The sequence below is a fragment of the Enterovibrio sp. QJM3NY_24 genome, from assembly GCF_057786035.1.
This window is the reverse complement of record NZ_CM173519.1, coordinates 1-115343: the sequence shown is the minus strand read 5'-3', so window position 1 is coordinate 115343 and position 115343 is coordinate 1. Positions and strand designations below refer to the sequence as shown.

98 protein-coding genes, 3 tRNA genes, 3 rRNA genes, 1 pseudogene and 1 riboswitch (1 of these 106 running past the window's edge) are annotated in these 115343 nt (G+C 48.5%); of the genes and pseudogenes, 36 read left to right on the top strand and 69 right to left on the bottom strand.

Features of this window, described 5'->3' with window-relative positions:
* The 9 genes in view from gspK to gspC are tightly spaced (at most 53 nt apart) and all read right to left on the bottom strand, a layout consistent with a single transcriptional unit that may run on beyond the window.
* Window positions 1-889 carry the 5' portion of a type II secretion system minor pseudopilin GspK gene (gspK, locus tag AC3CIC_RS00525; protein ID WP_394213048.1) on the bottom strand. 137 nt of this gene lie to the left of the window's left edge, so only the first 889 of its 1026 coding nucleotides appear in the window; it begins with the start codon at window positions 887-889; its stop codon lies off the left edge, out of view.
* A complete protein-coding gene (gspJ, locus tag AC3CIC_RS00520; protein WP_488515100.1) occupies window positions 886-1533 on the bottom strand; it encodes a type II secretion system minor pseudopilin GspJ in 648 nt (215 codons plus the stop codon). The genes gspK and gspJ overlap by 4 nt, the downstream gene beginning before the upstream one ends.
* On the bottom strand, window positions 1517-1879 hold the full coding sequence (gene gspI, locus AC3CIC_RS00515) for a type II secretion system minor pseudopilin GspI (protein WP_016959437.1): 363 nt from the start codon (window positions 1877-1879) through the stop codon (window positions 1517-1519). The genes gspJ and gspI overlap by 17 nt, the downstream gene beginning before the upstream one ends.
* The gene (gspH, locus tag AC3CIC_RS00510) at window positions 1876-2433 is read right to left on the bottom strand and encodes a type II secretion system minor pseudopilin GspH (RefSeq protein ID WP_017004985.1); all 558 of its coding nucleotides are present in this window, start codon (window positions 2431-2433) and stop codon (window positions 1876-1878) included. The genes gspI and gspH overlap by 4 nt, the downstream gene beginning before the upstream one ends.
* Window positions 2434-2436: 3 nt before the next feature.
* Window positions 2437-2874, bottom strand: coding sequence for a type II secretion system major pseudopilin GspG (gene gspG / locus AC3CIC_RS00505; RefSeq protein ID WP_016959439.1), 438 nt, complete (start codon window positions 2872-2874; stop codon window positions 2437-2439).
* Between the two features lie 44 nt (window positions 2875-2918).
* Window positions 2919-4142, bottom strand: a complete 1224-nt coding sequence (gene gspF / locus AC3CIC_RS00500; RefSeq protein WP_016959440.1) for a type II secretion system inner membrane protein GspF — start codon at window positions 4140-4142, stop codon at window positions 2919-2921.
* On the bottom strand, window positions 4142-5632 hold the full coding sequence (gene gspE, locus AC3CIC_RS00495; protein WP_139128047.1) for a type II secretion system ATPase GspE: 1491 nt from the start codon (window positions 5630-5632) through the stop codon (window positions 4142-4144). The genes gspF and gspE overlap by 1 nt, the downstream gene beginning before the upstream one ends.
* 53 nt (window positions 5633-5685) lie before the next feature.
* Window positions 5686-7701: a type II secretion system secretin GspD gene (gspD, locus tag AC3CIC_RS00490; RefSeq protein ID WP_016959442.1), complete on the bottom strand. Its 2016-nt coding sequence runs from the start codon at window positions 7699-7701 to the stop codon at window positions 5686-5688.
* Between the two features lie 23 nt (window positions 7702-7724).
* The gene (gspC, locus tag AC3CIC_RS00485; RefSeq protein ID WP_488515099.1) at window positions 7725-8636 is read right to left on the bottom strand and encodes a type II secretion system protein GspC; all 912 of its coding nucleotides are present in this window, start codon (window positions 8634-8636) and stop codon (window positions 7725-7727) included.
* A 266-nt stretch (window positions 8637-8902) separates the two neighbouring features.
* Here gspC and hslR point away from each other — a divergent pair, with 266 nt between their 5' ends.
* The 4 genes from hslR to AC3CIC_RS00465 all read left to right on the top strand — a co-directional run bounded on the left by hslR (window position 8903) and on the right by AC3CIC_RS00465 (window position 14212).
* Entirely contained in the window at window positions 8903-9313 is a 411-nt protein-coding gene (gene hslR / locus AC3CIC_RS00480; protein ID WP_394213057.1) for a ribosome-associated heat shock protein Hsp15, read from the top strand.
* An 18-nt stretch (window positions 9314-9331) separates the two neighbouring features.
* A complete protein-coding gene (hslO, locus tag AC3CIC_RS00475; protein WP_017007358.1) occupies window positions 9332-10207 on the top strand; it encodes an Hsp33 family molecular chaperone HslO in 876 nt (291 codons plus the stop codon).
* A 311-nt stretch (window positions 10208-10518) separates the two neighbouring features.
* Window positions 10519-12150: a phosphoenolpyruvate carboxykinase (ATP) gene (gene pckA, locus AC3CIC_RS00470; RefSeq protein ID WP_017007359.1), complete on the top strand. Its 1632-nt coding sequence runs from the start codon at window positions 10519-10521 to the stop codon at window positions 12148-12150.
* Window positions 12151-12316: 166 nt separating this feature from the next.
* On the top strand, window positions 12317-14212 hold the full coding sequence (locus AC3CIC_RS00465; protein ID WP_488515098.1) for an AsmA family protein: 1896 nt from the start codon (window positions 12317-12319) through the stop codon (window positions 14210-14212).
* 9 nt (window positions 14213-14221) lie between these two features.
* On the opposite strand, the gene AC3CIC_RS00460 is transcribed toward AC3CIC_RS00465, so the two are convergent.
* The 3 genes from AC3CIC_RS00460 to AC3CIC_RS00450 are packed head-to-tail and all read right to left on the bottom strand — an operon-like array spanning window position 14222 to window position 16515.
* Window positions 14222-15169 (bottom strand): bifunctional GNAT family N-acetyltransferase/hotdog fold thioesterase, encoded by a 948-nt coding sequence (locus AC3CIC_RS00460; protein WP_017007361.1) that lies wholly within the window; start codon window positions 15167-15169, stop codon window positions 14222-14224.
* Window positions 15170-15207: 38 nt separating this feature from the next.
* Window positions 15208-15642, bottom strand: a complete 435-nt coding sequence (gene dtd, locus AC3CIC_RS00455) for a D-aminoacyl-tRNA deacylase (protein WP_016959450.1) — start codon at window positions 15640-15642, stop codon at window positions 15208-15210.
* 21 nt (window positions 15643-15663) lie between these two features.
* Window positions 15664-16515, bottom strand: coding sequence for a virulence factor BrkB family protein (locus AC3CIC_RS00450; RefSeq protein ID WP_016959451.1), 852 nt, complete (start codon window positions 16513-16515; stop codon window positions 15664-15666).
* A gap of 86 nt (window positions 16516-16601) precedes the next feature.
* Between AC3CIC_RS00450 and AC3CIC_RS00445 the strand changes: the two genes are divergently transcribed.
* Complete coding sequence (locus tag AC3CIC_RS00445) at window positions 16602-17237, top strand: DUF2959 domain-containing protein (protein WP_017004992.1); 636 nt, start codon at window positions 16602-16604, stop codon at window positions 17235-17237.
* Between the two features lie 127 nt (window positions 17238-17364).
* The gene (locus AC3CIC_RS00440) at window positions 17365-17613 is read left to right on the top strand and encodes a GlsB/YeaQ/YmgE family stress response membrane protein (protein WP_016959453.1); all 249 of its coding nucleotides are present in this window, start codon (window positions 17365-17367) and stop codon (window positions 17611-17613) included.
* A gap of 120 nt (window positions 17614-17733) precedes the next feature.
* Here the strand turns inward: AC3CIC_RS00440 and typA are convergent, their stop codons facing one another.
* The gene (typA, locus tag AC3CIC_RS00435) at window positions 17734-19563 is read right to left on the bottom strand and encodes a translational GTPase TypA (protein ID WP_016959454.1); all 1830 of its coding nucleotides are present in this window, start codon (window positions 19561-19563) and stop codon (window positions 17734-17736) included.
* Between the two features lie 575 nt (window positions 19564-20138).
* Between typA and glnA the strand changes: the two genes are divergently transcribed.
* From glnA to add, 5 genes are all read left to right on the top strand, one after another.
* Window positions 20139-21548: a glutamate--ammonia ligase gene (gene glnA, locus AC3CIC_RS00430; RefSeq protein ID WP_016959455.1), complete on the top strand. Its 1410-nt coding sequence runs from the start codon at window positions 20139-20141 to the stop codon at window positions 21546-21548.
* A 111-nt stretch (window positions 21549-21659) separates the two neighbouring features.
* Window positions 21660-22217 (top strand): DUF4124 domain-containing protein, encoded by a 558-nt coding sequence (locus AC3CIC_RS00425; RefSeq protein ID WP_488515097.1) that lies wholly within the window; start codon window positions 21660-21662, stop codon window positions 22215-22217.
* 155 nt (window positions 22218-22372) lie between these two features.
* Window positions 22373-23395, top strand: a complete 1023-nt coding sequence (glnL, locus tag AC3CIC_RS00420; RefSeq protein ID WP_488515855.1) for a nitrogen regulation protein NR(II) — start codon at window positions 22373-22375, stop codon at window positions 23393-23395.
* 9 nt (window positions 23396-23404) lie between these two features.
* Window positions 23405-24811 carry a nitrogen regulation protein NR(I) gene (gene glnG / locus AC3CIC_RS00415; protein WP_016959458.1) on the top strand — a complete coding sequence of 469 codons (1407 nt, stop codon included), beginning with the start codon at window positions 23405-23407 and terminating at the stop codon, window positions 24809-24811.
* A 135-nt stretch (window positions 24812-24946) separates the two neighbouring features.
* Window positions 24947-25951: an adenosine deaminase gene (add, locus tag AC3CIC_RS00410; RefSeq protein WP_488515096.1), complete on the top strand. Its 1005-nt coding sequence runs from the start codon at window positions 24947-24949 to the stop codon at window positions 25949-25951.
* A 341-nt stretch (window positions 25952-26292) separates the two neighbouring features.
* Here add and hemN read toward each other — a convergent pair whose 3' ends face one another.
* The 5 genes from hemN to AC3CIC_RS00385 form a co-directional block, all read right to left on the bottom strand.
* Window positions 26293-27666, bottom strand: coding sequence for an oxygen-independent coproporphyrinogen III oxidase (gene hemN / locus AC3CIC_RS00405; protein ID WP_488515095.1), 1374 nt, complete (start codon window positions 27664-27666; stop codon window positions 26293-26295).
* Window positions 27667-27779: 113 nt separating this feature from the next.
* A complete protein-coding gene (locus AC3CIC_RS00400) occupies window positions 27780-28277 on the bottom strand; it encodes a DUF2489 domain-containing protein (RefSeq protein ID WP_488515094.1) in 498 nt (165 codons plus the stop codon).
* Complete coding sequence (gene yihI / locus AC3CIC_RS00395) at window positions 28278-28826, bottom strand: Der GTPase-activating protein YihI (protein ID WP_488515093.1); 549 nt, start codon at window positions 28824-28826, stop codon at window positions 28278-28280.
* The gene (locus tag AC3CIC_RS00390; RefSeq protein WP_016959464.1) at window positions 28823-29470 is read right to left on the bottom strand and encodes a class I SAM-dependent methyltransferase; all 648 of its coding nucleotides are present in this window, start codon (window positions 29468-29470) and stop codon (window positions 28823-28825) included. Before AC3CIC_RS00390 ends, yihI begins: the two co-directional genes overlap by 4 nt.
* Before the next feature lie 727 nt (window positions 29471-30197).
* Window positions 30198-30815, bottom strand: a complete 618-nt coding sequence (locus tag AC3CIC_RS00385; RefSeq protein ID WP_017004998.1) for a c-type cytochrome — start codon at window positions 30813-30815, stop codon at window positions 30198-30200.
* Between the two features lie 149 nt (window positions 30816-30964).
* Between AC3CIC_RS00385 and yihA the strand changes: the two genes are divergently transcribed.
* Entirely contained in the window at window positions 30965-31651 is a 687-nt protein-coding gene (gene yihA, locus AC3CIC_RS00380; protein WP_488515092.1) for a ribosome biogenesis GTP-binding protein YihA/YsxC, read from the top strand.
* A 631-nt stretch (window positions 31652-32282) separates the two neighbouring features.
* On the opposite strand, the gene spfP is transcribed toward yihA, so the two are convergent.
* Window positions 32283-32330, bottom strand: coding sequence for a small protein SpfP (gene spfP / locus AC3CIC_RS00375; RefSeq protein WP_438616993.1), 48 nt, complete (start codon window positions 32328-32330; stop codon window positions 32283-32285).
* Between the two features lie 210 nt (window positions 32331-32540).
* Window positions 32541-35335: pseudogene (polA, locus tag AC3CIC_RS00370) on the bottom strand (DNA polymerase I).
* Window positions 35336-35874: 539 nt separating this feature from the next.
* Here polA and elbB point away from each other — a divergent pair.
* Window positions 35875-36525: an isoprenoid biosynthesis glyoxalase ElbB gene (gene elbB, locus AC3CIC_RS00365; RefSeq protein ID WP_017005001.1), complete on the top strand. Its 651-nt coding sequence runs from the start codon at window positions 35875-35877 to the stop codon at window positions 36523-36525.
* Between the two features lie 248 nt (window positions 36526-36773).
* Here the strand turns inward: elbB and AC3CIC_RS00360 are convergent, their stop codons facing one another.
* From AC3CIC_RS00360 to recQ, 4 genes are all read right to left on the bottom strand, one after another.
* A complete protein-coding gene (locus tag AC3CIC_RS00360; protein ID WP_488515091.1) occupies window positions 36774-37214 on the bottom strand; it encodes a GNAT family N-acetyltransferase in 441 nt (146 codons plus the stop codon).
* Window positions 37215-37334: 120 nt separating this feature from the next.
* On the bottom strand, window positions 37335-38000 hold the full coding sequence (locus AC3CIC_RS00355; RefSeq protein WP_016959472.1) for a 7-cyano-7-deazaguanine/7-aminomethyl-7-deazaguanine transporter: 666 nt from the start codon (window positions 37998-38000) through the stop codon (window positions 37335-37337).
* 171 nt (window positions 38001-38171) lie between these two features.
* Window positions 38172-38486: a DUF3630 family protein gene (locus tag AC3CIC_RS00350; RefSeq protein ID WP_016959473.1), complete on the bottom strand. Its 315-nt coding sequence runs from the start codon at window positions 38484-38486 to the stop codon at window positions 38172-38174.
* Window positions 38479-40329 (bottom strand): ATP-dependent DNA helicase RecQ, encoded by a 1851-nt coding sequence (recQ, locus tag AC3CIC_RS00345; RefSeq protein WP_026024071.1) that lies wholly within the window; start codon window positions 40327-40329, stop codon window positions 38479-38481. Before recQ ends, AC3CIC_RS00350 begins: the two co-directional genes overlap by 8 nt.
* Before the next feature lie 282 nt (window positions 40330-40611).
* On the opposite strand from recQ, the gene rarD reads away from it, so the two are divergent.
* The 3 genes from rarD to AC3CIC_RS00330 all read left to right on the top strand — a co-directional run bounded on the left by rarD (window position 40612) and on the right by AC3CIC_RS00330 (window position 43985).
* On the top strand, window positions 40612-41520 hold the full coding sequence (rarD, locus tag AC3CIC_RS00340) for an EamA family transporter RarD (RefSeq protein ID WP_016959475.1): 909 nt from the start codon (window positions 40612-40614) through the stop codon (window positions 41518-41520).
* 166 nt (window positions 41521-41686) lie between these two features.
* Complete coding sequence (gene ggt / locus AC3CIC_RS00335) at window positions 41687-43459, top strand: gamma-glutamyltransferase (RefSeq protein WP_016959476.1); 1773 nt, start codon at window positions 41687-41689, stop codon at window positions 43457-43459.
* Between the two features lie 28 nt (window positions 43460-43487).
* Complete coding sequence (locus AC3CIC_RS00330; protein WP_016959477.1) at window positions 43488-43985, top strand: DUF2780 domain-containing protein; 498 nt, start codon at window positions 43488-43490, stop codon at window positions 43983-43985.
* A 176-nt stretch (window positions 43986-44161) separates the two neighbouring features.
* On the opposite strand, the gene uvrD is transcribed toward AC3CIC_RS00330, so the two are convergent.
* Complete coding sequence (gene uvrD / locus AC3CIC_RS00325) at window positions 44162-46339, bottom strand: DNA helicase II (protein WP_488515090.1); 2178 nt, start codon at window positions 46337-46339, stop codon at window positions 44162-44164.
* A 386-nt stretch (window positions 46340-46725) separates the two neighbouring features.
* Here uvrD and AC3CIC_RS00320 point away from each other — a divergent pair, with 386 nt between their 5' ends.
* The 4 genes from AC3CIC_RS00320 to AC3CIC_RS00305 are packed head-to-tail and all read left to right on the top strand — an operon-like array spanning window position 46726 to window position 49087.
* Window positions 46726-46986: a BufA1 family periplasmic bufferin-type metallophore gene (locus AC3CIC_RS00320; RefSeq protein ID WP_016959479.1), complete on the top strand. Its 261-nt coding sequence runs from the start codon at window positions 46726-46728 to the stop codon at window positions 46984-46986.
* Window positions 46987-47021: 35 nt separating this feature from the next.
* Window positions 47022-47879: an MNIO family bufferin maturase gene (gene bufB / locus AC3CIC_RS00315; protein WP_017005007.1), complete on the top strand. Its 858-nt coding sequence runs from the start codon at window positions 47022-47024 to the stop codon at window positions 47877-47879.
* Window positions 47876-48631: an HvfC/BufC N-terminal domain-containing protein gene (locus AC3CIC_RS00310; RefSeq protein ID WP_488515089.1), complete on the top strand. Its 756-nt coding sequence runs from the start codon at window positions 47876-47878 to the stop codon at window positions 48629-48631. Before bufB ends, AC3CIC_RS00310 begins: the two co-directional genes overlap by 4 nt.
* An 18-nt stretch (window positions 48632-48649) precedes the next feature.
* Window positions 48650-49087, top strand: a complete 438-nt coding sequence (locus AC3CIC_RS00305; RefSeq protein WP_488515088.1) for a DoxX family protein — start codon at window positions 48650-48652, stop codon at window positions 49085-49087.
* Here AC3CIC_RS00305 and yigB read toward each other — a convergent pair.
* The 6 genes from yigB to lptM all read right to left on the bottom strand — a co-directional run bounded on the left by yigB (window position 49071) and on the right by lptM (window position 53740).
* The gene (gene yigB / locus AC3CIC_RS00300) at window positions 49071-49796 is read right to left on the bottom strand and encodes a 5-amino-6-(5-phospho-D-ribitylamino)uracil phosphatase YigB (protein WP_017007013.1); all 726 of its coding nucleotides are present in this window, start codon (window positions 49794-49796) and stop codon (window positions 49071-49073) included. The two genes, AC3CIC_RS00305 and yigB, sit on opposite strands and share 17 nt — an antisense overlap.
* 73 nt (window positions 49797-49869) lie before the next feature.
* Entirely contained in the window at window positions 49870-50784 is a 915-nt protein-coding gene (xerC, locus tag AC3CIC_RS00295) for a tyrosine recombinase XerC (protein ID WP_016959484.1), read from the bottom strand.
* On the bottom strand, window positions 50781-51455 hold the full coding sequence (locus tag AC3CIC_RS00290; RefSeq protein WP_016959485.1) for a DUF484 family protein: 675 nt from the start codon (window positions 51453-51455) through the stop codon (window positions 50781-50783). Before AC3CIC_RS00290 ends, xerC begins: the two co-directional genes overlap by 4 nt.
* Window positions 51452-52282: a diaminopimelate epimerase gene (gene dapF / locus AC3CIC_RS00285; protein WP_016959486.1), complete on the bottom strand. Its 831-nt coding sequence runs from the start codon at window positions 52280-52282 to the stop codon at window positions 51452-51454. Before dapF ends, AC3CIC_RS00290 begins: the two co-directional genes overlap by 4 nt.
* Window positions 52283-52291: 9 nt before the next feature.
* Window positions 52292-53545, bottom strand: coding sequence for a diaminopimelate decarboxylase (lysA, locus tag AC3CIC_RS00280; protein ID WP_016959487.1), 1254 nt, complete (start codon window positions 53543-53545; stop codon window positions 52292-52294).
* Between the two features lie 24 nt (window positions 53546-53569).
* Window positions 53570-53740: an LPS translocon maturation chaperone LptM gene (lptM, locus tag AC3CIC_RS00275; protein WP_016959488.1), complete on the bottom strand. Its 171-nt coding sequence runs from the start codon at window positions 53738-53740 to the stop codon at window positions 53570-53572.
* Between the two features lie 74 nt (window positions 53741-53814).
* Here lptM and cyaY point away from each other — a divergent pair, with 74 nt between their 5' ends.
* Window positions 53815-54126: an iron donor protein CyaY gene (gene cyaY, locus AC3CIC_RS00270; protein WP_016959489.1), complete on the top strand. Its 312-nt coding sequence runs from the start codon at window positions 53815-53817 to the stop codon at window positions 54124-54126.
* 103 nt (window positions 54127-54229) lie between these two features.
* On the opposite strand, the gene AC3CIC_RS00265 is transcribed toward cyaY, so the two are convergent.
* Entirely contained in the window at window positions 54230-56785 is a 2556-nt protein-coding gene (locus AC3CIC_RS00265) for a class I adenylate cyclase (protein WP_488515087.1), read from the bottom strand.
* 548 nt (window positions 56786-57333) lie between these two features.
* Here AC3CIC_RS00265 and hemC point away from each other — a divergent pair.
* The 4 genes from hemC to AC3CIC_RS00245 are packed head-to-tail and all read left to right on the top strand — an operon-like array spanning window position 57334 to window position 61463.
* The gene (hemC, locus tag AC3CIC_RS00260; RefSeq protein WP_394213090.1) at window positions 57334-58269 is read left to right on the top strand and encodes a hydroxymethylbilane synthase; all 936 of its coding nucleotides are present in this window, start codon (window positions 57334-57336) and stop codon (window positions 58267-58269) included.
* Window positions 58266-59039, top strand: a complete 774-nt coding sequence (locus AC3CIC_RS00255) for a uroporphyrinogen-III synthase (protein WP_488515086.1) — start codon at window positions 58266-58268, stop codon at window positions 59037-59039. The genes hemC and AC3CIC_RS00255 overlap by 4 nt, the downstream gene beginning before the upstream one ends.
* Window positions 59023-60279, top strand: a complete 1257-nt coding sequence (locus AC3CIC_RS00250) for a uroporphyrinogen-III C-methyltransferase (protein ID WP_488515085.1) — start codon at window positions 59023-59025, stop codon at window positions 60277-60279. The genes AC3CIC_RS00255 and AC3CIC_RS00250 overlap by 17 nt, the downstream gene beginning before the upstream one ends.
* On the top strand, window positions 60276-61463 hold the full coding sequence (locus AC3CIC_RS00245; protein ID WP_016959494.1) for a heme biosynthesis HemY N-terminal domain-containing protein: 1188 nt from the start codon (window positions 60276-60278) through the stop codon (window positions 61461-61463). Before AC3CIC_RS00250 ends, AC3CIC_RS00245 begins: the two co-directional genes overlap by 4 nt.
* A 620-nt stretch (window positions 61464-62083) precedes the next feature.
* On the opposite strand, the gene AC3CIC_RS00240 is transcribed toward AC3CIC_RS00245, so the two are convergent.
* Entirely contained in the window at window positions 62084-62854 is a 771-nt protein-coding gene (locus AC3CIC_RS00240) for a class I SAM-dependent methyltransferase (RefSeq protein ID WP_488515084.1), read from the bottom strand.
* An 86-nt stretch (window positions 62855-62940) separates the two neighbouring features.
* Entirely contained in the window at window positions 62941-66093 is a 3153-nt protein-coding gene (locus tag AC3CIC_RS00235) for an ABC transporter substrate binding protein (protein WP_488515083.1), read from the bottom strand.
* Window positions 66094-66214: 121 nt separating this feature from the next.
* Between AC3CIC_RS00235 and asnC the strand changes: the two genes are divergently transcribed.
* Window positions 66215-66676: a transcriptional regulator AsnC gene (asnC, locus tag AC3CIC_RS00230; RefSeq protein ID WP_016959498.1), complete on the top strand. Its 462-nt coding sequence runs from the start codon at window positions 66215-66217 to the stop codon at window positions 66674-66676.
* 94 nt (window positions 66677-66770) lie between these two features.
* On the opposite strand, the gene hemB is transcribed toward asnC, so the two are convergent.
* The 9 genes from hemB to rmuC form a co-directional block, all read right to left on the bottom strand.
* Window positions 66771-67826: a porphobilinogen synthase gene (hemB, locus tag AC3CIC_RS00225; protein ID WP_016959499.1), complete on the bottom strand. Its 1056-nt coding sequence runs from the start codon at window positions 67824-67826 to the stop codon at window positions 66771-66773.
* A gap of 42 nt (window positions 67827-67868) precedes the next feature.
* A complete protein-coding gene (tatD, locus tag AC3CIC_RS00220) occupies window positions 67869-68648 on the bottom strand; it encodes a 3'-5' ssDNA/RNA exonuclease TatD (RefSeq protein ID WP_488515854.1) in 780 nt (259 codons plus the stop codon).
* A gap of 105 nt (window positions 68649-68753) precedes the next feature.
* Entirely contained in the window at window positions 68754-69518 is a 765-nt protein-coding gene (tatC, locus tag AC3CIC_RS00215) for a Sec-independent protein translocase subunit TatC (protein WP_488515082.1), read from the bottom strand.
* A gap of 37 nt (window positions 69519-69555) precedes the next feature.
* The gene (gene tatB, locus AC3CIC_RS00210) at window positions 69556-69909 is read right to left on the bottom strand and encodes a Sec-independent protein translocase protein TatB (RefSeq protein WP_407331839.1); all 354 of its coding nucleotides are present in this window, start codon (window positions 69907-69909) and stop codon (window positions 69556-69558) included.
* 3 nt (window positions 69910-69912) lie between these two features.
* Entirely contained in the window at window positions 69913-70143 is a 231-nt protein-coding gene (tatA, locus tag AC3CIC_RS00205) for a Sec-independent protein translocase subunit TatA (RefSeq protein ID WP_016959503.1), read from the bottom strand.
* Between the two features lie 132 nt (window positions 70144-70275).
* Window positions 70276-71910: a ubiquinone biosynthesis regulatory protein kinase UbiB gene (ubiB, locus tag AC3CIC_RS00200; protein ID WP_488515081.1), complete on the bottom strand. Its 1635-nt coding sequence runs from the start codon at window positions 71908-71910 to the stop codon at window positions 70276-70278.
* On the bottom strand, window positions 71907-72539 hold the full coding sequence (locus tag AC3CIC_RS00195; RefSeq protein ID WP_017005016.1) for a ubiquinone biosynthesis accessory factor UbiJ: 633 nt from the start codon (window positions 72537-72539) through the stop codon (window positions 71907-71909). Before AC3CIC_RS00195 ends, ubiB begins: the two co-directional genes overlap by 4 nt.
* A 9-nt stretch (window positions 72540-72548) precedes the next feature.
* Window positions 72549-73328 carry a bifunctional demethylmenaquinone methyltransferase/2-methoxy-6-polyprenyl-1,4-benzoquinol methylase UbiE gene (ubiE, locus tag AC3CIC_RS00190; RefSeq protein WP_488515080.1) on the bottom strand — a complete coding sequence of 260 codons (780 nt, stop codon included), beginning with the start codon at window positions 73326-73328 and terminating at the stop codon, window positions 72549-72551.
* 169 nt (window positions 73329-73497) lie between these two features.
* The gene (gene rmuC, locus AC3CIC_RS00185; protein ID WP_488515079.1) at window positions 73498-75039 is read right to left on the bottom strand and encodes a DNA recombination protein RmuC; all 1542 of its coding nucleotides are present in this window, start codon (window positions 75037-75039) and stop codon (window positions 73498-73500) included.
* Window positions 75040-75172: 133 nt separating this feature from the next.
* Here rmuC and AC3CIC_RS00180 point away from each other — a divergent pair, with 133 nt between their 5' ends.
* Window positions 75173-76051 carry a DMT family transporter gene (locus AC3CIC_RS00180; RefSeq protein WP_016959508.1) on the top strand — a complete coding sequence of 293 codons (879 nt, stop codon included), beginning with the start codon at window positions 75173-75175 and terminating at the stop codon, window positions 76049-76051.
* Between the two features lie 10 nt (window positions 76052-76061).
* Here the strand turns inward: AC3CIC_RS00180 and tsrA are convergent, their stop codons facing one another.
* Together tsrA and AC3CIC_RS00170 are read right to left on the bottom strand one after the other, a co-directional pair.
* Window positions 76062-76352, bottom strand: coding sequence for an H-NS-like global regulator TsrA (gene tsrA, locus AC3CIC_RS00175; protein WP_016959509.1), 291 nt, complete (start codon window positions 76350-76352; stop codon window positions 76062-76064).
* Between the two features lie 242 nt (window positions 76353-76594).
* Entirely contained in the window at window positions 76595-77791 is a 1197-nt protein-coding gene (locus AC3CIC_RS00170; RefSeq protein WP_016959510.1) for a multidrug effflux MFS transporter, read from the bottom strand.
* Between the two features lie 98 nt (window positions 77792-77889).
* On the opposite strand from AC3CIC_RS00170, the gene AC3CIC_RS00165 reads away from it, so the two are divergent.
* Together AC3CIC_RS00165 and AC3CIC_RS00160 are read left to right on the top strand one after the other, a co-directional pair.
* Complete coding sequence (locus AC3CIC_RS00165; protein ID WP_488515078.1) at window positions 77890-78858, top strand: LysR family transcriptional regulator; 969 nt, start codon at window positions 77890-77892, stop codon at window positions 78856-78858.
* Window positions 78859-78941: 83 nt separating this feature from the next.
* On the top strand, window positions 78942-80729 hold the full coding sequence (locus tag AC3CIC_RS00160; protein ID WP_488515077.1) for an aminopeptidase P family protein: 1788 nt from the start codon (window positions 78942-78944) through the stop codon (window positions 80727-80729).
* A gap of 65 nt (window positions 80730-80794) precedes the next feature.
* On the opposite strand, the gene thiH is transcribed toward AC3CIC_RS00160, so the two are convergent.
* The 17 genes from thiH to AC3CIC_RS00075 all read right to left on the bottom strand — a co-directional run bounded on the left by thiH (window position 80795) and on the right by AC3CIC_RS00075 (window position 96631).
* A complete protein-coding gene (thiH, locus tag AC3CIC_RS00155; RefSeq protein ID WP_488515076.1) occupies window positions 80795-81907 on the bottom strand; it encodes a 2-iminoacetate synthase ThiH in 1113 nt (370 codons plus the stop codon).
* 15 nt (window positions 81908-81922) lie between these two features.
* Window positions 81923-82693 carry a thiazole synthase gene (locus AC3CIC_RS00150; RefSeq protein WP_488515075.1) on the bottom strand — a complete coding sequence of 257 codons (771 nt, stop codon included), beginning with the start codon at window positions 82691-82693 and terminating at the stop codon, window positions 81923-81925.
* 2 nt (window positions 82694-82695) lie between these two features.
* A complete protein-coding gene (gene thiS / locus AC3CIC_RS00145; protein WP_017005022.1) occupies window positions 82696-82896 on the bottom strand; it encodes a sulfur carrier protein ThiS in 201 nt (66 codons plus the stop codon).
* Window positions 82880-83683, bottom strand: coding sequence for a HesA/MoeB/ThiF family protein (locus AC3CIC_RS00140; RefSeq protein ID WP_488515074.1), 804 nt, complete (start codon window positions 83681-83683; stop codon window positions 82880-82882). The genes thiS and AC3CIC_RS00140 overlap by 17 nt, the downstream gene beginning before the upstream one ends.
* Window positions 83661-84341, bottom strand: coding sequence for a thiamine phosphate synthase (gene thiE / locus AC3CIC_RS00135; protein WP_488515073.1), 681 nt, complete (start codon window positions 84339-84341; stop codon window positions 83661-83663). Before thiE ends, AC3CIC_RS00140 begins: the two co-directional genes overlap by 23 nt.
* Before the next feature lie 8 nt (window positions 84342-84349).
* The gene (thiC, locus tag AC3CIC_RS00130) at window positions 84350-86263 is read right to left on the bottom strand and encodes a phosphomethylpyrimidine synthase ThiC (RefSeq protein WP_488515072.1); all 1914 of its coding nucleotides are present in this window, start codon (window positions 86261-86263) and stop codon (window positions 84350-84352) included.
* Between the two features lie 114 nt (window positions 86264-86377).
* Window positions 86378-86476: riboswitch (TPP riboswitch) on the bottom strand.
* Between the two features lie 49 nt (window positions 86477-86525).
* Window positions 86526-86909, bottom strand: coding sequence for a fluoride efflux transporter CrcB (gene crcB / locus AC3CIC_RS00125; RefSeq protein WP_488515071.1), 384 nt, complete (start codon window positions 86907-86909; stop codon window positions 86526-86528).
* Between the two features lie 437 nt (window positions 86910-87346).
* Window positions 87347-87423: transfer RNA gene (locus AC3CIC_RS00120), tRNA-Trp, on the bottom strand.
* A gap of 76 nt (window positions 87424-87499) precedes the next feature.
* Window positions 87500-87640 carry a hypothetical protein gene (locus tag AC3CIC_RS00115; protein ID WP_016959520.1) on the bottom strand — a complete coding sequence of 47 codons (141 nt, stop codon included), beginning with the start codon at window positions 87638-87640 and terminating at the stop codon, window positions 87500-87502.
* A 400-nt stretch (window positions 87641-88040) separates the two neighbouring features.
* A tRNA-Asp gene (locus tag AC3CIC_RS00110) sits at window positions 88041-88117 on the bottom strand.
* A 66-nt stretch (window positions 88118-88183) separates the two neighbouring features.
* Window positions 88184-88299 (bottom strand): 5S ribosomal RNA (gene rrf, locus AC3CIC_RS00105).
* 123 nt (window positions 88300-88422) lie between these two features.
* Window positions 88423-91315: ribosomal RNA gene (locus tag AC3CIC_RS00100) — 23S ribosomal RNA — on the bottom strand.
* Between the two features lie 346 nt (window positions 91316-91661).
* Window positions 91662-91737: transfer RNA gene (locus AC3CIC_RS00095), tRNA-Glu, on the bottom strand.
* Window positions 91738-91799: 62 nt separating this feature from the next.
* Window positions 91800-93344, bottom strand: a 16S ribosomal RNA gene (locus AC3CIC_RS00090).
* Together the 16S, 23S and 5S rRNA genes with 2 tRNA genes alongside form the textbook arrangement of a ribosomal RNA operon.
* 616 nt (window positions 93345-93960) lie before the next feature.
* Window positions 93961-94485 carry a menaquinone-dependent protoporphyrinogen IX dehydrogenase gene (gene hemG, locus AC3CIC_RS00085; protein ID WP_488515070.1) on the bottom strand — a complete coding sequence of 175 codons (525 nt, stop codon included), beginning with the start codon at window positions 94483-94485 and terminating at the stop codon, window positions 93961-93963.
* An 18-nt stretch (window positions 94486-94503) separates the two neighbouring features.
* The gene (locus tag AC3CIC_RS00080) at window positions 94504-95961 is read right to left on the bottom strand and encodes a TrkH family potassium uptake protein (RefSeq protein WP_016961772.1); all 1458 of its coding nucleotides are present in this window, start codon (window positions 95959-95961) and stop codon (window positions 94504-94506) included.
* Window positions 95962-96004: 43 nt separating this feature from the next.
* Entirely contained in the window at window positions 96005-96631 is a 627-nt protein-coding gene (locus AC3CIC_RS00075; RefSeq protein WP_016961773.1) for a YigZ family protein, read from the bottom strand.
* Window positions 96632-96891: 260 nt separating this feature from the next.
* Between AC3CIC_RS00075 and fadB the strand changes: the two genes are divergently transcribed.
* The 3 genes from fadB (at window position 96892) to acuI (ending at window position 101431) form a co-directional block, all read left to right on the top strand.
* Complete coding sequence (gene fadB, locus AC3CIC_RS00070) at window positions 96892-99057, top strand: fatty acid oxidation complex subunit alpha FadB (RefSeq protein ID WP_488515069.1); 2166 nt, start codon at window positions 96892-96894, stop codon at window positions 99055-99057.
* A gap of 33 nt (window positions 99058-99090) precedes the next feature.
* Window positions 99091-100254: an acetyl-CoA C-acyltransferase FadA gene (fadA, locus tag AC3CIC_RS00065; protein WP_394213381.1), complete on the top strand. Its 1164-nt coding sequence runs from the start codon at window positions 99091-99093 to the stop codon at window positions 100252-100254.
* A 196-nt stretch (window positions 100255-100450) separates the two neighbouring features.
* A complete protein-coding gene (gene acuI, locus AC3CIC_RS00060) occupies window positions 100451-101431 on the top strand; it encodes an acrylyl-CoA reductase (NADPH) (protein ID WP_488515068.1) in 981 nt (326 codons plus the stop codon).
* A 57-nt stretch (window positions 101432-101488) separates the two neighbouring features.
* Here acuI and AC3CIC_RS00055 read toward each other — a convergent pair whose 3' ends face one another.
* A complete protein-coding gene (locus tag AC3CIC_RS00055) occupies window positions 101489-102430 on the bottom strand; it encodes a LysR family transcriptional regulator (protein ID WP_488515067.1) in 942 nt (313 codons plus the stop codon).
* A gap of 395 nt (window positions 102431-102825) precedes the next feature.
* Here AC3CIC_RS00055 and tusA point away from each other — a divergent pair, with 395 nt between their 5' ends.
* Window positions 102826-103071, top strand: coding sequence for a sulfurtransferase TusA (gene tusA, locus AC3CIC_RS00050; RefSeq protein WP_026024078.1), 246 nt, complete (start codon window positions 102826-102828; stop codon window positions 103069-103071).
* Between the two features lie 57 nt (window positions 103072-103128).
* Here the strand turns inward: tusA and AC3CIC_RS00045 are convergent, their stop codons facing one another.
* Entirely contained in the window at window positions 103129-103392 is a 264-nt protein-coding gene (locus AC3CIC_RS00045) for a hypothetical protein (RefSeq protein WP_017005042.1), read from the bottom strand.
* A 98-nt stretch (window positions 103393-103490) separates the two neighbouring features.
* Window positions 103491-104048 (bottom strand): TMEM165/GDT1 family protein, encoded by a 558-nt coding sequence (locus tag AC3CIC_RS00040; RefSeq protein ID WP_488515066.1) that lies wholly within the window; start codon window positions 104046-104048, stop codon window positions 103491-103493.
* Between the two features lie 364 nt (window positions 104049-104412).
* Between AC3CIC_RS00040 and glyQ the strand changes: the two genes are divergently transcribed.
* The 3 genes from glyQ to AC3CIC_RS00025 all read left to right on the top strand — a co-directional run bounded on the left by glyQ (window position 104413) and on the right by AC3CIC_RS00025 (window position 108950).
* On the top strand, window positions 104413-105330 hold the full coding sequence (gene glyQ / locus AC3CIC_RS00035) for a glycine--tRNA ligase subunit alpha (protein ID WP_016961795.1): 918 nt from the start codon (window positions 104413-104415) through the stop codon (window positions 105328-105330).
* 1 nt (window position 105331) lies between these two features.
* The gene (gene glyS / locus AC3CIC_RS00030) at window positions 105332-107413 is read left to right on the top strand and encodes a glycine--tRNA ligase subunit beta (protein ID WP_488515065.1); all 2082 of its coding nucleotides are present in this window, start codon (window positions 105332-105334) and stop codon (window positions 107411-107413) included.
* Window positions 107414-107699: 286 nt separating this feature from the next.
* Entirely contained in the window at window positions 107700-108950 is a 1251-nt protein-coding gene (locus AC3CIC_RS00025; protein ID WP_488515064.1) for a valine--pyruvate transaminase, read from the top strand.
* Window positions 108951-109331: 381 nt separating this feature from the next.
* Here the strand turns inward: AC3CIC_RS00025 and gyrB are convergent, their stop codons facing one another.
* From gyrB to dnaA, 4 genes are read right to left on the bottom strand one after another with little or no spacing between them, the layout of a single operon-like run.
* Window positions 109332-111749, bottom strand: coding sequence for a DNA topoisomerase (ATP-hydrolyzing) subunit B (gyrB, locus tag AC3CIC_RS00020; protein WP_026024077.1), 2418 nt, complete (start codon window positions 111747-111749; stop codon window positions 109332-109334).
* Window positions 111750-111768: 19 nt separating this feature from the next.
* Window positions 111769-112851 (bottom strand): DNA replication/repair protein RecF, encoded by a 1083-nt coding sequence (gene recF / locus AC3CIC_RS00015; RefSeq protein WP_488515063.1) that lies wholly within the window; start codon window positions 112849-112851, stop codon window positions 111769-111771.
* 1 nt (window position 112852) lies between these two features.
* The gene (gene dnaN / locus AC3CIC_RS00010) at window positions 112853-113953 is read right to left on the bottom strand and encodes a DNA polymerase III subunit beta (RefSeq protein WP_016961800.1); all 1101 of its coding nucleotides are present in this window, start codon (window positions 113951-113953) and stop codon (window positions 112853-112855) included.
* Window position 113954: 1 nt separating this feature from the next.
* Complete coding sequence (dnaA, locus tag AC3CIC_RS00005) at window positions 113955-115343, bottom strand: chromosomal replication initiator protein DnaA (RefSeq protein ID WP_016961801.1); 1389 nt, start codon at window positions 115341-115343, stop codon at window positions 113955-113957.

Below are 115343 nucleotides of genomic sequence, written 5' to 3'. Positions count from 1 at the left end.
ACTCAAAAAAGCGGCTGCGCACATCGAAATACTTCTGTCGTTCTTCTCTGTCTTCTTCGCCGATCCCCGATAAAACAGGCTCTGCGATGAAACTGGCGACGTCTTTCCAGCCATCAACGGCGTTTCGCTCGTTGATCAATTGTTTTGCTTGCTCATCCGTTAAATTAGGATGGAACAATGCGGTGAGAATAGGTGCATCCTCTTCCGTTAATGTGTTGACGTTAATTACCAACTTGCTGTTCGGTAACGCACACAAAAGCGGGCTCACTTTTTCATATATCTCTCGACTGACGCCGTTGACGGCTCGCCATTCCGAAATATCAGCCATTAAGCCATTAGGGGCTACATGCGCTATCGAACGTGCTTCATATTCACTGTCTTCAACCCCCAACGGTGACTGCACATTGGTGTTGGTATCAATATATTCCCACGTGGCAGCAGCAGCGGTTTCTGCTTCAAAGCTATCAACCTCTTGTGATTCGATCAGCTGTTGAAGCGCTATCACCATCGCAGGGTTGGTGCCATTTTCTGTCGGTTTAATATCACGCAAGCCATTAACGTTAAAGCATGCTTGGCGGTCATATACGTTGCCCGTTGCTTGCCCGCCATCAAGGGGATACACCTGATCGCGTACCGCCCAAGGCTGACTCAAGGTAACGGTATCATCGTCACCAAAACTTTCTTCAAGCCCATATCGAGCTAACGATTCGACAGACTGTGCATACCAATATGCTTGCTGGTAACGGATCTGACTTTCTGCACGATCAAAATTCACAAACATGCGATTCGCCATGTTCGCAGCAACCGTAGTCATCAAGGCCATGATCAACAGCACCACCAGCAATGCCACTCCACGCTGTGATCTGCGCCCTGCGTTATTCCTCATCATTGCGTTCCACCTGCGACAGGTGCTGGTAACGTTTGCCCTGACAACACATAAATTCGCACCAGCTCACCATAGCGATCGGTATCGAGTGTCACGCGAATGGCTTTAGGCATCTCAAGTGGACTCTCCCAACTTTCTTGCCAACTCTCGCTACCGAGCACGGCAAAGTTGATGTCTTTCACACCTTCCATGACGGGCATGATTGCGGGCTCTACCGATGAACTGTCATCAGGATACATCCAGCGGATGCGCTCCAAAGTGTCATTCTGAATGCGGTAACCCACTTTCACCACCTCGCCACGAGGAAACAAGGCTTGCGGATTAATCCAACCACCACGAACAAATCGAATACCTTGTGATTCAGAATCGAGCAGGTCATCACTAAACTCGAGCAAGGCCTCTTGCGCTTCATCACCGCCGTTTCGATACTGCCTCGCCATCATCTGACGAAAGTCGCTGTCCATGATAAGCAGTGTGCGTTGCAATGTTTTTAGCGCGTTACCCACTTCTTCCGTCTGCTTATCACTGGTAATGACATTGCTGAAAATCTGGTTTGCAGACATGCTCAAGGTCGCGAATATCATTAGCGCCAACAAGACTTCAATCAGCGTAAAGCCGCGCGCGTGACGTTTAATTGGCGGGCACATAGGTTCTCACCGAGACAAGCGAGCCGCGCTTACTTTCGTCTTGCCATACAATCACGTCGACGGCTCGCAGCGCGTTGTCTGCGGTCGTAGTCGGCTTGATGGTCCAATACCAAGTGCGTCCTGCCATCTCCGAGCTGCCATTTTTTTCTGACGACGGTACTTTGCCTTCCAACACAAACAAGGCCAATTGGTTGTCAGCCACCATGGATGCAAAAGTTTTCTCTTCCAACACACCCAATGTATTCACATGCTGTCCAGTCGCGTTAAGTACCGCCAACGCAGCAACAGCAAAAACTGCCATGGCTACCATCACTTCAATCAGGGTAAAGCCGCGATGCGTTCTCACTCTTTACCCTCATTCAGCGCTTTGATCTCGAAGGTTGCCACATCATTGCCTGTCACTTGCCAAAGGCGCTTTTTGTTAGCCAAAAAAGTCAGCGTGAAGGGAATGATTTCTCCGTTACCCATCAGCACCACTTGCGGGGGTTTAGGTTTATCTTCTTCTTCAGCAAACATCTCTTCATCAAAGAGCTTTGTTCGATCGAACAGTCGATCTTCTTCGGCAACAAAACCGGTCACTTGCAAATCAAGCTCAATGCCCTCTGGCATGGTCACTTCTGTTGCTGTGCGTCCTTCTTCAGCTGCGACCCAATCTTGACGCGTTAAGCGAAGCAATTCATATCGATCGTCATTGACACGAAGACCAAAGGTTTGCCCTGTAAGCAAAGTCTGCTCAGACCACAATTGCACCAATTGATAGAACCGCTGAGCTTCATCTTTGGCTTCATCACTTTGGTTCTGGGGCAGATTGGGCACCACTATCACTGCGCTAATGGCCAACAGCACCACCACAAGCAGCACTTCCAGCAATGTAAACCCGGATGGGCGCCCTCTCTTCATCGCTTAATTAATCTCAAGCATATTCCAGTTACCAATATCCTGATTCACACCTTCGCCGCCTTCTTGGTTATCAGCACCTAAGGTGAAGATATCAGTGGTACCGTGCTCACCTGGATTCAGGTATTGATAATCGTTGCCCCAAGGGTCTTGCGGCAAACGTTTGATGTAACCATCTTGACGGTAGTTACGTGGCTCTGGTGATGAGCTAGGCTTACTCACCAATGCATCTAAACCTTGGTCCGTGGTTGGGTAAACACTGTTATCCAATCGGTACATATCCAACGCGCCTTCTAGCGAGCTGATATCTGTGACAGCTTTTTGCTGATCCGCTTTGTCTTTGTTACCCAAAAGGTTTGGGACAACCAAACTTGCCAACACACCCAAAATAACGATGACGACCATGATTTCCAGCAGGGTGAAGCCCTGTTGACGTCGTTGCATGTTCTCTCTCCTGAAAAATTGCTGCTTGGCAGCATACGTTGAAATCAAACGCCCACAATATTGTTGAGCTGAATAATAGGCATTAATGTTGCCACGACAATGAAAAGTACGATGCCTGCCATGGCTATAATCAACATCGGACCAAAGATACCCAGCGCAATGTTCACTTGGGACTCAAAGTCCCTGTCCTGATTGTCTGCTGCTCGCGTCAGCATTTGTTCGAGTTCACCGCTTCGTTCACCACTGGCAATCATGTGCAGCATCATGGGTGGAAACAGCTTAGCTTTCTCCAGCGACACTCGAAGACTTGAACCCTCACGAACGCGATCAGACGCTTCCAACACTTTGGCTTTCACCCAAGTATTGGTCATGACGTCCGCAGCCACTTTCATGCCGTCAAGGAGCGGGATAGCACTGGAAGTACAAATCGATAATGTGCGAGCAAAGCGCGATGTATTCAGCCCTCGAGCAACACGCCCAATCACGGGCATGCTCAGGATATTCCTATCCCAGGCTAACTTGCGGTTTTTATTGCGTAATAAGGTTTTAGTTAGCGTAACGGCAGCCACAAACAACACCAGTACCAACCAACCCCATTGCGTGACAAAATCACTGGCGGCGAGCAAAACTTGCGTGATCCCCGGTAATTCCGAACCGGTTCTCAAAAATTGTCCCACGATGTCTGGTACCACGGTCGCCAGCAAAAACGCCACGATCGCGATTGCTGCAACGGTCAGTACAATGGGATAAACCATGGCTTGAATAAGCTTGTTTTTAACCTGCTGTCGGTTCTCGACATAATCCGCCAATCGCTCTAACACTGGCCCCAGATGTCCCGATTTTTCTCCCGCCGCCACCATGGCGCGAAAGAGTTGGTCAAACACATGCGGATAGTCACCAAGGCTGTCCGACAAGGTATAGCCCTCAACCACTCGCGCACGAACGCCCGTGAGCATGTTTTTAAGGCGCTGCTTTTCGGTTTGTTCAGCAACGGCCTTAATACACTCTTCTAACGGCATTGATGCCTGTACCAAGGTCGCAAGTTGACGGGTGATCAGCGCCAGTTCATTGGTGCTGATCCCACGTTGAAATCCACTCGAGGATTTGGTTTGATTTTGCTGCTCTTTTTCATGAGTTTGCGCCACTTCCATTGGCACTAAGGATTTTTCACGAAGCAGTTGGCGAGCTAATCTCGCCGTGTCGGCTTCAATGACGCCTTTTACTGTTCGACCTTTGGCGTTTAACGCTTTGTATTCAAACGCTGCCATTACCCCTCCCGCGTTACACGCAAGACTTCTTCCAGCGTGGTTTGGCCCTTACGTACTTTCATCAGACCATCAGCACGGATACTTGGGGTTGATTGACGAACATAGCGCTCAATGGCCTGCTCGCCCGCTTCGTTATGAATGAATTCCTGCACTTGAGTATCCACAACAAGCAGCTCATGAATACCGGTTCGCCCTCGATACCCTTTGTTGTTACACGCTTTACAGCCCTTAGCACGATAAAGGGTCAAAGGCTCACTCTCTGGTAATTCAAACCACGCTTTGCTTTGTGCGTCGGCCTCATAGGCTTCTTTACAATCTGGGCACAAGGTGCGCACCAGACGCTGAGCCAATACGCCCAATAACGAAGAAGATACGAGGAACGGTTCGATACCCATATCACGCAAACGCGTCACAGCCCCTACCGCAGTATTGGTGTGAAGTGTAGACATCACCAAGTGACCCGTTAAGGATGCCTGAACAGCAATTTGCGCCGTTTCAAGGTCACGAATTTCACCGACCATCACCACATCGGGATCCTGACGCAAAATGGCGCGCAATCCGCGAGCAAAGGTCATGTCGACCTTGGTATTAACCTGCGTTTGTCCAATCCCGTTGATATCAAATTCAATCGGGTCTTCCACCGTCAGAATATTGCGCTCGGCGCTATTAAGCTCAGTCAAACCGGCATACAAGGTGGTGGACTTACCCGAACCCGTTGGGCCGGTCACCAGCAAAATACCGTGAGGGCGCTTGATAAGGACTTGGAAACTGTCTTGAACGGATCGGGTCATGCCCAAACTTTCAAGGTCAAGTTGGGTGGCGTTTTTATCAAGAAGACGAAGTACTACACGCTCGCCATGAGATGACGGCATGGTTGATACACGTACATCAACCGCTCGTCCGCCGATACGCAATGAGATACGGCCATCTTGTGGTACGCGTTTTTCTGCGATATCGAGACGAGCCATCACCTTGATACGAGAAACAAGAAGCGGCGCCAATTTTCGACTAGGGCTTAGCACTTCTCTCAATACACCATCGACACGAAATCGGATCGATAAGCTTTTCTCAAAGGTCTCAATGTGAATATCTGACGCTGTTTCTTTGATCGCCTCACCAAGCATGGCATTGATTAGCTTGATGATTGGCGCGTCATCTTCCGATTCGAGCAAATCTTCGCTTTGTGGTAACTCTTCCGCCAACGCAAAGAAATCATCGCTGTCAGCGCCAATATCTTCCATCAATTGCTGTGCTTCTGATGAATCTCGCTGATAAAGCTGCGTCATTTTTGGATCAAAATCTTCGCTGCGAAGTTGTATTGGCGTGAAGCTATGTCCCAATACTCGACGCACTTCCATCAATATTGCAGGCTTTGGCTGATCACGGTAATACAGCAACCAGCCATGATCGGTTCGCTCAACCACGACACCATGGCGTTTGGCGAAACCAAACGGCAAACGCGTCGCGGCCGTCACGACCGCAGGATCCATGTCATCGCCTATGATGCCTGCATCCATTTCCAGAGACTGCATATCCATAGCGACTACCTCAGCTCAGCCATGATGGCACGCACTTCTGCAGGCATGGTCAGATCGACACCGTACTCAGGCAGCACGGGTTTTTTCACACCAGGCAACAGCTTCACTTCTTCCTGAGAGCGGTAAATCTGCTCTGCACGGATGTAGTTATATTTACGCTGTGAAATACCGTCAGCGGTCAATCCAGAGCGGATAATGGTTGGCTTGATAAATAACATCAGGTTACGTTTTGTTTTGCCTGATGACGTTGATTTAAACAAGTGGCCAAGAAACGGAATGTCACCCAGAATCGGGACTTTCTGCTCGCTTTCATTGGTCTGTTCATCAATCAAGCCACTCAGCACAATCATTTGCTTATCCGCAGCAAGCACAGACGTGTTGAGCTGACGTTTGCCAAAGCGAATATCAACCGCCCCACTTGCGCCCAATACGTTTGAAATTTCCTGCTCAATAGTAAGCTGAACCGAATCACCTTCGTTAATTTGTGGCGTGATTTTCAGCTTGATACCCACATCTTTACGTTCAACGGTTTGGAATGGGTTGTCGTTGCTTGACCCCGTCGTAGAACCCGTGACCACCGGCACTTCTTCACCCACGATGAATGACGCTTCTTCGTTATCCAGCACCATCAAACTTGGTGAAGACAAAATATTAGAATCACTGTTAGAAGACACCGCAGTGACCAACGCTGTCCAGTCACCAAATACAATACCTGCAGCCAGACCACTCACGCCGCCTAACACTTCTGCAATCGCAGTCGGGTCGCCGGATTCCGTGATAGGTACTTGCACCAAGTTATTATTGTTATCGAAGCGTGACTCCGTTGTGGTTGTATCTTTGGCTTCTTCTTGCGCAGCGAGGTAATTGGTGACAGGTACACCGGTATTACCAAATTGAATACCACCACCTTCGAGAGAGCCCCATTGCACGCCGAGGTTTGCACCGTCACTTTCAGAGATTTCCACAATCATGGCTTCAATCAAGACTTGTGCACGACGAATATCCAGCTGCGAGATCACACTTTCTAAAGCACGCATGATGTCAGGTGGCGCAGTAATCACCAACGAGTTGGTGCCTTTGTGGGAAGATATTTTCACATCACTGGCAGCAGGACCAGGTTGGCGTTGCCCACCTTGTTTTTCAGCGATTAGGTTTTCAGACACACCTTGCAAGACATCCACGACATCTTCGGCTTTTGCGTAGCGAAGGTAAATCACGCGGTTGTTGCCTACGGTTGCCATTTCACGGTCAAGCTGGGAGATCAGCCTGCGAATACGCTCTCGCACTTGTGGCTCACCAGAAATCAACACAGAGTTTGTACGCTCATCGGCAACAAAACTTGGCTGAAGCAATGCAGGCGTGTTTTTACCATCACCTTGCTTATTCAAGCTTTCAACAATACGAACCATTTCCGACGCCGATGCAAATTCAAGGTGCACCACATCCACTTCTTTATTGCCGGCTTGGTCAACGCGCTGAATGATGTCCGCCAAACGGTTAACTACTGCAGCACGACCCGTGATCATGATGACATTGGCGGGATCATAGTGAACCACGTTGCCCGCACCCGCGTTATCAATCAACTGACGCAACAGCGGAGACAATTCACGCACCGAGACATTTTTAACCGACACAACGCGTGTGACAACGGCATCGCCTTGAACCTTGTCACCATCACCCACGACAGGGATTGCTGATTGCTTGGCGTCTTTGTCGCGAATGACTTTCAGTACGCCGTTTTCCATTTCAACGACGGCAAAACCATATACGGAAAGCACGTTGAGGAAAAACTGGTAGTACTGATCTTCATTGAGCACATCGTAACTGCGCACATTCACTTTGCCGCGTACTGCAGGGTCAACGATGATAGTCTTTTCGAGGTTGCGTCCGACAATCTCGATAAACTCTTGAATATCTGTCCCTTTAAAACTGGCACTGAATTCAGCAGCCCAAGCGCCCATGCTCTGCATGGCAAGTACGCCGGCAACCAGCCAGATTTTACCTTTCTTCCACGTCTTCACAGTGTTCTCCGTTTCGGTCCTACTTAAAGACCAATATAAATTTCGTGCAACTGACCGTCTCGTTGAACGGTAAGGCTGATCTCGGATGCATCAGACAAGCTTTGCCAGATGCGATTCATTTCTGCAGGGTCGGTTAAATCAGCGCCATTGATACCCACGGCGACATCACCCGACTGTAAGCCTGCTTCTTTAAATAAACGACTGTCGCTACCTGGCCCTAAGCGATACCCAATCAAGCCACCTTCGCCCTGCTCTTGCGACAAGGTGATGTATTTCAATAGCGATTGAGGGTTATTCATGATTTCCGCTTTGATGTTGGTAAGATCGGGTGCCCCTTTATTGACTGGGGTGCGAGAAGCAGCGGGAGGTGTTTTTCTGACGGGTTTTTGCCCCGTCGTACTGTAGTCGATACCTGCGAGCATTAAGGCTTCATCGTTACCGTTATTTCTCAAGATAACGCGATCGTTAAGCACCTGACGCAAGATAACGCGCGTACCTTCAATCGCTTCACCAACACCATACGTTTTCTGCGCACCACGATTAGCAATAACGGCTAATCCGCGCTCGGGCTCAGAGCTTGCGACCAAACCCACCAAGGTAAGATTTAATCGGGTACGAGGGGCATCAACAACAGGTTCAGGTTTTCTCTCAACGGGGGCTCTTTTTTCGCTAAAGCGTCCAAAAAAGTGACGATTGGCGAGTTGATCCAATTGGTAGGCGGGTGATTGTTGCCCAGACTGCGCGATCACTGCCGCTGTCGAAGAAACATCAACCAAAGGCGGAGTGACCCAGAACCACACCAAGCGGCCCAGCGTCCAGGCAAGTGCCAAAAGCAGCAGACGCGTTGTCCATTTTGCTGCTTTAGCGGGAAATTCTTTCCCAAGTTGTGGTTGCGCCCAATCCATTAGACGTTGTATCCCAAAATTCGCAGACATGCTCTTCCTGTCGTATTACATCGCATTCCATTGGCAACCAGCAGAATGCCGTTTTTAGCGCCTAGGTGCAGGAATTATTAAATTGACTGTTCAATTTACCTTTTTTCATCGCCCTTGCCGATAAGTGAGAACCTATTTTTGTCTGAATGATTCCATTGCGGCTTGAAAGTTAGACGCTTGGTCACCATATAAGAGCCATAATTGTGATGCTGATCGGATTACCTGATTATGGTAAGTTTAGCCGCTGATACGTAAAGGAGTGTTTAGTGGGTTCCAAACACGACAATATCAACCAAATTTTGCAGGTAAGACTGGATAAATGGTTGTGGGCCGCGCGGTTTTATAAAACCCGAACTATCGCTCGTCATATGATCGACGGGGGTAAAGTGCACTATAACGGCCAGCGCTCGAAACCCAGCAAAGTGGTAGAAGTCGGGGCGGAAATCAAACTTAGACTCGGCCTTGAAGAAAAAGTCGTGACGATTATACAAATCAGTGAACATCGTCGTGGCGCGCCCGAGGCTCAAACCCTTTACCGTGAAACCGATGACAGTGTGACACGAAGAGAACAGCGCAGTATGGAGCGTAAACTCAACGCACACAACCCAAGTCCCGAGCGTCGCCCTGATAAAAAGCAGCGACGCGATATTATCAAATTTAGAAACAGTAACGATTAACGCCGGAGAAGTTATCCCATGGCACAAGATAGTCTGCACCGTTACTTGTTCGATGGCGTTTCAGTGCGCGGCGAACTAGTACAACTTTCTGATACATATCAACAACTGACGAGCGGCAAAGAGTACCCGGCCCCTGTTAAGAAAATGCTGGGTGAGCTGCTGGTTGCGACCAGCCTACTCACCGCAACGCTAAAGTTCGAAGGCAGCATCACCGTACAGATCCAAGGTGACGGCCCCGTTTCTTTAATCGTCATTAACGGCAACCACGATCAAGTGATGCGCGGCACTGCCCGTTGGCAAGACGAGCTGCCAGAATCGGCATCTCTTCATGACCTGGTCGGTAAAGGCCAAATGGTCATTACCATCGAACCTGAAAAAGGTGAGCGCTACCAAGGCATCGTAGGCCTAGAAGGTGAAACTCTCGAAGCTTGTCTGGAAGACTACTTTGCCCGTTCAGAGCAATTGAAGACCCGCCTATGGCTTCGTACTGGCGAGTTTGAAGGAAGCGCAAAAGCAGCAGGTATGTTGCTTCAGGTTCTTCCTGGCGATGAAAATAAAGAAGACGACTTCGATCATTTGGCACAATTGACAGACACGGTGAAAAACGAGGAGCTGTTCAGTTTGGACGCGCAAGACGTTTTATATCGCCTTTACCATCAAGAAAACGTCAATGTGTACGAACCGAAAAATGTGACATTCAAGTGTTCATGCTCGCGCGAACGCAGCGCATCTGCTATTGCTGCCATTGATCGTCAAGAAGTTGAAAAAATGGTTGCTGAGACCGGAGATATCAAACTTCACTGCGACTATTGCGGTGCAGACTATGAATTTGATAGCGTTGATATTTCAGCAATTTTTGACCAAACAGGCCCATCAACGGGCACAGTACATTAATATTTTTCTTTAATAATTAATGGACAAAAAAACCCAAAAAACCGGCCCTTGCGCCGGTTTTTTTCATTTAAACCCCCACTTTCCCACAAAAAACACGCCTTTCTCTAACCTCTTAATTTTGTACAAATAATAATCGATCTCGTGTGGCACAACTGAGCAACATGACGGTAATATATGTAATACAGACTCGTTAAGAGTATTACTTTACCCTAATAAGTTTGTGGTTATTTTTTGAATTAACTCTCTGAATTGACTAATTCAGATTGCTAGCATGGACGACAGTTACATTACATCTTACCCAAGGAGCACCTATGACTGTCATGAACGTCGATAAAAAGGTTGCACACAGTATCGATTTGTCACAACACGGCATTTTCGATGCAGAAGAAGTAGTTCGTAACCCTACCTACGAACAGTTGTTTGCTGAAGAAACAAAACCGGAACTGAAAGGATATGAGAAAGGCATCGTCACTGAACTCGGAGCAGTGGCCGTCGATACTGGTATCTTCACTGGACGTTCTCCCAAAGATAAATACATTGTCAAAGACGACACCACGAAAGATACACTGTGGTGGTCTGATCAAGGTGCCAACGACAATAAACCTATCGATCAACACGTATGGAATGATCTCAAAGATTTAGTGACCCAACAGCTTTCGGGCAAACGTCTGTTTGTGATTGATGGCTATTGTGGTGCAAATCCAGATACCCGCCTCAACATCCGCGTCATCACCGAAGTTGCCTGGCAGGCACACTTCGTGAAAAACATGTTTATCCGCCCAACAGAAGAAGAGCTGGAAAACTTTGAACCTGATTTCGTGGTCATGAATGGGGCGAAATGCGTCAACGAAAAATGGCAAGAGCATGGTCTGAACTCCGAAAACTTCACGGTGTTCAACCTCACTGAACGCATGCAACTCATCGGCGGTACTTGGTACGGCGGCGAGATGAAGAAAGGCATGTTCGCCATGATGAACTACTTCCTGCCTCTTAAGAACATTGCATCAATGCACTGCTCTGCCAACAAAGGCGAAGAAGGCGATGTGGCGATCTTCTTTGGTCTGTCTGGCACAGGTAAAACCACCTTGTCGACCGATCCAAAACGCGAACTCATCGGTGATGACGAGCACGGCTGGGATGACAATGGCGTGTTCAACTTCGAAGGTGGTTGCTACGCGAAAACCATCAAGTTGTCGAAAGAAGCGGAACCTGACATCTATAACGCCATCCGCCGTGATGCGCTGTTAGAAAACGTCACCGTTCGCGGCGATGGATCTATTGATTTTGATGATGGTTCGAAAACAGAAAACACCCGTGTTTCTTATCCGATCTACCACATCGAAAACATCGTCAAGCCGATTTCCAAAGGCGGTCATGCCAATAAAGTGATTTTCCTGTCAGCGGATGCCTTTGGTGTCTTACCCCCCGTTTCTAAGCTTACGCCTGAACAAACCAAGTACCACTTTTTGTCTGGCTTCACAGCGAAACTTGCGGGTACTGAGCGTGGTATCACCGAGCCAACACCGACCTTCTCAGCTTGCTTCGGCAAAGCCTTCCTCACTCTTCATCCGACGCAATATGCGGAAGTGCTGGTGAAACGTATGGAAGCGGTAGGTGCGGAAGCCTATCTGGTCAATACAGGTTGGAATGGCACGGGTAAACGTATCTCGATCAAAGATACCCGCGGCATTATCGATGCGATTCTTGATGGTTCGATTGAAACAGCGGAAACCAAAGATATCCCAATCTTTAACCTGAAGGTGCCAACCAGCCTTCCAGGCGTTGATTCAACCATTTTGGATCCACGCGACACCTATGTTGACCCACTTCAATGGGAAAGTAAGGCGGAAGACTTGGCGAAACGCTTTATCGATAACTTCGTCGAATACACGGACAATGCGGAAGGCCAAGCGCTGGTTAAAGCAGGTCCACAGCTAGACTAAGTCGTCAAATCAATCAAAGCCCTCAACCTTGAGGGCTTTGTTTTTCTCAATCCCGCTTCACATCGGCTTTTATTACCACTTGAATAACGTCGATTTTTGCGCCAACCTCAACACATCCGCGGCTTATCCGCCCCCACCTTGCGTGACATAAAGAGAAGATCGCCAAATGCGTTTGCTCACCAAGCTACTTGCTTCGTTGCTGATCGTGCTTGTGGTGACACTGGCTACATTTCTGACGGTGCTGAGTACGAACTTTGGACTGCCAATGGTCAAACAGGCCGTAAGGCTGCTTACGCCTTATGAACTGAGCGCAACGTCATTGGAGTACAACTTGCTCGCGCCTTTGACGCTAGCACTTTCCGATCCTCAACTGATACATGATAACGACCCACAAAAACACCGCGCAGCCCATTTCATTTCATTACGCCTCTCTCCATTGGCATCTTTGTCCGGTGAAATGACCTTACGCAGTGTTGTCGTGCGCGGCCTTGATATCGATGAAGCAATGAAATCCTCACTGCCACCGTCTCTAACCATTGACCATCTCGCACTGGATGACGTGAGCTATCACAGCGAAGCTATTTCCTTCGCACACGCCGACATCCAAATCTCAGACTGGAAAAACAGCCCATCGACATGGGGAGCGTGGCAAGGAAAGTTTCAGCTGTCTGCCCCTAAGATAGTGATCGACGGGCAAACGCTGACGAACCTTCTACTCGACAGTGAATATCGTAATGATGCTTGGGAGATATGGGGGCTATCGCTTAACAGCCCTTTCGGTAACGTGACAGGCAGCGCGACACTGCAATCAAATCATTTATGGGTCGTTCACCAACTCACGCTCTCTGATACGCGTATTGAGCCTTCAGAGTCGCTGCTGAAGCTCAAAAAACAATGGGATGCATTCAGCCAACATTACGACATCAATATTAAACGGCTGGATCTTCTGGATGTCAGTGCGGCATTAACTGACATCACGGTTGAGCACCTTAATTTCTCGGTGCAATCGGTCAACTTACAAAATGGCGAGTTGGTGTGGACGCCGAATACTGCGGCCTCATTGCTGTCGTTTAATGCCAGCTTGTTCAATGTTGGCCAATGGCTTTTCACCGATCTGTTGGCAGACTTGTCTTTGTCTCCCACTCGCGTCGATGTCAGCGCTTTTTCGTCGAAAATAAATGATGAAGGGTTTGTCTCTTTTTCAGGAAAAATGGACACCTCGTCGCTTAAACTCAATACCCTAACAGCCAATGGCTTGGACATTGAATTAGACACCACGATGTTCGCTGTCTTACAACAAAAGTGGGCAGCGTTTGACACCGTCGAACTGGGACAATTTTCTGTTAAACATACCAATATCACGCTTCCCGACCCCGCTTTTCCAATCCAAGTCATTGGATTGAACTTACGCGGTCGCGATCTGATCCCGCGCCAACACGCACAAAATGGCATGTGGGAAGGCGCGCTCACTGCCAGTGCTGCTGCGGCCAGCATCAACCGAATTCCAGTAACGGCACCCTATGCCAATATGCACGTCGACAATAAAGGTGAATGGCATTTAGACCCGCTGAGCGTGTCTTTTTCACAAGGACAGCTTTCGGTGAAAGCACGCGTTCAACTCTTAAATCCTAGTCATCCATGGGTGACAGAGATCAGTGGTCTTCGCATTCCGAACGAGCTATATCAACGTTGGCTGGGCGTGACATTGCCACTAAGTGGAGAACACGATGTGGACGCGCGCCTATCAGGATTGGGAGCAGACAAAGACAGCTTTGCTTATAGTTTGAGTGGTAATGTGGTCGCAACGCCCTATCGTACCGAGCTAACAACCCGCCCAGAACAATCCTTGTCACAAAGCCTGTTGGGGATCTTTGTTCCGCTCAATGAAGACGGTGACAACATGCGATTACCAATGACGGTAGAACAAGTGAAGCTTGCCGCCGATCGTGGGCGTATTTCACTCGCCCCAGTCAGTGTAAAAGCAAACACTGGCAACGCATCCCTTTCGGGTAGCTGGGATTTAGTGACAAAAGAAGGGACGTTGACGAATGTGTCACGCTAGAAGATAGCGTTAACTGAATAGTAAGGTTTGATCTGGCATCGCATCGTGCTCGTTGGTGCCCACTTCTGGCATTAACACGAACGTGCCCGTGAAGTTTCCTGCCACGTCATCACCACTGTATATGGTCACTTCGAGCTTAACACGTGCTCGACGGCCATTAGCAAGACGATCCAAATCACCGCTTAAGCTGTCTAATGAGACCGCCGCACGCGGACGCTCAGTGATAGGTTTGCGGTAACGAATATGACTGTCAGCTAACACAATCGCGGCAGACAGCTGACGTTCTTTCATCAGCAACCACACCATGCCCCATCCCGTCAGTGTGGCCATACTGAATACACTGCCAGCAAACATCGAATCATGAGGATTCAAATTGGCGTTTAACAAGGCTGACACTTCAAAACGGTAACCCGTGAACTGGGAAATACGAATCCCCATTTTGTCGCTAATTGGGATTTGCTGCTGCCAACGTTGTTGTAACTCATGGCACCATTCCGGACGACGGACAACGTCAGACATCGGGTCAAGCAGTTTAAGCATTTGCTGGTGTTGCACAGGCCCGCGCTCTTCACTCAATTCGCCCTGATTCACAAACCCATTGGCACTGTAAAAACCAATCGCGTCCTCTCGTGAATTACACACAAGGCGCTTTGCACCTTCTTGACGCGCTAAAGATTCCAACGCCATCAATACCAACGCGCCCAACCCTCGGGTGCGATATTGTGGTGCAACAGCCATGTAACGAATTTGCCCATCATTATCAGGGCTAATGTAAAGGCGTCCAATCGCAATGGGTTCGCCTTTCGCATCAACAATCATGCGGTGATGTGCACCGACATCATAGGCATCGCGTTCAGAGCCTTCAGGGTGACGCCAAGGTTCACGGAGCATCTTCCAGCGAAAATGGAAATAAGCATTAAGCTCACTTTCCTTCGTTGGTGTGATCAATCGAAACATCGTTGCTCCTCTCCTTGTGAACCGAGCAAAACTCGGCGTTAGGCTTGCAACCAAAAGGTTACAGGCCCGTCATTGGTCAGACTGACTTTCATGTCAGCCGCGAAAATTCCATTTTCAGTGCGAACGCCGCTGTCACGGCAATGTTGCGAGAAAAGCTGATAAAGACGGTCAGCTTCTAGCGGCGGTGCGCCATTAAAGCTAGGACGCATGCCTTTTTTCGTGTCTGCTGCCAAGGTGAATTGCGACACCACCAGCACATCCCCCCCAGCTTGTTGAACGTTCAAGTTCATCTTTCCGTTCTCATCTTCAAAGATGCGGTAGCCGAGCACTTTTTCGTGTAATCGATGCGCTTTTTTATCGTCATCGCCTTTCTCAACACCCAACAGTACCAGCAACCCTTTACCAATCTCACCGACCACATTGCCATCAACGACCACATTGGCCTCACTGACTCGCTGGATTAGCGCAATCATATCAGTTCCTTTCTTATCATCTTAATTATCAGTAACTTGCTTTTTATCCGAATTGGGCTCGACGTACCACATCGCCCGTTCGCCTAAAGACGCAGTGATTTCAGCCCCCAACAGCACGATGCACCAGCTGAGGTAGACCCAAACAAACAGCAGTGGTACGACGGCTAATGCGCCGTAGATAAGCTCATAGGACGGAAAATTCGTGGCGTAGAAAGCAAAGGCCTTTTTACTGAATTCGAACAATACACTCGCAGACATGGCGCCAATTAACGCATGGATAGCGCGAATTCGACAATTTGGCACCAAGGTATACAAACCCATAAATGCCAACGATGTGAGTAAAAATGGCAACCCGCGAAGCAGTGCTGGCGCCCACATTTCGGCACCGTCAAGCTGAAGTAAATTAAGTGATCCCAAATAAGAGCTCACACCAATGCTACTGCCCACGAGTACGGGGCCCAAAGTTAAGACCATCCAATAAATCGAAAAAGACACGACGGGTGCGCGCTTGTGTTCCACTCGCCAGATGTAATTTAGGCTTCTATCAATGGCTGAAATTAGCATCAAAGCCACGACAAACAAAAAAGCGACACCGACAGCTGTCATCTTGCCTGCGTTAGCCACAAACTGGTTGAGGTATTGCTCTAACGCATCGCCGGAGGCTGGCACAAAGTTGTGCAGCACAAAAGTGCGAATTTGATCGCCCGCTTCCGCAAAGCCAGGAACGAGTGAAAGCGCAGATAGCACCACTGTGATCAGCGGCACTAAAGACAACAAAGTGACGTAAGCCATGTAACCTGCGTTGACTGTCATGCGGTCATGAACAATACGAAGAATAAGATGCCTCAAAAAGGCAAACAGAATCTGTCCCATCCTGGGCACTAAATACTTGAGTCGTTCCACTGCTTAAACCATAGTCTCTTGTAAAGAAGGTTAATCATAACGTAAAGGAGTTTACCGTGCGTCTTCTCTCTACCCTGTTTCTTGTTTTCACGCTGGCTGGCTGCCAGTCCGCCTATTATGCCACCATGGAGCAAGTTGGCATTCATAAACGCGATATCATGGCTGACCGCGTCGAAGCCGCTTCAGAGGCACAACAAGAAGCCAGCGAGCAATTCACTAGCGCCCTCGAGGCACTCTCCACACTGACCAATTTTGATGGTGGTGAATTGGAAGCGATGTACAACACCATCAACGATCAATACGAAGACAGCGAAAAGGCGGTTGAAAACGTTCGCGAACGCATCAAGGGCGTTGAGGATGTATCGGATGCTTTGTTCGACGAATGGCAAGATGAGCTGTCGCTATATTCCAGCACTAAACTGCGCCGCGAAAGCGAGCGCAAACTCAAAGCGACAGAGCGAAGTTATCAACAAATGCTGTCGGCGATGAAAAAGGCTGAAAGCAAAATGGTACCAGTACTCGATACCTTACGCGATAACACTCTGTATCTTAAACACAATTTGAATGCAGCGGCCATTGGCGCACTCAAAGGTGAATTTTCGGATCTAGAACAAGATATTAATCGCGCAATCAAAGATATGCAGCTGGCTATTGCCGAATCAGAGCGGTTCCTTTCCACCTTAAAGAATTAAATTAGCTTCCTCTGTTTCTCACAAGTGGAACACGCTGAGTAAGACAAATTCCCTTATCGTTTGCGCAGGCAAATTTCTGCCTGCATTCAACGGTATGAAAACCGTCTCTCAACATGGAGGAGAACACATGGGTATTATTTCTTGGATTATTCTGGGACTACTCGCTGGCATCTTGGCGAAGTGGATTATGCCAGGGAAAGACGGCGGTGGTTTCATTATGACCACACTGCTGGGTATCGCAGGTGCTGTTGTCGGTGGCTGGGTAAGCTCACTCATTGGTATTGGTACTGCTGGCGGATTAAGCCTAGGTAGTATTGTCATGGCTACGGTTGGTGCGCTTATCCTGTTGTTTCTCTACAACCGATTCGCCAAGTAACCAATAGCAAACACTGCAAGCAGGTCGTCGAAGAAGTACTGATACAGAAGTACTGATACAACAGAGACAAAAAAGCCTCCATCATAGGAGGCTTTTTCTTATTCGCTTAGTGCAGACAAATTACTTGCTGCCGCGGCTTGCGCGTTTGCGATCGTTTTCAGTAAGAAGTTTCTTACGAATACGAATGCTTTCTGGCGTGACTTCTACCAGTTCATCATCATCGATGAATTCCAGCGCTTGCTCAAGGGTGTACTTGATAGCAGGAGAAAGCGTTTGCGCTTCATCAGTACCAGACGCACGAACGTTGGTCAGCTGCTTACCCTTCAGACAGTTTACTGTCAGGTCGTTAGAACGGTTATGGATACCGATAACTTGACCTTCGTATACTTCGTCAGCGTGCTCAGAGAATAGACGGCCACGCTCTTGCAGGTTAAACAGTGCGTAAGTCAGTGCTTTACCTGTTGCGTTAGAAATCAGTACACCATTTTTACGCTGACCAATAATGCCAGGCTTCATTGGACCGTAGTGATCAAACGTGTGGTAAATCAAACCAGAACCTGAAGTCAACGTCAGGAACTCAGTTTGGAAACCGATCAGACCACGAGAAGGCATGACGAAGTCCATGCGCACACGGCCTTTACCGTCAGTCGCCATGTTAGTCAGTTCGCCTTTACGCAAACCGATTTTCTCCATGATGCCGCCTTGGTTTTCTTCCAACACGTCGATAGTCACAGTTTCAAACGGTTCCATTTTCTGGCCGTCTTCTTCTTTGATGATAACTTCAGGGCGAGATACCGCCAGCTCGAAGCCTTCACGACGCATGTTTTCGATCAGGATAGACAGGTGAAGTTCACCACGGCCTGATACACGGAAGCGATCCGGGTCACCGGTTTCTTCAACGCGCAGAGCAACGTTGTGAACCAATTCTTTTTGCAGACGCTCAAGGATGTTACGTGAAGTAACAAACTTACCTTCTTTGCCCGCGAACGGAGAAGTATTCACCTGGAAGGTCATGGTAACGGTTGGTTCGTCGACAGACAGAGGTGGCAACGCTTCAACTGCGTTCACATCACAGATGGTGTCAGAGATCTTCATCTCACCCAAACCTGTGATAGCGACGATATTACCAGCATGCGCTTGGTCGATATCATGGCGCTCAAGGCCAAGGTAACCAAGGACAGTACCGACTTTACCGTTACGGGTTTTGCCGTCTGCGCCAATGATGGTCACTTGTTGATTTGGCTTAACCGAACCACGCGTTACGCGGCCAACACCGATAACACCAACGTATGAGCTGTAATCCAACTGAGAGATTTGCATCTGCAGTGTGCCATTCGCTTCAACTTCTGGTGCAGACACGTTATCAACGATAGCTTGGAACAACGGTTCCATGTTTTCGCCAACTTCGCCTTCTTCCAAGGTCGCCCAGCCATTCAGTGCTGATGCGTAAACCACTTGGAAATCCAGTTGTTCGTCAGTTGCGCCTAGGTTGTCGAACAGGTCAAAAACCTGATCCATAACCCAATCAGGACGTGCGCCAGGACGGTCAATTTTGTTGATAACAACAATTGGCTTCAGACCGTGACCAAACGCTTTTTGCGTTACGAAACGAGTCTGTGGCATTGGGCCATCAACGGCATCAACGATCAGAAGAACAGAGTCAACCATCGACATGATACGCTCAACTTCACCACCGAAGTCGGCGTGTCCTGGAGTATCTACGATGTTGATACGGTAGTCATTCCAGTTAATAGCGGTGTTCTTCGCCAGAATGGTAATGCCACGCTCTTTCTCGATGTCGTTCGAGTCCATGACGCGTTCTTCGTGCTCGCCACGTGTTTCTAGGGTGCCAGACTGCTGAAGCAGCTTATCAACTAGGGTAGTTTTACCATGGTCAACGTGCGCGATGATCGCGATATTTCTTAGTTTATCTATCTGTAAGGTAGACATGGGTACTCTTTCACTCAAAAAAGATGTGCCGCCAAAGGCAACCAGCAAACCCGCCAGAAGCACTCACCGCCACTTGATTAAAATCCGGTCGTAATTTAACAGATTTTTACTCAAAACCCACCAACTATGTGACTCAGGATCAATTTATCTTCATATCACCTTATTGATGACACACTATTAGGCGAATAAAAAAACAGCTCTATCCCTTATTTTCCCCCACATAACGGGTGATTTTTGCGCCACAAAAGCAAAAGCTTCGAGACTTCGATCTGGTTCACAGCTCCGACATTGTGTCTGCTTTCTGCCGTGAGAGTGATTGACAAGGCCCTCCAACCACTGCTGAATGAATCCATTGGTCACGCAATCCTTCCATTGCACCATCTTGGTGCGGACGCGCACCAAATTTGATCACGGGTTTGCACAATTTCAACGCAAAATCGCCTAAATACAGGCATTAACGGAAATTTCAAACTTGGCACACTTTTCGCTTTAGAGTGCTCAGACCAACTTTTTGGTAGAGCACACGAAAGTAGCTTTGCTAATTTAGAGAATAACGACACCGGAGGTTTATTCACATGTCAGTAGAAAACGTACTCGCCTTAATCCAAGAGCACGAAGTGAAATTTATTGATCTGCGCTTCACCGATACCAAAGGTAAAGAGCAGCACATCTCAATCCCAGCACATCAAGTTGATGCAGACTTCTTTGAAGACGGCAAAATGTTTGATGGTTCTTCTGTTGCCGGCTGGAAGGGCATCAACGAATCAGACATGGTAATGATGCCTGACGCGTCTACTGCTGTGCTTGACCCGTTTACTGAAGACAGCACCCTGAACATCCGTTGCGATATTCTTGAGCCAGCAACCATGCAAGGCTATGACCGTGACCCACGTTCTATCTCAAAGCGCGCTGAAGATTACATGCGTTCTACGGGTATCGCGGATACCGTACTTGTTGGTCCAGAGCCAGAATTCTTCCTATTTGACGACGTGAAATTTGCCAACAACATGTCAGGCTCTTTCTTTAAGATTGACGACGTTGAAGCATCTTGGAACTCAGGTTCTGATTTCGAAGGCGGTAACAAAGGTCACCGTCCAGGCGTGAAAGGCGGTTATTTCCCAGTTGCCCCTGTTGATTCATCACAAGATATCCGTTCAGCCATGTGTCTGGTTATGGAAGAAATGGGCCTTGTTGTTGAAGCGCATCACCACGAAGTAGCAACTGCAGGTCAGAACGAAATCGCAACACGTTTCAACACACTGACTTCAAAAGCTGACGAAATCCAAATCTACAAGTACGTTGTTCACAACGTTGCGCACGCATTTGGTAAAACAGCGACCTTCATGCCTAAGCCACTGGTTGGCGATAATGGTTCTGGTATGCATGTTCACATGTCTTTGAATAAAGATGGTCAGAACTTGTTTGCTGGTGACAAATACGGCGGCCTGTCTGAAATGGCGCTGTACTACATTGGCGGTATCATCAAGCACGCACGTGCTATCAACGCCTTTGCTAACCCGGCAACTAACTCATACAAGCGTCTTGTTCCAGGCTTCGAAGCGCCAGTTATGCTTGCATACTCTGCACGTAACCGTTCTGCTTCTATCCGTATCCCAGTGGTACCAAGCCCGAAAGCACGCCGTATCGAAGCACGTTTCCCAGATCCAGCCGCTAACCCATACTTGGCGTTTGCAGCACTTCTGATGGCTGGTCTTGACGGTATCAAGAACAAGATCCACCCTGGCGATGCCATGGACAAAGATTTGTATGACCTTCCTGCAGAAGAAGCAGCAGAGATTCCAAAAGTTGCTGAGTCTCTGGAAATTGCATTGAAAGCACTTGACGAAGATCGTGAATTCTTGACTTCAGGTGGCGTATTCTCTGACGACTTCATCGATTCTTACATCGGTTTGAAATCTCAGGACGTTGAAAAAGTAAACATGGCTACGCACCCACTGGAATTTGAACTGTATTACTCTGTGTAATTAGACAAGTTTCATATCAAATCAAAGGGCTCGCTCACAAGCGGGCCCTTTTTCTATTGTCTCAATATGACTTAGGCGCAAAATATCACTTTTCGGTTCAAGGATAGATTCATGCGTCGAACATGGCTGTTGCTTCTTATTGGTGCATTATCAAACGTGGCGTATGCCAGTGAGTATTATCGCTGGGTCGATGAAAACGGCACCGTCCATTTTAGTGATGCCCGACCTGAGATCAGCATTGAGATGACATTCGACGTTGATATCTTAACCCAGCCCAATTCGGGCAATGTCGCCGCGCCCTCATCCCCATCTGCTCCTCCTATTCCACCAATACCAGAAGCACCTGCTCTCGCCACCCGTGTCACGCTTCTTTCGCCTACCAATGATGCAACGATTCGTAACAACCAAGGCATAATTAACATCGAGCTTTCTACCGACCTGCCATTGGGAAAAAATCAAAAAGTTCGCGCACTCGTAGACGGAAAGTCTCAACCATCCCAACAGAGCTTGCAGTTAGCGCTCGACAACGTTGATCGCGGCAGCCACACCATCAAGGTGCAGTTGCTACAAGATGGCAAGGTTATTGCTACTACCTCTTCAGTGACTGTATTCCTGCATCGGGCAATTCAACGAAAAGCCCCGCCTAAAGGGAAGCCAACCCCTCGATAGCGTAATCAGGGTCACCTAGTGCAAGCAACTGAATGCAACGCACGTTTTCACCACTGCACAAGAATGCACAGCGATGCACAATCAAGTAAACTTGATTGCACCACACTGGTGCAGACAAATAGGAAGGTGATGTGGCCACTCTGACAGAAACTGTAATGGACAACCTGATCACGGCAATTTTGGTGCTCGATAATGAACTTGTTGTGACTTATGCCAATCCCGCCGCCGAGCAATTGCTGTGCTTAAGTGCACGTCGCATGCGCGATCATTCGCTGCCTGACGTTATTCAGCATTGTTCTATCGATCTTGAGCATGTCAAAGAAACGCTGGCGAACGGGCAAGGCCTGACCGACAGTGACGTGACCTTGGTCGTCGATGGTCACCAGCGAAAGGTTGAATTAAGCGCGAGTCCCCTAATGTGGCAGCGCAGTCCTTCCATGCTGCTCGAAATCAAAGCCATTGGCCATCAGCAGCAAATAAGCAAAGAACTCCAACAACAAGCCCAGCAACAAGCCGCAAAAGAGTTAGTTCGTGGACTCGCTCATGAGATTAAAAATCCACTTGGTGGACTTCGCGGCGCGGCGCAACTGTTGGAGAAAATGTTGCCAGACCCAAGTCTTGGCGAATACACGCAGATCATCATCGAACAAGCTGATCGCCTGCGAAACTTGGTTGACCGTTTGCTTGGCCCGCAAAGGCCGGGACATAGCCAACAAGAAAATATTCATGTGGTGTTGGAAAAAGTGCGCCAACTTGTCGCATTAGGCGCGGAGGACATCAGCATTGAGCGAGATTACGATCCTAGCCTGCCAGATATCGAGATGGACCCAGAGCAACTGGAACAAGCGCTATTGAATGTTCTGAACAATGCCGCGCAAATTCTGGCTGACACGCCCAATGCGCAAATCACCTTGCGCACCCGAACCGAGCATCAAGTCGTGATCAGCGGTAAGCGTCACCGATTAGCTGCTCGCATAGATGTATCAGACAACGGCCCGGGCATTGCGCCAGAGCTTCAAGACACTTTGTTTTATCCCATGGTGTCCGGACGACCAGGCGGCACAGGGCTGGGGTTGTCTATCACGCGCAATCTCATCGATCAGCACAAAGGTAAAATTTACGTCAACAGTTGGCCGGGACACACGACCTTCACCATTTTGCTACCAATTCGACGCTAAGGGGAGAACATGAGCAAAGGACTAATCTGGGTCGTCGATGATGACAGCTCTATCCGCTGGGTGTTAGAACGCACGCTCAACGCGGCGGGCATGGCATGTGAAACCTTTGCCGATGCCGATAGCGTATTGGACGGCCTCAACCGTGAAGTGCCAGACGTACTGGTGTCAGACATTCGTATGCCTGGCACTGATGGGTTTGCACTGCTCAATCGTCTGCAAACGGAATACCCAACGTTACCCGTGATCATCATGACGGCGCATTCTGATCTGGATGCCGCAGTCAGTGCCTATCAAAAAGGGGCATTTGAGTACCTTCCTAAGCCGTTTGATATTGATGAAGCGGTCGTTCTGGTTGAACGGGCGGTTTCTCATAGCCAAGAGCAAAAACGCCAACGTGCCCCGAAAGAAGCCATGGAAGCCGCACCGGAAATCATCGGTGAAGCGCCATCTATGCAAGAAGTGTTTCGCGCCATTGGCCGTTTATCTCGCTCTTCTATATCAGTATTAATCAACGGTGAATCAGGCACAGGTAAAGAGTTGGTGGCGCATGCACTTCACCGACACAGCCCGCGCGCGAGCAAATCATTCATTGCACTGAATATGGCCGCAATTCCGAAAGATCTGATTGAATCTGAGTTATTCGGCCATGAAAAAGGCGCATTTACAGGCGCTAACAGCGTCCGTCAGGGGCGTTTTGAACAGGCCAACGGCGGCACGTTGTTTCTTGATGAAATCGGCGATATGCCCCTCGACATTCAAACCCGTCTGTTGCGCGTTCTAGCCGATGGTCAGTTTTATCGAGTCGGTGGGCATCAAGCCATCAAGGTCGACGTTCGTATTATTGCCGCCACCCACCAACACCTGGAGCGACTGGTCGCCGAAGGCAGCTTTCGTGAAGATTTATTCCACCGTCTCAATGTTATTCGTGTTCACCTTCCAGCCCTTCGCGAGCGCCGACAGGATATTGGTCAACTGGCGAAACACTTCCTCAAGCGAGCGTCTGATGAACTAGATATCGAAGTCAAAACACTTCATCCGACGACGTTAGATTTGATTGCAGGCTTACCTTGGCCTGGCAACGTTAGGCAGTTGGAGAATATTTGTCGCTGGCTAACCGTCATGGGAAGCGGCAAAGAGATTTTGCCAGAGGATTTACCCCCAGAATTGATGCAGCCTGAAGTCAACGCCGCAAGCGGTGAGGTCGATAGTTGGCAGCAAGCCTTGTCACAGTGGGCTCGTACATCTCTGGGTAAAGGCGATGACAACTTATTGCGAGAAGCCTTGCCAGAGTTCGAGCGAATTCTGTTGCGTGAAGCATTGAGCCATACGCGCGGGCACAAACAAGAAGCAGCTAAGCTGCTTGGATGGGGTCGAAATACGTTAACGCGAAAGCTCAAAGAACTCCAAATGCCTTAGCGCCCCACAGTTTCAACATAAATCGTAAACAAAGAGAACAAAACCGCCTAATGGGCGGTTTATGTTTATTTGCATTACTGACGAGGTGATAGATAGCTCGTATAATTGCCAAAAGTTGATTTAAGGATATTCAAAATGATCGCAACCCACCTTCCTTTGACGGATTTGCACCGCCACCTTGATGGCAATATTCGTATTCGCACTATTTTGGAGCTGGGTCAGAAGTTCGGCATGACGCTTCCTGCTGATACTATCGAGACACTGCGCCCGCACGTTCAAGTGATGTCAAATGAGCCGGATCTCGTCGGTTTCCTGTCAAAACTCGACTGGGGTGTTACTGTGCTGGGCGATCTGGATGCGGTTCGTCGCGTTGCTTACGAAAACGTGGAAGATGCACTAAATGCACGTATCGACTATGCGGAGCTGCGTTTTTCGCCGTATTACATGGCAATGAAACACAACCTACCGGTTCAAGGTGTGGTTGAGGCAGTGATTGACGGTGTGCAAGCGGGTAGCCGCGATTTTGGCGTAAAAACCAACCTTATTGGTATCATGAGCCGCACTTTTGGTGTCGACGCCTGTATGCAAGAGCTTGATGCGCTGCTGGCACTAAAACAACACCTGATTGCTATCGATCTTGCTGGTGATGAACTGGGTCAGCCAGGTCATCAGTTTAACGATCACTTTGCCAAAGTACGCAAAGCTAACCTTAACGTGACCGTGCATGCGGGCGAAGCCGCGGGTGCTGAAAGCATGTGGCAGGCGATTAATGAGCTTGGCGCTACCCGCATTGGTCACGGCGTAAAAGCCATCGAAGACCCTGCGTTGATGGAATATCTGGCAAAACACCGCATTGGTATCGAAACGGCACTGACGTCCAACGTGCAAACCAGCACCGTTGCATCGCTAGAAAGCCACCCTATCAAGCAATTCCTATCACACGGTATTCTTGCATCACTGAATACCGACGACCCAGCAGTGTCCGGTATCGAGTTGCCTTATGAATACGAAGTGGCTGCGCCACAAGTGGGACTGACCCAAACGCAAATTACGCAGCTGCAGCAAAATGGTCTTGAAATCGCCTATCTGTCTGAAAGCGAGAAAGCAGAACTCACGGCTAAAGCATTAGCGCGTAGCTAATCGCTACTGGCTCAAAAAACCGACATTCAAAAACACCAGCAAACGCTGGTGTTTTTTTGTTCACAACTCACGTACAATGCCGCCGAATTTTCGTACTAAGACTCATGGGGTTTTAGTTACACCACGACACCGTAGAGATGTGACATGTTCGACGCACTGTTTACCCTGAATGAAATGACAGCGGCTGGCCCTGGCCAATTGGCAGCCGCAGCCCTTGCTGTTGTATTGGCTGTATTTAGCCTCAGCAGTGGCGCATAAACGCTAAGAAGCGATGACGCCTGATCTAAAAAAGCCGCAACCGCGGCTTTTTTCATTTTTAGCTCATGGCACATTGAGCAGACTTAAATAACGCGAGAAAACTGCTGCTGGCGGGCTCTGTCACGCAAATAGGTATCAAAGCACATACAGATATTGCGGATCAGCAGGCGCCCTTTCAGCGTCACTTGAATATGACTATCGTCTACCGTCACCAAATCATCATCGATAAAGCACTTCAGTAACGCTAAATCATCAGCAAAGTATTCATCAAACACCAGTGCGTAATCGCGCTCAATGGCTTTCTTATCGAGAGAAAAATTACAAATCAGAGATTTAATCACTTCTCGTCGGAGCAAGTCATCGGCATCGAGCATCACGCCTTTCCACAGCGCATGGCGTTTATCTTCCACTTGCCCGTAATACTTCTTCAGTTCTTTCTGATTCTGAGCATAGCAATCCCCAATCATGGAAATGGCAGACACACCCAAACCCAGCAAGTCACAATCACCCTGCGTGGTATAGCCTTGGAAATTACGATGCAAAATACCTTCGCGTTGCGCGACCGCCAATTCATCATCAGGCAGCGCGAAATGGTCCATGCCAATAAATTGGTAGCCAGCGCCAGTCAGCGTACTGATGGTTTGCTCAAGCATGCCAAGACGCTCTTGCGGTGATGGCAGGTCGGCATCTTTGATTTTGCGTTGCGCGGCAAACAAGGCGGGTAAGTGCGCGTAATTGAACACGGACAAACGACCCGGTTTCATCTCTACCACTTGTTTAAGGGTCTTAGCGAATGTCGCACCGTTTTGGTGCGGCAGTCCATAAATCAAATCCAGATTGGTGGAACGAAAGCCCAAGGCCTTCGCTCGCACAACCAACGCTTTGATAAAATCTTCGTCCTGTTCACGGTTTACCGCTTTCTGAACCGTTTTATCAAAATCCTGCACACCGATACTTAAACGATTGAACCCTTCTGCACGCAGATGATCCATCATGTCGAGTTCGATTTCGCGCGGATCAACCTCGATACTGATCTCGGCATCTTCGCTCAAACGAAACTCTTGACGCAGTAGATCCATTAATCGAGTGATTTGGGCTTTTGACAGGAATGTGGGGGTACCGCCGCCCCAATGAAGCTGAGTGACATGACGATCACCTAACAAGTAGGCTCGCTGACGGATTTCAATTTCAAGCGCATCGAGATAAGCATCGGCTTTGTGCGCATGACGAGTGATCACCTTGTTACACCCACAGTAGTAACAAAGGGTGTGGCAGAACGGGATATGCACGTACAAAGACAAATTGCGCTCAGGATACTGCGCACACGCCATATCAAATTCTGCTGGAGTGAAAACTTCGTGAAATTCCAATGCGGTCGGGTAAGAGGTATAGCGCGGCCCTGAGTAGTTATACTTCTCAATAAGCGCCTGATCCCAAATGATTTGCTGCGTAGACATTTGTGTTCCCGCCAAAAATGAACAACCGGAGAGCATATTTTGACACACTCTCCGGTCGCGGATGAATCTTTCCCTTCTAGCCAAAGGGAAAACTGTTGGCTTGATCGTACCGATCAGCTCGCTAACGCGCGAATCGGGGTCATTTTCGCCCCAGTAAACGCCAGTATTTCTTCCAGTTCGGTATGAATGGCCTGTTGAAGACGCGCTTCGGTTTTCATGCGTACCATGTTGTCTCGCATGCGTTCTTTCTTATCAATCGCTTTGCGCGCGTCGCCTCGCGGCATGTCCTTGACCACGTCATACAATTCATACAATGCTGGGTAGCGCGTGGGGTAATCAACGCGCTTCTCCCCTTGGAGGTGATCCATGATCATAAAAAGACGAATAGCCGCTTCCGACAAATCACACTGCTCTTGCAGCGTTGCCATGGCAATCACATCCACACTTTCAATGATTTTGAGGTTACGTTTCTTAGTGGCAGCATCCATTTGCGCAGCCTGCAATTTGGTCTGATGACGTAATTTCGCCAACAGCCAGCCCGCGTAGATGGCTAACCCCAGAATAATGGCACCGCCTAGTGCCAACACACCTAAAGGAAGAGTCTCCAACATTTACTCCTGATCAAATTTGACGTTTTCAAACTCCGCCAGCAAATCATCATCGCCGCGACGTTTTGATTTCTTCGGTGCTTCTGTCACGACTGGCTCTTCGTCTTCTTCAAACAAGCCCAGTTGGTTCATTAACACTTCAATGCGATCGAGTTTCTCATCAACGTAACTTTGCAGACCAGAACCTAGCTTCTCACCGTTTTCAATACGGTCAATCAACACATTGAGTTGTGCATCATTTTCCAGCATCTCCAGCTCTTTTTCAGCGCTAACACGACGCACTTTTTTGCCTGCTGCAGATTTAGGATGTGGTTTTTGCTCAACCACCAATGGAACCGCAGTTTTGCTGCCCAAGCGCGGGTCGCGCTTTTGCTGAGCAATGCGTTGTTGCTCGACCGTACCGTCTGAATGACGAGAACCGGCTTTTAAGCCTTTGCGCTTGTTTTTACGCTTGGCTGCCAGAGCCGCAATGTCATTATGACTTAATGAACGATCACTATATTGCGCTGGACCTTCAGAGCCAACTTTGCGGGCTTTCTTCTTGCGGGTCATTCGTTTTTCTTCCTCAGTAAAATTACGTCGTTACCAACAAAGTCCACGTCAAGACCATCACGGCCTGCCAAGAAGCAGAACGTTTCGCGACTGAAAAAACTCACGTGGGTTGGGTCATTCTTGTAGTGCCAATGCTTAAATGCATCAACATCAATAACGAGCTTGGTCATGATTGCCAACCAGCCTCCAGGCTTAACCAGGCTCAATAACTGTCCCCATTCCTTGTGAGGCATATAAAAGTGTTCAATCGCTTCGGTGCAGGTAACAAAATCATAGGTGGTACCAAGTACACTATGATCCGGCATGAAATAAGGATCATACAAGACCATTTTATGCCCTGCCTCTTCTAGCATCGCGGCCAATGCCGGCCCAGGGCCACACCCAAAGTCTAATCCTTCGAGTGGCGCACTACCGAGTTTTTCCAATAATGGATCGGCCAAGCGGCCTAAAAAACGGCGATATCCCTCATCACCTATTTCATTTTCATGCTGTTGATATACCGCCTCTTCTTCTTTCGGTGACAGCCGACTAGCAGGGTCGGCAAACACCAACGAACAAGGCTCGCAACGGAAGTAGCGACGACGTTTATCCTGCTCAAAATCGACGACATGCGTCGACTGACAAAGCGGGCAATCAAGGGTCATTGAGGGTTTCTGCACCAGATTGAATGGCGGAAATGTAACAGAAAGCTGGATAAGAAAAAAGCGACAGGCAAAGCCTGTCGCTCTAGAGCGTTCTAATGAACGGATTATACCGCTTCAATCCCTAACAGTAATGCCACATCCCGGTGAACAAATTTCCGTTTGTATTGAGGGCGTCCTGCCGTTTTTTATTTGAGTATGACTCACAACATCCTGTCATCTTCACCATCCTGGTAGTGTCCTGACCACCGTCCAAGTGGTTGTCCGTTACCATGTGAACCCTTCACACTGTAGGTCATCCTGACGCAGCACATCCTGGTGACGAAGGCTTTCCAAGCCAAATTCCGTTTGAATCCTAATCGCAGCCCTGCGCTAGTCTTCCTGACTGTCCTTTTCCATGTCGTGTTCCCAGTCGACATAAATAATTCTACGCCGATACAAAATACAAAATAGGCGTCGACTCACATTTCAAACATACATTTTATTTCGAGAATTATTATCTAACTGAAAGGTAGGAGAAAAAAACAAAAACAGGCAAGTTTTAGGGAAGAATACTTACTAGAAGTTGGGCGATCACCTACAAAATAGCGCGTGAAAATGCTCGGCAGACATTGATATCTGAGTAACCTCAAGATGTATAATTCAGTGTTACATCTAATAATATTGCTCTGAATATAGACGCAAAAAAGGCAGCCTCAGCTGCCTTTTGGAAACTTAACGAGCGAACAAATTAGTGCAAACCGCCAACGTATTGGGAAATAGCGTCGATCTCTTTGTCCGACAATTTGCTAGCAACGATACGCATCATACTATTCAAGTCGTTATTACGCTTCGCATCGCGAAACGCCATTAACTGAGCTGAGACGTATTCGGCATGCTGTCCAGAAATTTTAGGAAACCCTGACAGTGATGTGCCGTTACCACGTGGACCGTGACAAGCAATACACGCTGCAATGCCGCGCTCTGAATCACCCGCCAGATAAATCTGCTCACCGAGATCAACCGACGTTTCAGGTGTCGCACCTGGCTTGGCGGTTTGTGATGCGTAGTAAGCAGCGAGATCAGACATATCCTGTTCGGACAATGATGCCACCATGCCTGCCATTACTGCATTGTAACGGCCTTGCTCTCCACCCGTCGTCATACCGAGCTTAAAATCTTGAAGTTGCTTTAACAGGTATTTTTCGTGTTGACCTGCCAGAACGGGGTTTGCCGGAATGAGACTATTGCCGTCAGGACCGTGACATGCGGCACAAGTGGTTGATTTTGCTTTACCTGCTTCTGCATCACCCTGTGCATAGACGGTAAAACTCGCAATTAAAGTGAGTAGTAGCGCTAATTTCTTCATGACATTCCATTTATAATTATCAAGCTTCCAATACCACGATGCCCACGCCATCATGATACAATCATCGAGCAAAAACCGAGCACGGTCATTTTACACAATTTCACATAAAAGTAATCAGTCGACTACATAAAGTCGAGACGGAGTTAACAGTGAATCCTTCACTCAACTATCGCAACACACACTTTATCACCAGTGCCCCAGATATCAGGCACTTGCCGCCTGATACCGGTATAGAGGTCGCGTTCGCGGGACGCTCTAATGCTGGTAAATCTAGCTCAATTAATCGACTTTGTGATCATAAAAGCTTGGTTAAAGTGAGTAAAACGCCGGGTCGCACACAATTGATCAACTTATTTAAAGTGGATGAGGGATGTCACATTGTCGACTTGCCGGGCTATGGCTTCGCGCAAGTTCCACTGGAAATGAAGAAAAAATGGCAAAAATCACTGGGTGAATATTTGCAAAAACGTGAGCAATTGAAAGGATTGGTCGTGTTGATGGATATTCGTCACCCGCTGAGAGAGCTTGATCAGCAGCTTATCTTTTGGGCGGTTGACTGCAACTTGCCAATTTTGGCGCTGCTAACCAAATGTGACAAACTAAAAAGTGGCGCACGTAAAGCAGAGTTAACCAAGGTAAGAGAAGCCGCTCTAGATTTCGGTGGTAACGTACAAGTCGAACTCTACTCCTCGCTAAAAGGCATTGGCGTTGACATGCTGCGTAAGAAGCTAGATAGCTGGTATTTCCCCGTGTTTGAAATGGATGCAGAGACGACTGTCGACGCAGAAGAGAACGACGTTATCGCTACTAACGACGATTCAACGTCTAACCAGTAACCATCTCTTTGGTAAACCATAAGCTTTGTTGGATTTCAGACAAATAAAACCCCACCAGAAGGTGGGGTAACGGGAGAGAAATAGGAGGTTTTTTCTTATTCGTTATGATTTGAGTGTCATCCATAATCTCCATCTCCGCAAGTTAGCCCTGCCGTTACGCTAAGTATTTTTGCCTTTCTTTACAGACAGATAATGTATTCAACCCCTGTAATGCACTGATTTTTAACATCTTGATTTTCTTATATGATACTTATTTTTTGTTGATAAATATCATTCCGTTCACATGCCCTGCCTGATCTTTATTCTGGAAGTGAATTACAATTTTAGCGGATAAAAAAAGACCGATCTGAATACTCAAATCGGTCATAAATAACGTGAAAGCCATCTGCCTAAAAAGCGTTGCAGACCACCCTAACCACATCAAGAACAAGAAGCAGCGGTCATTATAGCGCCGATAAGTTTAAATTAAAGTAATTACTCTAATCATGGGCGATAAATTATAACCCCTACACTGTAAATAGATTAATTTATTGTTTTTAATGGTTTTTATTCGATAATTAAAACTGAAGAGAAAACGGGTTTTCACAATAAAAAATGCCCCGGTCGACATTCATCGACCGGGGCTGCTGAATCAGCCAAATCCAATAACGTGAAACAAAAGGTCTGAAAGATAGAACATCTTACCTCTGTACCCTACGTCGCTAAATGTATATCAAATGGCCGATTAAGAAAACCCTTTACGTAGTTTTTTTTCATCAAATTATAAAAAATAGTGCTTTATGTATTCACAATGTTTCATGAAATCAATAAAAAAGCCCGTCTATACGGGCTTTTTTCGTTATGAAATTTAAGTGATTGTGTGATGGGTATCGACCATATGGTCGACTAATCAGTGTGCTTGATCCCAGTTTTCGCCTGTTCCAGAGTCTGCCACGAGAGGAACTTCAAGTAAGGCGGCAGATTCCATTAACTTACAAACCTGTTGCTCAACATCCGAAAGGTGTGCGATATCGACTTCCAGCACCAATTCATCGTGTACTTGCATGATCAAAGCAACACGACCTTCAGGCTGCTGTCCAATCCAACTGTCGACAAGAATCATCGCGCGTTTAATGATATCTGCCGCTGTTCCCTGCATCGGTGCGTTAATCGCAGCGCGTTCAGCCCCTTTACGGCGCATGCCATTGCTTGAATTGATTTCTGGCAAGTGTAGTCGACGACCAAAAATAGTCTCTACATAACCTTGCTCGGCAGCCTGCAAACGCGTGGCTTCCATGTACTGACGCACGCCAGGATAACGTTCAAAATAACGCTCCATATATTGCTGCGCTTCGCCACGAGGAATTCCCAATTGTTTGGCCAAACCAAATGCACTCATACCGTAGATTAAGCCAAAGTTAATGGCTTTAGCGCGACGACGCATTTCACTGGTCACTTCACTAATATCAATCCCCATCACTTCTGCCGCCGTGGCACTGTGAATGTCTTTCCCGTTGCGGAAAGCTTCAAGCAATGCTTCATCGCCAGACAGATGCGCCATAATGCGAAGCTCGATTTGCGAGTAATCGACAGCAAGAATAGCTTTGCCCGGTGGTGCGATAAACGCCTGACGAATACGACGCCCTTCTTCATTACGAATAGGGATATTCTGCAAGTTTGGATGGCCGAAGACAAACGACCTGTCGCAGTCACCGCTTGGTGATAAGAAGTATGCACGCGTTTGGTTTGCGGCTTCACCATCCTTGGCAGCTTGTCGGTGTAAGTCGACTTCAGTTTGGCTAGACCACGGTATTCGAGAATACATTTAGGCAGTGGGTAGTCCAGTGCCAACTCTTGCAGCACTTCTTCATTGGTTGACGGTGTGCCTGATGGGGTTTTCTTGACTACCGGCAGACCCATCTTTTCAAACAAAATGACTTGAAGCTGTTTTGGAGAGCTAAGATTGAACTCTTCTCCCGCCAACTCAAACGCTTGCTTTTCTAATTCATCAAGACGGATAGCAATTTCTTTCGATTGCGTAGCAAGCATGTCGGCATCGATCAAAACGCCATGACGCTCCATACGTGACAACACAGGAACAAGCGGCATTTCATATTGCTCGAAAATAACTTTAAGCTTTTCGTCTTGCAGCAAATGCGCCATCAACACATTGTGTAGGCGCAAGGTAACATCCGCATCTTCCGCGGCATACGGCGCGGCTTGTTCCATCTCAATTTGATTAAACGTCAGCTGCTTTTTACCTTTACCCGCAATCTCTTCGAAACTAATGCAAGCATGTTGCAGATAGCGTAATGCCAAACTGTCCATGTCATGACGCCCAGCCACACTATTAAACACATAAGATTCAAGCATGGTGTCGTACGCAATGCCCTTCATCTCAATGTCATAACGCGCCAATACGCTCGAATCATATTTCAGGTTCTGACCGACTTTGAGTGCACCGGCATCTTCTAGCCATGCTTTCATTTCTGCCAGCACCCAGTTTCTATCTAACTGTTGTGGCGCATCGAGATAATCGTGGGCAACAGGCAAGTAAGCCGCTTCACCTTCTGCAACGGCAAAAGAGAGGCCGACCAGATTGGCTTCCATGTAATCGAGGCTGTCAGTTTCTGTGTCAAACGCCACCACGTCAGCACTGCGCAGTTTGTCCATCCAAACGCGAAACGCTTCTTCGGTCAAAATGGTTTCGTACTTGCTGCGATCAATGCTTGCCGCTGAAAAGTTTACGTCTTCTTTTTTACCCGATGCTGAAGGCGTACCGGATGCGACCGCTCGCTCAGCGACAGCATCCATGCCAGCACTACCGCTTTGCGCTTCCGCTAACCAGCGCTTGAAATTAAGCTCAGTAAACAGCTCAACCAATTTGTCATTTTCCGGCGCACGGTTAGTCAATTGTTCGGGTGTAAACGGCAATTCACAATCTAGCTTAATGGTCGCAAGCTGATAAGAAAGAAACGCCCCATCTTTATTATCTTCTAGCTTCTTCGCCATGGTTTTAGAACCACGGAATCCAAGGTCGGCAATTTTATCAAGGTTCGCGTATAGCTCTTCTAATCCACCGATACCCGCGATCAAAGCCGTCGCGGTTTTATCACCCACACCAGGGACTCCTGGGATGTTATCGACTTTGTCACCCATCAAAGCCAGATAATCGATGATGTACTCTGGGCCAAAACCATATTTATCATGCACGCCTTGCGGGGTCATGATGACATTGGTCATGGTATTAATGAGAGTGACATTCTCATCCACCAGCTGCGCCATATCTTTATCACCGGTACTGATCAGAATCGGCATACTGGCCTTGGAACCCTGCACGGCAAGCGTACCGATCACGTCATCTGCTTCGACACCGTCGATAACCAGCATTGGGAATCCCATAGCTTCAATGATTTTATGCAATGGCGCTATCTGACCGCGCAGGTCATCCGGCATCGGCGGACGATGTGCTTTATATTCGGCATACATATCGTCACGAAAGGTTTTACCTTTAGCATCGAAAATCACGGTCACATTGGATGTCGGATACTGTTTGACCAGACTACGTAGCATGTTAACCACGCCGTAAATCGCACCTGTTGGCTCGCCATTGGCGTTAGTCAAACTAGGGGATGCGTGGTACGCGCGATAAAGATAAGAGGAGCCGTCGACCAGAATCAACGGACTGTCAGAAGTCGTCGCCATAACGTTATAAGCTAACCAGAAAATGATTGATGGGCTAGGATGCCACGACTGGCGAATTCTGTTAACCCGCGATTTCGATTTCTATGGCTAAGAAAGCAAGTCACGCTTCGATTCATACCCTCACATTTATTTTCATATCGACCTACAGACTCATTATCAAATTGCCCTGTGCATAAACACTTTCCCGCCCATGACACCCACCTTTCGCTGTGGATAACTTTGTTAGTATTTATTTTTGGCAATTAAGATCATGTGTGAAAAACGCACAAAATCAAAAAATATATCTTTTGTTTTTATGCACTTAACTCTAAGTCATTGATCCGGATCAGGATCGTGCGGAGATCATCGACTGTGGAAAAAGAAATTGACCATCGATCAAAGCAACCTTGTATCTTTTACAATACCGTTCTCTAAGGTTGTGATCAGCGTGAATTCAAATCACCATCGTTTTGCTCATAGACTACGCTTGATCTGGCTATTAACTCGGCGGCGATCCACGCTTTCGCCGCAAGGTGATTTCTTGCAACGAGGACACATTTATGAAAAAGGTGGCTGTCATCCTGTCAGGATGTGGTTTTTATGATGGTTCGGAAATTCAAGAGTCTGTGTTGTCGCTTCTTGCGATAGAGCAAGCGGGTGCAAGCTGGTATTGCTTTGCGCCTGATGAAGAGCAATTTCATGTCATTAACCACCATGCTGGCGAGGAATCAGGCGACACACGTAACGCCTTGCAAGAAGCTGCGCGTATTTGTCGTGGCGATATTGCCCCAATATCCACGTTGAACCCGGATGACTTTGATGCCCTGCTCTTACCTGGCGGTTTTGGTGTAGCAAAAAATCTCAGTGATTTTGCCAACACAGGCGTATCCATGAGCATTCAAGAAGACGTTCTGCGTGTTTGTAAAGCGTTCGCAAGCGCTGAAAAACCAGCGGGCTATATTTGTATTTCCCCGATCTTGATACCAAAGGTGTATGGCCCAGGCGCGAAAGGGACCATAGGAACAGACCCCGAGACGGCAGCAGCATTTAATGCCATGGGCGGTGAACATGTTAATTGTCCCGTTGATGACTTCGTGCTTGATCAAAGCCGACGCTTGCTTTCCACTCCTGCCTATATGCTTGCTACATCGGTGAGTGAAGCGGCTTCTGGGATCAATAAACTGGTCGATAAACTCGTTGATATGGCGTGAAAGACGTTTGATATGACATGAGTAAAAAAGCGAAGAAGAAGTAGAAGAAAGAAAAAAGCGACGCCGAGTTGGCGTCGCCTGCATCAGAAAACTGCACTACGTAAGCAGATTCATGCAAATACATTTACTGGAAGCAATGTGAGCAATGTCGTGTGTTCTCTGGTGAAGATTGCCTTCGCCATCGAACAAAATAAATAATAATCATTCTCATTAGCGTTTACAAGTTATTATTACTGCTTTATTTTTGCTCATTCATAATGTGTGATTTTCTTCACAAAATGCAGGCGGTATTGATCCAGTGAGTCTTTTTTCTCTAAGTGCTCAATCAAGTAATGGTTATTGAGTAGCAAACAAAGCATGCCCGCAAAGCAATTACGCGATTTCACACGCAAGCTGGTGTAGCCATGTTGAGCGACCCAGCGCTCTTGCGAATGCAACAGCGCCTGTGCGATACCACGACGGCGACCTTTACGGGTGACGCCACCTAGCCAGCTATAGAAACAATCTTCATCCAATTGATAACCCACTTTCACCCCACAGCTTTCCCCATCTTGTTCTGCAATCAGCACCAAAAAAGGCTTATCACCAATGCGTTTTTTTAATGAAGCCAGCGTTTCCTCACGGGAAAATTCATCAATTTGACCAAGTACGTTGATGGCATCGGCCAGCGTCCCCTCTCGAATGATCATGGGTATATCCTTATTTGATCAGCACTCATGTGCTTTTTCTCCGAGTATAGGCGAACAGACAAAAAAAAAGCCGATCAAACGATCGGCTCTATCACCCTCAATCTTATATGCAGGCAGACGCTAAACCAGCTTGGCCTGTGCAGTCTCGTTAACCTTGGTCATGCGACCAACAAGATAATTCAACAACACGCCATACATAGGTACAAACAGGCCAAGGCTTATGATGAGCTTAAAGACGTAATCGACAATGGCGATTTCCGTCCAGTTAGCCGCCATGAAGGCATCAGGGCTGTTGTAAAACGCGATGGCAAAGAAGGCCAAGGTATCAAGCGCGTTACCAAACACGGTTGAACAGCTAGGTGCTACCCACCATTTTTTTGTCTGGCGTAGGCGATTGAACACATGAATATCGAGGATCTGACCAAGCATATAAGCCATGAAGCTTGCCACGGCAATACGCGCCACAAAGAGGTTAAACTCCGTGAGGTGCGCGAGTCCTTGATACTGTCCTTGATAGAACAACACCGACAACACATAAGAGATCAACAGTGATGGCACCATCACGCTGAAAATGATCTTACGTGCCATGCCTGCACCGAAAATACGAACAGTCAGATCGGTCGCCAGAAAGATAAACGGAAAGGTAAATGCGCCCCATGTGGTGTGAAAACCAAAAATGGTGAACGGCAGCTGTACCAGATAATTGCTAGACGCAATGATAACGAGGTGGAAAACCACCAAATAGGAAAGGGCGTTGCGCTGTTGCGCGGGCGTAAAAGTGCTCATTTGGAACCTTTTTGTCATTGGGGGCGAGGGAACCCAAACGTACTTATTATGCCGAGTATTCTACTCGACACCGTATTTTGCTGCTTCGCGGTGCAGTTGCATAACGCAAAGAAGGTGGCGAATTATACAGCATTTTTTTGGCTTGCCAACTGTCGTCGCGTCGCCGTGGTATCACGAAAAGGCGAGTTGTCTACTTAACCAGCGATGCAAAAACAGTAGTTCTTCATCGCCTTCTTTACCAAGGCGCTCTAACCACACACTGGCACTGTAATGCTCAGCTTTGAGCATAAAGGTGACGCCTTCAAAGTCGACCAACCATGTGTGCAGATCGGCATCGGTTTGCTTATCCTGCGCGTTGGCATCAATCAGTTGGCAAAACCTATCTAGCATGGCTTCTGCGTTGTCGAAATCCATCCCATCCGCGGCTAACACCAAACGCCCTTCATTGGCGTCAAAATGCGATAACCTAAATCGTGGTTTATCCATAACTCGCATCATCCGTGTCGAGCGTGATGTGATCTTCAATCACGTCCAAAAATACATGGCCGTATTTTTCTAGCTTGCGCTGACCCACGCCATTGACCGCCAGCAATTCACCTTGCGAGGTCGGGATCATTTCTGCCATTTCAATCAAAGTGGCATCGTTAAACACCACATACGGCGGGATGTCTTCTTTGTCTGCAATCGCTTTGCGCAATTTACGGAGTTTGGCGAACAGCTTTTTGTCGTAATTGCGTTTGCCAAGCTTATCGGCTTTACTGCGTGGTGACAGACCGAGCCTTGGCACGGCAAGTTCAAGCGATGTTTCTCCGCGCAAGACAGGACGTGCTTCTTCAGTCAGTTGCAGCACAGAACTTCGTGCAATGTTTTGCATCAGGTAACCGCGATGGATCAGCTGACGGAAAATGCTGACCCAATACTCATGACTGTGGTCTTTGCCCAGTCCATAAGTGCTGATCTTCTCGTGCCCGTGCTCTTTGATGCGCTGGTTTTGCATACCGCGCAGCACTTCAACCGTGTAACCCACACCAAAGCTCTGATTCACGCGATACACACATGACAGGGCTTTTTGCGCTTGCTCTGTACCGTCAAACAGCGTGGGCGGATCTAGGCAAATATCGCAGTTACCGCAGGGTTTCTCGCGATATTCACCAAAGTAATTCAATAACACCAGACGGCGACAGGTTAGCGCCTCAGCAAACGCGCCCATGGCATTAAGCTTGTGACTTTCCACCTGCTTCTGTGGCCCTTCTGGCTTTTCTTCCAAACAGCGATGCAACCAGCCGATATCCGACGGGTCATAAAACATCACCGCTTCGGCGGGCAAACCATCACGCCCAGCACGCCCCGTTTCCTGATAATAGGATTCGATGTTGCGTGGAATATCATGGTGAACCACAAAACGCACATTGGGTTTATTAATCCCCATGCCGAACGCAACCGTTGCCACCACAATTTGCACGTCATCGCGCTGAAAGGCTTCTTGTACCCAAGCGCGTTGTTCATTGCTCATGCCTGCATGATAGGCCGCTGCGCGTAAATTTTGATCGCACAGCTTTTCGGCCACCTGCTCGACCTTCTTGCGGCTGCTGCAATAAATGATGCCGCTTTGTCCGCTTTGCCCGGCGAGAAACTGGGTCAATTGCGCCAGCGGCTTATGCTTTTCCACCAAGGTGTAGCGAATATTGGGGCGATCAAAACTACCAAGGAAAGAGTGCGGAGCATCCAACGCAAGACGCGAACAAATATCCTGACGCGTGGCGTCATCCGCGGTGGCGGTCAGCGCCATCACAGGCACATTCGGGAAATGCTGTTTTAGGCTACCCAGTTGCGCATATTCGGGACGAAAATCGTGTCCCCATTGAGAGATACAGTGCGCTTCATCCACGGCGATCAGAGCAATCTTCACTGCTTGCAAACGTTCGATAAAGTCACGCATCAACACGCGCTCAGGCGAGACATATAAAAGCGAGAGGTTACCCTCGCGCAGTGCTTGCCATGTTGCTGCTTGTGCTTCTGGGAGCATGGAGGAGTTAATACACGACGCTTGCACGCCGTTCGCAAGCAGTTGGTCGACCTGATCTTTCATCAGCGAAATAAGCGGAGAGATAACAATCGTCAAGCCATCGCGCACCAAAGCAGGAATTTGGTAGCACAGGCTTTTACCGCCACCCGTTGGCATGATGACAAGGCAGTCTTGACCCGCGATAGCGGCATCAATGACTTCCTTCTGACCGTCTCGGTAGCTGTGATAGCCAAACACCGACTGCAAAACAGATTCGTCTTGTGCCAGTTCCAGCGTTTGCGCGGCAGAATCAGTGACGGTCATGATGCCTCTCTTCAATGAATTGGCGCTCATTCTAAACGCCCTTCGCCAATGTTGAAAGCCATGCCGTTGTTGCACACGATTTTCTCATCAATATGTCACCTTTAAGGTGTGCTTAGCGATACATCCTCCATATACTGATTGATGCAGCTAAACCGTTTATATTTGATGACCATTCAGCACTACCACGCTAGATAAGCCATCAATACCCCTTATTTTTCGCTGCCCGCGCCGCCTTTAGGCGGTTTTTGCTCTTTGTCGTAATTTGTATGTTGAGATCTTGCAGTGAATGATGCGCAACAAACCCGCCGAGGCATATTTCTCGCCATTGGCGCCTATAGCATGTGGGGTATTGCCCCGATCTACTTTAAAGCGTTAACTGACGTCCCAGCATTGGAAGTCGTGATGCACCGTGTGCTGTGGTCGTTTTTCTTTCTCGCCATCATAGTGAAAATGAGTGGCAGCTTTGCCCGCGTAAAACTGCTACTCAAAGATACCAAGCGTTTAGCACTTTTAACCGTTACTGCCGTGGTTATTGCCGCCAACTGGCTCATTTTCATATGGGCCGTGGGCAACAACCTCATGTTAGACGCAAGCCTTGGCTACTTCATCAACCCACTCTTTAATGTGGTGTTAGGCATGGTATTTCTCGGCGAACGCTTCCGACGATTGCAATGGGTCGCCGTGGCACTGGCCTTTTCTGGTGTGGCTATTCAAGTTATCACTTTTGGCTCATTGCCTTGGGTTGCGTTGGTGTTGGCGGGCAGTTTTGGCTGCTACGGTCTGTTGCGAAAGAAAATCAATGTGGATGCAGCCACCGGACTGTTCATTGAAACCGCGGTGTTATTGCCAGCGTCAGCAATCTATTTACTCTTTATTGCCGACAGCGCGACCTCAAACATGCTCGACAACAGTTGGAGCATGAACCTACTACTGATCGCCGCAGGTATCGTCACGACCTTGCCATTGTTGTGCTTTAACGGCGCAGCCACCAAATTGCGCTTATCAACACTGGGCTTTTTCCAATACATCGGCCCAACCATTATGTTTTTTTTGGCCGTGGGCATTTATACCGAACCGTTCACCGCGGATAAGGCCACCACCTTTGCCTTTATCTGGACAGCGCTGGCTATCTTCACGTTTGACGCAGTCAGACAACAAAAGAAAAAGCGCAAGTTAAACACTCCATCTTGATATTTCGGCACCGCAAGGTGCCGTTTTTTTTATACCCGCAATATTTTTCTATCCTTCTGCCTTCACAGAGAAAAATTGACATCCTGCCTCGTTAATCCGACACACTTCTCGCTCATTAGCGAACTATACTCAGAGGCTAACCGTTCGTGCGTTAAAAGGAATTAGAATGAAAAAGCCCCCGACTCGACTCTTGTCCGCATTGGCACTTAGCTTGATGATGACAGGGACTGCCAACGCGACTGCTGAAGGTCAAATCACCGATGCTATCGCGCCCGAACTTGCCACAGGCAGCGTGATGCGAAAGAGCGTAAAAGGCACGCAATGGATGGTGGCGTCGGCCAATCCTCATGCCAGCAAAGCCGCCGAGTCCATTCTAAAAAAAGGCGGCAATGCGATTGATGCCATGGTCGCGGTGCAAACCGTGCTGGGCTTGGTTGAACCGCAAAGCTCTGGCATTGGTGGCGGTGCTTTTTTGGTGTATTGGGATAATAAGGCTCAAGCCTTAACCACGTTTGACGGGCGTGAAACCGCGCCAATGGCAGCAACGCCAACACTATTTCTTGATGACAATGGTCAGCCTTTGAAATTCTATGACGCCGTCGTTGGTGGGCTGTCCGTCGGCACGCCGGGTACATTGCGTTTAATGCATGATACCCACGCTAAGTATGGCGACCTGTCTTGGCGCGCCGTGCTCACTCCGGCTATTGAACTGGCACAAGCCGGTTTTGAGGTGTCACCGCGTTTAGCGGCGCTGATTGAAGGCGATGCTGATAGGCTGCGCCGCTACCCTGCGACTCACCAATATTTCTTTGACGACAACGGTAACCCTCTGAGCATTGGCGATCGTTTAGTGAACCTCGAATACGCCAGCACCTTGAAAATGGTGGCAGAGGATGTCGACAACTTCTACCAAGGCCCCATCGCTGATGACATTGTCGCGACCGTCCAAAACGCGGCGGGCAACCCCGGCGTATTGAGTAAAAAAGATTTGGCCGATTACCGCATTGTTGAACGCCAACCTGTCTGCGCCCCTTATCGTCAATATCGAGTCTGCGGCATGGGACCGCCGACCTCAGGCGCGATTACCGTTGGGCAAATCCTTGGCATTTTGAGCAACTTCCCACTGAAAGACCTCGGCAAAGACTCCCCTGAAAGCTGGCGTTTAATGGGTGATGCCTCTCGTTTGGCATTTGCCGACCGCGGACGCTATATCGCAGACACTGACTATGTGCCAGTGCCAACCGAAGGCTTGTTAGCACCCGAATACTTGAAAGCACGCGCGGCATTGATCCCTGCTGAAGGTGCCATGACTGATGTGTCCCCCGGCATGCCACAATTTAGCCATGCGATGAAAGCGCCGGCATTGGCCGACGATCAATCCATCGAACTGCCATCCACCAGCCATTTTTCCATTGTGGATAAAGCGGGCAACATTGTCTCCATCACCACCACCATTGAAAACGGCTTTGGCTCGCGCTTAATGACCCGTGGTTTCTTGCTCAACAACGAGTTAACGGATTTCTCCTTTGCCACACAAAAAGACGGCGTGCCTATCGCAAACCGCATTGAGCCGGGTAAACGCCCCCGTTCATCCATGGCGCCCACCATTGTCATGCGTGATGGTAAACCATACATGGCGGTAGGCTCACCGGGTGGCAGTCGCATCATCGGTTATGTTGCCAAAACACTGGTCGCGCATCTTGATTGGGGTTTAGACATTCAATCAGCCATCGACTTACCGCATCTCGTCAATCGCTTTGGCACTTTTGATCTCGAGGCAGGGACGGATGCAGAAAGTTTCAAACCTGCACTTGAAGAAATGGGATATAACGTCAATATTCGTGACTTAACATCAGGCATTCACGGTATTGTTATCGACAGTGGTGCACTGGAAGGCGGTGCCGACCCAAGGCGCGAAGGGCTGGTCACTGCACAGTAACCCGTTAAGCCCCCTCAGGAGAATATGAATGTTACGTAAAATCAATACGATGGCACTTTGTGCCATTCTCGCAACAGCAGCAGTACCTGCTCAAGCGCTTAGCTTGGACAGCCTACTAGGTGAAGCGAACAAAGAAGCCAGTAATTTACTCAATGGCGTAGACACAAAAACGGCAGATAACCCACTCACGTCGTTGCTGTCGACAGATCTTGGCGTCAATGACAAGCAAGCAGCAGGCGGTGCGGGAGCCCTACTTGCCATGGCTTACCAATCCCTAGGGGAAGAACAAAGCGGTGAGTTACTCAAGATGGTGCCGGGCATGGATTCTTTGACGGGGATGATTCCAGACGATCTCGCCAGTAACCTTGGCAACTTAGAGTCCGTCGACAAAGTCTTCGGTGTACTTGGCTTAGATCCAGGCATGGTACAAAAATTTGCCCCAGTGATACTCAAGTATTTGACCGGTGAAGGCGCCAGCGAATCGCTCATTAGCGGTTTGACGGACGCTTGGGGCGCAGCAAAATAATCTGTCTCTTGTTTCCATTCTCTTTAACTTGAGTGCGATACAAGAACCAACAGACGAAAAAGAAGGGGTGGCCTAAGCCACCCCTTCTTTTTACTGTCGTTTTTCCATGCCTTAACGTTTTGCTTTTGGCTTTTGGCTTTTGGCTTTTAGAGCATGGCGCTTAACAGTGTCTGCCGTTACATCGCTTCTAGCTTGGCATATTGTGTCACCAACCACTTGATCCCTTCGCCATTAAAGGCGACCTGCACACGGCTTTGATTGCCGCTGCCTTCAAAATTGATGATCGTACCTTCACCAAATTTTGGATGCTGAACACGCTGGCCGAGATTAAAGCCCGTTTGATTGAAATTCTGCTGAGTCTGCGTTTGAGAGAAACGACCACTCGCCGCAGCGGGACGCGAGACCTTGGCGCGCATACGCACTTCTTCTAGGCACTCTTCAGGCAATTCACGAATGAAGCGTGACGCTTTGTGGAACATGTCCTTGCCATACACACGGCGCATTTCAGCATGGGTGATAAACAGCTTTTTCATGGCGCGCGTCATACCCACGTAGCAAAGGCGACGCTCTTCTTCGAGGCGCCCCGCTTCTTCGGATGACATTTGGCTCGGGAACATGCCCTCTTCCACACCGACCATAAACACCAACGGGAATTCCAACCCTTTGGCGCTGTGAAGTGTCATCAGCTGCACGGCATCATCAAATTCATCCGCCTGCCCTTCACCAGCTTCCAAGGCAGCATGAGACAAGAAGGCCGATAGCGGCGTCATGTCTTCTTGCACCTCTTCCGGCGCTTCATACTGGCGGGTTGCGGTGACAAGTTCTTCCAAGTTATCAATACGTGCCTGCGCTTTCTCGCCTTTTTCGGCTTCGTACATCGCGCGCAAGCCCGAATGTTGGATCACGTAATCGGTTTGCTGGAACAGCGCCATCTCACGCGTCTCGTCTTCTAGCGCATTGACCAATTCAACAAAACGACGCAGTGAGTTAGCGGCACGTCCCGCCAACACTTGCTCTTCCAATAACTGAGTACTGGCTTCCCACATGGTCGCGCCACGATCACGCGCCGCCAAACGAATGGTTTCCAAGGTGCGATCGCCCATTCCACGTGTTGGTGTGTTAATCACACGCTCAAAGGCTGCGTCATCAAAACGGTTCGCCATCAAACGCAGGTATGCCAGCGCATCTTTGATTTCCTGACGTTCAAAGAATCGCATACCACCATAAATTCGATAAGGCAGCCCTGTTTGAATCAAAGCCTCTTCCAGCACGCGAGATTGGGCGTTGTTGCGATAGAGCATGGCGCAATCGTTCAATGCGCCGCCTTCGTCATGCCAAGATTTGATTTTACCGACAACAAAGCGAGCCTCATCCAACTCATTAAATGCACTGTATACGGAAATCAATTCACCTTCGTGACCGTCGGTCCACAGGCTCTTACCCATACGTTCCGAGTTGTTGGTGATCAGATGGTTTGACGCCTTCAAAATGTTGCCCGTGGAACGGTAGTTCTGCTCAAGACGAATGGTCTTCGCGCCAGCAAACTCATCAAGGAAGCGTTGAATGTTTTCGATCTTAGCGCCACGCCAGCCGTAGATAGACTGATCGTCATCGCCCACAATCATCACATTGGCTTGCGTGCCAGCCATCATGCGCAGCCAAGCGTATTGAATGTTGTTGGTATCTTGGAACTCGTCGACCAAAATATGCTGAAAACGCGCCTGATAGTGCTCACGAATATGGGTTTTATCTCGTAACAACTCGTGGCAACGCAGCAAAAGTTCCGCGAAATCCACCAGTCCTGAACGGTCACACGCTTCTTGATAAGCGCTATAAACACGTAACCAGGTTTTTTCGACGGGATCGAACTGCGCATCAATATGATGTGGCCGTAAGCCCTCGTCTTTTTTGGCATTGATGTACCACGATGCTTGACGCGCAGGCCAGTGTTTCTCATCAAGGTTTTGTGCTTTTATCAAGCGACGCAGCAGACGCTGTTGATCGTCAGAATCCAGAATTTGAAAATCTTGCGGTAAATTCGCATCAAGATGGTGAGCACGCAGAATACGGTGACACAAGCCATGGAAGGTACCGCACCACAATCCTGATGACGTCCCCTGCATCAGTTGGTCGATACGCCCACGCATCTCCGCTGCCGCTTTATTGGTAAAAGTCACCGCCAGTACTGAAAACGGCGAGGCATGCTCCACTTTCATCAACCAGGCAATGCGATGAACAAGCACTCGGGTTTTGCCACTACCCGCGCCAGCGAGTACCAGATAGTTGCCGAGCGGCGCGGCCACGGCTTCGCGTTGTTTGTCGTTAAGACCGTCAATCAGGTAGGATACGTCCATCGTTCATTCACTGGTTATTTATACACTGGTTGAGGATTATATACCCAAGTGACTTTCAGGTGCGAACCTAACACCAAAATTCTGGGGCAAAGACCAACATACACCCCGATATTAACGCCGCCTTACTCCGCTCCTTTCACCAATCCAGGTTTCTCTCTCATACTTTTATAAAAATGATGATTCAAACCAAACAAAATTCATATATATCAACACTTTAATTCACATCTTGGTTCGTCATTGGTTATTTTTAATTAAAAAATAACCGCAACAGCGAAAGTTTTCATTCACTCAACCTATCCTTTTAGGTGAGCACGTTATTGAAGACGGCTCTTTCTTTAATCAATTGATAATCCTAAGGACCTCCGTCCTTACAATGAGGAATTGACATGAAAAAGACTAATTTTGCTGTCGCTGCTGCTATTACCAGTCTGCTTGCTGTGGGTGCAACCACTTTGACGACAACGCCTGCCCAGGCTGCAGAAAAAGAGAAATGCTACGGTGTCGCAAAAGCGGGTAAAAACGACTGCGCAACGGCGACCAGTTCTTGTGCGGGTACATCAACCAAAGATGCCCAAAAAGATGCGTTTATCGTCGTGCCTCAAGGCCTATGTGACCGCCTGTCAGGCAGCGCTAAATCGGCCTCTTAATCAGAGTAACGTCTTAATCGAAACAGGGGTTAGGCATGGAAAAAGTTTCTCCTTGGATTGGCGTGGGGCTAAGGCATCCACATCATGAGCACTTCATCAATCAATCCCCGGATATAGGATGGTTAGAAGTACACAGCGAGAACTTTTTCCAGCCTGATTCTGATGCTTTTCAGGCGTTAGATACCTTGCGACGCCAATATTCGATTAGCTGTCATGGCGTGGGTTTGTCATTAGGGTCAACCGACCCGATAAACCGCGACCACTTGCGTCGACTCAAACGATTAGTTGATGAGATCGATCCCTTATTCGTCTCTGAGCACCTCAGTTGGAGTTCGGTAAATGGCGAATATTTTAATGATTTACTGCCTCTTCCTTACACCGAAGAAGCACTGGATGTGTTTTGTGCCAATGTCGACATCACACAAGATCACCTCAGTCGACAGATTCTGGTGGAAAACCCATCGAGTTACTTGAGCTTTAACCACTCAACCATTCCTGAATGGGAGTTTCTGGCCGAAGTCGCCAGACGCACTGGCTGCGGATTACTGCTCGATCTGAATAACGTGCATGTCAGTGCCTTTAATCATGGCTTTGACGCACAGCAATACTTAGCCGCCATTGATCCTGAGTGGGTGAAAGAAATCCATTTGGCAGGCTATGTCGTTAATCCGCTGCCCGAGGGTGAAATTTGGATTGATACTCACAGCCAGCCAGTTTCTGAGCCAGTATGGGCGCTTTATCATCAATGGATCGCCGCAAACGGGCCGCGACACACCTTGATTGAGTGGGATAGAGACATTCCAACACCCGAGGTGCTGCTGGCGGAAGCGGCGAAAGCCGATGCCATCTTAAAGGCGCTATATTATGGCCCCTTGCGAGAGGTGGCATCATGACATCGCCAGACTTAGCTTCTCTGCAGCGACAGTTTAGTGACGCGCTGCACTATCAGCCGCACCAATTGCCGGTTGCTCAAGGCGTCACAACACCCGATGCGCTATTGCAGGTTTATCGCAACAACTTCGTGATGACATTAACTGAATGCCTCGGCGTGGCTTACCCCGTGGTCAATGCACTGGTGGGTGAGGAGTGCTTTGCTGCCATTGCTCGCCAGCACGTGCTGACCACGCCAATGAATAATGCCTGTGCCGATCGTTATGGCGAAGGGTTTGACAAGACAATGACGTCATTGCCCAACATCATCGAAGCTGTCCCTTATCTTGCCGATATCGCGACACTAGAGTGGCATATTCAAACGGTCAGTCAGGCGACGATAACGAAAATGCCGTTTCCAGTGGATGCCTTAGCGCTAGTGACACCTGAAGATTTTGGCAATATCCAGCTCCAGGTATCCCCCACAGCCAAAGTGATGCAAAGCCATTTCGCCATCTGCAGCATTTGGCAAGCAATCACCCATCATGATGAAGCGGCGCTGCAATCGCTTGACCCTCTTAATTCCGAGGCGGCGCTCGTTCAACGCCGTCATAACACGCTAGAAATCACGTTGCTTGATGCCGAAGAAGCCACATTAATCGTCGCTTGCGAGCAATCGCCGTTTGGCGATATTGCTCCTCATTTATTGCAACACGTCGCCAGCGCCATGCAGCGTGGCGTGTTTACTGACTTTACTCTCGCTCACACGCCATAAGAAAAAAGGACATCGCGCATGCTTTCAGTTATTACCAAATTGGACGACATTTTTGCGTCCGCGCTCAAGCCCCTCGCTCCGGTATTGCTGCTGATGAGTCGTCTTTGGGTGGCATGGGTGTTTTTCCGTGCAGGACAGACCAAAATCGCAAGCTGGGACAGTACGCTATACCTCTTTGAGTATGAATATCAGGTACCGGTATTGCCTTGGGAAATGGCGGCATACTTGGGGACGGCAGCGGAACTTATCCTGCCTGTATTTTTACTATTAGGTTTGTTAACTCGCCCTGCGGCTTTTGCACTGTTCGTTTTCAATATTGTCGCAGTTGTGTCTTACCCCGCCCTTTGGGATAAAGGCTTCTTCGACCACCAAATGTGGGGCGTGATGCTCTTAGTCACCACCGTGTGGGGGCCGGGTTTACTGGCACTCGACAATAAACTTAAACAGCGCGGGTAAGAGTCAAAAGCTGACTCAGATGGGAGATCTCCACATCCGGAAGTAATGTTGCATGCCGCTGCTTTGTCAGCGGCTGTTTTGTTTCGTTAATCCAGCACGCCTTAAATCCTGCCAGTTTCGCGCCGCGCACATCCGCTTTTAAATGATCGCCAACATGCAAAATGTTCTCAGGATCAACATCCAGCAAGTGTTTCGCTTTAGTAAACATAGCCAAGTCAGGCTTGGCTTTCCCGTCAGGTCCGGCTTGCAGAACATGCATAAAATACGGCGTCAGCCCCAGCCGATCACAATCAACATTGCCATTGGTGATCGCCAAAAGTGGGTAATTTGCCGCTAATGCCGCCAAGGTTTCAATGGCTTCATCTGGCACGGAAAAGTTGCTGCGCTCGAAAAGAAAGAACTCAACGGCGTCATTGGCAAGTTGTTGCGCTGCAAAGTCGCTCAGACCACAACGAGTGGCGGCAAATTTGATCTGCGCTCGTCGAATCTCTGTGACAAACCCTACCAAGCGAGGATCTTGCTCCATCACCTGCTGGCGAATTTCCTGCCATAACGCCCAGCTAAATGCTTCCATCGGCGGGCAATGCGAGGCTAGCCAATCCAGCAACTGTTGCTCTGCGCGTACAATCACCACACGGTTGTCGTACAAGGTATCATCCAGATCAAAGGTCAGTGCTGAGACGGGTTGCCATCTGCGGTAAAACTTCATGCGCGTTCCTCTTCTCGTTCCGTTGCCTGTATTCACTCGATCACAGTGCTCACCAGATCAAGATCTGGGGGGGCTAATCGCTTTTTCGTTTACGCGCTCTGGGATGCGCTGCATCGTAGACTTTGGCAAGATGCTGGAAGTCCAAATGGGTATAGACCTGTGTCGTCGACAAGTCTGCATGCCCCAGCAACTCTTGAACAGCGCGCAGATCACCGGATGACTCCAACATATGCGTTGCAAAGCTATGTCTGAGTTTGTGCGGATTAATGTGGCTATTCACCGCTTGCTTTTGTCCCCACTCAGCCATACGTTTTTGTACGCTTCGCGCCGAGATTCGGCTTCCTAATTTAGAAATAAACAGTGCATTTTCTGGTCCTTTCAACAACAGATTGCGCACTTTTATCCAATTAATCAGCCACTCTTTGGCCATGCCAGTAAACGGGACGATACGTTCTTTATCGCCCTTACCGATGACGCGAAGATCGCCTTTTCGCACCGCCACATCTCGAAGATTTAGGCCGGTAAGCTCAGATAAACGCAGCCCCGCACCATACATCAACTCCATCATGGCGCGATCGCGCACCGCTAAGGGGTCGTCAGAATCGACAGAAAGCAGTTGGTTGATTTCATCCACATCAAGATTTTTTGGCAAGGTGCGCCCTTGTTTGGGCGCTGCCACACCTTTGGCTGGATTTGCACCCAAAGCACCATCGACAATCATAAAATCAAAGAAACTACGAAGAGCAGATAAACGCAGAGCAATGCTGCCCGGCTTTAGGCGTTCACGCTTGGCTTGCGAGGCAATTTGACGCACCCAGCCGGCATCGACATCCTGCCATTGAGTCACACCCGAATCCTGCAAAAATGTGGCGCAAGCGGTCAATTGTTGGCGGTAATTAGACTCGGTATAGCGACTTAAGCCCCGCTCACGAATCATGTAATCAAAAAATCGCGCCAGTGGTTTTTCCAAGGCCGACAGCAGGCTCATTCGTCTGACTGCCACTTGGTAAGAAGAATAGCGATGTGCTCTGCAATTTGCTCAACAAACAGGGTGTCCATGCTGGGCTGAAAGTGTCCGCCATCTTTGCTGGCAAACGACAAAAAGCCTAGCTCTTTCCCCTTGTAAACAGGTACTAATGCATAAGAGCCTAGCTCTGGTGCGTGACTAACAAATAGTTCACCATCGGCTTTACGAAGACGACCCAAGTAAACATGCTGACCGCAAAAATGCGCCGCTTTTATTGCGTCGACACTTTTTTTGTTCAAGGCATGATGGCCAACATCGTAAAAACGCAAGCTAACTGAGAGCTGCAGCGACGAGGCTAAAGTACGTAACGCCTGATGAATATCCTGCTCACGACTGGCGGCAAACAAAGCTTTGTGCGCCTGCGAGAAAGCACGAAACAGGTTTTCATTCCCTGCAGCAATGCTCATCAATTGGGTGATGTCTTCTTCTAGTTCAGCCACGCGTTCGCGTAATCGGCTTAGCTGAATTTCAACCAAGGAAACCGCGCCACGTTGTGGATGAGAGAGTCGAAGTTGCTCCAGCAATTTAAGCTGGCTAAGAAAAAAGTCAGGATTGTCTTTCAAATAGCTGGCCACGGCATCGTCGGTAAGCGCTTTTGCCAGTGGCCCTTCGAGCTTGGAAAGCTCCGTCATACTGTTATTTGTCCATCATAAACATGTGAAGCTGGGCCGGACATATGCAAAGCATGTCCCGGACCACGCCAACGAATGTGTAGATCGCCGCCTGGCAATTGCACGCGTACAGACTCATCAAGCAAGCCTTGTGCAATGCCGACAGCCACCGCTGCGCAGGCACCGCTGCCACAAGCTTGGGTCTCACCTGCGCCGCGCTCATAAACGCGAAGACGAATTTCACTGCGTGATACCACCTGCATGAAACCTGCATTGACACGCTCAGGAAAGCGCTCATGGGATTCCACCAACGGGCCCAAGGTGTCAACATCGGCCGTATCCACATCGTCAACCACTGTGACACAGTGTGGATTACCCATACTGACTGCGCCAACAAACAAGGTTTTATCGCCTACACGTAAAATATAGGTTTTTTCTTCTGTGTTTGCGCGGAAGGGAATTTTTGATGGTTCCCAAACAGGCTCGCCCATATTGACCGTGACCTGATCGTCACCATCAATATTGAGTACAATTTTACCCGACTTAGTGCTGACTTGGATTTGATGTTTATTGGTCAGCCCTTTCATGCGAACAAAACGAGCAAAGCAGCGCGCGCCGTTGCCGCACTGCTCGACTTCACTGCTGTCAGCATTGAAAATCCGATAGTGGAAATCACTCTCCGGATCATAAGGTGGCTCGACCACCAAAAGCTGATCAAAACCCACACCGGTGTTTCTGTCCGCCAAACGGCGGATCATGTCCGGGGAGAAATACGCATTTTGCGTCACGCAATCAACCACCATAAAGTCGTTGCCAAGACCATGCATTTTCGAGAATTGTATCTGCATCCGGTTCCTTTATTCAGGCAAAACCTGTTCTAACTGCCACAGTGATTCCAGTGGCTCTCTCTGACGTACCAGATGGGCTTGCTCACCGTCCACCATCACTTCGGCAGCACGGCTACGCGTATTGTAGTTCGATGACATCACAAAGCCGTATGCGCCTGATGAACGCACAGCAAGCAAGTCACCAGCTTCCAACACCAAGGAACGGTCTTTGCCTAAGTAGTCGCCTGTTTCACACACAGGGCCAACCAAATCATAGGTTTTGCCTTCCCCGTCGCGCGGACGAAGCGGCACAATGTCTTGCCATGCTTGATACAACGCAGGGCGCAGTAAATCGTTCATCGCCGCATCAATGATGGCAAAATTCTTCTCGGCGTTGTGCTTGAGAAATTCAACTTTTGTGACCAATACACCAGCGTTGGCGGCAATGGCACGACCCGGTTCAAACACCAACTCTATGTCTTGATGATTGTCGAGACGATCTAGTAAGGCCTTGGCATAGTCAGATGGCTCAGGTGGCTTTTCATCGTGATAAGTCACGCCCAATCCACCACCAACATCAAGATGAGTGATGTTAATACCATCTTCACGCAGTGCATCAATCAGCCCCAAAAGGCGATCGGTAGATTCAATAAATGGCGCTAGATCCGTTAACTGAGAGCCGATATGACAATCGATACCGTGTACGTCCAGATTTGGCAAGCCATGGGCGTAATGGTAAACCTCACGCGCACGGTCGAATGCAATACCGAACTTGTTCTCTTTTAGGCCGGTGGAAATATATGGGTGGGTTTTGGCGTCTACGTCCGGGTTAATACGCAAGCTAACAGGTGCGACTTTACCGAGTTCACCCGCCACTTGATTCAATCGATCAAGTTCAGCTTCCGATTCCACGTTGAAACACTTAATACCCAACGACAGCGCACGCGCCATTTCTGGGGCAGTTTTACCCACTCCAGAGAAAACCACTTTAGCCGGATCGCCACCCGCTGCAAGCACACGCTCTAGCTCGCCTTGGGAAACGATGTCAAAACCTGAGCCTAAACGAGCAAGCACATTGAGCACACCCAAGTTGCTGTTCGCCTTCACGGCATAGCAAATCAGGTGTGGATGATCGCCAACTGCATTATTAAACGCATGCCAATGACGCTCTAGCGTCGCACGAGAATAAACGTACAGCGGGGTGCCATAGTCTTGTGCCAACTGTGCCAAAGGCAGGTCTTCTGCCCAAAGCTGTCCGTCATCCTGATAATTGAAGTAATCCAACGTTGTCCTTCCCTGTCCGATATATTATGGCTGATCAGTTCCCTGAGCTTGCGTATCCTGTGTGTTTCCCGTTTCTGCTGGCGCACTGTTTTGCGCTGGCGCGTCTTCGGGAAAATAGAGTGGGCCTTGTTGGCCACATGCAGACAGCAAGGTAATTGCGGCCAGCACAACAAGTTTCAGGGTTGTTCGCATCATTTATGCCAGTGATCCAAAAGTTAATGCCCTCTATAATCGCATCAACACACTGAAAAGCAATAGGACGGAATACAATGAACACCAGTGAATACCATGAACTTGTCGACGCAGAATGGATGGCCATCGAGGAAGGTATCGATGAATGCGGTGCAGATATCGATTACGAAACATCTGGTAATGTTCTGACACTGGATTTTGAAGACCGCACTCAGATCATCATTAATCGTCAAGAGCCGATGTCCGAGATCTGGCTGGCGTCGAAATCCGGTGGCTTCCACTTCGCTTATAAAGAAGGAAAATGGCTGTGTAGCAAGACAGGCGTTGAGTTTAGCGAAATGGTCAAGCAAGAATGTCGCAAACAATCTGGCGAAGAGGTCAATTGGTAGAGCGCGCATTGCTTACGCACTAAATCAAGACTCACAAACGCAACGTCGCTGAAAGCCATCAGGTTTTCAGCGACGTTTGTGTCGGTACGTCAAGGCTTAAAATTTAACGAGAAGCAACCTGTGCTGGCTCACCGCGCGTCTCTGCGCCACGTTGCCACTGGCGATCACTCTTATACGGGATCACCTGCGCCCGACCATCAGCCTGATGGATGATGTCGTAAAACTGAGGTAAATTGAAATTAACGGCTTGGCCACTAAAGCTCACTTTTTCCTGAGATGAGGTGTAGAAGCGGTTCACGCCTTGCACCATTTCTTCTTTATCGCCACTGCATTGACGATACATTTCTACGCGATTGTTTTCGTCCAACACATAAATATTGAACCCTTCGCTGCAATCTTCGAAGAAAAACTGGATTATACCTTCACTAGCATACGCATCGACCACTTCTGGCGGATGTATTTCGCCCTCTTTATCCAACATCACCAAGGGCGATCCCGTGATCTTGTTGGTTGAGATAGAACGGTAAAAATCCACCGAGTTCTCAAGTTTTTGTACCGACACGCCGCGTCGCTCAAAGAACAATCCGAAGGTTTGATCAGCCACTCGAATCGCTTTAAAACGACGACGTTTTTCCTGATCGATAGGCTTTAATCGCATATCAATACATTCTGCCACCAACTGATACACCAAATTACGGATCAAGCCGCGCATTTTTCCAGCGTAGCAAAACACGTCGACAGACTCGGGGGGAATCGCATCTTGGTGCATCTTGCCTAGTAGCGTCTTAAGCACATCCAGCATGGCGTTATCACCCTTAAAGTTCAGGGTACGCACTTCGTTCCAGCTGTTGCGGTAAACCAAATCAACGCTACCCACCAAGCATTGCTGATCAGCACCGTAGCTGAAAATGTCTGTGTTTTTGAAATCGAATCGAACTGACGGCTGCTTCAATTCAGAAGTAGGATCGTGCTCAAGGTTGATGAACAGCGCCAGTTTGCGGATTTCACAAGGGCTCGACAACGCCTGCAATGATGGATGCGGTCGACGTACCGAGAAGGTATTTCGCATGTCACTCACCAGCTGATACAACTTGTCGATGTCGACTTCACTGGTACGTGCGACGGAATGCAGGCAAGTCGATTCAGTGAGCATGCCATTGAAATACGCCCAAGCAACAAGCTTGGACAAGTAACGGTTGTGCTCTAGTGGCGCGCGACCAATGATGTCGACAGGTTTAAGTGATTGCTTATACAAATACCAACCCGGCGGATTGTTGCGCCCTTCTGGCACTTGAATCAAGGTCAGGTTAGGTTCGTGCAAATCCGGCGATAATTGAGGATTAAGCAAGGTCACTTTACCCGGCAACACCTCAAATGCAGCGTACAGCTTACGCGCCAAAATACTGATATCTTCAGGGCTAATCGCAGAAGTAATGTCATTGCGACGCGCAAAGCGGATCAGGTTGCGATAGCTCAGCATCAAGGCTTCTAACAGCTCGTTATGCGCCTCTTTAACCTCTTCGACCTTCCAGTTACGGCGATTGTCCAGACGTGCAATATCGTCTTGCGTCCAACCCCATTCACGGGTCAATACACACAACACTTCACGGCGCCATGGCACGGAGCCAGGACCTGGCTCACGGGTCAGTTTTTCATGGGTTTTGAGGTAAAAACAGCGACGCACCAAGTCGAGACGACGGTGATCGTCAATGCGTTCAAGATAACGCGTGACTTTCTCCAGCATCAGATAGTAAGCATCAGATTGATACACATCCACCATACCGGAGAAGAAACGGCGCTTACCGTCAACACTAAGAAGCTGCGTGCCTGGGTATTCCCAAGAATACGCTTCAAGCAAAATCGCTTTCAATACCGACTTATACGGGGAGTCGATACTTTTATACAGTTGCCAAAGGCTGGAGCCAAAATACTCTTCTGCTGGGATCGACGGCAATCCGCCAAAATCGACCCAGTCATCACGACGAAGCGCACCGCTAGCGATCATCTCACCCACGTATTCTTCATAGCAGTTTTCCATCTCTGGCGGCACCAAATACCACAGCAGTTGCTGACCAGCTAGGTGTAAGGCAGAGCGATAAAATTCATCAAGTAAGAGATAGTGTTGACTGGAGCCACAGTTATCAGACGTCATTTCCTGCGCGAGGTTTTGACGGAAACGCTGCTCACACATCACGAAGAAGTTCACTTCTACGCCTTGTGCCATTGCCCAATCAGAAATCAGCGAGCACTTAGCATCGAGCATTGAGCGCTCTTCTTCACTCACCCACTGTTGCACACAAACCCAAATATCCAGATCGCTGCTCAGGCTTTGCCCCATCGACGCGGTGCTGCCCATGGAGAACATCCCTTTAATCGGGAAATCTTCAGAAATGGGTTTTTCCGGCGCAGACGTATTCGATGCCAATGCACAATCATTGACAAAATCTTGATGAATATCTGAAAGGGTAAAGCTGGCAATGCCGTGAACAACACTGCGCTCGAGGTAGCCAGGAACGGCAGGATGGTTAAAGTGCAGCAAAGCAGGTAATACGTTAAACACGTTAACGGCCTGAGAATGCATAGCGCTTCGTGCGCGCTCCAATCGTACTCGATTGAAGGCATTAAGACGCTCTATTTGCTGATCAATATAGTTTTGCAAGATTAACATCCAAAGTTGCCGACATCCTAGTCAACGAAACAGGCCTCAACGAAATACCACTGCGAGTCCCATGGATAAAAACGTGATCAATCTAACAGTTTTTACTCGGAGCGTAAAGCAAGCAACGACACAACATATTTGCTAAACATCGCTCACTATCTGAACGAAACTGTGAGACACACAACGCTTTATCTCAAATTTGATTCGAAATAAGGTGAACCAAGTAGTATTTCACACCCTACAACGACCCTTATTATTTGATCCATATCACACAGGATAGTCTATGGTGCAAAGCTTCGCACATTTTAGACGCCGCTTTCTCTGCCTTATTGCTACGCATTTCCATAACAGCCCTCCATCTTTTGCACTTCACGTTCACTGTCCTCGTTAATCACTGACGCCAATCACCGAAACAACCCATCTAAGTGATACGACGAATCACAGGGCATCACACGTACCGACTGACTTCTGAAATCCTGCATCTTGAGGTGGTTTGGCAATGAGAAGCGGTGATACGATTAGCGTATGCAAATCACATGGAACCCACTATGAATTCAACGCCCCTACGCATCGCGACTCGCAAAAGCCCATTGGCGCTTTGGCAGGCCGAATATGTTAAAGCTGCTCTCGAGAATACACACCCCGGTCTGGTGGTTGAGTTGGTGCCAATGGTGACCAAGGGCGACATTATTCTGGATACGCCACTCGCGAAAGTGGGCGGCAAAGGCCTGTTCGTAAAAGAACTAGAACAAGCCATGCTGGAAGGACGTGCTGATATCGCCGTTCACTCAATGAAAGATGTCCCTGTCGAATTTCCAGAAGGGCTGGGACTCGTCACTATCTGTGAGCGTGGTGATCCACGTGATGCTTTTGTTTCTAACACGTATTCGAGTATCAGCGATCTGCCACAAGGCGCGATTGTCGGTACATCGAGCTTGCGTCGTCAGTGCCAACTGCGTGAGATGCGCCCCGACCTCGTGGTTAACGATCTACGCGGTAACGTGGGGACACGTCTGGGTAAACTCGATAACGGTGAATATGACGCCATCATCCTTGCTGCGGCTGGTTTGAAGCGCCTTGGACTGCATGACCGTATTCGCAATGAAATCGAACCCGAAGAAATCCTGCCTGCAGTTGGACAAGGCGCCGTCGGCATTGAATGTCGACTTGACGATGAGCGTGTTCGTGCTTTGCTCGAGCCACTTGCTGATGCAAACACCACCTATCGCGTATTGTGCGAGCGCGCCATGAACAATCGCCTACAAGGTGGTTGTCAGGTTCCTATCGGCAGTTATTCTGAAATTCAAGGCGATCAAATCTATTTGCGCGCTTTGGTTGGCGAGCCAGACGGCAGCGAAATCATTCGTGGTGAAGTCACAGGGCCGCTAGAAAAAGCCGAAGAATTGGGAACCGGCCTTGCAGAGCGATTGCTGGCAGAAGGCGCACGCCCAATTCTTGAAAAGTTGTATCAGGACGAAATATGACGGTCGTGGTCGTCCGTCCGGCACCTGCCTGTTATGCGCTGGTCGACAGCCTCAACCAAGCAGGAATAAAGGCGCTGCCCGCGCCTTTGTTATCTTTTTCAGCCGGCGCCGACCTCCCGACACTTCGCGATACCCTAACCACACTGCCTAGCGGCAGTGTGGTTGTTGCTGTCAGCCCACGCGCTGTCGAATATGCGCAACTGCACTTAAACGAACATCATACCCAATGGCGAACGGACCTACATTTCGTTGCTGTGGGCGAAAAAACAGCCTCTGTTTGGCGCGAACTGAGCGGCATTGATGCCCTGCAGCCCCCGAGCGAAGACAGTGAAGGCATGTTATCCCTGCCCGTTTTTTCAAAAACAACATCGTTATCTGTACTGATTTTACGCGGCAATGGCGGGCGGGCCTTATTGGGAGATACGCTCATTCAAAGTGGTGCCAAGGTGCGCTATTTTGAAGCCTATCAACGACACTGGAACGCAGACGATTTATCATCATTAGCCAAACAATGGCGGGCAGACGGCGTCGACACCTTTGTCGTCACCAGTGGTGAACAACTTTCACTTTTATGCCAGACAATCTCAGAGTGTGACCAGCAATGGTTACGAGAATGCCATATACTGGTGCCAAGCAAACGGATTTACAATCAAGCAATTGGCCTTGGCTTTTCGGCAATTAACTGCGTAAACAGCGCCTCCAATGACTCGCTGCTGCGCGCTTTATACGAGATGAACAACTCGGGACATTCGGATGACAGACAAGAATAAACCTTCAGGCACGGAGAAAGACACAGCGGCGCCAGCATCCTCAAAAGACACGGCAACGAATGCGTCTGACAAAGCCACCAGCTCTCCTTCTCATACAGATACTAAAGTGTCTGATAAGACTCAAGCAGGCGATAAATCTTCTGTGGCACCGTCTTCTTCAGCAAAAGAAACCCAACCTGCTAAGCCTTCAAAACCCACCGCCTCTGCACCTGTGAAAGAAAGGAAAGGCGGGCGTGGATTGGCTGTACTTGCCATTGTGCTGGTTATTGCACTGGGCGCGGGTCTTTACTACCACGGGCATCAGCAATCAATGCAATACAACGCAGGTATTGCCACATTAAGTTCTCAGGTTTCTGAACTGAAAACGGCGCTGGAAGACAGTGACAAACAAGCACAAGCTGCGGTGCAAAAAGCCACGCAAGATACACAAGTGCTGATCGACCAGCAGGGCAAAACCATTGCCAGTTTGCAATCGGCTTTGGCTGACGTGAAAGGTCGCCGTCCTAATGACTGGTTACTAGCAGAAGCGAACTATTTAGTTAACCAAGCAGGCCGTCAATTATGGCTGCAACATGACGTGCTGACCGCAACAACCTTGATGGAAAATGCAGACCAACGCATTGCAGAGTTGAATGACCCGTCGCTGACGCCACTGCGCCAAGCCATGGCAAAAGACATTCAACAGCTGAAAGCGATTAAGCGCATCGACCGTGACGGCATCGTACTCAGACTGAACAGCTTGCAACAAGAAGTGGATAAACTGCCACTGGCCAATGCGATCATTCCTGAAGGCGAAGCGGTTGTCCCAGAGACAGTTTCAGATAACGTCGATGATTGGCAGAAAAACCTTAAAGCGTCACTGAGCGATTTTGTGAGTCAGTTTATTACCTATCGTAAACGCGATGGTGATGTCGTACCGCTTCTAACCCCTGCGCAAACCTTCTATTTGCAAGAAAACCTCAAAGCCAAACTGGATCAGGCCATCACCGCGGTGTATCGCCAAAATGGTCGTCTGTATGCGGAATCGTTGAAAGCGGCGGAAGAATGGGCCGAGCGTTTCTATAACCAAGACGCCAAGATCACCGAAAGCTTTGTCAGCACGCTAAAAGCACTGAGCCAGCAAACCATTGCGGTGAGCTATCCAGAAGCATTGGAAAGCCAGCAACTTATCAGCGACTTGTTAGCCGATCGCCTACGGCGCGACCTTGCGCCGCTGTCGACGGGGGAGAGCAGCCAATGATCAAAATCCTCCTATTAGTTATCGCACTGATCGCAGGTTTGATTGTTGGTCCTGATTTGGCCGGTAATCAAGGTTATGTGCTGATCTCTGCCGCAAATCAAACCATCGAAATGAGTCTGACTACATTGGTTATCGTGGTCATTGCTGCATTTGCTGCCTTGTTCATTCTCGAGTTTCTCATTCGCAAATTGTTTTCGTTTTCGAACTCAACCCGTGGCTGGTTTTCTGGCCGTAAAAGCAAAAAGGCGCGCACCTTAACTAACCAAGGTTTGGTCAAATTGCTGGAAGGAGACTGGAAACAAGCGGAGAAATTGGTGGTAAAGGGTGCAAACTGCAGTGATGCGCCGCTGCTTAATTACTTAGCCGCCGCAGAAGCAGCGCAGGGCCGTGGCGATGTGGAAAACCGCGATCGCTACCTGCAACAAGCCTCTGATTTTGGCACTGACAGCCTAGCTACCTCACTGACTCGTGCAAAACTTCAATACCGTCAGGGCCAATACGAAGAAGCACTGGCAAGCATGCAAGGCTTGTTAGATGCGAACCCTCGCAATGCCATCTTGCTCAATCTGCTTAAAGATACCTATCTACAACTGCAAGATTGGCAAGCATTGCTTCGCCTGTTGCCGTCACTGAAACGTGTGAAAGCCATTTCTGACGCAGATGCGACCAAACTGGAGCTAAAAGCTGAATGCGGCTTGATGGCCCATATCGCGACACAAAAGGGCAGTGATGGCCTTCTGGCGCATTGGAATAGCCTGTCGCGTGCAGCGCGTCAGCAAACACCGCTGATCGCCTGCTTAGTCAAACAATTGATTGCACGTCACGCCGATTCTGAAGCCTATGTCATTTTACGAGAAAATCTTAAAAAGCATCCTGATGAAACCTTGATTGGTCTCGTGCCTGAGTTGTCATTGCCTGACTATCACCCAGCGATTTTGAAGTTGCAGGATCTGTTGCGCTACAACGAGAGTAATCCGATCACACACAGCGCATTGGGTCAGTTGTATTTCCGCGAAGGAAAATGGGCAGAAGCTCGTCAGCATTTTGAAAAAGCGCTCAATATTCGTGCCGATGTGACCGACTATGCATGGCTGGTTGATACGCTTGAAAAGCTCAATGAATCAGGCGAAGCCAATCACCTCTCACGTGAAGCATTGAAACTCGCGCTACCTCACAAAGAATGAAACATTTTGCGCACAAAAAAACGCCCGAACGGGCGTTTTTTTATTCACAAAATTCACTCAAAGCCGTAAAAACAACCCATTATGTTTCAATTCGTTAATAATCATTAAGGGCTATTTACCAGCCATTGTTAAGACAAAGTAGCTGGTATCAAATAGGAAGGTAAAATTTTGATGTCAAAAACCTTTATTTGAAAGTGAGCCCGTTGAATCATGGATATGTTACCTTGGATCATTGTGTCAGGCCTGATGGTTTCTGTTGTTACCGGTCTACTGACAGTTCTGCTGGTAAAAGGCATGGAGTAATTCTCTGCCTATTACCAATAACGCCTCCGCTTGGAGGCGTTTTTGTTTTCAGCATCTGACGATGCTGAACCAAAGATATCAAATGTTAAAGGAAGACATATGCCGCTTCAGGGCTTAAGCTCAATCGGCTTACAGAGGACTTTTTTTGTGTTAGCCACCCGTGCACACTTTCGACACACATAATCGGGGGCTGTGACCAGTTTAGCTAACGCCACCATGTCTTTTTCAATGTCTTTACTTTTCCAATCACACAAGGTTTTTGCCAACCCTATGCCTCCTCTGCAATATCTAGGTCATCTGCTCAACGCTATACGCGATCAACGCATCGCCGCTTTCACGTAAACGTCGAAACGATTCTTCTTGGTTTCAATTTGGGTAGACGGCGTTTTTCCCGCAATGAACTCAGCGTAATCGGGGCGTTTAACCACCACACGCTTGGTTGCCAGCACATAAGCAGGATCGAACAAACCATCAGCATCATGATCAGCACCAACCAGTGACTGAAACACGCGCATTTCTTTTTTTACCAAGGCTGATTTTTTTTTGTGCGGATACATAGGGTCAAGATAAACCACATCAGGGCGCTCAAGCGTTATGTCATCCACCAACTGCGTCAATGCATCGTGACTGGATGCATGCACCATCGACATGCGTTCGCTGACCCAATGTCCAATTTCTGGATCTCGCTTGGCACGTTCTAAGCCGTCTTCAAGTAATGCCGCGACCACAGGGTGGCGTTCTACCATCTGTACTTTGCAGCCCAGTGACGCCAGCACAAACGCATCGCGCCCCAAGCCCGCCGTGGCATCGAGCACTGTCGGTGTCGCACCTTTGTTGAGGCCAACCGCTTTGGCAATCGACTGCCCCTTACCGCCACCAAATTTACGGCGATGCCCAACAGCACCGCCGACGAGATCAACAAAAACAGCGCCCAGTTTAGGTTCATCCAGCTTACGCAACTCTAACTGTGATTCGGTTAAAACGAGGGCAAACGTGGCATCGCGGTCATGGGTGAGACCCCAACGTTGTGCGATGGTATCGAGGGTGTCTTGGCGCGTTGGCGCTTCGCAGGTTAAAGCAATCTGCACCTGAGTTCTCCGGCAATCTAGTCTCGCCGAGTATAACCTCAAGCGTCGTCTAGTTGGAGCAAAGAAAACGGCGATCTTCTTGCCGCTTACTCTTGCGCCTCTAGAGAGCGTTGCAGATATTCGCTTTTGATAAGCAATTCCATCGGTTTTGGCATACTGAAGTGATAACCCTGCGCATAATCGACACCGAGCGATTTAAGGCGGGTTAAGATGGCTTCGTTCTCGACAAATTCCGCCACGGTCTTCTTGCCCATCTGCGTGGCCAATTCGTGAATAGCCCTTACCATTGCGTAATCAGTTTCATCTTCCGCAATGTCACGAACAAACTGACCATCAATTTTGATAATGTCGACAGGCAATCGCTTGAGGTAGCCAAACGACGATAAGCCAGAGCCAAAGTCATCCAGCGCAATGGTGCAACCTAGCTGCTTGAGTTTGGTAAACAGCTCAATCGCATCCGTCAGATTGCCAATAGCGGCGGTTTCGGTGATCTCTAGACAGATCGAAGAACTCGGCACATTGCTCGAGGTCAGCGCATCAAGAAGAAAAGCAATGAAACCTTCGTCGCTCATTGAACGTCCCGACAGATTAATCGAAATCATGGCGATTTCATTCACGTACTCAGGGTTGCGCTCAAACCAGCCCAAGGTTTTTTCGATGACTCGTTTATCGATAAGATGCGCCATGTTGTAGCGCTCAGCCGCAGGAATAAACAACCCGGGCGCAACATAGTTACCCTCGCGGTCACGCATACGCACCAAGACTTCGAAATAGAGTTTTTCTCTCAGCTTTGAAGACACACTAACAATGGGCTGGGCATACACTTCAAGCCGATCTTCAGCGAGGGCGGCGTGAATTTTATTCACAAATGCCATTTCACGCTCATGACGACGAAGCTCTTCGTCATCAGGGCGATAAAGGTGAACCCGACTACGACCATCATGTTTTGCGGCAAAACAGGCTGTATCAGCCTGCGCATGCACTTGTTGAGGCGTTCCCGCCGTTTTGTCCAACATGCGAATACCCACGGAGCAACTCAATGCCAAACGAGAATTGTTCCAGTAGAAATCCATCTCACTGAGACTATCAAGAATTTGTTTACCCTGTGCAAGCGCCTGCTCTTCGTCGCATTGATAACAAATCACTGCAAACTCGTCGCCGCCTAATCGCGCCAGCGTGGCACCAGTAGGCAGCAGTTCTCTTAGCGCTTGTGCGGTTTGTTTTAACGCTTCATCGCCCGCTTCATGCCCAACCGTGTCGTTAATCACACGGAACTGATCCAGATCGATGTAGAACATTGCGTGAGTAAAACGCTCGTCTGAGGCGGAGTTCAGTGCATCAACCAAACACATTTCAAAATGGCTACGATTTATCAATCCCGTGAGGAAGTCATGTTGTGCTTGGTACCGAAGCTGCTGCTCCATACGACGATTTTCGGTGATGTCTTCCCCCACCAGCAGAAGTTGAGATTGCACTTGTGTGGAGCGGACACTTTCACGAATCCAACGCTCTTGCCCGTCACTGGTGCGATAGCGAGTTTCACGACGCCAAATCCCAAAACGCTGGCGATTCGAACTGCCCAGTAAGCTGCGTGGCGGAGGACTATCGTCTGCATAAAAATCAGTGACTTTGTGCCCAAGCATATGGCGTTTGGAAAAGCCCAGCCATTCGGTCGCGCATTGATTAACCGATTGAATACGTGACTGGTGGTCAATGGTCAGCAACATCACAGGTTGCTGCTCATACAACATGCGATACTCTACTTCGCTGCGTTGTAATTTCTGTTCGGCCAGTTTGCGCTGACTAACATCTCGCGCTTCAAACAGTATCTGTGCATCGGCATCACTGTGATCGGGCAACGCTTTGAGCGCCACATCAAGTATCACTTCGTTTTGCTGCTCTGATAATAGACAGGCCTCAAAACGACTAGTTTGCCCCTCTATCAGCGATTCAATGTGCAATTTCAATCTGTCACCGCTTAACCAATCGGACCAATGCCAAAGAGGCATAGACTCTCGCGTTTCCCATTGAGGGAATATCCGTTGAAACGCACCATTAGCGGAGACAACGCGGCCTTGATAGTCAAGCAGGGCGATATATTGGTGGCTCTGATCGAACACGCCTTTAAACAAAGCACGGCTTTGCGCTAACTCACGCTCGCCCTTTTTTTGCTTATTCATTTGCTTGGCTAATCCAGCAATGATCAAACCAGCAATAAACATAATGGCGACACTACTGAGGATCGCATCTCGATTAGAGACCATAAATGAAGGGGGTTGATTCACCGACACCACGTTGGAGAATAAGGTCAGGTCAATGTGCTTCTTCTTGGCTGTGGTGTACTCAAACATGAGTTGGTTAGCATCAGTGACGATAGGTGGCGTCGTTGAGGACTGCAAGGCTTCAGTCAATAGCTGTGCCTGCACCAAACCATGATGATGACCATCAACCATGATCCCACCTATCACGCCATAGGGCAGCATAAAGCTATTTGCGCCGTAGATAGGAACTGTCGCGGAAGCCGTGATCTTCGTAAGCAGGTCACCGTGGTTCATAAATGCCCCATCGGCATCTTTGAAATACGAGATGAACAACACCACATCACCGGATTCTAATTCAGCAATGCGATTCACCAAATCGTCAAAACGCATCTTGTGAAGACGATTCACCTCAACGCCCAAATCCCCAGCATTTACTAGCTGTTCACTGATCGCCTGCCAGTAGTCACGACTGGAATAAGCATCATCAAGCGCTAACCACACGCGTTGGGTATCTGGATGAACAGCTTTAATCAAAGCGACGTTATCCGGCACATTGATTAACTCTTCCACGCCCGTTAAGCGTGTAAGGCTTTCAAAAGGTTGATAGCTGGCGATATTCAGGCCTGAAAAAACCACCGGAATATCACCAACCTGCTCCGCCAAAGCACTCACCAGCCACAATGCCGCGTTATCCGTGGTCATTATGGCGTCATAGTGATGATCACGCAGGCGGCTCTGATAAAGGGATTTCAATTCCGCCATATAGCCGACGGACTGAACGCGCTTGGTATCAAGATAGGTGTGCTCGACAACAATGTCTTGTCCTTCTATACCCTGCTCGATACCTTCAACCAGTGATTCTGTCCAAAAAAAATCGGGATGATAGGAATGCACAGCAAGAACCTGATAGGCTGCTAGGACTGCGCCGCTTTTCAGTAAGACGATAGCAAGAAAGAAACACTTAAATATCTGGCGCATAGGAATAATTATTAAAATGTTCCTGAGAGTATCATTATGGTGACACCCTATTGGTAAGCCTGTCAGTTGGTCAAGTTTCATGCACGGAAACTGCGGGTAACATGGAGTTTAGTGAATACCAATGAATGACGTTGCAAAGTTAGATGATTTAGATCGCCAAATCCTGCACACCTTGATGGCCGATGCCAAAGTGCCTTATGCCGAAATGGGCAAGCGTTTTTCGGTCAGTCCAGCGACGGTACATGTGCGTGTGGAAAAGATGAAAGCTGCAGGTATTATTACGGGGACTGAGGTGTTGGTTAATACCAAAGCGCTTGGTTACGACGTGTGTTGTTTTATCGGCATCAACCTTTATGCTGCCCGTGATTACCATTCTGCGATAGAAAAACTGCAGCAGCTCGATGAAGTCGTCGAGGCCTATTACACCACCGGCGCCTACAACATTTTCGTTAAACTCATGTGCCGCTCCATTGAAGAGCTGCAATATGTCCTGATTGATAAACTGCAAGCTATCGACGAAGTGCAGTCAACGGAAACGCTGATTTCTCTGCAAAACCCCATTAAGCGAAATGTGGCACCGTAAGTAAGACACAGGAAACAACCGTCAGGACTGCCAAAATGAAAAATGCCAGCAAGTTGAAGTTGCTGGCATTTTGGTGTTCTCGGCACAGAACTAATTATTCAGTGCTTTCTTGATTTGGCAAATCAGGGATATCCATCTGCTTATCTTCAGCCAACCAACGCGCAACGTCTTTGGCGAAATAGGTCAAGATACCGTCTGCCCCTGCGCGCTTAAAGCACAGTAGCGATTCCATCACGGTTTCACGCTCATTCAGCCAGCCATTTAACGCCGCCGCTTTATGCATCGCGTATTCGCCCGAGACTTGATAAGCAAAGGTCGGCACTTTTAGCTCTGATTTCACTCGGCGAACCACATCCAGATATGGCATGCCCGGTTTCACCATGACCATGTCAGCGCCTTCATTGATATCCATCGCCACTTCATGAATCGCTTCGTCGCTGTTAGCTGGATCCATCTGATAGGTTTTCTTGTTGCCACCTTTCAGGTTTGCCGCCGATCCAACCGCATCACGAAACGGTCCGTAATAGGCTGATGCATACTTAGCTGAATACGCCATGATTTGGGTATGAATGTAACCCGCCTCTTCGAGTGCTTCGCGAATAGCGCCAATACGACCGTCCATCATGTCTGATGGGGCCACCACGTCCGCACCCGCTTCAGCGTGGGACAATGCCTGCTGGATTAGCACTTGGGTGGTTTCGTCGTTTTGCACATAGCCGTTATCGTCAGTCAAACCATCTTGACCCGACAAGGTGTATGGGTCGAGTGCGACATCAGTGATCACGCCAATTTGTGGCACATGCTCTTTCAACAGTCGCACGGCACGCTGAACTAACCCTTCAGGGTTATGCGCTTCTTCGGCACTGGCCGATTTAAACTCTTTCGGCACAACAGGGAACAACGCGATCGCTGAAACGCCTAACTTGGCTAGGTATTCTGCTTCATACAACATCAAATCAATGGAAAGGCGTTCAATGCCCGGCATTGATTCAATGCTTTCACGGCGGTTTTTACCCATAAGGATAAACATCGGGTAAATCAAATCGCTCGCTGACAGTTGGTTTTCTGCCATTAAGCGACGGCTAAAGTCATGTTTGCGCAGACGGCGCATGCGACGGGCCGGGAATGCGCCCTGAATGGATATGGTCACGATATCCTCCTTAATCCAAGTGCTTTGAGCGAATCATAACGTCTACAGTTTGAATAAGCGACGGGTGTTCTCCACGCTTTGTGTGATCAACTGCTCAGTGTCTTGCTGACGCAATACAGCAATCACTGACGCGATATGAGGTAAGTAGCAAGGTTCGTTGCGGCTCGACTTAGGTTTAGGCTTGAGATCACGCGGCTGTAAGTAAGGCGCATCGGTTTCTATCATCAATCGGTCATCCGGAATAAGCGGTACGATAGCGCGAAGAGCCTCACCGCGCCTTTCATCACATACCCAGCCCGTGATACCGATATACAACCCCGCCTCTAAGCACTCACGCAGCTCTTGCTCCGATCCGGTAAAGCAGTGCAATACCGCGCCCGGCAATTGTGGCAGCCATGGTGTCAATATCGCCATAAAGCGTTCATGAGCATCTCGGCAATGCAGAAACACAGGCATGTTCAACTCAGCAGCTAAACGAAGATGCGCTTCAAACACCGCTTCTTGCTGTGGGCGAGGTGAGAAATCACGATTAAAGTCGAGCCCGCATTCACCGATTGCCACGACATGCGGAAGGCTCGCAAGCTCGCGAATAGTAGGCAATGCCATATCTTCCACCGTTTTGGCATCGTGTGGATGCACGCCCGCGGTCGAATAAGCAAAGTCAGAATACTGGGCGGCAAGCGCCGCCGCTTGAGGACTTGAATCAAGATCAGTCCCGGTCAGAAGCATTGCGGTGACACCCGCCTCTTTGGCACGAGAGACGACGTCATCTCGGTCTTTATCAAACCGGCTACTGGTTAAGTTGACACCAATATCAATCACTGTTTGTCCTCGGTTATCTGTCTTAGCAACGTTGGTGGTTACGTTACATTGGGCGCATAAAGAAAAAGCCAGTGTATCACTGGCTTTATTCACTCTGGCAGGGCGTTATCCCTGACTGTGCTCTTCATTCTCGTCGCTGTTTTCTTCATTGCGTCGCTTATAGAAGCGGGAGAAAAACAGCCCCACTTCAAACAGCAGACACATTGGGATAGCCAGCAGCGTTTGCGAAATAATGTCTGGCGGTGTCAGGAACATGCCAACAACAAACGCAGCGACAACGATATAAGGCCGCTTCTTGCGTAAGTCGTCAGGGTCCACAGCCCCTGTCCACACCAACAAAATAATCGCGACCGGTATTTCAAACGCAATACCGAACGCCATAAACAGTGCCAAAATAAAATCGAGGTAACTGGCAATGTCGGTGGCTATCTCGACATCTATCGGGGCAATCGACGTAAAAAAGCCGAACACCAACGGGAAGACAACGAAATACGCAAAAGCCACGCCGCAATAAAACAGCAAAGAACTGGATGCCAGAAGTGGCATGACAAGACGTTTTTCATGCTTGTACAGCCCAGGCGCCACAAACGCCCAAATCTGATACAAGATCATAGGAACAGCAACGAACACCGAGACCACCAAGGTCAGTTTGATTGGCGTGAAGAAGGGCGATGCCACATCCGTTGCAATCATACTGGTGCCTTCAGGCAGCCGATCAACCAAGGGTGCCGCCACGAATGTGTAAATATCGTTGGCGAAATACACCAAACCAAGAAACACCACCAGCACAGCTAATAAAGCGCGCAGCAGTCTGTCTCTCAGTTCTACAAGGTGACTAATAAGCGGTTGGGTATCTTCAACAGATGACATAGTTACTCGACAAAAACTTGAGCCCTACGGAATACCGTTACTCGGTTTTATCCTTAGTAGGACTAGAGGCGCTGGCAACATCAGTGTTTTCACTCTTACTGGCGTAAGGGCGCTGGACACCTTCTGCTGCTTTTTTCAGCTCATCAACAGACTGCTGCAGGTCGGGCGACAGGTTTTGCATTCCCATCTGCTCGGCTTTTTTCAAGTTATCCTGTAGCTCTTGAATTTTAAGCTCTTGTTCAAGCTCATCTCTCACAGAACCAGCCATACGTCGCGCCGCACCAATCCAGCGGGACACATTTCGAATAGCAACAGGTAAACGTTCAGGGCCGAGAACCACCAGACCTACAACTGCGATCAGGATCAGCTCCCAAAAACCGATATCAAACACGGATTATGCCTGCTCTTTGTCTTTCGCTTCGCTCTTTTGTGCCGTGCTGTCTTTCTCTTCCAGTTTTTCCTGGACGAAGTCAGCGTCTTTCTTCTCATCGTCAGTCATGGCTTTCTTAAAGCCTTTTACTGCCGAGCCCAAGTCGCCGCCAATGTTACGCAACTTCTTGGTACCGAACAGGAGAATGACAATGACGGCAACGATAAGGAGTTGCCAAATACTAATACCACCCATCTAGTACAACCTCTGTTTTATGTGGTGAATAACTGAAGTAACCCGAGTCTACTCGCATAATGTTACAACTTATTTGATATTGCCAAGCTACCTCAATTTTCGGCTTTCAGCGAGAATAACTTGAATTGACACTTATTTATTAAATGCTCGCCATGCAAACAACCAACTGAACAACGCAACCGTTCCCGCTATCTGCGGCAAATCTTCCACTTGGTTACTATAGAGTATGGCAGAGGTGACGATCAGTGTTGCCCCAACACCCAACAGGAACCTTGCACGATTGTGTTGCTTTCGCGATTGCATAAATTCTTTATACATAACATCCATGCGCTGATTGACCTGACGGCCTTGGCGCAAACTGTCATAGACCAGCTCAGGGAGTTCCGGTAATTTTTCAGCCCAAAATGGTGCTTTCTCTTTGATCGCGTTAATGACCGCTTGCGGCCCTAACTGGCGTGACATCCATTGTTCGAGAAACGGTTTCGCCGTGTCCCAAAGATCCAATTGCGGGTAAAGCTGACGCCCTAGGCCTTCTACATACAGCAAGGTTTTCTGCAGCAGTACCAACTGAGGCTGCACTTCCATATTAAAGCGACGCGCCGTATTGAACAGGTTTAGCAATACGTGACCGAAGGAGATCTCACACAGCGGCTTTTCAAAAATAGGCTCACACACAGTGCGGATCGCGAATTCAAACTCGTCGACATTGGTATCGTGAGGCACCCATCCAGAATCAACGTGCAGCTCTGCCACTTTGCGATAATCACGATTAAAGAAGGCGAGGAAGTTTTCCGCCAGGTAGCGTTTATCTTCTCGATTCAAAGTACCAACAATGCCGCAATCTAAACCTATCCACTGCGGGTCTTGTGGGTGTTCGTAAGAAACAAACACATTGCCAGGGTGCATATCAGCGTGGAAAAAGCTGTCGCGAAACACTTGGGTGAAAAACACCTGTACACCGCGCTCAGCGAGCAATTTCAAGTCCGTACCGTTGGCTTTAAGCCCTTCCATATCGGACACCTGAATACCGTAGATACGCTCCGACACCATCAAACTGGTACGGCAGTAATCACTAAAGGTTTCGGGCACATAAAGAATATGGTCGTTTTCAAAATTGCGGCGTAGTTGAATTGCATTGGCCGCTTCGCGCATCAAATCCAATTCATCGAGCAAGGTCTTCTCGTACTCACGTACCACTTCCACAGGCTTTAAACGACGAGCCTCAGGCAGGAAGCGGGCAACAATACGCGCCATGCGATACATTAGTTTGATATCGGCTTGAATGACAGGAAGAATGTCAGGACGAATGACTTTCAATACCACTTCTCGGCCATTTTCTTTCAACGTCGCGGTGTGTACCTGCGCAATGGATGCAGAAGCCAGTGGCGTTTCGTCGAAATCATCGAACCAGTTTTCGAGCGGTCCACCCAACGCATTTTCCATTTGGGTCTTAGCAAGCTTGCCGTCGAAAGGGGCAACTTGGTCTTGCAACAGCGCGAGCTGATCGGCAATTGCAGGTGGAAACAAATCACGTCTCGTCGACATCATTTGCCCGAACTTAATCCAAACCGGTCCAAGCGCTTGCAGTGCCAATCTTAAACGTTCGCCCAACGGCATGCCTTGGTGTTCGTTTTTCATCCAAAACAGCATTTTTCGCAGCAAATGTGGGGCGCGAGTGATCGGCTGCTTAGGCAGCAACTCATCTAACCCATAACTCAGCTGTACTTGGGTGATTTTATAGAGGCGACGAATTTCGCTCGGTGTCATGCGTTTTCCACCTTGGCGGCTAACGCCAGTTTTTGTTCAAACGCATCAAAGCGCGCATGTAGACGTGATGCCTGACTTTGCACTTCATCAACCTGATCGGCAAAATAAGCCACTTCCAGCGCTCCGGGTGCCAAGCGCCACTCTTCAACGACCAATTCCGCCGCATAGCGCTGATTGCGCTCGCCGAATGCTTTAATAAAAGCCAGCCCTTGCTTGGCGCCGCGCACCATAGTGTGTGCTACTACATCACCGGTGTAGTGAGATAACCATTCGGCAATGTCTAGGTTAAGGCCATTGAGTAAATTGGAAAACTGCTGAGCAACATCGATGTCACCATCAAGATGCAGCTTGTCTTGCTTGATAAGCGCAGTCAGGTTGGCTTTGTCTTTCAGCTGCGGCGCGACAGAGATCGCCAACGCCAGATCGCAATCTGCATCACCGTCGAAATCTGCTAACACATCAATTTGCTGACTGAATACAAACACCAGTTTCTTATTGATGTCTGTCAGGGTGACACGCAATACTTTGCCTTTCAGGCGAGCAAGTCGACGCTGACTTTCCGCATCCTGACGAACCAGCGAGTTAAGGCTAGTCTCAACAACAGCGGTGACTAATGGGTCAAGAGGCATACTGGCACCTTAGAATTTGTAACCACGGTGCAGGGCAACAATGCCACCGGTCAGGTTGAAGTATTTGGTTTGATCAAAACCGGCATCTTCCATCATGCCTTTCAGCGTTTCCTGATCAGGGTGCATGCGAATAGACTCTGCCAGGTAACGATAGCTCTCGCCATCATTAGCAATAAGCTCGCCCATTTTAGGCAGAAGGTAGAACGAGTAGGCGTCATAAATCTTTGATAACGGCTCGACCAAAGGCTTAGAAAATTCCAATACCAGTAAACGGTCACCCGGCTTCAACACGCGATACATAGAACGCAGCGCTTTGTCTTTGTCGGTAACGTTACGCAAACCAAAGCTGATGGTGATGCAATCAAAGTGGTCATCCGGAAATGGCAGTTCTTCTGCGTTAGCTTGAACATAGTTCACGTTGCCTACCACGCCCATGTCACGCAGTTTATCGCGACCCACATTGAGCATGGAGTTGTTGATGTCAGCCAATACCACCTGACCTTTCTCACCGACAATGCGAGAGAATTTTGCGGTCAAATCACCGGTACCGCCCGCCAAATCCAACACGCGATGACCAGGGCGTACGCCACTGCAATCAATGGTGAAGCGTTTCCAAATTCGGTGAATACCCATGGACATCACATCATTCATGATGTCGTATTTTGCGGCCACATTGTGGAAGACGTTAGCAACCATACCGACCTTTTCTTCTTTGGCGATCGTCTTGAAGCCAAAGTGAGTGGTATTGTCCTCTGTGTCTTGCGTCACGCCCTGTGTCAAATCTGTCATTGTAAACCCCTGAGTAACACCGGACTGGAATAGGAAATGCCCGATATTTTTGCCGCTTAGTGTACTTTACATACTCAAACAACCACAAGAAGCGCGAGTCAATGTGATGTCGCCATCATGTGGTTATTTTAATCAGATCAAACCATGCTCAAAGTGCTTAGTGCGCCAACTACCTGTCCGATGACTCGCGTGAGACGGGTAAGGTAACCACATCTTCGTTTTGTTCAGATTCTTCTGACGTGTCTCTTTTTAGCATAGTCGGGCTGATATCGCGCTTTACCTCTACCCCGAGGGATTTAAAGCCTTCCACCTGACGAAGAATATTCCCTCGTCCTGTCGACAATTTATTTAGCGCGCTGTGGTAGCTGTCTCCCGCTTTATCAAGCGCTGCACCGAGCACTTCAACATCTGCGACAAACAGACGAATCTTATCGTAAAGCTTGGCGGCTTTATCGGCGATAAGACGCGCATTCTGATTTTGATGCTCGTAACGCCACAAATTGTTGATGGTTCTCAATGCCACCAGCAAGGTCGTTGGACTGACAAGCATGATATTATGATCAAGTGCCTCGCGGATCAGTGATGGCTCAGCTTCTAAGGCAATCTGGAATGCGGGCTCAATAGGAATAAACATCAGCACGTAATCAAGGCTGTGAACACCATGCAGTTGATGATAATCCTTTCGCCCAAGCCCTCGAATATGCCCGCGAATAGCGGCAACGTGCTCGCGCAACGCGCTGTCTTTTTCCGCCACTGTATCTGCGTGGAAATAACGTTCATACGCGACCAGCACCATCTTGGCGTCAATCACGACGTCTTTTTCTTGCGGCAAACGCACAATCACGTCTGGCTGATAGCGCTTGCCTTCCTCGTTTTCCAAGCTAACTTGGGTTTGGTATTCATAACCATCACGTAAGCCAGATTCCTCCAACACGCGCGCCAGTACAACCTCGCCCCAGTTACCCTGCTGCTTGTTATCCCCTTTCAACGCTTGCGTCAGGTTCACGGCTTCACGTGTCATGTCCTCATTGAGCTTTTGCAGGCTTTTGATTTCATGGATCAGGGTGTGACGCTCTTTGGTTTGCTCACCAAAGCTGTCACTGACTTGTTTATGAAAGCCCTCTAGCTGGCTTTTCAGCGGGCCTAATAACGAATCTAAGCTTTGTCTATTTTGTTCATCGACAGTCCGTGTTTTGTGGTCGAACACTTTGTTGGCCAAACTTTCGAACTGCACGCGTAGGCGCTCTTCCGCGCTTTCGAGTAAGCGGATTTTCTCGTCTGCCGCTTCCAATTGCTCTTCAGTACGTGTTTGCTGTTCACGTAGCGAAAGCTCTAGCGCTGCTTTGTGATCACGCAGGGAATCTAACGTCTCAGTAAGCTGCACTTTTTCCGCACGAAGTGCGTCCATTTGACGGAGCTTTTCGGCCGCCGCGGCCAGTCTGCCATACTGCAGGCGAAGTTCAGCGCTGAGTCGATCTCGATCCAAATCCAGTTCATCGAGCTCTCCTTGAAGCGATGTGTTCTCGGTTTGCAGACGCTCAATCGCAGCGCAGCTGAGTTTTTCGTCTGCCTCACGTTGCTGCATATGGAGATCGCGCAGGTTTCGCTGTGCCATACAATGATAGACCGCACTGACGATGAGTGTCAGTCCTGCACCTATTGCCGCTGCAAGCCATATCATGCCATCTGAAAACAGGCTTTCGATCTGCATGCCATTAACCTTTTCAATGTTCATCATTACTTGTAGCAAAGGCTAATAAGACACTGGATAAATGTCCAGTCTTTCTGTTTGTCGGTAACTGCACTAGACTGCTGCTCTCCTCTTTATTAAGTAAGCACTTCTCATGAATGATCGCCTTGCGATTGGCTACGGATTGGCTGCCGTGTTGCTTTGGTCAACCGTCGCGACGGCTTTTAAAATCACCCTGACTTACATGGACCCGATCCAAATGCTGGCTGCCGCCAGTGTGGTCTCTGCATTGTCACTTGTCGCTGTGGCGGGATGGCAAGGCAATCTACACCTCATTACGTCGACGTTTTTTCGCCGTCCGCTTTATTATTTGATGCTTGGACTTATCAATCCGTTTATCTATTATTTGGTGCTGTTTAAAGCCTACGACTTGCTGCCCGCATCATTGGCTCAGCCGCTTAATTACAGCTGGGCGATTACGCTGACTTTGATGGCGGCCATATTCTTAGGGCAAAAAATTCGTAAGCAGGATTGGATTGCGGCGGCATTGGGCTATGCCGGTGTGGTGGTTATTGCGACCAAGGGCAATGTCTTGGACTTAAACTTTGATAGCCCGCTAGGCGTTGGATTGGCCCTTTTCTCAACACTACTTTGGGCAGGTTATTGGATCCTAAACGCAAAAAACCAAGCCGACCCTGTCATTGGATTGTTACTTGGTTTTCTTTTGTCCTTGCCGTTCTCTATCGGTCTTAGTCTATATAGTAGCGATTGGAGTGGTATTCCTTGGCAAGGCTGGCTCGCCGTCAGTTACGTGGGCTTGTTTGAAATGGGGATCACGTTTGTGCTTTGGCTGAAGGCGATGAAGTTGGCGACCAATACCGCCAAAATCAGCAACCTTATCTTTATTTCGCCATTCATTTCACTGATATTACTGGCCAATATTATAGGCGAGCAAATCCACCCAACGACCTTGATAGGCTTGGTAATGATTATTGCTGGTTTATTGATTCAGCAACGAAAAAGTAAGACGTGATTTAAAACAGTTAAGCGTTACGCTGCGCTAGATATTGGCGCAGCTCATCCACTGAGATGCCATCATCTGCGATTTCTTGTGCCAACTCCTGAACGCGCTCTCCGCGGCGATCTGCAATAACTTTATTAAATTGATGGACCAATTCACGCAATCCACTGATCGGTACTTGGCGAGCCGCACGTTGGACGCGATCCTCACTCATACCGCTTAATTCTGTGAGAAGTTTACCAAACATCATTTTCTCTGGAGATTCTTCAAGAGTCTCCAAGTGACGAGCTAATTCAAGCATCGACATCGACATAGTTATACAACCTATTGTTTTAATTTTCGGGAAGAAAGGAAGTGTTCGCACACTAAATATACTCCCTTTGGTCAATAAGCAACAAAAAAATACCCGCACAAAATAATTTGGCGGGTAAATAGTCGGTAATAAGCACGCCATTATTACGAAGTGAATGCCGTAAACATATCGCCTAGAGGGTCAGCACTTCGTGCTTTGTGCGCTTTTTCAATAATATAGATTACATTACTGTTTTCTCGTTTTTAGCACTCAGCCGTATGCCAGCGCTTGCCTGCTCGAGACCAAAGCACAGCCAAACCTGGCGCAATCAACAGCATATGGAAAACCAATAGGTGAGGCTCAGATAGACCAGCTCGTTGTGTCAGGCTGACAAGGATACCCGCGCCACTCATTTGAAAGAGGCCAAGCAGCGCCGCCGCTGTGCCAGCACGTTGACCAAAAGGCTCCAGCGCTTTACCTGCCGACGAGCCCAACACCCAAGCAAAGCCAAATGACGATAAGAACACGGGCACCATGAAGGCCCACGCGGTTTGTGTCGAGCTCAACACGCCCATCAACACACCCGCAAATACCAATATCATCATGCCTGCGTTTAGCGTTTTACGGCTCCCGACGATATCCATAACTTTTGGCGTCGTCATTGAAGCAAAAATATTGAGCGCAGCGTTGATGGCAAACCATCCTGTAAACTGCCCCATCGACAAGCCCAACCCATTGATAAGTCTCACCGGTGCTGACGTTACGTAAGCCAGAATCACCGCCATTGCCAACATGCAAAGCACGGCATGATAGATAAACACAGGTTCTTTCAATACTTGCCAGTAACGGGAAGGACTCAACAGCGCGCCGCTTGAATCGGTATCAGCTGGGCGCGTTTCGCGAAACAGCGTAAATACCAGCACCAAAGCCACTAGCGCATATGCCATCATGAAACTAAAGTTTGAACGCCAGCCAAAGTGAACAGTTAACCAACTGCCCAACAACGGTGCCAGCGCAGGGATAAAACAGATAGCACCATTGAGGTAACTGATCATTTGACCGCTTCGCTTACCGCCAAAGCTATCTCGTACTGCCGCAAACGCACACACAGAGGTTGCGCACGCACCCGCACCTTGCAGTAAACGCGCAATGAGCAAAGCGTCTAACGAAGAAGCAACCCAAGCCATGGCAGAGCTTGCGGCGTAAATAGAGATACCCACTAAAGCGACGGGACGACGACCAAAACGATCGGCTAATGGGCCAGCCAACAATTGGCCCATACCCAAACTCACCATAAACCATGAAATAGTGTCTTGAATACGGGTCGGCGCAACATCAAATTCTGCGGCCATAATTGGCATAGCGGGCAAATAAATATCAATAGCAAGCGGGCTGAACAGTACAAGCAGTACCATCAATGCAACCAAGCGGCTATCAGGTTTCGAAGAGGGGGTGGACATAAGGAACTCCTGATTAATTGCGCGCAGTGTAGTCTTGTTTTGATATGAATAAAAATGGCTTATAGTCAGGTGAGACATTCCCGTATGGAATATTACTATTGAATCTGAATCATTTATTACGCTACGACCTCAATATGCTGATTTGTTTGCATATTTTATTGGAAGAGTGCAACGTCACGCGCACAGCTCAACGTTTGCATCTGAGCCAATCTGCAGTGAGTAAGAGCCTCGCCAAGCTACGCGAGCAATTTGATGACCCTTTATTTAACCGCACTTCACGTGGTTTACACCCGACAGCCAAGGCACTATCACTCAAACCCGCGCTGAAAAACTTGCTCAACCATTTAGACGGACTGACTGTATCGGATGCGTTCAATCCCGCTACCAGTGATCGTCGTTTTCATTTTGCACTGGTCGAAAGCGCCTACCCTCTTTTGATGCCGCGATTCTTAGGTGAAATACTAGATGCAGCGCCATCAATCACCTTAGATACTCAGGCATGGGGTGCAGGTACGTTTGATGCGATGGCACGGGGCGAAGTGGACTTTGGTATAACAGGAAAAGATCTGAACCCTGCTGATGCGATGCTCACTTTAATGCCTCCTAAAGGCATCGTTTACGAAGAGTTATATCAAGATCATCAAAAAGTGATTGTTCGCCAAGGGCACCCGTTATTGTCAAAGCGCTGGAATATGGAAAGCTATCTCAAACAGCGCCATATACAAGTCCGTTGTGATGGCAGCGATCGCTGGCTACTGGATTACAAACTCGCCGAACGTGGGCTTGAACGCGACATTGCGATGTATGTCCCTGACTTTAATAGTGCGGCCAGTTTATGCACCCATACCGATTTGGTATTTACCGCGCCATCTCACTTCGCCAACGCAGTGACCAAGCAACTGGATTTGGTGGTGACATCTTTGCCTGAGCCGTTACCGCCCATGGCATATACCCTGTTTTGGCATCAAAGTCAGGAATCTGACCCTGGTCATCGTTGGCTGAGACAGCTCATTATTTCGCGTTGCCGATATATGACAGAAATTGCAGCGGCTGAGGAAAACAGATAGGTTAGAGCCTTGAGAGAACACGCTAAACCTCATCGCTTTTTGAACATTACGATCAATCAAAACAGATAAAAATAGGACGAAAAATGCACGCCACTTATGCTGATCGCGTCAACGCATTGCGACGCTGGCTGGAAGACCAAGCGCTGGACGCACTGGTTATTCCACATGAAGACGAGTTTCTTGGAGAGTATATTCCCGCCCACAATGAGCGTCTTCACTGGGCCACCGGATTTACAGGTTCGGCAGGCGCGGCGGTGATCACTCGTGAAAATGCAGCCATTTTTGTTGATGGTCGCTACACCGTACAGGTGCGTAAACAAGTCCCTGGCGATATTTTTGAATATCGTCATTTGATTGAACAACCTGCATTGCAATGGCTTACTTCTAACTTGCCACAAGGCAGCAAAGTCGCCATCGATACGCGTCTTCATAGCGCAAACTGGCTAGCTAACGCCGAGCAAACTGTGGCAGGAAAACTGACACTGACCGCTATCGACAGCAACCCGATTGATGCACTTTGGCACGATCGTCCTGAGCCACGTTTAACCACTGCTCGTCTGATGAGCAACGAGCTCGTTGGACAAAGCAGCACAGAAAAACGCGTGCTCATTGGCCAAGCACTGACAAAAGCTGGTGCAAACGCAGCGTTGCTGAGTCAACTAGACAGCATTTGTTGGCTCTTAAACATTCGTGGTGGCGATGTATCTCGTCTTCCCGTCGTATTGGCTTCTGCATTGGTTGAAGCGAATGGCAATGTCATCCTGTTTATTGACCCTAGCCGTCTACCCGATGACTTTGCGGCACATGTTGGCGCAGGCGTATCAGTGCAATCACCAGATGCACTAGAAGCGGCCTTGTCGGCTATGTCTGGCAAAACCATTTTGGTCGACCCACAAACCAGCAATGCTTGGGCAAGTCAGGTTCTGGCCAAAAACGGCGCAATCATTGTGCACGCTGCAGATCCTTGCATGCTGCCGAAAGCGGCCAAAAACACCACTGAAATTGCAGGCATCAAAGCGAGTCATATCCGAGATGGTGTGGCAGTAAGTCGTTTTCTAGCATGGCTAGATGCGCAAGTCGCCGCAGGCATTCTTCCAAACGAAGCAGAGCTTTCTGACAAACTCTACAGCTTCCGCGAATTGGACGAAACGCTGGCAGATTTGAGCTTTGATACCATTTCGGCCGCAGGCGGAAATGCGGCCATGTGCCACTATAACCACCTCAATCAACCGAAGCCGGGCGAACTGGAACTGAATAACGTGTATCTGGTGGACTCTGGCGGTCAATATCCAGATGGCACGACAGATATCACGCGCACCGTGGCAATCGGTGAATGCTCTGATGGCGTGAAGCAAGCATTTACGCTGGTTCTCAAAGGTCACATTGCACTCACCACAGCACGTTTCCCGAAAGGCACCGCTGGCAGCCAATTGGATGCATTAGCTCGCCAATACTTGTGGGCAAACGGCTTTGATTACGATCACGGTACAGGTCATGGCGTTGGTCACTTCCTCAGTGTTCACGAAGGTCCACAACGCATTGCCAAGGCGCCAAATACCGTTGCCTTACTGCCAGGTATGGTGCTCTCCAATGAGCCTGGCTACTACCGCGCAGACGCATTTGGTATTCGCATTGAAAATCTAGAGTTGGTGGTAGAAGTACCCACAGCGGGTGACATGACGGTAATGGGTTTTGAGTCACTAACTCGCGCGCCAATTGATCGTCGTTTGGTGGATGTGAACCTGCTGACTGACAGCGAGATCGCATGGTGGAACGATTACCACCAAAAAGTGTGGGCCGATATCAGTCCATCACTGCAAGATGATGATTTAGCTTGGCTTGAGCAATCCGTGGCACCCTTGTCTCGTTAACCAAATCACCGCCAATCAAACAATGAAAAAGGCTCCTCGGAGCCTTTTTAGTTTTCAATTTTTGGCTAACCTGAGTACCCTGCTTGCCAATCCTTCCAAACCACGTCAAAGCCTGCACTTTTCACCGCATTGGCGACCTCTTTGGCACTACGCTCATCAGAGACCGCAAACTGTTCCAGCTCAGGCTCATTGTCGGCATATCCTCCAGGCTGAGTTTTTGATGCCGCTGACATAGACGTAATCCCAAGGGGTAAGACTTTGTCACGAAACGCTGGCGATTCTCGGGTGGATAAGGACAACTCCACCTCTGAATTGAGCAAACGATATGCACAAATGAGCTGAACCAATTGCCTATCTGTCATGACAGATTTGGGCTGCACAGCGCCTTCACACGGACGCAATCTTGGGAACGATATGGAATAACGACTGCGCCAATAAGTTCGCTCCAAATAGTCGAGGTGAGTCGCGACGAAAAAGCAATCCGTTCGCCATTCATCAAGCCCAATTAGCGCACCAATACCGATTTTATCGATACCTGCTCGCGCCAGCCTATCTGGCGTATCAAGCCTAAAAGCAAAGTCGGTTTTATTACCTCGAAGATGATGCTCACCGTAAGTCACCCGATTATAGGTTTCCTGATAGACCATCACCGCATCCAGCCCCAACCCTTTTAACTCTGCATACTCTGTTTGCGCCAGTGGCTGCACCTCCATCGCTAGATAACTGAATTGACGCTTAATTTCAGGTATCGCCTGACGAAAATAGTTCATGCCAACTTTGGTTTGATGCTCACCCGTGACCAGTAAAATACTGTCAAAGTTCATCGCCTTGATAGCACGACACTCACGGCCAATATCATCCATCGACAGGGTGCGTCGCTTGATGCGATTCTCCATCGAAAAGCCGCAATAGGTGCAAACATTGGCGCAAAGGTTCGACAAATACAGCGGAACATAAAAATTCACTGTGTAACCAAAACGGCGGCGAGTTAACGCCGCTGCTTGTTGCGCCATGTGTTCGAGATAGGGCTCGGCAGAAGGCGATATCAAGGCTTTAAAATCCTCAAGATCTCGCTTAGGTTTCGCCAGCGCACGCAAGACATCCGCTTCATTTTTACTATAGATAGATAGCCGAATATCGTCCCAATCTAGCGTTTCCCAATAGGCTGAAAAACTCATTTTCTCTCCCGTCTATCAGGTAAGTTCATCAAGAAACGACGTGAGTGGACTCGATGCAACAGCATGCTGCACTTTGCCCGCCAACCCTGCTTCATAGGCCATACGACCGCTTTCTACTGCCAACTTAAACGCCTGCGCCATGGCAACCGGATTGCGTGCCGCTGCAATGGCTGTGTTCACCAATACTGCATCAGCACCTCTTTCCATCGCTTCTGCAGCGTGAGAAGGCGCGCCAATCCCAGCATCGACGATCACAGGCACCTTGGCTTGATCGATGATGATGTCGAGAAAGTCCCTCGACACTAGCCCTTTATTACTGCCAATCGGTGCACCTAGCGGCATCACTGCCGCGCAACCCACTTCCTCTAACCGCTTACAAAGCACAGGATCAGCATGACAATAAGGCAATACTATAAAACCCTCTCTTACCAGTACTTCTGCCGCCTTCAAGGTTTCTATCGGATCGGGCATGAGATATTTAGGGTCAGGATGAATTTCAAGCTTAAGCCAGTGAGTACCAAGCGCTTCTCGTGCCAATCGCGCAGCAAAAATGGCTTCTTTCGCCGTTTTTGCGCCTGACGTATTCGGCAATAAATTGAGATTGGCAGCGATAAGCGGTGCAAGAATATCGTCTTCGCGGTTTTGAACGTCAACGCGTTTAAGCGCCATAGTGACAAGTTCAGAGCCACTTGCCGCAATACTTTGCGCCATCACTTTGGTTCCGGAAAATTTTCCGGTGCCCGTAAATAATCGAGATGAAAACGTTTTATCTGCAATTGTTAACACGGTCATCCTCCTGCAATCGCTTGAAACACGGCGACCTGAATACCTTCGGTCAATGGTGTCTGCTGCCACTGACCTCGCGGGATAATCTCTCCATTGATGGCGATAGCCACAGATTGCTGTGACAATGACAACTCGTGTATCAAAGCATCAAGATCACTGGCACCGGCTGGAGAATACGCCTGATCATTAAGCCAAATGTTCATCGGGCACCTCGCTGACATGTGATGAATTATGGGGGTGACAGACGGCGCAATCACTATCAATAGGGATCGACATAGCGCGAAGCGACAAGGATTGACCATCCAACTGATAGAAACGGCTGGGGATGCTTTTTGTCTGTGTCAGTAGCTTGAGCGCTTCCAAAGCTTGTAGGTTGCCAATCACCCCAGCAACGGGCCCTACGACACCAGCGCTTTGGCAATTTCGTGGAGAAGCATCCTTGCTTGCAGGAAACAAACAGTGATAACAAGGCGAAATGCTCGCAGCGAAATCAAACACCATCAACTGTCCTTGCCATCCAATAGCGGCACCTGCAACCAATGGTGTGCAGGATTTCCTGCACACTTCATTCACCGCTTGCCGGGTCGCCATGTTGTCACTGCAATCGAGCACGACATCGGCCAATGACACTTCGAGATCAAGTGCTCTATCAACAAGGTAGCGTTCCACTGCGCGACATTGAATCTGTGTGTTCAGCGCCATTAGCTGCGCACTCAGTGCACGCGCTTTGCTCTCACCCAGATTGCCTTCACGGTATGCCACTTGGCGTGACAAGTTTGAACGCTCTACTGCATCATCATCAGCAAGCACCAGGTTACCTACACCCGCGCCAGCAAGGTAGAGGCTGGCAGCAGTGCCTAGGCCGCCGCATCCCACAATAAGTACCTTTGCTTGCTTCAGGCGAGACTGCCCTTCTTTTCCCCACTCAGACAGCATAATTTGACGGCTGTAACGCTCAAACTCGCTATCAGACAGAGGCGGAATGCTCATGTCTCGCCTCCTCGGTCAAAATGCGTGAAAACGACTGCAATGTCGAAGGCAGATCGCCCGATTCGGTGACAGCTCGAACAACGGCAATAGCATCCACACCTGTTTGCCAAACCTCTGACGCGACAGACAAGTCAATGCCACCAATCGCGACAGTCGGGAAGCGACCATCGACGGTTTTCAGGTGTTTAGCCAACTGTTCAGTACCTTGAGGAGGTGTTGGCATGACTTTGGTTGGAGTGGGAAAGATATGTCCGATAGCCAAATAGCTCGGCGCAATCGAGAGGGCGAGATCCAGCTCCTGCGCCGTTCGAGTTGAGATCCCCAAGCGAATACCAGCCTGAGCAATGGCCTCGAGATCTGCATCTTTCAGATCATCTTGACCAAGGTGTATACCGTATGCCCCTGCTGCGAGTGCTTTCTCCCAGTGGTCATTGATAAAGATCTGCGCCTTAGCGGTCTTTCCAGAGGCGACAGCCTCTTCGATCATTGCGTCTAGATCAGGTTCATTGGGATCTTTGATCCTAAGTTGAATGGTACGCACGCCTAGCGCCAACAAACGCTTAAGCAATACAATGTCATCAACCACTGGATAAAGAGGGCCAATGCCCTCCTCCATGTGCGCAAATGATACGCGACAGTTAAACATAGAAGGTTTCATCACCCCTCCTACGCTTTCTGGTGGTAAAGTTCACTGCCTTTGGCCAAGAACTCTGCCGATTTTTGTTTCATGCCTTCCAGCGGATCATCCAGCATCTGAACTTCTACCGCTTGGCCTTTCTCTTGGTTTTTAGCGTATTCGCGGACTTCTTGGCTTATCTTCATGGAACAAAACTTAGGCCCGCACATCGAACAGAAATGCGCCACCTTGCCAGACTCTTGAGGCAGTGTTTCATCGTGATAAGTGCGTGCAGTATCTGGGTCAAGTGCCAGATTAAATTGATCTTCCCAACGAAATTCAAAACGCGCTTTAGACAAGGCATTGTCGCGAACCTGAGCACCAGGGTGGCCTTTTGCAAGGTCTGCAGCGTGCGCGCACAATTTGTAAGTGATCAGGCCGATTTTGACATCATCTTTATTCGGCAAACCAAGGTGTTCTTTTGGTGTCACATAGCAAAGCATGGCGCAACCGAACCAACCGATCATTGCGGCGCCAATACCAGACGTAATATGATCATAGCCCGGTGCAATATCGGTAGTCAGAGGGCCAAGGGTGTAAAATGGCGCTTCATGGCAGTGCTTGAGCTGCTCGTCCATGTTTTCTTTAATCATGTGCATCGGGACATGACCTGGCCCTTCAATCATCACCTGGACATCATATTCCCATGCAACTTTGGTCAGCTCGCCCAAGGTTCGTAACTCGGAAAATTGCGCTTCATCGTTTGCATCAGCAATCGAGCCAGGGCGCAAGCCGTCCCCCAAAGAAAGCGCGACATCATACTGAGCACAAATTTCACAGATTTCACGGAAGTGAGTATAAAGAAAGCTTTCGGTGTGATGAGCAAGGCACCATTTCGCAATGATAGAGCCGCCGCGAGAGACAATTCCCGTCACGCGCTTGGCGGTCATTGGCACATAACGCAGCAAAACACCGGCGTGTATTGTGAAGTAATCAACCCCCTGCTCGGCTTGCTCAATTAAGGTATCACGCATGACTTCCCATGTTAGGTTTTCGGCAATTCCGTTAACCTTCTCAAGCGCTTGATACATTGGCACTGTGCCAATAGGTACAGGGCTGTTTCGCAAGATCCACTCTCGGGTCTCGTGAATGTTTCGTCCCGTAGACAAATCCATCACGGTATCGCCACCCCAACGGGTCGACCAAACCAATTTTTCAGTCTCTTCTTCTATCGAAGAACTCACTGACGAGTTACCAATATTGGCGTTAACTTTCACTAAGAAGTTACGCCCAATTATCATGGGTTCGGATTCAGGATGGTTGATATTTGATGGGATGATGGCGCGACCTTCTGCGACTTCTCTGCGCACGAACTCAGGCGTAATTTCTTTGGGTAAATTGGCACCAAAGCTTTGCCCTGGGTGCTGATGATTGAGTTGCTCATCGGCATATTTGTGGCGTCCCATGTTCTCACGTATTGCGATGTATTCCATTTCTGGCGTAACCATACCCTGACGCGCATAGTGAAGCTGAGTCACTCGCTTACCTGCTTTTGCACGACGAACATCGGGCAGTCTGCCAAAACGCAGTTCATCTAATGTATCGTCATCCAGGCGTGTTTGTGCAAACTCTGAGGTTACTCCCACCAACGCTTCAGTATCGCCACGTTCTTCAATCCAACGCTCGCACAGCTTTGGCAACCCCGCGTAGATATCAATGTGGTAATCAGGGTCAGTATAAACACCGGATGTATCATAGATAAGTACAGGTTCGTTATCTTCAAACTGTGGTGTCTCTTTATTTCCGCCGATCATGCTTGGCGACAACGAGATTTCACGCATTCCAACGCGAATATCTGGACGAGATCCTACAACGTGAACTTTTTTGGAATTAGGGAAGGGTTGCACCGACAGGTTGTCGATAAAATCTTTAGCTTCGTTTCTGGCTTGTTTACGGGTCGACATAGCATTACTCCATTAATTGTGGGAATAAATGCTTGCCGGATTTGCTCTGCAAGAGGTGTGTCACGCACAGATACAGTTACCCCGTTTGAGGTGACGTAATCTAAAACACGATTGTATTTACTTTCTCTTGTTTCCTTCGCAGGTATTAGCCTGATCAGGTTCAACGGATCCCGCTTTCGCGGTCTCAGCCAAATGGCACTCCGACAAGTATCAGTTGCAGTATAAGAAATGCGCTATGTCTTCTCAACCTCAATGTCTGTGATTAGCTGCGCATTAAGAGCTGAAAGCCTGCCCATGCGGCAAAAATACACACCACGACATTCAATACGATGTTTAACCCCATCTTGAACCACTCGCCTTGCTGAAGCAGCAAAACATTGTCCATTGAAAACGTGGAAAACGTTGTCAATGCACCAAGAAAGCCAAGGCCGATAAGATGTCGCCATGGACCAGGACCAAAAGTCTCTTGTTCAAGCGCCGCTACCAAAAATCCCATGATCAATGAACCAATAATATTCACTGTCAAAGTCCCATAGGGAAAACCTCGCCCTAACAAAACAGCGCAAAGCTCAGAAATAAGATAGCGAGAACAAGCACCCGCCGCGCCACCAATAGCAATATAGAAAAGCAAAACCGCCTGATTCATGGTCTAAAACCACTCGTAGCTTAAAACAGTAACAATATGATACGCCGTAAAAACGACAAGCGCTAAGGCAGGAACAAAAATTGGATGTGATTGCGTATAACTGAGATTCATAAAAATAGCATTCATTTCTAAAGTAAGGCTGAATAGGTAAACGCACTGCTTCTCATGACACGTACAGAATATATCAGGTATAAATAAATCGACATTACTGTCGAGGTCTTAAATGTGGCAGGGTGGAGAGATTTGACTGGGCTGGCATTCCAGCTCCCAACATCACTTTAAAAAAGTGACAGATACGAAACCCCGACATTACTGTCGAGGCCTTAAATGTGGCAGGGTGGAGAGATTTGACTGGGCTGGCATTCCAGCTCCCAACATCACTTTAAAAAAGTGACAGATACGAAAAAGCCCCGACATTACTGTCGAGGCCTTAAATGTGGCAGGGGTGGAGAGATTCGAACTCCCAACACGCGGATTTGGAATCCGCTGCTCTGCCAATTGGAGCTACACCCCTATACAACCGCTATTTTAACGACAATCAGCAAAATAGCTAGGGTTTAGTAAAGCTTCATGCTCCAACTGAACAGGAATTAGGCAATGTCGTGTTTTTCAGCAAGATTTTGTTTGTATTTATTAAATACGAGCAATGCTATAACTGCAGGCCCAGCTACCGCCGTTGCGACTGCTGTACAAAGTAACGTCATTTGAATTAATGCTGATAAATCATTCATTTGATGATTCCCCAAGCCGTTAAATGTAAGTTTGATAATACCGTGATGGTATAAAAAAAAACTCTCAATAGTAAGAACCCGCGCGACTCAATTCGATAGTTGCATAGCGTAATATGCAATAAATAAACACTGATCACTTATGGTATGGATTTCTATACAACAAGTTTTAGACGTCATACCACGATAAATCAAACTATTAGTGACATCATTAATAAAAATGCGTACTCGAAGATATAGACAGTGCCCAAGGGAATCTACAGAAAAATTTCTAACAAGGTTTTTAATTGATACTGGCGTGTATGGGACTATACGAAGGTGTAACGATCAAAATTGTGTAAGACTTTCTGATGAGCATAAACGATAAAAAGCCCCGTCATTTCTGACGAGGCTTCTTAATAAATGGCGGAGCGGACGGGACTCGAACCCGCGACCCCCGGCGTGACAGGCCGGTATTCTAACCAACTGAACTACCGCTCCACACGGGGATAAACACCTGAGTATCTATCCGATACACGCCGTTCAATGCGCATATCTAAATTTGAAGCCTGGCGATGTCCTACTCTCACATGGGGAGACCCCACACTACCATCGGCGCTATTACGTTTCACTACTGAGTTCGGCATGGGATCAGGTGGGTCCATAATGCTATGGTCGCCAAGCAAATTTTGTATTGTTCCCCGCCATGAGGCGAAAAACGAAAATCTGGGAAAATTCTGACTAGTGACTTCTCAATACACATTCAACGTTCTTATCTGAGTCCGCTAAAACCCCTTGGGTGTTGTATGGTTAAGCCTCACGGGCAATTAGTACAGGTTAGCTCAATGCCTCGCAGCACTTACACACCCTGCCTATCTACGTCGTAGTCTCCAACAACCCTTTAGGACACTTATAGTGTCAGGGATGACTCATCTCGAGGCTCGCTTCGCGCTTAGATGCTTTCAGCGCTTATCAATTCCGAACTTAGCTACCGGGCAATGCCACTGGCGTGACAACCCGAACACCAGAGGTTCGTCCACTCCGGTCCTCTCGTACTAGGAGCAGCCCCTCTCAATCATCCAACGCCCACGGCAGATAGGGACCGAACTGTCTCACGACGTTCTAAACCCAGCTCGCGTACCACTTTAAATGGCGAACAGCCATACCCTTGGGACCGACTTCAGCCCCAGGATGTGATGAGCCGACATCGAGGTGCCAAACACCGCCGTCGATATGAACTCTTGGGCGGTATCAGCCTGTTATCCCCGGAGTACCTTTTATCCGTTGAGCGATGACCCTTCCATTCAGAACCACCGGATCACTATGACCTACTTTCGTACCTGCTCGAATTGTCATTCTCGCAGTCAAGCGGGCTTATGCCATTGCACTAACCTCACGATGTCCGACCGTGATTAGCCCACCTTCGTGCTCCTCCGTTACTCTTTGGGAGGAGACCGCCCCAGTCAAACTACCCACCAGGCACTGTCCGCAATCCCGATAAGGGACCAACGTTAGAACATCAAGCATACAAGGGTGGTATTTCAAGATTGCCTCCACACCATCTAGCGACGATGCTTCAAAGGCTCCCACCTATCCTACACATGTAGGGTCAATGTTCAGTGCCAAGCTGTAGTAAAGGTTCACGGGGTCTTTCCGTCTAGCCGCGGGTACACAGCATCTTCACTGCGATTTCAATTTCACTGAGTCTCGGGTGGAGACAGCGTGGCCATCATTACGCCATTCGTGCAGGTCGGAACTTACCCGACAAGGAATTTCGCTACCTTAGGACCGTTATAGTTACGGCCGCCGTTTACCGGGGCTTCGATCAAGAGCTTCTCCGAAGATAACCCCATCAATTAACCTTCCGGCACCGGGCAGGCGTCACACCGTATACGTCATCTTTCGATTTTGCACAGTGCTATGTTTTTAATAAACAGTTGCAGCCACCTGGTATCTGCGACTGCCTCTAGCTCCATCCGCAAGGGACTTCACCGGAGGCAGCGTACCTTCTCCCGAAGTTACGGTACCATTTTGCCTAGTTCCTTCACCCGAGTTCTCTCAAGCGCCTTGGTATTCTCTACCCGACCACCTGTGTCGGTTTGGGGTACGATTCCTTATAACCTGAAGCTTAGAGGCTTTTCCCGGAAGCATGGCATCAATGACTTCATCACCGTAGTGACTCGACATCGTGTCTCAGTGTTAACAGCGTCCCGGATTTACCTAAGACACCCACCTACGCACTTGAACTTGGACAACCGTCGCCAAGCCCACCTAGCCTTCTCCGTCCCCCCATCGCAGTTATAAGCAGTACGGGAATATTAACCCGTTTCCCATCGACTACGCCTTTCGGCCTCGCCTTAGGGGTCGACTTACCCTGCCCCGATTAACGTTGGACAGGAACCCTTGGTCTTCCGGCGAGGAGGTTTTTCACCCCCTTTATCGTTACTCATGTCAGCATTCGCACTTCTGATACCTCCAGCAAACCTTACAGTTCACCTTCAACGGCTTACAGAACGCTCCCCTACCCAACAACTCCGAAGAGTTGATGCCGCAGCTTCGGTGTATCGCTTAGCCCCGTTACATCTTCCGCGCAGGCCGACTCGACCAGTGAGCTATTACGCTTTCTTTAAATGATGGCTGCTTCTAAGCCAACATCCTGGCTGTCTGAGCCTTCCCACATCGTTTCCCACTTAGCGATAACTTTGGGACCTTAGCTGGCGGTCTGGGTTGTTTCCCTCTCCACGACGGACGTTAGCACCCGCCGTGTGTCTCCCGGATAGTACTTACTGGTATTCGGAGTTTGCAAAGGGTTGGTAAGTCGGGATGACCCCCTAGCCTTAACAGTGCTCTACCCCCAGTAGTATTCGTCCGAGGCGCTACCTAAATAGCTTTCGGGGAGAACCAGCTATCTCCGAGTTTGATTGGCCTTTCACCCCTAGCCACAAGTCATCCGCTAATTTTTCAACATTAGTCGGTTCGGTCCTCCAATTGATGTTACTCAATCTTCAACCTGCCCATGGCTAGATCACTCGGTTTCGGGTCTACTCCTAGCAACTTATTCGCCCAGTTAAGACTCGGTTTCCCTACGGCTCCCCTATTCGGTTAACCTTGCTACTAAAAGTAAGTCGCTGACCCATTATACAAAAGGTACGCAGTCACCCCACGAAGAGGCTCCCACTGCTTGTACGTACACGGTTTCAGGTTCTATTTCACTCCCCTCACAGGGGTTCTTTTCGCCTTTCCCTCACGGTACTGGTTCACTATCGGTCAGTCAGGAGTATTTAGCCTTGGAGGATGGTCCCCCCATGTTCAGACAGGATACCACGTGTCCCGTCCTACTCGTTTTCACAATAAAAGCATTGTCGTGTACGGGGCTATCACCCTGTATCGCGCCACTTTCCAGAGGCTTCCACTAACACTTAAACTGCTTAAGGGCTAATCCGGGGTCGCTCGCCGCTACTGCCGGAATCTCAATTGATTTCTTTTCCTTCGGGTACTTAGATGTTTCAGTTCCCCGAGTTCGCCTCATACAGCTATGTATTCACTGCATGATACGTGCTTATGCACGTGGGTTTCCCCATTCGGAAATCGTAGACTCAAGTGGCTTTTACTGCCTTATCTACGCTTATCGCAAGTTAATACGTCCTTCATCGCCTCTGACTGCCAAGGCATCCACCGTGTACGCTTAGTCACTTAACCATACAACCCCAAGAGGTCTTTATGTATGGCAAACAACCAAGGTGACTCTCGTTAAAGAGTCGGTTCAAATTAATGAACGGTTTTTCGCCGGACTCAAATATGTTCATCTTTCGATGAAACCAAGAACACTTGAATGTGTTTGGTGTTAATCCCATCAGGATTAACGTTTTGAGAACTTTTGTTTCATTACCTCTCGGGTAGAGAGATAAGAAACAGATTTCAATTTATTTCCTCTCTATAAAGAGAAGTCATAAATCTACTAGTCAGCTTTCCAGATTTTTAAAGAGCTATGATGTTCTTTCGAATCACCACTTTCTAACAACACTCAGAGAATGTGTTTAATAAGTGGCGTCCCATAGGGGAGTCGAACCCCTGTTACCGCCGTGAAAGGGCGGTGTCCTAGGCCTCTAGACGAATGGGACACATCTGTTCTTTGTTCTTCAACCTATACAATTTGTGTGGACACTGGCATTAATAGTATCGTTAAGGAGGTGATCCAGCCCCAGGTTCCCCTAGGGCTACCTTGTTACGACTTCACCCCAGTCATGAACCACACCGTGGTAAACGCCCTCCCGAAGGTTAAGCTATCTACTTCTGGTGCAGCCCACTCCCATGGTGTGACGGGCGGTGTGTACAAGGCCCGGGAACGTATTCACCGTGGCATTCTGATCCACGATTACTAGCGATTCCGACTTCACGGAGTCGAGTTGCAGACTCCGATCCGGACTACGACGTACTTTCTGGGATTCGCTCCACCTCGCGGTCTTGCTGCCCTCTGTATACGCCATTGTAGCACGTGTGTAGCCCTACTCGTAAGGGCCATGATGACTTGACGTCGTCCCCACCTTCCTCCGGTTTATCACCGGCAGTCTCCCTGGAGTTCCCACCATTACGTGCTGGCAAACAAGGATAAGGGTTGCGCTCGTTGCGGGACTTAACCCAACATTTCACAACACGAGCTGACGACAGCCATGCAGCACCTGTCTCACAGTTCCCGAAGGCACACCAAAATCTCTTCCGGCTTCTGTGGATGTCAAGAGTAGGTAAGGTTCTTCGCGTTGCATCGAATTAAACCACATGCTCCACCGCTTGTGCGGGCCCCCGTCAATTCATTTGAGTTTTAATCTTGCGACCGTACTCCCCAGGCGGTCTACTTAACGCGTTAGCTCCGGAAGCCACGGCTCTAGGCCACAACCTCCAAGTAGACATCGTTTACAGCGTGGACTACCAGGGTATCTAATCCTGTTTGCTCCCCACGCTTTCGCATCTGAGCGTCAGTCTTTGTCCAGGGGGCCGCCTTCGCCACCGGTATTCCTTCAGATCTCTACGCATTTCACCGCTACACCTGAAATTCTACCCCCCTCTACAAGACTCTAGCCTGCCAGTTCAAAATGCGGTTCCCAGGTTGAGCCCGGGGCTTTCACATCTTGCTTAACAAACCGCCTGCATGCGCTTTACGCCCAGTAATTCCGATTAACGCTCGCACCCTCCGTATTACCGCGGCTGCTGGCACGGAGTTAGCCGGTGCTTCTTCTGCAGCTAACGTCAAATTAATACGCTATTAACGTACCAACCTTCCTCACTGCTGAAAGTGCTTTACAACCCGAAGGCCTTCTTCACACACGCGGCATGGCTGCATCAGGCTTGCGCCCATTGTGCAATATTCCCCACTGCTGCCTCCCGTAGGAGTCTGGACCGTGTCTCAGTTCCAGTGTGGCTGATCATCCTCTCAAACCAGCTAGGGATCGTCGCCTTGGTGAGCCATTACCTCACCAACTAGCTAATCCCAACTGGGCCCATCCCGACGCGAGAGGTCCGAAGATCCCCCTCTTTGGTCCGTAGACATCATGCGGTATTAGCAGTCGTTTCCAACTGTTATCCCCCACGTCAGGGCAGGTTCCCAGCCATTACTCACCCGTCCGCCGCTCGTCATCTTCAAAAGCAAGCTCTTGAAATGTTACCGCTCGACTTGCATGTGTTAGGCCTGCCGCCAGCGTTCAATCTGAGCCATGATCAAACTCTTCAATTAGAATTTTTCTTGTTATCCCCATTTCCGAAGAAACAGGTCTAACGCTCAATGAATACTGAATTACTTTTTTGCCCTAAGGCAAAACTGCATTGACTGTGTTGATAGCGTTACTCCGAAGAGCTCAACCATCTTGGGTCACTCAATTCATTGATAAATCTTATGTCTATCAAGTACAAGTGCCCACACAGATTGTATAGGTCAAATTGTTAAAGAACGTTGACTGTAGAAGCGACTCCGTGGAGACGTCTTCTCATCGTCAGGGCTGCGAATTCTACGCTGCCAGGCGATGAAGTCAAGAAGAAATTTTGAGATTTTTCAGCGTGCTGCTCACCGCATCCAAAACGTCTTGTTGACTCCCTTCAACCGCGATAAGCACTGGGCTTTTCCGTTGAAGCAGGCGGGCATTCTACTGATTGGGTCGTTAACGTCAAGCGTTTATTTCCATTCAGTTTTGAAGCCGTTTTCGCCGTACTGATTGGGTGTGCAATGCCTTAGTTGGCGCCGCGCTCCGTGTCAGTGAGGCGGCATTATAGGGAGGTTTGAGATCTTGGCAAGGGCTTTATTGCGGTTTTTTATCTAAAACAGGTTATTCGTTCATTTTTCACACGAAACGCTGTTAAAGCGAACCAAAACGCTTTGAGAATTGCTTCACACGGTCCCAGTTAGTGTATTCCACCTCTTTACTAGAATCCGTTTCGCCGCCAGTCATCTTCATAATGAATTGAATCATGATGCGATCGAAGAACCGGTAACGCGGGTAATAGAGTGCACCAGCGAATACATCTATTGTTTCTGGCTGCCACGGCGATAACTTGAGAAACTTCTGTACGTAGACACTTCCTTCTGGCGTATCTTTTCCTGGCTTTCGCGCCGTGAGGTTTACACAGAAAAATACAGCACTAGAAGCTTTCAATGCAGAAAGGTTATTATCAATAAACCGGTAAAGCTTCTTATTAAAGTGCCCGTAGCGAATAGATGCGCCAATAAGTACCTTATCGTAATCCGCCAAGTTCACATTTGGAATCTCATGCAAGTCCACCAGCTCACACTGATAGTCGCCCGCTAATTCCTTTTCGATAAAATGCAGGATCTTAACCGTCTGCCCTTCGCGGCTTGAATGAAGAAAAAGTGCCTTTTTCATATTAATTCCTATTAAACGCTAGCTGCGCCAAAATGTAGGGGTAAAGAGGACCAGTAATGTAAATACTTCAAGTCGCCCAAACAGCATCGACACGATCAAGACCCATTTAGCACTGCTATTCACATCACCAAAATGAACAGCTACCTCACCCAGACCCGGCCCCAAGTTATTCAATGTTGCCGCAACCGCTGAGAAAGCGGTTAATTCATCCATCCCCGTCGCAATCAATGCCAACATACAAAGCACAAACACCAATGCATAAGCGGAAAAGAATCCCCAAACAGCATCTACAACTTGTTGCGGCAGAGCCTTGCTTCCCACTTTAATGGTGTAAACCGCACGAGGGTGAACCAATCGCTTTAATTCTCGAGACCCCTGAAGGGATAAAAGCAGAATACGGATTACCTTCATTCCACCTCCAGTAGAGCCGGCGCATCCTCCAATAAAAGAGGAAAACAGAAGTAACACAGGGAGGAATAGTGGCCACTCAGCGAAACTGGTCGTAGTATATCCCGCGGTCGTTGAAATAGACACGGTCTGGAAAATGGCTTGGTTAAACGCCTCAAACTCTGAGTCATAGGTCCCATGATCCATCAACATGCCAAAAACAATCGCCAGTAAGATGATTTGGATAGCAACAAAGACCCTAAATTCAGGGTCTTTAAAGTAGAAGCCAGGATGTAGCTTACCGCTGGCAAACGCCGCAAAGTGCAAAGAGAAATTACATGCAGATATAAAGAGGAAGAAAACAGTAATGAAGTTGATTGCTGAGCTATTGAAGTAGCCCATACTCGCATCGTGCGTTGAGAAACCGCCAATAGCCACCGTCGAGAAACTATGACTAATGGCATCAAACACCGACATACCAGCCAACCAATAGGCCGCAGCACACGATATCGTGAGCGCCAGATAGATATACCAGAGCGCCTTTGCTGTTTCAGCGATACGCGGCGTCATTTTACTGTCTTTAACTGGCCCAGGAATTTCAGCCCGATAAAGCTGCATACCACCAATACCCAGCACAGGCAAAATAGCCACTGCCAGCACAATGATACCCATACCACCAAACCATTGCAGAAGCTGACGATAAAAGAGTACAGCTTTTGGCAAATCATCAAGGCCGACAATGACCGTCGCCCCCGTGGTTGTCAGTCCTGAGAAGGATTCAAAGAAAGCATCGGTCACGGACATATTGGGCTGCTCAGAGAGCATAAAGGGAATGGAACCCGCGCTGCCAATAACTGTCCAGAATAGAACAACTATAAGAAAGCCATCTCGAGCTTTTAGTTCATGTCGATAGCCTCTGTTTGGAAACCACAGCGAACCACCACCAGCAAGAAGTAGGAAGAAAGTGAGAACAAAAGGAAAACCTTCGCCATCACGATAGATAAATGCCACCACTGCTGGCGCCAGCATGGTGATACTAAATAGTGCCAGGAGAAGCCCGACGATTCGGATAATTGAACGAAATTGCATAGCCTAAGAGGGCTCAATCCTTGTATTCAGGTGTAGACCTGAATCATGAGTTATTATTTAGCCCGGCCACACTTACCTGACCACGAGTACGATTTACAATCTCACTCGCCATCTGATCGGCACTCCGTGCATCCACTTCCACTGTCATCAACACATTATGGCTGAATTCAGTACTAACCTGAACCGCGTTATGGGATGCCAATATAGATTCAATCAAGGCAATGTGAGTGTATTCACAGCTTAGTGTGAACTGAACCGTAATTGCCTTTTCATTTGTTGTCAGTATTGCGAGGGCTTGTTGAACCCCTCCGCCGTAAGCTTTAACCAGCCCACCAGTACCTAACCTGATCCCACCATAATAGCGCGTAACCACTGCGGTGATCTCGCCAACTCCACTTCCTGTGAGCTGTGCAAGGATAGGTTTCCCCGCCGTTCCAGAGGGTTCTCCATCATCACTAAACCCCCAACACATCGAATCTTCAGGACGACTTGCGACAAACGCCCAGCAGTTATGACGCGCATCGCCATGTTTGGCTTTAATTTCTGCCACAAAGGATTTTGCACTTTCAATGCCCGAGGTATGTGCAAGATAAGTGATAAAGCGGCTTTTTTTTATTTCCTCTTCCGACACCACCGCACTCGCAGGGATCAGATAAGGGGTGATATTCATTTCAAAGACCTATCATTGAAAAGGCGCGGGATTTTAACACAGTAACGTCCTTTCATTGCTAACTGCTTTTGTAGGACACCATACCCTCTCACGCGAGATGAGATATAGATCAAACACAAAATTCAAACAATCGTTTAACATTTTATTTGCCTTTTCGATTGGTGCGGCTCAGACTAGTGAAATCTGGTCTTACCAGATCGAATCCCTACTTAACGGTAAACCAAATACCAGACGCAGAGCTGGCAATACGGAGATAGAACATGATTTACCAAGGTGACACTCTGTCCGTACGCTATCTGGAAGATGGCATCGCGGAACTCAACCTCGACGCACCAGGTTCCGTCAATAAGTTTGATCGTGCGACGCTAAAAAGCTTAGCGGATGCACTGAGCGCACTCGAATCAGAAACAGATGTACGTGGTCTTTTGCTGACATCCGCCAAGTCGACCTTCGTTGTCGGTGCAGACATCACTGAGTTCTTGGACATGTTTTCAAGCCCTGACGAAGATCTGGCAAAATGGATTGCTGATGCAAACAGTGTCTTCTCAAGAATCGAAGATCTTCCCTTCCCGACCGTTTCTGTTATTGCCGGTTTTGCCCTTGGCGGCGGTTGTGAATGTATCTTGTCGACAGATTTCCGTATCGCCGATACCACGGCGCGTATTGGTCTGCCTGAAACCAAGCTAGGCATCATCCCAGGATTTGGTGGCACCGTTCGTATGCCACGCCTCGTTGGTGCCGATACCGCCATGGAACTCATCACGGCAGGTAAAGAAAGCAAAGCCCCTGCTGCTCTCAAACTAGGCTTGGTTGATGCAGTCACCGCACCTGATGATTTACGTGATGCAGCTATACGACTCATTACACAAGCCATTGACGGCAAGCTCGATTGGGAAAAACGCCGCGAACAGAAAAAAGCGCCGCTTCAGCTTAACAAAATGGAAGCAACCATGAGCTTCACCATGGCGAAAGGTATGGTGGCGCGAGTTGCAGGTGCGCATTATCCCGCACCAATGGCCGCCGTCCTTGCGATAGAAGAAGCATCCCGCGCAAATCGCGACGAAGCGCTACTGATTGAAAGCAAACACTTCGTCAAACTCGTAAAAGGTCCTGTAACCCAAGCTTTGGTTGGCCTGTTCCTTAACGACCAATTCCTAAAGTCTAAAGCCAAAAAAGCGGCGAAAGAAGGGAAAGAGACTCATCACGCCGCCGTATTGGGCGCGGGCATCATGGGTGGCGGCATTGCTTACCAATCCGCAAGTCGTGGCGTTCCGGTATTGATGAAAGACATCAGTCAATCATCGCTGGAGATGGGCATGAAGGAAGCCTCAAAACTACTCAACAAACAGCTAGAGCGTGGCCGTATTAATGGTTCAAAAATGGCAGACGTTCTTGCTTCTATTACGCCTAGCCTGCATTACGCGGGTATTGAGCAAGCTGACGTCATCGTAGAAGCTGTGGTCGAAAACCCGAAAATCAAAGCAGCCGTCTTAAGTGAAGTCGAAAGCTTGATCAGCGAAGATGCCGTACTCACGTCGAACACCTCTACCATTCCTATCGATTTGCTCGCCAAATCGTTAAAGCGTCCAGAGAACTTCTGCGGTATGCACTTCTTCAACCCCGTGCACCGCATGCCGTTGGTCGAAGTGATTCGCGGTAAAGACACATCAGACGAAACCATTTCTCGCGTTGTTGCTTACGCTGCCAAAATGGGCAAGAGCCCAGTCGTTGTTAACGATTGTCCGGGCTTCTTCGTCAACCGTGTACTGTTTCCGTACTTTGCTGGCTTTAGCTTATTGCTTCGTGATGGCGCTGACTTCACCAAGATAGATAAAGTGATGGAGAAGAAATTCGGTTGGCCAATGGGACCGGCATATCTGCTGGATGTGGTAGGCATTGATACCGCTCACCATGCCCAAGCGGTAATGGCAGAGGGTTTCCCAACGCGTATGGCGAAAAATTATCGCGACGGCGTTGACGTCATGTTCGAGCAACAACGTTTTGGGCAGAAAAACGGATTGGGTTTCTATCAATACTCGATAGATCGAAAAGGTAAGCCAAAGAAAGACGTGGACGCGGAAGTATCGCCGTTGTTGTCTACCGTGGTTGGCAAAAACACAGATTATAGCGATGAAGAAATAATCAATCGCATGATGGTGCCGATGATCAATGAAGTCGTTCGCTGCCTAGAAGAAGGTATCATTGCCACTCCACAAGAAGCAGATATGGCACTGGTCTATGGCCTAGGCTTCCCTCCATTCCGTGGTGGTGTTTTCCGCTATCTAGATACGATTGGATTGGCAAATTACGTCGCAATGGCAGACAAACTGGCAGATCTTGGTCCGGCCTATGAAATACCACAAGGCCTGCGCGATAAAGCGACCAAAGGCGAAGGGTATTACGATGCCCAACGACAGTCAGCCTAACACCATACGGATCAAGATTAAGAGGGAAACACCATGAAAAACGTCGTGATTGTCGATTGTATTCGAACCCCAATGGGTCGCTCAAAAGGCGGCGCATACCGTAATGTTCGTGCGGAAGATTTATCTGCGCACCTAATGCAATCTCTTCTAGCCCGAAACCCACAACTCGACCCCACCGAGATTGAAGATATCTACTGGGGTTGTGTGCAACAAACCCTAGAGCAAGGTTTCAACATTGCTCGAAATGCTGCGCTGCTGGCAGGCATTCCGCATTCGGTTGCCGCAACAACCGTCAATCGTCTTTGTGGTTCATCCATGCAAGCCCTGCATGATGCCACGCGTGCCATCATGGTCGGTGATGCCAATGTTTGCTTGATTGGTGGTGTTGAACATATGGGTCATGTCCCAATGACCCACGGTGTTGATTTCCATCCAGGGATGTCAAAGTCCGTTGCCAAAGCCGCAGGCATGATGGGTTTGACTGCAGAAATGCTTGGCCGCATTCATGGCATTAGCCGCGAGCAGCAAGATGAGTTCGCCGCACGTTCACATCGACGTGCCTATGCAGCTACACTCGAAGGCCGCTTTAAAAATGAAATCATGCCGACCGAAGGCCATGATGACAAAGGCGGTTTGATTCTGATGGAAAACGACGAAGTTATCCGCCCTGAGACCACGGTTGAAACCCTTTCGGGTCTGCGCCCAGTGTTTGATCCGGTAAATGGTACCGTCACAGCAGGTACATCTTCGGCTCTATCAGATGGCGCTGCCGCCATGTTGGTGATGAGCGAAGAGAGAGCCAAGGCACTCGGTTTGCCAATTCGTGCACGTATTCGCTCAATGGCAGTCGCTGGTTGCGATCCGTCTATCATGGGATACGGTCCTGTTCCTGCTAGCCACAAAGCATTAAAGCGTGCTGGTGTAACCATTGACGATATCGGCATGGTTGAACTAAACGAAGCCTTTGCTGCGCAATCATTGCCATGTGCCAAAGATCTCGGCCTACTCGACAAGGTCGATGAGAAAGTGAACCTCAATGGCGGTGCCATTGCGCTCGGTCACCCGCTCGGCTGCTCTGGGGCGCGGATCTCGACTACGCTTATCAATCTAATGGAACACAATGATGTAGAAATGGGCCTTGCAACCATGTGCATCGGTTTGGGTCAAGGCATCGCGACTGTTTTCGAACGCGTCTAAACGCCACCCTCACCAAACACAAAAAGCCGGGGAAATTTCTCCGGCTTTTCTATTTCTCATTCTGTTTTTTTGTTATATATGCACTGAACGCATAGATAAGATGAGTTAGTTTCATTATTTTCATGGCCTATTTGGTTCTACACTGTAGGCATATTGATAACCTTCTATTTTTCTTCCCCTTTCCGGAGGACTCGCCATGTTTAAGGCACTTGTACTAGAGCAAGCAGACAAAGTTACCACCGCATCGATTCAACAACTTGATGTCAGTCAACTACCTGAAGGCGACGTGCTTATCGACGTCGACTATTCATCGCTGAACTACAAAGATGGCCTTGCGATCACAGGTAAAGGGCGAATCGTCCGCGATTTCCCTATGGTGCCAGGCGTTGATCTAACCGGCACTGTTGCCGAATCATCAGACACTCGCTATACCGTCGGTCAAAAAGTCGTTCTCACCGGATGGGGTGTAGGTGAAGGCCATTGGGGCGGAATGGCGCAGAAAGCGCGTTTAAACGCTGATTGGTTGGTGCCTCTTCCAGAAGCATTGTCTGGCGATCAAGCCATGAAAATTGGTACAGCAGGCCTTACTGCCATGTTGTGTGTTCAAGCCCTTCAAGATGCCGGTATTACACCTGAAAAAGGTGAGATATTAGTAACTGGCGCAAGTGGTGGCGTAGGCTCAGTTGCTGTTACTCTGCTTGGCGTACTTGGTTATCAAGTAGCGGCCGTAACAGGTCGTGCTAGTGAAAACGGTGAGTGGCTGAAATCACTAGGTGCATCACGCATTGTAGAGCGCAGTGAGTTTGATGAACCAGATCGTCCGTTGGAAAAACAACTATGGGCAGGTGCCATTGATACCGTCGGAAGCAAGATGCTGGCAAAAGTATTGGCGCAAACTCACTATGACGGCGCTGTTGCAGCTTGTGGTTTGGCAGGCGGCTTCGATCTCCCTACTACCGTGATGCCATTCATTCTACGTGGTGTAAAACTGTTGGGTGTGGATTCGGTTAACGCACCATATGAGCGTCGCCAAAAAGCATGGAAGCGCATCGCCGAATTGCTTCCAGCAAGTTATTACGACCAAGGCTGCCGCGAGATTTCACTCGAAGAAGTTGCAAAGGCAGCAGAAGCGATCACCCTCGGTCAGATCACCGGACGCGTCGTGATTAAGCTGTAATACCCTTTCCATACAAACAAAACGGAGCCTAGTGCTCCGTTTTGTTTTTTTCTACGTTTACCCCAAGCCCATATCTTTTATCCGACTAGATATCAGCCTGCCGCACTCTTCTTTAATCAAATTCCGGAGCCAGATCTGTGAAGCCGAATGATCCGATCTTGGGTGCCAGATCAACGAATAATCAAAAGGTTTAAATTCAAACGGTAAAGGCTTGATCACCAGATCATGCTTATCCCCCACCAAATAGGCTAGATCAGCGGGCACCGTAATAATCAAAGGAAGGCTATCAAGCATAGCGATAGCCGCTTCAAGATGATAAGCGCGAAGTGCGAGTTTTGGCGCTGGATGACCACGCAATGCAATATCAATAAGAGCTTTTACACCATCACTGATGGCAATCACTGCATGTGGGTAGGATAAGTAGTCATCCAATGTCAGTGTTTTATCCGCCAATGGATGATGCTTTGCTACTAAGCAAAACACACTCACCAAGCCGAGGGTGTCAGATTGTAATGGATCTACTCTGCCTGTTGGACGGCAGATAGCCATATCACAGCCATCGGTAGTCAATTGACGCACCAACTGTTCATGGTGAAGCGGTGCAAACTCTAGCGACAAACCCGGCGCTTCCTCGTAAATACGCGGCAAAGCAAATGGCAAGATAGTTTGCATTGCATAATCCGTCGTCGCAATTTTAAATTTTTGCGCGCATTTAGCCGGGTCAAATTCTTCAGGGGATAGCACGGTTCGCAGCGCATCTAATGGCACGGTCAACGATTGATTAAGCTCTAGCGCTTTCTGCGTGGGTATAAGCTGCTGACCGTGTCTTGTAAACAGCGGATCATTCGTTAAGTTTCTTAAGCGCCCCAGTACTCGACTCATCGCAGACTGACTCAAGCTCAAACGAATAGCCGCTTTGCTTACGCTTCCTTCTTCAAGCAGCACGCGAAGCGCGATAAGCAAGTTAAGGTCACGGCGATAGATATCTTCAAGTTCCATAGGCAGCCTAACAAATGGTATGTTTAGCGATTATACCTGACCAACGCGTTGATATCGGTAAATGTGGTGGTAAGCTTTGCCAGAAAACACCATGAAGCGCTGAGTGATACCGAGATTATTTATTACCTATCGTTTCTGCACGATTGCTAAAGCAAGAGGCAAAAGTAACAGGTAAAAAAATCCCGCATTAAAGCGGGGAAGCCCAAGAAAACTGGGTAGTGAGTGTAGTCGATGAGTGAGTTAGCCAAGCTGCTTCGCTTTGCTCAGTAATATCGAGCACCTTCGTTAACAACTTGTTAATTAATCTACACAGGTTTTTTACAATTCCAAGCCCTGTTGATTATTTGTTCTTCATAAGTATGATCAGGTCGATGTTTTTTGTGTGACGCGAGAAAATGAATTCAGAATTTGGAAGTCCGGATCACCTTTTAGACGCAGAAGGTCTGCGCTGTCCTGAACCTGTCATGATGGTCAGGAAGACAATCCGTAATATGTCTGACGGTGAAACGTTGCTGGTGACCGCAGATGACCCGTCTACCACTCGTGATATCCCAAGCTTTTGTCGCTTTATGGATCACACACTGATTGCACAAGAATCAGATACGCTCCCTTACCGATATCTGATCCGCAAAGGTTTGTAGCAAATAGTACGAAACGCCCATAAAAAAGGCAGCCATTGGCTGCCTTTTTTCTGTTTGTCAGTAGGGTGGCGTCTGTTGAACATCGCTGATTTTTTGCCTTAACAAGGCGTTCTCATGTTCGAGCTCTCGAATCGCCTTTTTCAAGGGAAACACATAGCGAACACGTATCATTGCATCAACCGATAAGTAAGTGGTTACTATGGCACCAACAACCATGGGTAGCCACATGTCTGTTAAAACCATACCCAGGATATTCAAGACTAATGCAACGTGAAACAGCCATAATTGGCTTTTGGGGCTGATCACTTGAAACCTGTCCATAACATGCTCCTCAATCACCATTTAACCTGTTTCAAATTACCATTAAACATGCAATTTGATTGTCGAAAGACTCACATATTCCATTACTGTTCTTGTGTCTATCCCATTGCGTATGTGGTTATTGCAAGCACAGCAAACAGACCCGCCGTAACATACCGTACGACATTCAGTGGCAATGCATTAGCAGCTTTTTTACCCAGAAGCACGACTGGCACATTAGCCAGTAACATACCAATCGTTGTACCAATCACCACCATTGTCAGCGCATCGCTATTTTGTGCCCCTAACACTGTGGTCACCACCTGGGTTTTGTCACCCATTTCAGCGATAAAAAAAGCAATAAAGCTGGCCACAAACGGACCCCTACTGGATGGGTTTTCATCATCATCCAGTTTATCCGGGATCAAAATCCAAAGTGCCATTGCCGCAAAGCTCGCGATCAGCACCCAACGCAATACGTCCGGCGTTAAATAGTCTGCCACAACAACACCTAACCAAGCGGCTATGGCGTGGTTCAACAAGGTAGCAAACAAAATTGCAAGAATGATAGGTACAGGTTTACGGTAACGGCTTGCTAATAGCAGTGAAAGGAGTTGTGTTTTATCACCAATTTCCGCCAATGCGACGGTGGTGATAGAGATTGCTAGAACGCTCATACTGTCTTCCGGGGCAGGGTTTATTATCGATAACCATGACAGATCTCACGCCCCGCCCGGTTCGTGTGATGTGTCATTGGTCTCGTCAAACCTACGTTGTCGTATGTCGCCATTACCATGAAGATGGGCTTCAAATATGTTGATAATGGCCTCGCTGGCGCGAGAGACTACTCCCCAAGAGCGCGCGCATTCTATCGTCAAATCATTCAAAAACTCAATGCCCTAAATTTCTCCCTTTCGAGTTCCGTCGCTCCTATAACGTTAGACGGACAAAAAACCGCCATCAGCGCTACTTATCCCTCGTTTAGCGCGTTATAATCTCGTGTTATTTTCCATTCATTTACATAACCGCGCGAACCTGACGATGCATAAATTCGACGTTAAAACTTTTCAGGGCATGATCCTCGCGCTGCAGGATTACTGGGCCCAACAAGGTTGTACTATCGTACAACCTCTCGACATGGAGGTAGGTGCTGGCACCTCTCATCCAATGACTTGTCTGCGTGCTATCGGCCCCGAGCCAATTGCAGCAGCCTATGTTCAACCTTCACGTCGTCCGACTGATGGCCGTTACGGTGAAAACCCTAACCGCCTGCAACACTATTATCAGTTCCAAACCATCATGAAGCCGTCTCCTGACAATATTCAGGAGCTGTACTTGGGTTCGTTACGTGTTTTGGGCATTGATCCAGAAGTACATGATATCCGCTTCGTAGAAGACAACTGGGAAAACCCGACATTGGGTGCCTGGGGTCTTGGTTGGGAAGTGTGGCTGAACGGCATGGAAGTGACACAGTTTACTTACTTCCAACAAGTTGGCGGCCTAGAGTGTAAGCCTGTTACAGGCGAAATCACCTACGGCATAGAACGTTTAGCGATGTACATTCAAGATGTAGATTCTGTCTACGATCTGATTTGGACAGATGGCCCATTTGGCAAAGTCACGTATGGCGACATCTTCCATCAAAATGAAGTTGAACAATCGACGTATAACTTTGAACACGCTGATGTGGACTTCCTGTTCATTTACTTCGATCAGTGCGAAAAAGAATGTAAAACCCTGCTTGAGCTTGAGAAGCCACTGCCGCTTCCTGCCTATGAGCGCATTCTAAAAGCGGGTCATGCATTCAACCTTCTCGACGCACGCAAGGCCATCTCGGTGACTGAGCGTCAGCGTTACATCCTACGAATTCGCAACCTGACTAAAGCTGTTGCTGAAGCGTATTACGCCTCTCGTGAAGCGCTTGGCTTCCCGATGCTGAAAAAGGATGAGGAGAAGTAAAATGGCAAAGAATTTCCTGATTGAGTTAGGTACTGAAGAGTTACCACCAACACAACTTCGTACACTGGCAGAAGCCTTTGCAGTGAATTTTGAGCAAGAGCTTAAAGACGCTGAACTGACGCACGAAGGCGTTACGTGGTTTGCCTCTCCTCGCCGCTTGGCATTGAAAGTGACAGCGCTGGCTGAGCAACAAGCTGACAAGCAAGTTGAAAAGCGTGGCCCTGCCGTTTCTGCGGCATTCGATGCCGAAGGAAACGCGACCAAAGCCGCTCAAGGCTGGGCGCGTGGTTGTGGAATTACCGCTGACCAAGCCGAACGTCTGAAAACTGACAAAGGCGAATGGCTGCTGTTCAAACAAGACGTGAAAGGCCAAGACACTAAATCTATCGTGGTAGCACTGGCTGATAAGGCACTGGCTAACCTGCCTATCGCCAAGCCAATGCGTTGGGGTGACAAAGACACCCAGTTTATCCGTCCGGTTAAAACCCTAACCATTCTGCTCGACGACGAATTGATCGAAGGCAGCATTATGGGAGTGGCGTCGGGCCGTACTATCCGCGGTCACCGTTTTATGGGTGAAGCGGAGTTCACCATCGACAATGCCGATCAGTACCCAGAGATTTTGGAGACGCGCGGTAAAGTCATGGCCGACTACGACAAACGTAAAGCCATCATCATTGCCGATGCAAAGAAAGCCGCAGAATTAGTGGGTGGTATCGCCGACCTTGAAGATGACTTGGTCGAAGAAGTCACCTCCTTGGTTGAGTGGCCAGTAGTGCTGACTGCAACCTTCGAAGAAGAATTTTTGAAGGTTCCAGCTGAAGCATTGGTTTACACCATGAAAGGCGATCAGAAGTACTTCCCTGTTTATAGCGAAGACAAGCAACTGCTGCCGAACTTTATCTTCGTCTCGAACATCGAGTCGAAAGAACCTCGTCATGTTATCGAAGGTAATGAGAAAGTCGTTCGCCCTCGCCTCGCTGACGCAGAATTCTTCTTTAATACTGACCGCAAACGCCCTTTGATTGATCGCCTGCCACAACTGGAAACCGCTATTTTCCAGAAGCAGCTTGGTACCATTAAAGACAAGACTGACCGCATCACTGAGCTTGCTGGCTACATCGCTGACAAGATTGGCGCCGATGTCGAAAAAGCGCAGCGCGCAGGCCTGCTGTCTAAGTGTGACTTGATGACCTCAATGGTCTTTGAGTTTACCGAGACACAAGGCGTGATGGGTATGCACTATGCGCGTCATGACGGTGAAGCTGAAGAAGTTGCTGTTGCGCTGAACGAGCAATACATGCCGCGTTTTGCTGGCGATGATCTGCCAAGCGATGGTGTGTCTGCCGCAGTATCTATGGCAGATAAGCTTGATACCCTTGTTGGTATTTTCGGTATTGGACAAGCGCCTAAAGGCTCTGACCCGTTTGCACTTCGCCGTGCTTCACTGGGTGTGCTTCGTATTATCGTTGAGTACGGTTACGATCTCGATCTGGTCGACCTTGTGGCGAAAGCAAAGTCTTTGTTTGAACAAGAAGACGGAAGCACCCGCCTGACTAACGACAATGTTGAGTCTGAGGTTATCGACTTCATGCTGGGTCGTTTCCGCGCCTGGTATCAAGATGAAGGTCATAGCGTTGATGTAATTCAAGCTGTTCTTGCTCGACGCCCAACGCAACCGGCTGACTTTGACCAGCGCGTTAAGGCCGTGACTCACTTCCGTTCACTGGATGCTGCTGAGTCTTTGGCTGCTGCAAACAAGCGTGTTGGTAACATCCTCGCGAAATTTGACGGTGAGCTACCCGCGTCTATCAATGCAAACCTTCTAGTAGAAGATGCAGAGAAGGCATTGGCTGAAAAAGTCACTGCATTGGTTAACGACCTAGCGCCGATGTTTGCTGCTGGTGACTACCAAACGGCGCTGACGCAATTGGCTGACCTTCGCGAGCCTGTCGATAACTTCTTTGATAACGTGATGGTAATGGCAGAAGATGAAGCGCTTAAAGCGAACCGTCTTGCTTTGCTAAGTACCTTACGTAGTCAATTTATGAATGTTGCTGACATCTCTTTACTGCAGAAATAGACGAAAAACAGATTAAGTCGCTGCACAAGTTAGTCGATTTAATACGCTAATCTAGCCCCGCTCTCGCGGGGCTTTTTTCTATCTATCGCACATCAACACTTTCGTTTCACATTCAATGTTCCACGTGAAACATTACCACCGAGAAGTCCACGGCCGAATGATACTCATCGCTTCATATCCTCGATAAAACTCAGCCAAATTTGCACGTTCATTTTGTGCACTGATTACTGTATGTTGACTGCTATAACACAAGGATTGAATAGATATAACGAAAGGTCTTACAGGTATGCAGTTTTCAACTTTCGGGACAAAATTTTCCCAACACTCAGGTATAACCCAGTTGATGGATGACCTGAACGACGGCCTAAGAAACCCTGATGCCATTATGCTAGGTGGCGGAAACCCAGCCGCTATTCCTGAGATGATTGAGCATTTCGAACAACTCAGCCAAAAAATGCTAGAAGATGGGTCGCTTGTTGCTGCCCTCTCTAATTATGATGGCCCGCAGGGAAAGACTGAGTTTATCGCAGCGCTGGCTGAGCTTCTCAATAAGACGTTTGGTTGGCAGATAAGCAGCAAAAATATCATGCTCACTAACGGCAGCCAGTGTGCATTTTTCTACTTGTTCAATCTGTTCGGTGGTAAATATGATGATGGTAGCTTTAAGAAGATACTTCTGCCTCTGACACCTGAATATATTGGCTATGCCGATGCTGGTTTAGACCCTGATATTTTTACGAGCCTAAAACCGACTATCGAGTACTTAGACAATCGCCAGTTTAAGTACCATGTCGATTTTTCAGCACTTGAGATCGATGATTCGATCAGTGCGATATGCGCCTCACGTCCAACGAATCCAACAGGAAACGTGCTCACAGACGAAGAAGTAGAAGAGCTTGATAAGCTTGCCCGTAAGCACAACATTCCGCTTATCATCGACAATGCTTATGGTGTTCCTTTCCCAAACATCATCTTTGAAGATGTTAAGCCGTTTTGGAATGACAACACCATATTATGCTCAAGCCTATCTAAACTCGGACTGCCCGGTGTGCGTTGTGGCATCATCATCGCGAACGAAGAGACCATCACAGCATTAACCAACATCAATGGTATTGTGAGCCTATCTCCGTGTGGTGTTGGCCCAGCACTTGCTCTGGAAATGATCAAGTCTGGTGATCTACTGCGTCTGAGTAAGGATGTAATAAAGCCCTTCTATCATGCAAAAGCATTGAGAAGTATCGAACTACTTCAACAAGCAATACCCGATCCAAGGTTCAAAATTCATAAACCCGAAGGCGCGATTTTCCTATGGCTATGGTTTGAAGGTTTACCAATCACAACCAAAGAATTGTATCGCCGATTAAAGGAACGTGGCTTACTTATTGTACCTGGGGAATACTTCTTTATCGGATCAGAAATGGATTGGAGCCATACTCACGAGTGCTTGCGAATGAACTATGTTCAGGATGATGAGAAGATACAGCGTGGGGTAGAAATCCTAAAAGAAGAGATTGAAAAAGCGTATAGCGAATCCTAACGCTAAGGTGATGTTTCACGTGGAACAATTAATCTTCAATTGATACCACCAGCTGTTCTGAATAAATAGCCCGCCAATCGTGCGGGCATTTTATTGTTTCAAACCCTGTCTATCTTTGGCCCTCGCTCAATGAAACATCGATGAACACAGAATCCCCATCAAGTCTCATCAATCATTTAGCCAAAACACGATAAGAATATAAATATCATGACGCGATAGAACACACCTTTCTTACACAATTTCACTTGAATGTAGATATCCATCATTCAGCATGAGGTTATATCTATATTTTTCATACACTTGCATCACCACATAACGCTACGCAAAAAAAACGCCGCATAAGCGGCGTTAGGTACTCAGATTTTACGTAGCTCGACGTGTCTACACGTCCAAGTTGGCCACTTTAAGCGCATTGTTTTCAATAAATGCACGACGTGGTTCAACGTGGTCACCCATCAGGGTAGTGAACAATTCATCCGCGGCAACTGCATCTTGAATCGTTACACGCAACATACGGCGTGACTCTGGATCCATCGTGGTTTCCCAAAGCTGATCGGGGTTCATCTCACCCAAACCTTTATAGCGTTGGCGAGAGAGACCTCGGTTCGATTCTTTAATAAGCCATGCAAGTGCGTCAGCAAAACTCTTAACCGGCTGCTTACGTTCGCCACGTTGAATGTACGCTGTGTCATCAAGCAGACCATCAAGCGCTTCTGCCAAATCAGCAATACGTCCGTACTCTTTTGAATTGAGTAGGTCATAACTGATCAGATACTCATGAACAACACCATGGGTACGAACGACCAGCTCTGGTTGGTAGGCGTTGCGCTCTTCGTCAAATTTAACCACTGAGCTGTATTGGCTTTCACCCGACGAATTCTTATTCAGTACTGCAGCGATTTTTTCAATCCATGCTTGTACCGCTGACTCGTCTTGCAATGAATCAACAGGTAAACGCGGTTGGTAAACCAACTCATTCAACAAGGCTGATGGGTAACGACGTGACATACGTGCGATTAGTTTCATCACGCCATTGTATTGCTTGATCAGCGACTCAAGAGCAACACCGCCAAGTGCAGGTGCATCTTGGTTAACATACAAAGACGCATTTTCAAGCGCCAGCGCAACTTGATATTGCTCCATCGCCTCATCATCTTTGATGTACTGCTCTTGCTTGCCCTTCTTCACCTTGTAAAGTGGCGGCTGAGCAATATAGATGTAACCACGCTCAATCAGCTCAGGCATCTGGCGATAGAAGAAGGTTAACAGTAGCGTACGGATGTGCGACCCATCGACATCGGCATCGGTCATGATGATGATGCTGTGATAACGCAGCTTATCTGGGTTGTATTCATCGCGACCAATACCACAGCCCATGGCCGTGATGAGTGTGGTCACTTCTTGAGAAGAAAGCATTTTGTCGAAACGTGCTTTCTCAACGTTCAAGATCTTACCTTTCAGAGGCAGGATAGCTTGGTTCTTACGGTTACGTCCCTGCTTGGCTGAACCGCCAGCAGAGTCCCCTTCCACAATATATAGTTCAGAAAGTGCAGGGTCTTTTTCTTGGCAATCAGCAAGCTTACCTGGCAAGCCACCCAGATCTAACGCGCCCTTACGGCGAGTCATTTCACGTGCTTTACGCGCGGCTTCACGAGCACGAGCTGCATCAATGATTTTGCTACAGACAATCTTGGCGTCTTGTGGGCTTTCAATTAGGAATTCACCCAATTTCTCGTTCATTGCCGACTCAACCGCTGACTTCACTTCAGAAGACACCAGTTTGTCTTTGGTCTGGCTAGAGAATTTAGGATCAGGCACTTTTACCGAAACAACCGCAGTCAAACCTTCACGCGCATCGTCTCCAGACGTCGCGGCGTTGGCTTTTTTCGAGTAGCCTTCTTTTTCCATGTAGCTATTAAGCGTACGGGTCAGCGCTGCTCGGAAACCGGCAAGGTGAGTACCACCATCACGCTGAGGAATATTATTCGTAAAGCAGTAGATATTTTCTTGGAAGCCATCGTTCCACTGCATTGAAACTTCAACCGTCACACCATCTTCACGCTCATGTTCGAAATGAAACACAGATGGGTGAATTGGCGTTTTGTTGCGGTTCAAGTGTTCTACGAATGCGCGAATACCACCTTCATAGGTAAAGTGATCATGCTTGTCTTCTTCACGCTCATCGTTCAAACGAATTGATACGCCAGAGTTCAAGAATGACAGTTCGCGTAAGCGTTTAGCCAGAATGTCATAATGGAAGAGAAGATCAGTAAAGGTTTGGTCACTTGGCCAGAAACGGATGCGAGTTCCCGTTTCGTCCGTATCACCAATCGGCGCTAATGGTGCTTGTGGCACACCATGAACGTAAATTTGCTGATAGATATGGCCATGACGCCAAATGGTCAATTCAAGCTTTTCAGACAGTGCATTAACCACTGACACGCCCACGCCGTGAAGGCCGCCTGATACCTTGTAAGAGTTGTCATCGAACTTACCACCCGCGTGAAGTACCGTCATGATAACTTCAGCCGCTGACACGCCTTCTTCTTCATGGATATCGACAGGAATACCGCGACCATCATCTTTAACGGATACTGAACCATCTTCATGGATAGTTACCGAAATATCGCTACAGTGACCAGCGAGAGCTTCATCGATAGAGTTATCGACGACCTCAAAGACCATGTGGTGCAAACCGGTACCGTCGTCAGTATCACCGATATACATCCCCGGACGCTTTCTTACCGCATCCAGACCCTTGAGTACCTTGATACTCGATGAATCGTAATTGTTGGACATTGAGTTACTCTCGCTTATTTTATTCTGCGGCTATTTTACCGTGTTCCACATGAAACATCTTACTATTTTCGTCGCACATTTCAGCGACCTGATCGGCACTAATGGCACTAACAAATACCTGAGCACCTGTGGCCTTTAACTGCGCGGCCAAGAGCGCCCGACGCTGACTATCCAGCTCCGACGCAAAGTCATCTATCAAATAAATACATTGCTTACCTTTGTCTTCGGTAAGCTGTTGCCCTTGCGCCAGACGCAATGCGCATACCATCAGTTTTAGCTGCCCTCGAGAGAGCACATCTTCCACTGGCGTATTATTTATACGCAGGCGTAAATCAGACTTATGTGGACCACTGACGGTATAACCGAGTTGTTGATCGCGAAGGAAGTTATCTTTCAGCAATTCAGCATAATCGGTGTCTTTGTCCCAGCCTCGTGTATAACTCAGCTTAATTTCATATTCAGGCAAAAAAGCCTGACACAATGTCGATGCGCGTTCAGCCAACTTACTAATGTACTCGCGTCGCCACTGATCAATTTGATTCGCTAGTGGTGCCAACTCGGCATCCCAATAACTCAGCTCGCGATAATTTCTTGCTGTTTTTAATAGCGCATTGCGCTGCTTGGTCAACCGTTTAACACGAGACCAAACAGGGTAAAACTGAGGTTCCACATGGAACACGCCCCAATCGATAAACGACCGACGAAACTTAGGTCCACCTGTCAGCAACTCAAACCCTTCAGGGGTGATAAGTTGCATCGGTAGCACTTCAGCCAACTGAACCAGCTTTTGCCCTTTTTCTTCGCCGATTTTCACATCGGTAGAACCGTCACGATATTTTTGAAGCCCTACGGGCAACAAGGCATCGGTATCGGGATTGGTAACACGACCGTGCACGACCAATCTATCTTGCTGATATCGGATAACGCGTCCCGTTAACGGACTGCGAAAAGAGCGACCATGACCAAGATAATACACCGCCTCTAGTACACTGGTTTTTCCGCTGCCATTAGGACCAACAAGAAAATTGAAGCCTGATGACAGGCTAAGGTCACAGGCTTCAATATTTCTCAGATCATGAATAGATAATCTGGACAGTGCCATATTAAAGACGGATCGGCATCACCACGTACATGGCATCATCACGGCTAGCATCTTCAACCAGCGTACTCGCGGTTCCATCTGTCATTGAAAAACGCACTTGCTCGCACTTCAGCGTGTTGAGTACATCAATCACATAACTAACGTTAAATCCGATCTCGAGATCGTCGCCCTGGTAATTCACATCCACGAACTCTTCCGCTTCTTCCTGCTCAGGGTTATGCGCAGAAATGCGTAGTTGCCCGTTACTTAAATTAAGACGAACACCTCGAAATTTCTCATTCGACAAAATGGCGGCACGAGACAGCGCTTGACGTAGTTCGTCACAATCCGCTTCCATCGTTTTGTTTGATGATTGCGGCAACACGCGTCTGTAATCAGGGAAACGGCCATCAACCAACTTAGAGGTGAAGATAAACTGATTCACCTGAGCACGAATGTTTGCACTACCAATCTGGATGGTAACGGGCGCTTCCGGCTGATCAAGAAGACGCATCAACTCTGTCACCCCTTTACGAGGGACAATAACTTGCTGATTTTCCAGCTCGCTTTCCAGTGCAGTGATACCGACCGCCATACGGTGACCATCTGTCGCGACGGAGCGCAATGTTGTGCCATCCGTTTCCAATAACATGCCGTTTAGGAAGTAACGTACATCCTGATTAGCCATGGAAAACGAGGTGCTTTCAATCAACTGACGCAACTTGCCTTGCTCAACAGTGAATTCGACACTGCTCTGCCAATCTTCAATGTTAGGGAAATCAGAAGCAGGTAGCGTTGATAAAGTAAAACGACTGCGCCCTGAACGGATAACAGCGCGGTCACCTTCCACCAAGAAGTTAATCGGCGCGCTATCTGGTAAGCCGCGACAGATGTCGAGGAACTTACGGGATGGTACTGTCACTGCACCATCTTCTGATTCGCCATCTAGCGAAATCGCAGCAATCAACTCTACTTCCAAATCAGTACAAGTCATCGACAACTGGCCGGACTGCACTTTCAATAGAATGTTGCCAAGGATCGGCAGCGTTGGTCGTCCCCCTAGCGCACCAGAGACCTGTTGCAAGGGTTTCAAAAATTGGTCACGAGTAATAATAAATTTCATATTAAGACGACAGAGTCCGGATCAAGTTTGAGTAATCTTCTTTTATATCGTGGCTTTCTTCGCGCAGCTGTTCAATCTTTCGGCACGCATGAAGTACAGTAGTATGATCTCGGCCACCAAATGCATCACCAATTTCAGGAAGACTGTGGTTTGTCAGCTCTTTCGACAAGGCCATCGCGACCTGACGAGGACGTGCAACAGAGCGACTGCGACGTTTGGATAATAAATCCGCCATCTTGATTTTATAATACTCAGCGACTGTCTTCTGAATATTATCGATAGTAACGAGCTTTTCTTGCAAAGCCAGCAAATCACGTAGGGCTTCACGAACAAAATCAATGGTGATGGCACGACCGGTGAAGTTAGCATTCGCTATCACGCGGTTAAGCGCACCTTCGAGCTCACGAACATTAGACCGCAGACGTTTGGCAATAAAGAACGCCACTTCATCAGGCAGACGAATGTTATGCCCTTCCGCTTTCTTCATCAAAATCGCCACGCGTGTTTCTAATTCTGGCGGCTCTATCGCAACGGTCAAACCCCAACCAAAGCGGGACTTTAACCTGTCTTCTACCCCATTGATCTCTTTAGGGTAACGATCAGACGTCAGAATGATTTGCTGGTTGCCTTCGAGAAGCGCATTAAAGGTGTGGAAAAACTCTTCCTGAGAACGCTCTTTATTGGCAAAAAATTGGATGTCATCAATCAGCAACGCATCAACACTGCGGTAGTAGCGCTTAAATTCTTCAATCTGATTATTTTGTAGTGCTTTCACCATATCTTGAACAAAACGTTCTGAGTGCATGTAAACCACACGTGCATCTGCCTTGCGATCGCTAATGGCATTACCCACCGCGTGCAACAAGTGCGTTTTACCCAAGCCTGTACCGCCATATAGGAAAAGCGGGTTGTACGCAGCGCCAGGGTTATCAGCCACTTGGCGAGCTGCCGCCAGTGCTAATTGGTTAGATTTACCTTCAACAAAGTTGGTGAACTTGTGTTTAGGGTTAACATTTGAGCGATGGTTAGCGTCAGATTGAACCGGTGAAGGCGCAGGCTCCCAAGTACGGCCTACGCTAGGTCTTGCGACGGGTGCAGCTGGCACGGGGGCAACAGGCTGACTCGGTCGTGTCACGGATGCGACAGGTTTACTGCCGACTTCGAAGCGCAGCATGGGCACGTCATTACCGCAAAACTCATTCAATAACTGATTGATACTATTCAGGTATTTATCGCGAACCCAATCTAAAACGAAACGGTTTGGCGCGAACAAAGTCAAGGTATTGTCATTTAACTCCGCCTGAAGCGGTCGAACCCACATGCTGAATTCTGTTGCAGGGAGATCCTCTTGAAGGCGCTGAAGGCACTGCAACCAAAGCGAAGATGACAC

Coding starts and splice junctions, on each gene's coding strand:
- AC3CIC_RS00320 (WP_016959479.1), top strand. CDS start 46,726: ATGAAAAAGACTAATTTTGCTGTCGCTGCTGCTATTACCAGTCTGCTT.
- add (WP_488515096.1), top strand. CDS start 24,947: ATGATCGCAACCCACCTTCCTTTGACGGATTTGCACCGCCACCTTGAT.
- dtd (WP_016959450.1), bottom strand. CDS start 15,642: ATGATTGCGCTAATCCAGCGAGTCAGTGAGGCCAATGTGGTCGTTGAT.
- thiS (WP_017005022.1), bottom strand. CDS start 82,896: ATGAACATTTGGCTTAATGATCAGGCGTATTCTCCAGCCGGTGCCAGT.
- fadB (WP_488515069.1), top strand. CDS start 96,892: ATGATTTACCAAGGTGACACTCTGTCCGTACGCTATCTGGAAGATGGC.
- gspE (WP_139128047.1), bottom strand. CDS start 5,632: ATGGATCCTGCGGTCGTGACGGCCGCGACGCGTTTGCCGTTTGGTTTC.
- AC3CIC_RS00250 (WP_488515085.1), top strand. CDS start 59,023: ATGACAGACAAGAATAAACCTTCAGGCACGGAGAAAGACACAGCGGCG.
- gyrB (WP_026024077.1), bottom strand. CDS start 111,749: ATGTCCAACAATTACGATTCATCGAGTATCAAGGTACTCAAGGGTCTG.
- ubiB (WP_488515081.1), bottom strand. CDS start 71,910: ATGACACCGAGCGAAATTCGTCGCCTCTATAAAATCACCCAAGTACAG.
- pckA (WP_017007359.1), top strand. CDS start 10,519: ATGACTGTCATGAACGTCGATAAAAAGGTTGCACACAGTATCGATTTG.
- glnA (WP_016959455.1), top strand. CDS start 20,139: ATGTCAGTAGAAAACGTACTCGCCTTAATCCAAGAGCACGAAGTGAAA.
- xerC (WP_016959484.1), bottom strand. CDS start 50,784: ATGAGCCTGCTGTCGGCCTTGGAAAAACCACTGGCGCGATTTTTTGAT.
- AC3CIC_RS00025 (WP_488515064.1), top strand. CDS start 107,700: ATGCAGTTTTCAACTTTCGGGACAAAATTTTCCCAACACTCAGGTATA.
- AC3CIC_RS00080 (WP_016961772.1), bottom strand. CDS start 95,961: ATGCAATTTCGTTCAATTATCCGAATCGTCGGGCTTCTCCTGGCACTA.
- hemG (WP_488515070.1), bottom strand. CDS start 94,485: ATGAAAAAGGCACTTTTTCTTCATTCAAGCCGCGAAGGGCAGACGGTT.
- recQ (WP_026024071.1), bottom strand. CDS start 40,329: ATGACCGTCACTGATTCTGCCGCGCAAACGCTGGAACTGGCACAAGAC.
- AC3CIC_RS00460 (WP_017007361.1), bottom strand. CDS start 15,169: ATGTTTCGATTGATCACACCAACGAAGGAAAGTGAGCTTAATGCTTAT.
- gspJ (WP_488515100.1), bottom strand. CDS start 1,533: ATGTGCCCGCCAATTAAACGTCACGCGCGCGGCTTTACGCTGATTGAA.
- ggt (WP_016959476.1), top strand. CDS start 41,687: ATGAAAAAGCCCCCGACTCGACTCTTGTCCGCATTGGCACTTAGCTTG.
- AC3CIC_RS00330 (WP_016959477.1), top strand. CDS start 43,488: ATGTTACGTAAAATCAATACGATGGCACTTTGTGCCATTCTCGCAACA.
- glyS (WP_488515065.1), top strand. CDS start 105,332: ATGGCAAAGAATTTCCTGATTGAGTTAGGTACTGAAGAGTTACCACCA.
- ubiE (WP_488515080.1), bottom strand. CDS start 73,328: ATGACAGATTTGACACAGGGCGTGACGCAAGACACAGAGGACAATACC.
- tatA (WP_016959503.1), bottom strand. CDS start 70,143: ATGGGTGGTATTAGTATTTGGCAACTCCTTATCGTTGCCGTCATTGTC.
- AC3CIC_RS00180 (WP_016959508.1), top strand. CDS start 75,173: ATGAATGATCGCCTTGCGATTGGCTACGGATTGGCTGCCGTGTTGCTT.
- glnG (WP_016959458.1), top strand. CDS start 23,405: ATGAGCAAAGGACTAATCTGGGTCGTCGATGATGACAGCTCTATCCGC.
- AC3CIC_RS00305 (WP_488515088.1), top strand. CDS start 48,650: ATGCTTTCAGTTATTACCAAATTGGACGACATTTTTGCGTCCGCGCTC.
- AC3CIC_RS00075 (WP_016961773.1), bottom strand. CDS start 96,631: ATGAATATCACCCCTTATCTGATCCCTGCGAGTGCGGTGGTGTCGGAA.
- hemC (WP_394213090.1), top strand. CDS start 57,334: ATGAATTCAACGCCCCTACGCATCGCGACTCGCAAAAGCCCATTGGCG.
- AC3CIC_RS00055 (WP_488515067.1), bottom strand. CDS start 102,430: ATGGAACTTGAAGATATCTATCGCCGTGACCTTAACTTGCTTATCGCG.
- cyaY (WP_016959489.1), top strand. CDS start 53,815: ATGAACACCAGTGAATACCATGAACTTGTCGACGCAGAATGGATGGCC.
- AC3CIC_RS00390 (WP_016959464.1), bottom strand. CDS start 29,470: ATGACCCTTGATTGCCCGCTTTGTCAGTCGACGCATGTCGTCGATTTT.
- AC3CIC_RS00290 (WP_016959485.1), bottom strand. CDS start 51,455: ATGACGGAGCTTTCCAAGCTCGAAGGGCCACTGGCAAAAGCGCTTACC.
- AC3CIC_RS00465 (WP_488515098.1), top strand. CDS start 12,317: ATGCGTTTGCTCACCAAGCTACTTGCTTCGTTGCTGATCGTGCTTGTG.
- AC3CIC_RS00255 (WP_488515086.1), top strand. CDS start 58,266: ATGACGGTCGTGGTCGTCCGTCCGGCACCTGCCTGTTATGCGCTGGTC.
- AC3CIC_RS00195 (WP_017005016.1), bottom strand. CDS start 72,539: ATGCCTCTTGACCCATTAGTCACCGCTGTTGTTGAGACTAGCCTTAAC.
- yigB (WP_017007013.1), bottom strand. CDS start 49,796: ATGAAGTTTTACCGCAGATGGCAACCCGTCTCAGCACTGACCTTTGAT.
- AC3CIC_RS00350 (WP_016959473.1), bottom strand. CDS start 38,486: ATGGATAAACCACGATTTAGGTTATCGCATTTTGACGCCAATGAAGGG.
- gspF (WP_016959440.1), bottom strand. CDS start 4,142: ATGGCAGCGTTTGAATACAAAGCGTTAAACGCCAAAGGTCGAACAGTA.
- AC3CIC_RS00385 (WP_017004998.1), bottom strand. CDS start 30,815: ATGAAGAAATTAGCGCTACTACTCACTTTAATTGCGAGTTTTACCGTC.
- tatC (WP_488515082.1), bottom strand. CDS start 69,518: ATGTCATCTGTTGAAGATACCCAACCGCTTATTAGTCACCTTGTAGAA.
- tusA (WP_026024078.1), top strand. CDS start 102,826: ATGAATTCAGAATTTGGAAGTCCGGATCACCTTTTAGACGCAGAAGGT.
- gspH (WP_017004985.1), bottom strand. CDS start 2,433: ATGAAGAGAGGGCGCCCATCCGGGTTTACATTGCTGGAAGTGCTGCTT.
- typA (WP_016959454.1), bottom strand. CDS start 19,563: ATGTCTACCTTACAGATAGATAAACTAAGAAATATCGCGATCATCGCG.
- acuI (WP_488515068.1), top strand. CDS start 100,451: ATGTTTAAGGCACTTGTACTAGAGCAAGCAGACAAAGTTACCACCGCA.
- AC3CIC_RS00115 (WP_016959520.1), bottom strand. CDS start 87,640: ATGAATGATTTATCAGCATTAATTCAAATGACGTTACTTTGTACAGCA.
- elbB (WP_017005001.1), top strand. CDS start 35,875: ATGAAAAAGGTGGCTGTCATCCTGTCAGGATGTGGTTTTTATGATGGT.
- recF (WP_488515063.1), bottom strand. CDS start 112,851: ATGGCACTGTCCAGATTATCTATTCATGATCTGAGAAATATTGAAGCC.
- dnaN (WP_016961800.1), bottom strand. CDS start 113,953: ATGAAATTTATTATTACTCGTGACCAATTTTTGAAACCCTTGCAACAG.
- AC3CIC_RS00140 (WP_488515074.1), bottom strand. CDS start 83,683: ATGAGCATTCCGCCTCTGTCTGATAGCGAGTTTGAGCGTTACAGCCGT.
- thiH (WP_488515076.1), bottom strand. CDS start 81,907: ATGAGTTTTTCAGCCTATTGGGAAACGCTAGATTGGGACGATATTCGG.
- dapF (WP_016959486.1), bottom strand. CDS start 52,282: ATGCAGATACAATTCTCGAAAATGCATGGTCTTGGCAACGACTTTATG.
- yihI (WP_488515093.1), bottom strand. CDS start 28,826: ATGACCCGCAAGAAGAAAGCCCGCAAAGTTGGCTCTGAAGGTCCAGCG.
- crcB (WP_488515071.1), bottom strand. CDS start 86,909: ATGAATCAGGCGGTTTTGCTTTTCTATATTGCTATTGGTGGCGCGGCG.
- AC3CIC_RS00355 (WP_016959472.1), bottom strand. CDS start 38,000: ATGAGCACTTTTACGCCCGCGCAACAGCGCAACGCCCTTTCCTATTTG.
- thiE (WP_488515073.1), bottom strand. CDS start 84,341: ATGAAACCTTCTATGTTTAACTGTCGCGTATCATTTGCGCACATGGAG.
- AC3CIC_RS00170 (WP_016959510.1), bottom strand. CDS start 77,791: ATGTCCACCCCCTCTTCGAAACCTGATAGCCGCTTGGTTGCATTGATG.
- AC3CIC_RS00440 (WP_016959453.1), top strand. CDS start 17,365: ATGGGTATTATTTCTTGGATTATTCTGGGACTACTCGCTGGCATCTTG.
- gspC (WP_488515099.1), bottom strand. CDS start 8,636: ATGTCTGCGAATTTTGGGATACAACGTCTAATGGATTGGGCGCAACCA.
- AC3CIC_RS00310 (WP_488515089.1), top strand. CDS start 47,876: ATGACATCGCCAGACTTAGCTTCTCTGCAGCGACAGTTTAGTGACGCG.
- AC3CIC_RS00450 (WP_016959451.1), bottom strand. CDS start 16,515: ATGGGACAGATTCTGTTTGCCTTTTTGAGGCATCTTATTCTTCGTATT.
- tsrA (WP_016959509.1), bottom strand. CDS start 76,352: ATGTCGATGTCGATGCTTGAATTAGCTCGTCACTTGGAGACTCTTGAA.
- AC3CIC_RS00160 (WP_488515077.1), top strand. CDS start 78,942: ATGCACGCCACTTATGCTGATCGCGTCAACGCATTGCGACGCTGGCTG.
- gspG (WP_016959439.1), bottom strand. CDS start 2,874: ATGCAACGACGTCAACAGGGCTTCACCCTGCTGGAAATCATGGTCGTC.
- asnC (WP_016959498.1), top strand. CDS start 66,215: ATGAATGACGTTGCAAAGTTAGATGATTTAGATCGCCAAATCCTGCAC.
- AC3CIC_RS00045 (WP_017005042.1), bottom strand. CDS start 103,392: ATGGACAGGTTTCAAGTGATCAGCCCCAAAAGCCAATTATGGCTGTTT.
- AC3CIC_RS00360 (WP_488515091.1), bottom strand. CDS start 37,214: ATGATCATTCGAGAGGGGACGCTGGCCGATGCCATCAACGTACTTGGT.
- rmuC (WP_488515079.1), bottom strand. CDS start 75,039: ATGCAGATCGAAAGCCTGTTTTCAGATGGCATGATATGGCTTGCAGCG.
- glnL (WP_488515855.1), top strand. CDS start 22,373: ATGGACAACCTGATCACGGCAATTTTGGTGCTCGATAATGAACTTGTT.
- AC3CIC_RS00400 (WP_488515094.1), bottom strand. CDS start 28,277: ATGTTGGAGACTCTTCCTTTAGGTGTGTTGGCACTAGGCGGTGCCATT.
- AC3CIC_RS00245 (WP_016959494.1), top strand. CDS start 60,276: ATGATCAAAATCCTCCTATTAGTTATCGCACTGATCGCAGGTTTGATT.
- AC3CIC_RS00040 (WP_488515066.1), bottom strand. CDS start 104,048: ATGAGCGTTCTAGCAATCTCTATCACCACCGTCGCATTGGCGGAAATT.
- glyQ (WP_016961795.1), top strand. CDS start 104,413: ATGCATAAATTCGACGTTAAAACTTTTCAGGGCATGATCCTCGCGCTG.
- hemN (WP_488515095.1), bottom strand. CDS start 27,666: ATGTCTACGCAGCAAATCATTTGGGATCAGGCGCTTATTGAGAAGTAT.
- uvrD (WP_488515090.1), bottom strand. CDS start 46,339: ATGGACGTATCCTACCTGATTGACGGTCTTAACGACAAACAACGCGAA.
- lptM (WP_016959488.1), bottom strand. CDS start 53,740: ATGATGCGAACAACCCTGAAACTTGTTGTGCTGGCCGCAATTACCTTG.
- hslO (WP_017007358.1), top strand. CDS start 9,332: ATGGCACAAGATAGTCTGCACCGTTACTTGTTCGATGGCGTTTCAGTG.
- AC3CIC_RS00235 (WP_488515083.1), bottom strand. CDS start 66,093: ATGCGCCAGATATTTAAGTGTTTCTTTCTTGCTATCGTCTTACTGAAA.
- bufB (WP_017005007.1), top strand. CDS start 47,022: ATGGAAAAAGTTTCTCCTTGGATTGGCGTGGGGCTAAGGCATCCACAT.
- fadA (WP_394213381.1), top strand. CDS start 99,091: ATGAAAAACGTCGTGATTGTCGATTGTATTCGAACCCCAATGGGTCGC.
- thiC (WP_488515072.1), bottom strand. CDS start 86,263: ATGTCGACCCGTAAACAAGCCAGAAACGAAGCTAAAGATTTTATCGAC.
- AC3CIC_RS00425 (WP_488515097.1), top strand. CDS start 21,660: ATGCGTCGAACATGGCTGTTGCTTCTTATTGGTGCATTATCAAACGTG.